A 113,921-nucleotide genomic window follows, 5' to 3' on the forward strand; every position below is an offset into this window, starting at 1 on the left:
CTACAGCCTGTACCTGTGGCACTGCCCCGTTGTCGTGGTCCTCTCCCCACAGCGGACGGGTTTGGACGGTTGGCCGCGGACGGTAGTGGTGTGCGCCGTGTCGACGGGCTTGGCCGCGCTGTCGAAGTACGTGGTCGAAGACCCGGTTCGGTTCCGCGCCACCTGGGCCCGGGGACGAAGCGGGCTGCTCGTGTTCGTGGCGCTCATGGTCGGGCCGGCCGTGCTGTGGGCGACGCTGCCCGCCCCGGCCCCGCCCACCGTCGACAGTCACCGACCTGGGTGAGCATGATGACGGGCACTTGGCCGCCCGTCCGGATACGGGGGCACACCTCGAATCCGTCGATGCCCGGCAGCATCAGGTCGAGGACCACCCGATCCGGCGTCGACGCGCGGAACGCACGCAGCCCGTCCTCGCCGTGTCCGCCGTGCGGACCTCGTGGCCGTGTCTGCCCAGCGCGAGCTGCAGCCCACGCCTGACCAGGGGCTCGTCCTCGATGAGCAGAGCAAGCTGGTTGGCGGATCTTGAGGGCGACAGTTGGCGGATCACGCCACAGCCATTTCCGAGCGTGGGGGCGTCGCCGCAGGTGAGCGCAATGGTCGTCGATCGCGCATCATGATCCGCCATCTCCCGCGCTCGTCCGCCAACTAACTAAAAGTCTCGGTCGCAGTCCGGTCGCCGCATCCGAATGAATCCGATTGCATAAACCTGCGGCGAAACGTATAGTCATGCCGTCTAGGAGGAGGATCCCATGGCGGTACGTGCGGCAGTGGCCGGAGCGAGCGGATACGCGGGCGGGGAACTGCTGCGTCTGCTCCTGGCGCACCCCGAGGTCGAGACAGGAGCCCTGACCGGCAACTCGAACGCGGGACAGCGGCTCGGTGCGCTGCAACCGCATCTGCCGCCGCTCGCCGACCGTGTGCTCCAGGAGACCACGGCCGACGTGCTGGCCGGGCACGACGTCGTCTTCCTCGCCCTCCCGCACGGCCAGTCCGCCGCCGTCGCCGAGCAGCTCGGCCCGGAGGTGCTGGTCGTCGACATGGGCGCCGACTTCCGGCTGAAGGACGCGGGCGACTGGGAGACGTTCTACGGCTCCCCGCACGCCGGCACCTGGCCGTACGGCCTTCCCGAACTGCCGGGTGGCCGCGCCGCGCTGGAGGGGTCCAAGCGCATCGCGGTACCCGGTTGCTACCCGACCGCCGTCTCACTCGCCCTCTTCCCGGCCTACGCCGCCGGTCTCGCCGAGCCCGAGGCCGTCATCGTCGCCGCCTCCGGCACCTCCGGCGCGGGCAAGGCGCTCAAGCCGCATCTGCTGGGCAGCGAGGTCATGGGCTCCATGTCGCCGTACGGCGTCGGCGGCGGCCATCGGCACACGCCCGAGATGATCCAGAACCTCAGCGCGGCCGCGGGCGAGCGGGTCTCCGTCTCCTTCACGCCGACCCTCGCCCCGATGCCGCGCGGCATCCTCGCCACGTGCAGCGCGTCCGCCAAGCAAGGGGTGAGCGGCGAGTCCGTCCGCGCCGCCTACGAGAAGGCCTTCGCCGACGAACCCTTCGTCCAGCTCCTCCCCGAGGGCCAGTGGCCGGCCACGGCGTCCGTCTACGGTTCGAACGCCGTTCAGATCCAGGTCGCTTTCGACGCCGCCGCGAACCGCATCATCGCGATCAGCGCCATCGACAACCTGACCAAGGGCACGGCCGGTGGCGCCGTCCAGAGCATGAACATCGCCCTCGGGTTTCACGAGAACACCGGGCTTTCCACGATCGGAGTCGCACCGTGAGTGTCACGGCAGCAACAGGGTTCACGGCGGCGGGCATCGCCGCCGGGATCAAGGAGAACGGCAACCCGGACCTGGCCCTCGTGGTCAACAACGGTCCGCGCCGATCCGCCGCGGGCGTCTTCACCTCCAACCGGGTCAAGGCCGCCCCGGTCCTGTGGTCCGAGCAGGTCCTCAGGAGCGGCCAGGTCTCCGCGGTCGTCCTCAACTCCGGCGGCGCCAACGCCTGTACCGGGCCGAAGGGCTTCCAGGACACCCACGCCACGGCCGAGAAGGCCGCCGAGGTGCTCGGGCGGGGCGCCATCGAGGTCGCCGTGTGCTCGACCGGCCTGATCGGCGTCCTGCTGCCCATGGACAAGCTGCTCCCCGGCGTCGAGGCCGCCGCCGCCCAGCTCTCCGAGCACGGCGGCGAGAAGGCCGCCATCGCCATCAAGACCACCGACACCGTCCACAAGACGTCCGTCGTGACCAAGGACGGCTGGACCGTCGGCGGCATGGCCAAGGGCGCCGGCATGCTCGCCCCGGGCCTCGCCACCATGCTGGTCGTCCTCACCACCGACGCCGCCCTCGACAGCGACGTACTGGACCGGGCCCTGCGGGCCGCCACCAAGGTCACCTTCGACCGGGTCGATTCCGACGGCTGCATGTCCACCAACGACACCGTGCTGCTGCTCGCCTCCGGCGCCGCCGAAGTCACCCCGGAGTACGAGGAGTTCGCCGAGGCGGTACGGCAGGTCTGCGACGACCTCGGCCAGCAGCTGATCCGGGACGCCGAGGGCGCCAGCAAGGACATCAAGGTCGAGGTGATCAACGCCGCGACCGGGGACGACGCCGTCGAGGTGGGCCGCTCCATCGCCCGCAACAACCTCCTCAAGTGCGCCATCCACGGCGAGGACCCCAACTGGGGCCGTGTGCTCTCCGCGATCGGCACCACCTCCGCCGCCTTCGAGCCCGACCAGCTCAACGTCGCCATCAACGGCGTCTGGGTGTGCAAGAACGGCGGCGTCGGCGAGGACCGCGAGAAGGTCGACATGCGCTACCGCGAGGTGCACATCGTCGCCGACCTCGCCGCCGGGTCCGAGACCGCCACGATCTGGACCAACGACCTCACCGCCGACTACGTCCACGAGAACAGCGCCTACTCCTCATGAGCAACGCACCCGCGCGCAAGCACACCGCGCTTCCCAAGGCCCAGATCCTCATCGAGGCGCTGCCCTGGCTGGTCCGGCACAACGGCAAGACCGTCGTCATCAAGTTCGGCGGCAACGCCATGGTCGACGAGGACCTGAAGGCCGCGTTCGCCCAGGACGTCGTGTTCCTGCACCACGCCGGCCTCAAGCCGGTCGTCGTGCACGGCGGCGGCCCGCAGATCAGCGCCGCCCTCGACAAGCACGGCATCGTCAGCGAGTTCAAGGCGGGCCTGCGCGTCACCACCGAGGACGCCATGGACGTCGTACGGATGGTGCTGGCCGGGCAGGTCCAGCGCGAGCTGGTCGGGCTGCTCAACCAGCACGGCCCGCTCGCCGTCGGCCTGACCGGTGAGGACGCGCACACCATCACCGCCACCCGGCACCAGCCCGAGATCGACGGGGAGCTGGTCGACATCGGGCGGGTCGGCGAGATCACCGCCATCGACACGGGCGCGATCGAGGCACTGCTGGCCGACGGCCGGATCCCGGTCGTCTCGTCGATCGCCCGAAGCCAGGACGACCACCATGTCTACAACGTCAATGCTGATACGGCGGCTGCGGCACTCGCTGCTGCGCTGGGCGCCGAAACCCTCATGGTCCTCACGGACGTCGAGGGCCTCTACGAGGACTGGCCCAACAGCGACGAGGTGATCAGCCGCCTCACCGCTTCCCAACTGGAGAAGCTGCTGCCGGAGTTGAGCTCCGGCATGGTGCCGAAGATGGAGGGCTGTCTGCACGCCGTACGGGGCGGCGTGACCACCGCCCGGGTCATCGACGGCCGGGTCCAGCACTCGATCCTGCTGGAGATCTTCACCGACGAAGGAATCGGCACGATGGTCGTGCCGGACGCGCCAGAGGGGGACGCCGAATGACCGGGACCGCGGCAAACGCAGAGTACGCCCAGCGGTGGCAGGGCTCGCTGATGAACAACTACGGCACCCCGCGACTCCCTCTCGTGCGCGGCGAGGGCCTCAAGGTCTGGGACGCCGACGGCAAGCGGTACCTGGACTTCGTCGGCGGCATCGCGACCAACGCGCTCGGCCATGCCCACCCGGCGATCGTCGAGGCCGTGAGCCGGCAGATCGCGTCCCTCGGTCACATCTCCAACTTCTTCATGGCCGAGCCGACCGTCGCCCTCGCCGAACGGCTGCTCCAGCTCTTCGGCCGGGACGGCAAGGTCTTCTTCTGCAACTCCGGCGCCGAGGCCAACGAGGCCGCCTTCAAGATCGGCCGGCTGACCGGGCGGACCCATATGGTCGCCACCGACGGCGGCTTCCACGGCCGCACCATGGGCGCCCTCGCGCTCACCGGCCAGCCCGCCAAGCAGGAGCCGTTCCGGCCGCTGCCGGCCGAGGTCACGCATGTGCCGTACGGCGATGCGCAGGCGCTGGCCGCGGCGGTGACGGAGGAGACGGCTCTGGTGATCATCGAGCCGATCCAGGGCGAGAACGGCGTCGTGGTCCCGCCCGCCGGGTACCTCAAGGCCGCGCGGGCGATCACCGCCGCCACCGGGGCGTTGCTGGTCCTCGACGAGGTGCAGACCGGCGTCGGCCGGACCGGGCCCTGGTTCGCGTACCAGGCCCACGAGGGCGTCCTGCCGGACGTCGTCACCCTCGCCAAGCAGCTCGGCGGCGGTCTGCCGCTCGGCGCGACGGTCGCTTTCGGGCGGGCGGCGGAACTGCTGCAGCCCGGTCAGCACGGGACGACCTTCGGTGGGAACCCGGTCGCGTGTGCCGCGGGACTGGCGGTGCTGGACACCATCGCGAACGAGGGGTTGCTGGAGAACGTCAAGCGGCAGAGCGAGAAGTTGCGCGACGGAATCGACGCTCTTGGCCACCCGTTGATCGATTATGTCCGGGGCGCGGGCCTGCTCCTGGGTATCGTGCTCACCGAGCCGCTCGCCGCAAAGGTGCAGCAGGCGGCTCAGGACGCCGGTTTCCTGGTGAACGCGCCCGCCCCCGATGTCGTACGGCTCATGCCGCCGCTGAACCTCGCGGACGATGAAGTGGAGGCGCTTCTTCAGGGGCTTACCGGCATCCTTGACGTGGCCAACGGGGACGGATGATCCGGGAATGAGACGACGATGAGTCAGGCGCAGGACCACGGGCACAACGGAGCCGCCGGGGCTGCCGTGCCGCAGACCCGCACCGCACGCCACCGCCGGATCGTGGACATCCTCAACCGGCAGCCGGTGCGCTCGCAGAGTCAGTTGGCGAAGCTGCTCGCCGACGACGGGCTGAGCGTCACTCAGGCGACGCTCTCCCGGGACCTGGACGAGCTGAACGCGGTGAAGATCCGCAACAACGACGGTGACCTGATCTACGCGGTGCCGAGCGAGGGCGGGTTCCGTACCCCTCGGGCGCCGCTGGGGGAGTCGGCGAAGGAAGAGCGGATGCGGCGGCTGTCGCAGGAGCTGCTGATCTCCGCGGAGGCTTCGGCCAACCTTGTGGTCCTGCGTACCCCTCCGGGGGCCGCGCAGTTCTTGGCCTCGGCCATCGATCAGGCCGAGCTGCACGACATCCTGGGCACGATCGCCGGTGACGATACGTTGCTGCTGATCAGCCGGAACCCTACGGGGGGTCAGGCGCTGGCTGATCATTTGCTGCGGTTGGCCCAGAACGGGCACTGACCGCCGTAGGGGTATATCCATACAGCCCCGCGCCCCTGGGCGGGTTCACTCAGCCCAGTCGAGATGCGAGGCCGCCTGTGCACCTCACCTCGTCGCCCGCCGTGATCAGCAGTGCCTCCACGTCCGGCAACGACTCCAGCCAGCGCAAGCCCTGCCGCGAACCCATCGCGAAAGCCGCCGTCGCCCAGCAGTCCGCCCAGGTCAGTTGCGGGGCCACCACGGTGACCGCCACCAGGTCCGTCACCGCTGAGCGGCCCGTGCGGGGGTCGACTATGTGGGCGCCGCGTTCTGCGCTGCCGGAGGTGGCGACCGCCAGTTCGTCCAGGCCGGCGGCGGAGATGACCGCCGCGAGGCCGCCCGGGCGCAGGGGGTCGGAGACTCCTACGCGCCAGGGACGCTGTGCGCCCGGTACGCCGAGGAGTTGGACGTCGCCGCCGCCGTTGACGCTGACGCCGCTGACGCCGGGGACCTTCGCCAGGCGGCGCGCCGCCCGCTCGACCGACCAGCCCTTGACGATGCCGGTCGGGTCGATCCGGCCCTCGTACGTCGTGCTGAACCAGCCCTCGCTGAGCCGCTCCGCCTCGGCGCCCAGGTCGAGGACCTCGGCGACCTCCGGGGCGCAGTCGTCGACGGTCAGCTCGCCGCGCACCAGCCGGGATATCTCGCTGTCGTCGCGGTAGGTGCTGAAGACCGCGTCGACCCGGTGCAGCCCTACGGCCGCCTCTTCCAGTGCCGTCTGCACGGCACCGGGATCCCCGCCGCGGACGTCGAAGGAGAAGACCGTCCCCATGACCTCCTCCGCCCGGCGTACCGCGGCGGGAGTATGTGTCGGTTCCACCACCGTGTCAGCCACCGGCCTGGTCCAGGGCCGACTGGAGCGATTCCTTGTAGCCGGCGCTGGTGTACGTCGCCCCGGACACCGCGTCGATGTCGGCGCTGCCGGCCGCCACGGCCGCCTGGTTGAGCTTCGGTACGGCGTTGGCGGTGACCTGGTCGCTCTGGCCGCCCTTGGGAGTCTGGACCGCCTCGGCCTTGGTGATCTTCCCGCCGCTGACGGTGACGCGGACCTGGACCGGCCCGTACTGGGTCTGGGCGACGCTGCCGGTGACGGTACGGGCCTGAGCGGCGCCCGAACCCTGCGAACCGGATTCCTGCGAACCGGACCCCTGCGAGGAGCCCGCGCTCGCGTTCGCCTTGTCGATCGCCGACTGGAGCGATTTCTTGTAGCCGGCGCTGGTGTACGTCGCCCCGGACACCGCGTCGATGTTCGCGCTCTGCTCGGCGACCACCGCCTGGTTGAGCTTGGGCACGGCGTTGGCGGTGATCTGGTCGCTCTGGCCGCCCTTGGGGGCCTGGACGGCCGCCGCCTGGGTGATCTTCCCGTTGCTCACGGTCAGCCGGACCTGCACGGCACCGTACTGGGTCTGCGCCGCGTCGCCGGTGACCGTGCCGGACCCGGCCGCCTGGGCGCCGCCCTGGGGCGAGGCCGCCGCCGGCGGTGCCGTGCCGCCCGCCGCCTGCGCGGCAGCCGGGTCGGACGCCGGCTTCAGCGACAGCAGCAGCACGATCCCGGACACGGTGGCGGCGCCCGCCAGCACGACACGCCGGATCGGGTGACTCTTCCTCATGGCTTCTACAGCTCCTGAAGTCTTGAAGTCCCGTCGCTCACATCTCGAACGACTCGTGATGGATACGGCGGGCAGGCACACCCGCGCCGCGCAGTGCTTCGTAGACGGACTGTGCGAAGCCGGCAGGCCCGCACATGAACACGTCGTGCTCGTCGATGTCGGGCACCTTCTGTTTCAGCCGTTCCGCCGAGATGTCGGGCCGCTCGCCGTCGGGGCTGTTGACCGCGTACATCAGCCGGGCACCGCGCTCGTCGGCGATGGCCGCGAGCTCGTCCCACAGCGCCAGGTCCTGGGTGCTGTTGGCTCGGTAGAGCAGGGTGATGTCGCCGGACGCGCCGGGCAGCGTCTCGAACAGGGCCCGCATCGGCGTGATCCCGACGCCGCCCGCCACCAGCAGCACCTTGCCCCGGCTGCGCCGCTGGGCGGTCAGGGCGCCGTACGGCCCCTCGGCCCACACCTTGGTGCCGGGCTTCAGGTCGCGCAGCCGGGACGTGTGGTCGCCGATCGCCTTGACCGTGATCCGCAGCATGTCGGGGCGGGGCGCCGCCGACAGCGAGTAAGGGTGCGAACTGAACCGCATACCCGGCGCCTTGAACCGCCAGCGGAAGAACTGCCCGGCCTGCGCCCCCATACGGTGCAGCTTGCGCCCGCCGATCAGCACCGAGACGATGCCCGGCGTCTCCTCGATGACCGCCTCCACATACATCCGGTGCCGCAGGTTCAGGCGGATCGGGGTGAGAACCCGGTACCAGAGCACCGCCGCGGTCACCGCCCCGTACAGCCCGTACCAGAAGGTCTTCGCGGCCGGCTCGACGGCGAACTCGTTGCCGGTGGTGATCTGGTGCCAGAAGGTCAGATACACCGCCGCGTACGTCAGCAGGTGCACGTGGTACCAGGTGTCGTACGGGATCCTGCGGCGGATGCCACCGATCGAGATGAACGCGATGAAGAACAGCAGCCCGGTGCCGATGGCGGCCTTGCCCATGTCCGGCAGCGTGTTGACCGAGTCGATCGTCTGCTGGACGACATCGCCGAGCGTCTTGCCGGCCTGGAGCGCGTACGCCCACGTGGTGAGGAAGACATGGGCGATGACCAGGCAGATCGTGTAGCGGCCGCTCATCGCGTGCCAGCGCGCCACCCGGTCCGAACCCACCCGCCGCTCCAGCGCGGGCACCCGAGCCATCTGCAGCACCACAAGTGCCATCAGATAGCCGGCGAGCAGACCGGTGATCCGGCCCGCCGCGAGGATCTTCGCCGTGTTGTCCGCGAGGGACGGCGTGTTGTCCCACCACAACCACAGCACCGCCGCCGCGCCCGCCCATAGGGCGATCACCAGCGGTACGGCCGGGGAGCGGCGCGGACGGATGCGGCGCATCGTCTGGCGTCGGGCGGCGCGGCCGCCCGCGAGCGTGGTGGTCACGGTTCCTCCGGGGACGGGGCAAGGGGGGTGGCGTGGTCCCTTGGCCCAGAGATACGTGCGGGGAGGTCCGTGTGTTCAGTGGTGCGCGTTCAGTACCGGGTGATGGCTGTGGGTCCGTTCGCCGTCCCGATCGCGATGTGTGGCTTTCGTCGTGGATCGGCCCATGTGAGGATCCGCTTCATCGCGTCCGCGGAGACCGACACACAACCGGCCGTCGCCCCGCGCCCCTTCACATGCAGGAAGATTCCGGCCCCGCGCCCCTTGACCGGGCGCTCGTAGTTGAAGCCGATGACGAGCGCGTGCGCGTACTGCGCCCCGTAGGACACGAGGTGCTCGGACTCGGCGGCCCGGCAGTCGCGCGCCAGCGGCTCGGTCCAGCGGTTGTACGCACGGGAGTCGTTGTCCTGGCACCACCAGGAGTCCTTGTGGACACGGCGGTACTCGTACGTCGTCCCGCGCGGCGCCGCCTTGATGCCGAAGGCGTACGGCAACCCGTACAGCCCCGTCGGTGTCGTGTTCGTGCTCTGCCTGCGCTCGGCCCCCTCGACGAGCCCCTTCGCGCCGAAGCGGGCCGGCGCCGAACCTGCCCGCACCCACCGTCCGTCGACCCGGTCCCACCAGGTGACCGTCCCCGACGTCGAGCCCGTCCTCGGGGCCACGGCGGTGATCAGCTGGCTGCCGCCCCCGGTGTCGGCCATCCGCGCGGGCAGCGGCTTGAGCGGCCCGCCGCCCGGCGCGGCGCCGAGCACGAGGAGGGACAAGGACGCTAGGGCGACGACACCGGGGCGCATGGCTCAGACGCTAGACGGAGGCAGCGGCAACGGCAGCCCGGGCAGGCCGTCCAGGCTGGTCGCGATGTACTCCTTCTTGGTGAAGTACGCGCTGAGCGAGTCGTCGTCCTCACGGGCGAAGCGCCTGCCGTGCAGGTCGCGGTCCTCGTCGTACGTCATCAGGGGGACGGCGTATCCGCAGGAGTCGCGAATGTGCTCGGCCCGCACCACGACGATCGCGCGCAGCCCGTGCAGGGACGGGTCGATGTCGGGGAAGTGGCCGAGCAGCTCCTTGAACCGTGGGTCGTCACGGAAGACGGCCTCTCCGCGGCCGTGCACACGGACGATGTTGGGCGGGCCCTGGAAGGCGCACCACATGAGGGTGATCCGGCCGTTCTCCCGCAGATGCGCGATGGTCTCGGCGTTGGAGCCGGCGAAGTCGAGGTAGGCCAGCGTGAGTTCGTCGAGGATCACGAAGGAGCCCTTGAGGCCCTTGGGGGAGAGGTTGACCGTCCCGTCGGCGGACAGGGGCGCGGTCGCGGTGAAGAAGAGCGGCTGCTCCTCGATGAAGGTGCGGAGTCTGCCGTCTATGCGTTCATGAGTTTTTCCCACGTTCATCGATTATGGACGCAGGTCGTTCGTTTGTCTAAGGAATTGCGGGGTCTGGTTGCCGCGTCCGTGGCCGCCCCGGCCGGCGTTCAGCGGGGCGGCCACAGGGCCTGTCACGTCACTTGGTGAGCGTGCAGGCGGCCAGTGCGTTCAGGCCCTGCGGCTTCGCAGCCGTACGGCCGATGGAGATGGCGATGCGGTCGATCGCCGCCACCCGCTTGTCCTTCAGGGGGCCGAGGATGGCGTTCTGGACGAAGTTCGGCCCGCCCTGGCCGACCGAGGAGGCGAGTCGCTTGTTGGCCTCCTGGATCTGGGTGTTCAGCAGGGCGAGGTTGCGGTCGACCTCGGCCTTCGCGGTCGCGGGGACCGCCGGGAGCTTCGACCTCACGTCCGGGCACGAGATCGTGCCGGCGGCGTTGGTGCTGCCCGAGTTGCCCGCATTCCCGGTGCTGCCGGTGTTGCCGCCGGTCTGCTGGGTCGGCGTCGCCTTCGGGGTCGCCGCGGTCGCGTTCCCGCCCGCGTTGAGGGTGCACGCGGCCAGCGCGTCCAGGCCCTGCGGTCTGGCGGCCGTACGCCCGATGGCCGTGGCGATGCGGTTGACCGTCGCCACTCGCTTGTCCTTCAGGGGGCCGAGGATGGCGTTCTGGACGAAGTTCGGTCCTCCCTGCCCCACGGTGTCGACCAGCCGCTTGTTGGCCTCCTGGATCTGGGTGTTCAGGAGTGCGAGGTTGCGGTCGACCTCGGCCTTCGCGGTCGTGGGGACCGCCGGGAGCTTCGACCTCACGTCGGGGCACGAGATGGTGCCGGGTCCGGCGAGGGTCCGGGCGTTCGTGCCGCCGCTCCCGGACGTTTCCCCGGCCAGGGCGAATCCGGCGATCACCGTGCCGGACAGCGCCACCGCGGCGGCGCCGCCGATGAACGCGACGCGGCGCTTGTTGTACTTCGGAAGAGCCCTGGACATGCGGATGCCTCACTCGGGTTCGGGGGTGTCGTCGTTTACGAACGCGGCGCCTGCGTTCGGCGAGAGGTACGGGTAAGCGGTTTCTCGTGTTCAAAGGCCGCTCGATTTTTCGTCACGACAGGGCCCAGATTGACGAATCATGCATGACTCTGCATACTCATGCATGCGATGTGCGGCGACCGCGCACTAGCCTGACGACCGCCTCCCCGTTCACGCCACGGGGAGGCGGTGCCACACCCGGACCCTCCCGAGGAGCACAGCGAGTGAGCAGCAACAGCGGTGACGTACGGCTCTGGGGCGGCCGTTTCGCCGACGGTCCCGCCGAGGCCCTGGCCAAGCTGTCCGCGTCCGTCCACTTCGACTGGCGGCTGGCGCCGTACGACATCGCCGGTTCGCGTGCCCACGCGCGCGTGCTGCACAAGGCGGGCCTGCTCACCGAGGACGAGCTTCAGCGCATGATCGCCGGGCTCGACCAGCTCGAAGGGGACGTGGCGTCCGGTGCCTTCGTGGGCACGATCGCCGACGAGGACGTGCACACCGCCCTGGAGCGCGGCCTGCTGGAGCGCCTCGGCCCCGACCTCGGCGGCAAGCTGCGCGCCGGCCGCTCCCGCAACGACCAGGTCGCGACCCTCTTCCGGATGTACCTGCGCGACCACGCCCGCGTCATCGGCGGCCTGATCGCCGACCTCCAGGACGCGCTGATCGGCCTGGCCGAGGCCCACCCGGACGTGGCGATGCCCGGCCGCACCCACCTCCAGCACGCCCAGCCGGTGCTCTTCGCCCACCATGTCCTGGCACACGTCCAGTCCCTGTCCCGGGACGCCGAGCGGCTGCGCCAGTGGGACGAGCGGACGGCCGTGTCGCCGTACGGCTCCGGCGCCCTCGCCGGCAGCAGCCTCGGCCTGGACCCGGAGGCGGTCGCGAAGGACCTCGGCTTCGAGCACGGGTCCGCCGCCAACTCGATCGACGGCACCGCCTCGCGTGACTTCGTCGCCGAGTTCGCCTTCATCACCGCGATGATCGGGGTGAACCTCTCCCGGATCGCCGAGGAGGTCATCATCTGGAACACGAAGGAGTTCTCCTTCGTGACCCTGCACGACGCGTTCTCCACGGGCTCGTCGATCATGCCGCAGAAGAAGAACCCGGACATCGCGGAGCTGGCCCGCGGCAAGAGCGGCCGTCTGATCGGCAACCTGACGGGCCTCATGGCCACGCTCAAGGCCCTGCCCCTCGCCTACAACCGCGACCTCCAGGAGGACAAGGAGCCGGTCTTCGACTCGTGCGACCAGCTGGAGGTCCTGCTCCCCGCCTTCACCGGCATGATGGCCACCCTCACCGTCAACCGTGAGCGCATGGAGGAACTGGCCCCGGCCGGCTTCTCCCTGGCCACCGACATCGCCGAGTGGCTGGTCAAGCAGGGCGTCCCCTTCCGCGTCGCCCACGAGGTCGCCGGCGAGTGCGTCAAGGTCGCCGAAGCCGAGGGCAAGGAACTGGACGGCCTGACGGACGAGCAGTTCGCGAAGATCTCGGCCCACCTCACGCCCGAGGTCCGCTCGGTCCTCAACGTCCCCGGCGCCCTGGCCTCCCGCAACGGTCGCGGCGGCACGGCACCCAGTGCGGTGGCCGTCCAACTGGCGGAGATCAAGGCGGACGTGGCGGCCCAGCACGAGTGGGCCACGGCCAAGCGCGCCTAGCATCCCCGGTCGACAGAAGGGTCCGGACATCGCGTCCGGGCCCTTCGTGCTGTCCCGGCGCACCTGGTAACGGAAAGGATTCGGCCACTGGCCGAATCATTGACTTCCTCCTACTCGGAAGTAAGTATTCCGGTTCCCGGTCGACATTGCCGAACACCGGTCGATCATGGTCGAGCATGAAAGGGACATCATGCGCGCGAGACGCACAAGACGAACCGCCCGCCGCCTCCTCCTCGCCGCCGCCGCGACCGCCGCCCTGTGCGCCCTCGGTCTCACGGCCCCCGCGAGCGCCGCCGGCACTCCGCCGCCCGGTGCCAACGACTGGTCCTGCAAGCCGGATTCGGCCCATCCGCAGCCCGTGGTCCTGGTGAACGGCACCTTCAAGACCTCGTACGAGAACTGGCTGACCCTCTCGCCCGCCCTGGCGAACGCCGGACACTGCGTCTTCTCCTTCGACTACGGGGACCTGGAGACCGCCCCGATCCCGGACTCGGCGGCCGAACTGCGCGACTTCGTGAACGCCGTGCTCGGCGCGACCGGGGCCAAGAAGGCCGACATCGTCGGCCACAGCCAGGGCGGCATGATGCCCCGCTACTACGTCAAGTTCCTGGGCGGCGCGACCAAGGTCGACGACCTCGTCGGCATCGTGCCCTCCAACCACGGCACCACCAACCCGCTCGCCCTCGTGGCCGGCGCCACTCTCTGCCCCTCCTGCGTCGACCAGACCGCCGGCTCGGACCTCCTCCAGAAGCTCAACTCCGACCCGGAGACCCCGGTCGGCCCCGACTACACGGCGATCGCCACCAAGTACGACGAGGTCGTGCTGCCGTACACCAGTTCCTTCCTCAGCGGGCCCGCCTCCTATGTCACCAACGTCCTGCTTCAGGACCGTTGTCCGCTCGACCTCACCGAGCACGACCAGGCGCCCAAGTCCCCGCTGGTGCAGCAATGGGTGCTCAACGCCCTCGGGCGCAGCGGTCCTGCCGACCAGGCCTTCGGGCCGCGCTGCGTCAGCGCGGGCTGAGCCGCCGCGTCCGTCCGGGCCGAGGCGGACGGGCGTCGGTAGATTGGTGCGGGTCACCCGTCCGTCGACCGTGCACGGAGCCCGCCATGCCGTTCAGCCGTCTGGCCGCCACGACCACGCCGACCGCGCATCTGGGACTCGGCCTGGCCGCCGTGGGCCGCCCGGGGTACATCAACCTCGGCCGGGAGGAGGACCTCCCGGCCGAGCGCACCGTCGACGCCCTGCGCACCCGCACCCACGAACTCCTCGACGCCGCCTACGCCCAGGGCGTCCGCTACTTCGACGCCGCCCGTTCCTACGGCCGCTCCGAGGAGTTCCTCGCCGACTGGCTGAACTCCCGCCCCGACCTCGACGACATCGTCGTGGGCAGCAAATGGGGCTACACCTACACCGCCGACTGGACCACCGACGCCGACAAGCACGAGGTCAAGGACCACAGCCTCGCGGCCTACGACCGTCAGCGCGCCGAGTCCGACGAACTCCTCGGCGACCGCCTCGACCTCTACCAGATCCACTCGGTGACCCCGGACAGCCCGGCCCTCACCGACAAGGACCTGCACGCCAGGCTGGCCGAAGCCGCTGCCGCCGGCCTCACCATCGGCTTCTCCACCAGCGGCCCCGCGCAGGCCGACGCCATCCGTGCCGCGCTCGCCGTGACCGTCGACGGCGAGCCCCTCTTCCGTACCGTCCAGTCGACGTACAACGCCCTGGAGACCTCTGCCGGCCCCGCCCTCGCCGAGGCGCACGACGCCGGGCTCACGGTGATCGTCAAGGAGGGCCTGGCCAACGGGCGGCTCGCGGACCCCTATGCGCCGGACGCGCTGAAGGCCGTCGCCGCGGAGACGTCCCTGGGCTGCGACGCCGTGGCCCTCGCGCTGATCCTGCGCCGGCCGTGGGCCGGTGTGGTCCTCTCCGGCGCCGCGACGACCGTGCAACTCGCGTCCAATCTGCATGCCGCGGTGGTGGACCTCGAAGAGGAGCAGCTGGAGCGGCTGGCCACGCTGGTGGAGGAGCCGGGCGCGTACTGGGAGCGGCGCGGTCAGCTGCCCTGGCACTGACGTACATCTGACGTACTCCCCTGTTGATCAGCAGGTATGAGTCAAGCATGTCTGTAGTGAGACACTCATGTCTCATATGCGCTACTCTTGTCTCATGGCCGTAGATCGTGACCACGTGCTGCGCACCGCCGCGGCCCTGCTGACCCGCAAATCCACCGCGACCATGGACGAGGTCGCCAAGGCGGCAGGCATCAGCCGAGCCACATTGCACCGGCACTTCGCGGGGCGCGACGCGCTCGTGCGGGCGCTGGAAGCGCTCGGCATCGCGGAGTGCGAGGCGGCGCTGGACGCCGCCCGGCTTGACGAGGGGGCAGCGAGCGAGGCGGTGCGCAGGCTCGTGCACGAGATCCGGCCCGCCGCCGGGCTGCTCGCCTTCCTCTACGGAGAGAACCAGCTGTGGGAGGCCGACCAGGACGCCGGCTGGCTGCGGCTCGACACCCGCATCGGCGCGCTCTTCGTGCGGGGCCAGCAGGCGGGCGAGTTCCGTATCGATCTCAGCCCCGTCTGGCTCACCGAGGCCCTCTACGGGCTGATCGCCTCCTGCGCCTGGGCCATGCAGGACGGGCGCGTCGCAACCAAGGACTTCACCCACATGATCACCGAGCTGCTGCTCGGCGGCGCACTACGGAGAGAGGAATCATGACCAGCACCCTGCAGCCGGCGACGACGACCGAGGCGGTGACCAAGCGCCCCGGCCGTTGGCTGGCGCTGTCCGTCCTCGTGCTCGCCGTGCTGCTGGTGGCCGTCGACGCTACCGTCCTCGGCCTTGCGACCCCCTACATCAGCGAGGACCTGAAGCCCTCCGGCACCCAGCTCCTGTGGATAGGCGACGTCTACTCCTTCGTGATCGCGGGTCTGCTCGTCTCGATGGGCAGCCTCGGCGACCGCATCGGCCGCAAGCGGATCCTGCTGGTCGGCGCCACCGCGTTCGGCGCGATATCCGTCCTCAACGCCTACGCGACGACCCCGGAGATGATGATCGCCGCCCGGGCGCTGCTCGGTGTCGCGGGAGCCACCCTGATGCCGGCGACCCTCGCCCTGATCCGCAACCTCTTCCACGACCCGCGCGAACGCAGCCTTGCCATCGGCATCTGGGGCGCGACCGCCTCCGCCGGTACCGCCGTCGGCCCGATCGTCGGCGGCTTCCTGCTCGAACACTTCTGGTGGGGTTCGGTCTTCCTGATCAACCTGCCGGTGATGGTGGTCCTGGTCCTCGTCGGCATCAAGCTGCTGCCCGAGTCCCGGAACCCGAATCCCGGCCCGTGGGACCTGATCAGTGTCACGCTGTCGCTCGTCGGCATGATCGGTGTCGTGTACGCCGTCAAGGAGGCGGCCGCACACGGCTTCACGCGGGTCACCTTCGCCGCGGGCCTGCTGGGCGCGGCCGCGCTGTACGGCTTCGTACGCCGCCAGCTCACCCTGCCGACCCCGCTGCTGGACATGCGGCTGTTCCGCAGCCGTGGCTTCAGCGGTGCGGTGCTGGCCGACCTGCTGACCATTCTCGGCCTGTCGGGCCTGGTGTTCTTCCTCTCGCAGTTCCTGCAACTCGTGCAGGGCAGGGGCCCGTTCGAGGCGGGCCTCGCCGAACTGCCGGCCGCGATCGGCGCGGTGGTCGCCGGTCTGATCGCCGGTCGAGTGGCCCGACGCTTCTCGGTACGGGCCGTGGTCTCCGGCGGCCTCGCGGCGATCGGCCTCGCCCTGGCCGTGCTCACGGTGATCGACCGCTCGACCGGCTACCCCCTGCTGGGCGCGGCCCTGCTGGTGGTCGGCGTCGGCGCGGGCTTCTCCTTCACGGTGACCTCCGACGTGATCCTGTCCTCCGTACCCAAGGAACAGGCGGGCGCGGCATCAGCGGTGTCGGAGACGGCGTACGAACTGGGCGCCGCGCTCGGCATCGCCGTACTGGGCTCGATCGTCACCGGTGTGTACCGGGACTTCACGGGCCCGGCGGGCACCCCGACGGAGGCCCACGAGTCGCTGGGCGGAGCGGTGGAAGCGGCGGCGGGTATGCCGGCGCAGACGTCCGAGGCGATGCTGGACGCGGCCCGGCAGTCCTTTGTGGACGGCCTGGCACTCGCGTCGGGCGCCGGGGCAGCGGTGCTGCTCACCGCGGCGGTCGCGGCGTGGTTCCTCCTCCGCGGCCAACGGCTGGACAACGCCTCGTGAGCACACGAACGGCGGGCCGCCCGATGGGCAGCCCGCCGTTCGTCTGACCGAGTCCTACGCCGCTTCCTTGGCCTTGCTGGCGTACATGTCCACGTACTCCTGCCCCGACAACCGCATGACCTCGGCCATCACCGAGTCGGTCACCGCCCGCAGGACGTAACGGTCCCGGTCCATCCCCTCGTACCGGGAGAACTCCATGGCCTCACCGAACCGCACCGTCACCTTGCGCGGCCGAGGCATGCCCGCCCCGCCCGGCTGGATCTTGTCCGTGCCGATCATGGCGAACGGCACGACCGGCGCACCGGTCATCAGCGTCAGACGCGCGATGCCCGTGCGCCCCCGGTACAGCCGCCCGTCGGGTGACCGCGTGCCCTCGGGGTAGATGCCGAAGACCTTGCCCTCCTCCAGGATCCGGCGCCCGGTCATCAGCGCCGCCACACCGCCGCGGCCGCCGTCACGGTCGACCGGGATCATGCCGACGCCCGTGAAGAACCAGGCCATCAGACGGCCCTTGAGGCCCTTGCCGGTGACGTACTCGTCCTTGCCGATGAACAGGACCTGACGGTCGCAGACCAGCGGCAGGATCATCGAGTCGATGAAGGTGACGTGGTTGCCGGCCAGGATGACCGGACCGTCGCCCGGGATGTGCTCCGCGCCCTCCACCTGTGGGCGGAACATCAGGCGCATGATCGGTCCGAGCACTGCCTTGATGAGCGCGAAGCGGGACAACGGGCCCTCCGGTGTCAAGGGATTCAGATAAGTCTGTGCAGGTGAGGACGATACTCGCGGTCCAGGGGATCCCGCACATCGGGTGGGTCGACTTCACTCAGGCCTTACTCGCCATTGACCTACGTTTACCTGCGGTGACGTGCGGGAGACCGTCCGTAACGCGCTCGCAACGATGTGACGGACATCGCGTGGGGGTGCGCCGGACGGGTGCCCCGCCCGGCCGCGATGAATCCAACGGCCCGTCATCCCGCCGCTCGAATACGACATCCGGCGTCACCCGCGCGTTCCGCCCCGGGTCTCCCGCCTGTCATGGACGCGCACCTACGATCGGCGCGCATCGATGAGGAGAAGTCAGGAAGGGCGCTCATGGGAACCCAGGAGAACGAGCAGACGTCCGGGACCGGACGGCGGATGCTTCTCGGCGCGGCCATGTTCGGCGCGGGCGGCGCGGTCCTCGGGCTGTCCGGCACGGCGAAGGCCGCGGAGGCCCGGCACGGAGGCGGTGGCGGTGGCGGTGGCGTGAAGAGCCTGCCCAAGCCGACGATCATCGGCCACCGCGGAGCCAGCGGCTATCGGCCCGAGCACACCCTCGGCTCCTACCAGCTGGCCCTCGACATGGGCGCCGACATCGTCGAGGCGGGCGACCTGGTCCCCACCAAGGACGGCCACCTCGTCTGCCGGCACGAGCCGGAGATCGGCGGCACGACGAACGTCGCGGACCACCCCGAGTTCGCCGACCGCAGGAAGACGAAGTCCCTCGACGGCGTCGCCACCACCGGCTGGTTCACCGAGGACTTCACGCTCGCCGAGCTCAAGACGCTGCGCGCGACCGAGCGCATCCCGGCCAACCGCCCGCACAACACCCTCTACAACGGCCGCTGGGAGATCCCCACCTTCGAGGAGGTCCTGCGCTGGCAGGACGAGCAGACCCGCAAGCGCGGCAAGCAGGTCTGGATCTACCCCGAGCTCAAGCACCCCACCTACTTCCGCAAGCAGGGCCTCGCCCTGGAGGAGCGGATCGCGAAGGTGCTGCACAAGTACGGCCGGGACAAGCGGAACTCGCCCGTCATCATCCAGTCCTTCGAGCCGACCAGCATCCAGCGCCTGAACAAGCTGGTCGACAACCCGCTGGTGGTCCTGCTCTCCGGCGCGACGACCCGCCCCTGGGACTTCGTCGAGACGGGTGACCCGCGCACGGTCGCCGACCTGGTCAAGCCGGCCGGCCTCAGGGAGATCGCCTCCTACGCCCAGGGCATCGGCCCCACCCTGGACCTGGTCATCCCGAAGGACGCGAACGGCAACCTCACCCAGCCCACCACCCTGGTCGCCGACGCGCACAAGGTCGGCCTGATCCTGCATCCCTACACGATGCGCAACGAGAACCCCTTCCTCCCCGCGAGCTTCCGCAAGGGCACCGACGCGGACGCCTACGGCGATGTCTTCGGCGCCTACAAGACGTACTTCGCGACCGGCATCGACGGTGTCTTCACCGACAACCCCGACACCGGCCTGCTGGCCCGCGAGGACTTCGTCAACGGCTGAGCCCTCCGCCCCGGTTGGGGTGACTGTCGGCCGCCCGGGCAACCTCGCGCCCGGGCGGCCGCGTCGTGCCGGATATGACGGACAACCTGGTTGCCGCCCTGCGCCCCCTGCTGATCGCGGAGGCCTCCGCCGAGGCGCCCGCCTCCGGAGCGGAACCGGGCGACCTGGAACAGGCGGTCTGGCTCCGCCTGCTGGAACGCCTCGACTCCGACGGCCCGCCCGTGGACCCGCAGGGCTGGCTGCGCCGGGCCGTGCGCTCCGAGGCACGCCGAAGCCGTCGTAGGACGCGGCTCGAACGGCCGTACGAGAGCGAGCCGGCGGACGACAGTGGCGACGATCCCGAACGCCTCGCCCTCGCGGCCGCCGGCCACCGCGCCCTGCGCGACGCCGTTCGCCGCCTCCCGGGCCGCTGTCCCCGGCTCGTGGAGGCCCTCCTCTCGCCTCACGACCCGACATACCGGGAAATCGCGGGGGAGTTGGGTATCTCACAGGGCAGTCTCGGCCCGGAACGTTCCAGATGCCTGGGATGTCTGCGCAGATTGCTGACGCCGGAGGTTGCGGCCCGCGGAGCGCGGGGATAGGAGTGAGGAACAACAGGCGATCAGGTGAGCGGGAGGCGTGCGCACATGGGCATGAGCGTGACCATTTCTGCGGCGACCGAGCAGGACGCGGAGCAGATCTTCAGGCTTCAGTACCTGTGCTTCCAGAGCGAGGCGGCGCTGTACGGGAACTACCGCATCGACCCCCTCGTCCAGACCCTGGACTCGGTCCGGGCGGAGGTCGCCGCGGACTGCGTCTTCGTGGCACGGCTCGGCGAGGAAGTGGTCGGCTCGGTCCGCGGCAGCAGCACCGAGGACGGCTCGGCCGCCATCGGCAAGCTCTGCGTCCACCCCCGCCTCCAGGGCCACGGCATCGGCGCCCGCCTCCTGCGCGCCGCGGAAGCGGCCCTGACCGAACAGCGCGGCGCCAAGCGGTTCCGCCTGGAAACGGGTCACCGCAGCGAGAGCAACCTCCGCCTGTACCGCAAGGTCGGTTACGAGACGGTGGGCACGTCGAAGGGAGCCGACGGCGTCCCGATGATCGTCCTGGAGAAGCCGGCGGGTACGTACGCCACTACTGCTTGACGGTTCGTGCCTTGCGGAGCCAGTAGATGGCCGACAGGGGCAGCAGTACGGGGATGAAGAGATACCCCATGCCGTAGTCGGACCAGACGGTCGCGTCGGGGAACGCCGAGGGTTCCACCAGGGTCCAGGTGCCGACGATCAGAACGCCCGCGAGTTCGGCGGCGCAGCACACCAGCGCCGCCCTGCGGGCTTTCTCGCCGCCCCGCACCAGCGTGTACGTGATGAACCCGTAGACGAGCCCCGCCACGGCCGACAACGAATACGCGAGCGGCGCCCGGTCGAACTCCGTCGCGATCTGGTACGCCGATCGCGACACGGCCCCGACCACCATCACGCCGTACAGCCACACCAGCAGGATCCCGGGCCCGCTGATCAGTCGCGTCCGGGTGGGCTTCTCCTCCGACACGGCCACCTCAGCCTCCCCAGATGTCATAGAGCCGCACCTCCAGCACGGCCAGCACCACACCGCCGGCGGCGACCGTCACCGAACCCCACTTGCTCCGCTCGGCCAGCGACATGAAGCCCGCGGCAGGGATGCACGCGAAAGACCCCAGCAGATACGCCACGAAGATCGTCGTGCCCTGCTCCGGCTTGTCGCCCCGCGCCAGCAGCACGATCCCGATCACCAGCTGCACCAGGGCCAGCACCGTCACCACGGCCATGCCGATGAAGTGCCAGTCCTTGGTCGGCTGATCACGGTACGCCGCCCACCCGCACCACGCGGCGAGCAGCAGCGCGGCGACCCCGGTCACCAGCGTCAGGGCATCAAACATGCGGCGAGCCTATTACGGCCCAAAAGGCCTGATGCGGCCGCCCCCGGCCCACACCGTAGGGTCGAGCGCATGAAGATCCGCGCACAAGCCCTTCTGTTCGACAACGACGGCACCCTCGTCTCCTCCCTCGACTCCGTTGACCGCTGCTGGGCGAGGTGGGCCGAGGAGTACGGCATCACGGAGGAGTTCGGCAGGGTCGAGCTGCACGGGCGCCCGGCCGTCGAGATAGTCGCCGAGCTGCTGCCCGCGGACGTCGTGCCGGAGGCCCTCGCTCGGATCGAGACGCTGGAGGTCGAGGACGTACCGAACGGCGGCGTGCACCTGCTGCCCGGCACGAAGGACCTCCTCGACTCGCTGCCGGCCGACCGCTGGGCCGTCGTCACCTCCGCCACCCGACGGCTCGCCGAGGCCCGGCTCGACGCCGTCGGCATCCTCCCCAAGACGATGGTCACCGCCGACGACATCACGCGCGGCAAGCCCGACCCCGAGCCCTATCTCCTCGCCGCTCGCGAACTGGGCGTCGACCCGGCCCACTGCGTCGTCTTCGAGGACGCCCCCGCGGGCCTCGCGGCCGGTCGCGCCGCCGGAATGATCACCGTGGCATTGACCACAACCCACCAGGCCCACGAGGTCGACGCCGACCTCGTCGTGCCGGACCTCTCCGCCCTGTCGGCGCTGGTCAGCGACGGCGGCGTGGAGATCTCCGTCCGCGGCTGACGGCTGTCCGCCGCTGTCCAGCATGCGGACAGCGGCGGCGGGTAAGGACCGTACGTCTGGTTTACTGATCGCATGACCACGACGAGCTACCGCACTTCTGCGACCGAGGCGACGATGACGCCCGGTGCTCGTTGTATGTGTCGCATGTGCCGAATGTGCGCCTTCTAGAGGGCCCCCGCACCACTTCCTGAGCCTCGCGCCCCGAAGCGAGCCACCGTGGCATGTCCGTACGCCGTTCGCCGTACGTGACCACACTGCCCGCGCACATCCCCCCTCCCGTACCAGGGCACACCCATGCCCGCGTACTCGACAGTGATGGAAACCCCAGTGATCACCACAACGGGCCTGACGAAAATCTACCGGGCTCACCGCTCGCGCGGCCGAGAGGTCACCGCCCTCGACGGCGTCGATCTGCACGTCCGCGAAGGCGAGGTGTACGGCGTCATCGGCCAGTCCGGCGCCGGCAAGTCCTCGCTCATCCGCTGCGTCAACCTGCTGGAGCGCCCCACCGCCGGCACGGTGACCGTCGCCGGACAGGACCTCACTGCCCTCGCGGGCCGCGGTCCCCGGGCCGGCAAGGAACTGCGCCGGGCGCGCGGCCGTATCGGCATGGTCTTCCAGCACTTCAACCTGCTGTCCTCCCGGACGGTCCAGGACAACGTCGAGCTGCCGCTGGAGATCCTCGGCAAGTCGGGCGAGGAGCGCTCCCGCAAGGCGCTCGAACTGCTCGACCTGGTCGGTCTCGCGGACAAGGCCAAGGCCTACCCCGCCCAGCTCTCCGGCGGTCAGAAGCAGCGCGTCGGCATCGCCCGCGCCCTGGCCGGCGACCCCAAGGTCCTGCTGTCCGACGAGGCCACCAGCGCCCTCGACCCGGAGACCACCCGCTCCATCCTCCAGCTGCTGCGCGACCTGAACCGGCAGCTGGGCCTGACCGTCCTGCTCATCACGCACGAGATGGACGTCGTGAAGTCGGTCTGCGACTCGGCCGCGCTGATGGAGAACGGCCGCATCGTCGAGTCCGGCACGGTCAGCGAGCTGCTCGCGACCCCCGGCTCCCAGCTCGCCTCCGCGCTCTTCCCGGTGGGCGGCGAGGCCTCCGCCGACGACCGCACCGTCGTCGACGTGACCTTCCACGGCGAGGCCGCCACCCAGCCCGTCATCTCCCAGCTCTCCCGCACCTACAACATCGACATCTCGATCCTCGGCGCCGCCATCGACACCGTCGGCGGCCTCCAGGTCGGCCGGATGCGCATCGAACTGCCCGGCCGCTACGAGGACAACGTCGTGCCGATCGGCTTCCTGCGCGAACAGGGCCTGCAGATCGACGTACTGGGCCAGGAGCCCGTTCTGCTGAAGGAAGGTGCCAAGTGACCTGGTCCGAGATGCAGCCCCTGCTGGAGCAGGCGTGTTGGGACACCCTCTACATGGTCGGCTGGTCCACCCTCATCGCCGTCGTCGGCGGCCTCCCGCTCGGCATCCTGCTCGTCCTCACCGACCGGGGCGGCCTGCTCCAGAACGTCCTGGCCAACAAGGTCATCGGGCAGATCGTGAACGTCGCCCGGTCGATGCCGTTCATCATCCTGATGGTCGCGCTGATGAGCTTCACCCGCTGGGTCACCGGCACGACGATCGGCCGCGAGGCCGCCATCGTGCCGCTCGCGATCGGTGCGATCCCGTTCTTCGCGCGCCTGGTCGAGACGGCTGTCCGCGAAGTGGACGGCGGGCTCGTGGAGGCCGTGCAGTCGATGGGCGGCAACACCTGGACCGTCGTGCGCAAGGTCCTCGTCCCCGAGTCCCTGCCGTCCCTCATCGCGAGCACCACGACCACGATCGTCGCCCTCATCGGCTACTCCGCCATGGCGGGCGTGGTCGGCGCCGGCGGCCTCGGCGACATCGCCATCCGCTACGGCTTCCAGCGCTTCGAGACCGAGCTGATGTGGATCACCGTGGCGATCCTCGCCGTCGTCATCTCCCTCCTCCAGTCCGCCGGCGACTACGCCGCCCGCTCCCTGCACCGCCGCGGCGGCCAGTCGGGCCCGGCACCGAAGCTGCGGCTGCTGAAGGCGTCGACGGCGACGAGCAAGACCGTCTAGGTCCAGCTCCCCAGAACCCCCCGAACACCCATGTCGGGGTCGCACCACCCATAAGGAAAGGCACTTTTCGTGCGTAACACCGCCAAGATCACCACTGCCGTCCTCGCCGCCGGAGCCCTCACCCTCGGGCTCTCCGCCTGCGGCTCGGACAACGACTCCGGTTCCGACGCGAGCTCCCCGCTGAAGATCGCCGCCACGCCCACCCCGCAGGGCGAGATCCTCACCTACATCAAGGACAACCTCGCGAAGAAGGCCGGCCTCGACCTCGAGGTCAAGGAGTTCACCGACTACGTGACGCCCAACACGGCCGTCCAGCAGGGTGAGGTCGACGCCAACTACTTCCAGCACCAGCCGTACCTGGACGACTTCAACAAGAAGAACGGCACCGACATCGTCGCCGTGCCGAACGCCACGGTGCACCTGGAGCCGCTCGGTGTGTACTCCCAGGGCGTCAAGAAGCTGACGGACCTGAAGAAGGGCGCCACCATCGCCCTGCCGAACGACACCACCAACGAGGCCCGCGCGCTGAAGCTCCTTGAGATCAACGGTGTGATCAAGCTCAAGGCGGGCGTCGGCTACGAGGCGACCCCGAAGGACATCGCCTCCAACCCGAAGAACATCGAGTTCAAGGAGCTGGAGGCCGCCCAGCTGCCGCGCTCCCTCGCCGACGTCGACGCCGCCGTCATCAACGGCAACTACGCGCTGGAGGCCGACCTCAGCCCGGCCAAGGACGCCATCGCCGCCGAGTCGCCCAAGGACAACCCGTACGGCAACTTCCTCGCCGTGAAGAAGGGCAACGAGGACGACCCGCGGGTGCGGAAGCTCGCGAAGCTGCTGACCTCGCCCGAGGTGAAGAAGTTCATCGAGGACAAGTACGACGGAGCGGTCGTCGCCGCTTTCTGACGGGGCGTATACGGCGTATCGCCACGCACGGGGTCCACACCTTCACTTGGTGTGGACCCCGTGGTGCGGTTCGGTGCTTTCATGCTGCATGCTGGGCAGTTCAGCAGGCCTTGAACGTTCGTCGAAGGTTACGGAGCGGCGCATGACTAGCACCTTCCCCAACATCTCCATCAGCACGGAGCGGTTGGTGCTGCGTCCCCTCGATGAGGACGACGTGCCCGCACTGGCCGAGATGATGAACGACGAACAGGTCGGCGCCTGGACCGATGTCCCCCAGCCCTTCACCGAGGACGGCGCCCGCGCCTGGATCACCGAGTACGCCCCGACCGAGCGGGAGGCCGGCCGCGGACTCGACCTCGCCGTCACCGAGTTCCTCACCCAGCGCCTGGTCGGCATCGTCCAGCTGACCAAGACCAACTGGCACATCCGGTCCACCGAACTGTCGTACACCGTCGCCCCCTGGGCCCGCGGCGAGGGCTACGCCTCCGAGGCCGCGCTCGCCACCGCCCAATGGCTCCTCGGCGACCAGAAGTTCGAGCGCATCGAGATCCGCACCGCCGCCGACAACACCGCCTCCCAGCAGGTCGCCCAGAAGATCGGCTGCATCAGCGAGGGCGTCCTGCGCAACGCCTGCATAGCGCACGTCCGCAGGGACGACGGCAGCTGGGCCGATGTACGCACCGACTTCATCGTGTGGAGTCTGCTGCCGGAGGACCTCGACGGCGCCGGCGAGCAGCTGGCCGACTCCCGCGGCTTCACCTCGTTCGGCGAGTGGAACTGACGGAACCCTTGGGCACCGGGGGTGCCGAAACGGCGACCGGGTACCCTCACGGAGCCTGCCCCTCGGACCGCCGCACGACGATCTGCGCAAACCCTGGAGACTGACGACGATGGCCGACCGCGTCACGGTGATCGGCTGGGACGGCTCGCCGCTGACCGCCGCGGCACGCTCCGCCCTCGGTGCCGCCACGCTCGTTGCCGGTGCCGCCCACCACCTGGCGCTGGCCGAGGTGCCGCGCGCCGCCGAGCGCATCCGCCTGGGCAGCGTCGCCCTCGCCGCCCGCCGCATCGCAGGTCATCGCGGGACCGCGGTGGTGCTGGCCGACGGCGATCCCGGCTTCTTCGGAGTCGTACGGACCCTGCGCGCGCCCGAGTTCGGCCTGGAGGTCGAGGTCGTCCCCGCCGTCTCCTCGGTCGCCGCCGCCTTCGCCCGCGCCGGCATGCCCTGGGACGACGCACAGGTGGTCGTCGCACACCGTCGCACGCTGCGACGCGCGGTGAATGTGTGCCGAGCCCACACCAAGGTCGCCGTCCTCACCTCACCCGGCGCCGGACCCGCCGAACTCGGCCTGCTGCTGGAGGGCGTGCACCGCACCTTCGTCATCTGCGAGGAACTGGGCACCGATCGCGAGCAGGTCACCGTCGTCACCTCCGACAAGGCCGCCGACCACACCTGGCGCGACCCCAACGTCGTCATCGTCATCGGCGGCACGGTGGCCGCGGCCGAGGGCGGCGGCTGGATCGCCGGCCGCGACCCGTCCGCCGCGCCGCGCGGCTGGACACTGCCCGCCGAGTCCTACGGCGGTCTCATGGGCGAAGGCGAGCTGGAACCGCTCCGCGCCGCCCAACTCGCCCGGCTCGGCCCGCGCGTCGGTGACCTCGTGTGGGACATCGGCTGCGCCAGCGGCGCCTTCGCCACCGAGGCGGCCCGGGCCGGGGCGGCCGTCATCGCCGTCGACCGCGACCCGCAGGCCTGCGCCCGCACCGAGGCCAACGCACGCGCGTTCGGCGTCCAGCTCCAGGTCGTCCACGGCACCGCCCCGCACATTCTGGAGAACCTCCCCGAACCGGACGTCGTACGCGTCGGCGGCGGGGGAGCGGCCGTCGTCTCCGCCGTCGCCGACCGGCGCCCGCTGCGCGTCGTCACGCACGCCGCGACCCGCGACGACGCCGAACTCATCGGCCGCGACCTCACCTCGCACGGATATGACGTGGAGTGCGCCCTCCTGCAGTCCGTCGAACTCGACACGCGGGCCTGGACGGAGCGGGAGCGGAGCGTCGCCTTCCTGCTCAGCGGGGTACTGCCCGATCGCACGGTGTGACCGTCCACCCGTCCCGGTGATCCGGTTGTCGTACCGCGCGCGGTAGGCTGGCCGATCGTTGTACCGCACTCGGTCGCCCGGCTTTTCGTCGGTCAATGTCCGGAAAAACACGCCCCGTTTGGGGTGGGTGTGGTACGGCGGAACCGGAGGACGCGCAACGTGGCGCAGTCCACAGCGGCCTGTCGCGGATCAGCCTGTCGCGACGGCCGAACGGCCACGACAATGCCACTCAATGGCTTTGTCGCCATTTTGGGACGGGTCGTTCGTGCCGCTGAGCACGCACGCTCGTTCTTCACTGCGGGGGCGGTCGGTGCGCCGTCCCCGGTGAGCTGGTCGTATAAGCACTAACCGATGGGCGAGGGGTACGCATGACCGACACCGGCCAGGTCCCGGGCGAGGGACTGCCGGAGAGCGCAGGCATGGCTGAGCAGCCGGGCGTCCCTGCGGCGCAGGGTGCGTACAGCTATCTCTCCGAGACCACCGCCGAGGACGAAGACCTGCTGATGCCCGGCTCTCAGGGCGCCTGGGGCAACGAGGTCGCCCCGCCCGCGCCGGAGCCGGTCGTCGAGGCCGTTCACCAGCCGGGAGCGCACGAGATCTCCGGCCGTGACAGCGGTTCGGTCGACCTCAGCGACGTCCGCCTCCCGGGCCCCTCGACGCCCACGGCCCCCACGACGCCGATCCCGCCGATCACTCCACGGCGTCCCCTGCATCTCGGCCCGCCGATCCCGAACGCCTCCGCCAGCCCGGTCCGCTCCCTCGCCGACCGCGGCGCCGTCGCCGCGCCGGCCCGCCAGCCCGGCGTGGCCCCGGCCGGCCCCGAGTACCTCGACGCCACGGTCCCGCAGCCGGCGACACCCTGGCCCGCCGCCGCCCAGTCCGGCGTCCAGGCCCAGGTTCCGGCCGCTGTGCCGGTGGGCACGGAGGCGGGGGCTGCCGAAACGGTTGTCCCCACCGACCAGCCCTCGGGCGCCGCCCAGGCGGTCGTGACACGGGTCGCCACCGAGGCCGGTGCGGCGACGGGCGCGGCTCAGGAGGCCGAGGTCATCGGTGTACCTGCCGCACAGGAGGGTGTGTACGGCGGTCAGGAGCCGGCGGGGGGTGACGCCGCGTCCGTTGCCACGCCGGCCGCGGAGGCGGTGCCCGGTCAGGACGCCGGCCAGGAGGGTGTGGCCGCTCATGCCACCGGTGCCGGTGCTCCGGGTGCTGATGAGGGTGCCGGGGTCGCGTCCGCTTCCGCGGTCGACCAGGTCGCCGGGGACGCGACAGCTTCCGACGGCGGTGAGGCTGCGGCTGACTCCGGTGCCGGCCCGATTGACTCCGGTGCCGACCCGGTCGCCGTCGTCGGCGAGGCGCCGCAGGGTGGCCAGGTCGCCGAGGTCGGTCCGGTTCCGGCCGGTGCTGAGGTCGCCGACGCCGTTGTCGGCGAGGTGGCGCAGAGCGCCGAGGTGCCGGTGGCTGAAGCCGGCCAGGTCGCCGAGAGCTCCGCCCCTGAGGCCGCTCCGGTTTCCGAGGCGCCGCCCGTCGCTGAGGCCGGTCAGGTCGCCGAGATGCCTGGCGCCGAGGCCGGCCAGGGTCCCGAGGTGTCTGGCGTCGAGGTGGACCAGGGTCCCGAGGCGGGTCACGCCGCCGCCCCTGAGAGCGAACCGCTGCCCGAGGCGGCGCTTCCCCCCGAGGCCGTGCCGGTCCCGGAAGCCCCCGCCCCGGCGGCGGTCCAGGTTCCGGACGCCCCGACTCCGGAGGCGATCCAGGTTCCCGAAGCCCCCGCTCAGGAGGCCGTCCAGCTCATCGACGGTGCCGCGCCCGAGGCTCCCCCGCAGGTCTCCGAGCCCCTCACCCCGGAGCCCGACCAGGCTCCGGAGGCCGCTCAGGCCCTGCCGGACCCTGCTCAGTCCCTGCCGGACACGGCCCAGGCCCTGCCGGACCCTGTCCAGGCGACCCCGGAGACCGTCCCCCTCCCGCCCACACCGGACGCTGCTCAGAGCCCCCAGCTCGCGGACGCCGAGCCCGTCGCACCGGCCCCGCAGCCGACCGACGCCGGTGCCGCCCCCGCCGACGGCGCCTCCGTCGTCGTAGCCCCCGAACCGGTGCCGCATCCCGCCGACGCCGATCAGGCAGCCCAGCAGCAGAGCGAACCCCTTGCCCCGGCCGAGCCGTCCGCTCAGGCCCCGGAGACCGTCATGGACCCGAACGCCGCGCAGCAACCGACCCAGGACGGCGCTCCGACGGAGCCCGACGCCCAAGCGGAGGCCGTGGCCGTGAGTGCGCCCGTCGCCGAGGGGGAAGCCGCCGTGGCGGACCCTGCCGCGGTCCAGATCCCGGACGCCCCGCAGCCCCCGGATGCGGCCGTGTCTCCCCAGCCCCTCCTCGCAACCGCCCCGCAGCCGGCCCCGGCCGAGGACCCCGAGCCCTTCGTCGCCGACCCCGCCGGCCCGCAGCTCCAGCCCGCGCAGGTCGTCGAGGCTCCGGCCCAAGCGCCCATCCCGCTCGCGGAGTCCGGCGAGGGCGAGGCCACCGCCGTACCCCCGACCGGCACGTCCCAGGAGCCCGCGCCCGTGCAGCCGCTGGGCCAGTTCGTGGCGGTCGAGGGCTCGGTGCCGACCACCCCGCACCTCGCCCCGACCCCGCCGCAGCCGATCGTCCTGCCCGTGGAGCAGGGGCCGGGTCCCGTACCCACGGTCCCGGCGCCCCGCGAGGGCGACCCCGAACTCGTACAGCACGCGGAGGACCTGGACACCCGGGCCGCCGATCAGGAAGACCGGGCAGAAGAGAGCACGGCCGTGGTCGAGGAAACACGTCAGTCCACCGGCCCCGCGGCGCCCGCCTACGACGACGCCGAACGCGCGGCCGTCCTCAAGGTCATGCGCGAGCGCCGGGACATCCGCAACGGCTTCCGCAGCGACCCCATCCCGCACGAGGTGCTGCTGCGCGTCCTGGAGGCCGCCCACACCGCGCCCTCCGTCGGCCACTCCCAGCCCTGGGACTTCGTCGTCATCAGGTCCTCGGACACCCGGCGCACCATGCACGAACTGGCCATGCGTCAGCGCGAGGCGTACGCCAAGTCGCTGCCCAAGGGCCGGGCGAAGCAGTTCAAGGAACTGAAGATCGAGGCCATCCTCGACACCCCGGTCAACATCGTCGTCACCGCCGACCCGACCCGAGGCGGCCGCCACACCCTCGGCCGGCACACCCAGCCGCAGATGGCGCCCTACTCCGCCGCGCTCGCCGTCGAGAACCTCTGGCTCGCCGCCCGCGCCGAGGGCCTGGGCGTCGGCTGGGTCAGCTTCTTCGACGAGCGCGAGATGGTCCGCACCCTGGGCCTGCCCGAGCACCTCGAGGTCATCGCCTACCTGTGCGTCGGGTACGTCGACGAGTTCCCGGACGAGCCCGAGCTGATGCAGGCCGGCTGGTCCAAGCGCCGCCCGCTGTCGTGGGTCGTGCACGAGGAGACGTACGGCCGTCGCGCCCTGCCCGGCGAGGAGCCGCACGACCTGCTCGCCGAGACCGTCGCCCAGATCCGCCCGCTGGACGCCAAGGCACTCGGCGAGGCCTGGGAGCGGCAGAAGCGCATGACCAAGCCGGCGGGCGCGCTCGGCATGCTGGAGATCATCTCCGCGCAGCTGTCCGGCCTGTCCCGGCAGTGCCCGCCGCCGATCCCGGAGCCCGCGGCCGTCGCGATCTTCGCCGGTGACCACGGCGTGCACGCCCAGGGCGTGACCCCCTGGCCGCAGGAGGTCACGGCCCAGATGGTGGCCAACTTCCTCGGCGGCGGAGCGGTCTGCAACGCCTTCGCGGGACAGGTGGGCGCGGAGGTCTGCGTCGTGGACGTGGGCGTCGCCGCCGACCTGCCCGCCACCCCCGGTCTGCTGCCCCGCAAGGTCCGCGCGGGCACCTCCGACATGACGACCGGCCACGCGATGTCGCGCGAGGAGGCCAAGCAGGCCATCGAGGTCGGCATCGAGACGGCCCGCGACCTGGTGGCAGCCGGCAACAAGGCGCTGCTGACAGGTGAGATGGGCATCGCCAACACCACCGCCTCGGCCGCCCTGATCTCCGTGTTCACCGGCGCCGACCCGGCCGAGGTCACCGGCCGCGGCACCGGCATCAACGACGAGACCCTCGCCCGCAAGACCGAGGTCGTCCGCCGCGCCCTCGAACTCCACCAGCCCGACCCGGCCGATCCGATCGGCGTCCTCGCGGCGATCGGCGGCTTCGAACACGCCGCGATCGTCGGCCTCCTGCTGGGCGGCGCGTCCCTGCGTACGCCGGTGATCCTGGACGGCGTCAGCGCCGGCGCCGCGGCCCTGGTCGCCCGTGCCATCGCCCCCGAGGTCCTGGCCGCCTGCATCGCGGGCCACCGCAGCGCCGAGCCCGGCCATGTGGCCGCCCTCAACAAGCTGGGCCTGCGCCCCCTGGTCGACCTCGACCTCCGCCTCGGCGAGGGCACGGGCGCGCTGCTGGCACTGCCGCTGGTGCAGAGCACGGCGCGGGCGATGCACGAGGTGGCGACGTTCGACTCGGCAGGGGTCACCGAGAAGTAGGCGGGCAACAGGGGGACCCGGGGAGTACAACCCCGGGTCCCCCGTTACGTCGCCGTGGTCGCCCAGCCACCGGACACCCGGATCGTCACCAGGGCCCGCAGCATAAAATCCGCACGTCAGGGCATCGCACCGCCGCCGCGAAAGGGAGCCGCACCCTCATGGCCGAAAACCCCGCCTACCCCGTAGGCCTCCGCCTCTCCGGCCGCAAAGTGGTCGTCCTCGGCGGTGGCCAGGTGGCCCAGCGCCGCCTCCCGGCCCTCATCGCAGCGGGCGCCGACATCCTCCTCGTGTCGCCCGAGGCGACCCCGTCGGTCGAGGCGATGGTGGACGCGGGCGAGCTCACCTGGCACAAGCGCCCCTATGCGGACGGCGACCTCGCCGACGCCTGGTACGCCCTGATCGCCACCGGCGACAAGGAGGCCAACACGCGGGCCTCGGCCGAGGCGGAGCGCCACCGCGTCTGGTGCGTCCGCTCCGACGACGCGGACCAGGCGACGGCCTGGACCCCCGCCACCGGCCACAGCGAGGGCGTCACCATCGCCGTCCTGACCACCGAGGCCCGCGGCCGCGACCCCCGCCACACCGCCGCCATCCGTGACGCGGTCGTCGAGGGCCTGCGCGACGGCACTCTCGTCGCCCCGCACCACCGCACCCGTACCCCCGGTGTCGCCCTGGTCGGCGGCGGCCCCGGCGACCCGGACCTGATCACCGTGCGCGGCCGCCGGCTGCTCGCCCAGGCGGACGTGGTCATCACCGACCACCTGGGCCCGCGCGACCTGCTCGCGGAACTTCCCACGAGCGTCGAGGTGATCGACGCGGCGAAGCTGCCGTACGGCCGCTTCATGGCCCAGGAGGCCATCAACAACGCGCTGATCGACCACGCCAAGCAGGGCAAGTCGGTCGTACGTCTCAAGGGCGGCGACCCCTTCGTCTACGGCCGTGGAATGGAGGAGGTGCAGGCGCTGGCCGAGGCGGGCGTGCCGTGCACGGTCGTGCCCGGTATCTCCAGCTCGATCTCGGTCCCGGGCGCCGCCGGCATCCCGGTCACCCACCGAGGCGTCGCCCATGAGTTCACGGTGGTCAGCGGCCACATCGCGCCCGACGACGGGCGTTCCCTGGTCGACTGGCCGGCCCTCGCCAGGCTGACCGGCACACTGGTGATCCTCATGGGCGTCGGCACGATCGGGAAGGTCGCCGAGACCCTCATCGCCCACGGCAAGTCCCCGGACACCCCGGTCGCCCTGGTCCAGGAAGGCACGACGGCCGCCCAGCGCCGGGTCGACGCGACCCTTGCCACGGCCGGCCAGGCGGTGACCGAACACGAGGTCAAGCCGCCGGCGGTCATCGTCATCGGCGAGGTCGTGAGGGTAGGACCGAGCGCCTCCGCGTAACCGCGGGTAACACAACCCGTTCCGAACCGTTGGCACCGCACCCAGGACAAGGCAGTATCACTCTGTGGCCGATCTCATCACCGTCGATGACCCCACCGACCCGCGCCTGCGCGACTACACGGGCCTGACCGACGTCGAACTGCGCCGCAAGCGTGAGCCGGCCGAGGGCCTGTTCATCGCCGAGGGCGAGAAGGTCATCAGACGCGCGAAGGAAGCCGGCTACGAGATGCGCTCGATGCTGCTGTCGGCCAAGTGGGTCGACGTCATGCGCGACGTCATCGACGAGCTCCCGGCCCCGGTGTACGCGGTCAGCCCGGAGCTCGCCGAGCAGGTCACCGGCTACCACGTGCACCGCGGCGCGCTCGCGTCGATGCAGCGCAAGCCGTTGCCGACGGCGACCGACCTGTTGCAGACCGCACGCCGCGTGGTCGTCATGGAGTCGGTCAACGACCACACCAACATCGGCGCCATCTTCCGCTCGGCCGCCGCCCTCGGCATGGACGCGGTGCTGCTCTCGCCGGACTGCGCGGACCCGCTGTACCGCCGTAGCGTCAAGGTCTCCATGGGCGCGGTCTTCTCGGTGCCCTACGCCCGCCTGGAGACCTGGCCCAAGGGCCTGGAGTCGGTCCGCGAGGCGGGCTTCACCCTGCTCGCCCTCACCCCCGTCGAGAAGGCCAAGAGCCTCGACGAGGCCGCCCCGCACCGGATGGACCGGGTCGCCCTGATGCTGGGCGCCGAGGGAGACGGCCTGTCCACCCAGGCCCTGGTGGCCGCCGACGAATGGGTCCGCATCCCGATGGCCCACGGCGTCGACTCCCTCAACGTCGGCGCGGCGGCCGCGGTCGCCTTCTACGCGGTGGCCACCGGCCGCCCACAGGCCTAGGCCGTGTCCGCAAAGTCCCGCCTGCCCCGTGACGCCTGGCACGCTCCCCCACTGCCTTAAGGGCGTGGGAGGTGCCCCCACTCGCCGCACCGGGCGAAGCCCCGAGTACATCCAGTACAAGGGGCTCCGCCCGGCACGCCGAGAGCACGCACCAGACGCCGCGGGGCCCGCCCTCCGGGCGGACGACGGGACTTTGCGGACACGACCTAGGGGCCGTACATGAGCCGGGGCGAGGCGATCGTCGCGGTCCTGCTCCGCGCCGGCCGCCTGCTCGCCGTCCGGCGCGGCCCGGGTGTCGCGCGCCCCGGCTACTGGCAACCCGTCAGCGGCAGGATCGAGCCGGGGGAGACCCAGCGCGAGGCCGTCGTACGGGAGGTCCGCGAGGAGGTCGGCCTCACCGTCGTACCACTGGCCAAGGTCTGGGAGTCGGAGACGGACGACGGCCGCTTCCGGCTCCACTGGTGGACGGCGCGCGCCGACTCCGGCGATGTGGTCGCCGACCCCGACGAGGTCGGCGAGGCCCGCTGGGTCACGTCGGCGGAGTTCCTGGCCCTGGACCCGGTCTTCGAGGGCGACCGGGAGTTCTTCGAGCGGATCCTGCCGGACTTGTGAGGCCGACGGGGCAGTCTCTTCCAGCCCGTCTGATCCGAAGGACGGGCCCTAGTCGCGGATCTCGAACGTCGACTCGTACCGCTGGGACATCGGATCCTCGTCCAGCGGTGTGAAACCGGGGTTCACCTGCCCCTGTTGCGGCCGTACGACGTCCCCCTCGTCGCCGAGACCGCGGTCCGGGCCCTGGCAGCCCTGCGCCGCCGCGATGCCGAGCGCCACGAGCAGCGTCACCACGACGAACACGAACAGCCGCTGCCGCAGCAGCTGAGGGTTGGCGGGGCGGCGTCCCGTCCCCGTGTTCCGGGGCGCCGGACGTCCGTTGCCGCCGCGCTGGACGGGCCTGCTGCCGTTGGCCGAGCGGGAGGTGGTGCGGGGGCCGGGCATCGGCCGGGCCCCGGAGCGGGACGGCGTCGTACCGCTCTGTGGGGCCCCGCCGCCCCTCGACCCGGCCGCGTCGCGCGCGGGGCCGGGGCCGCGCGAGGTGCCGTTTCCCCGCGGCATGCCGGTCCCGCGGGGCGGGGGAGTGCCCTGCGCGCGTCGCTGGGCCCGCTGCTGATCGGCGTAGGTGTCGGCGAGCCGCCCGGTCGGCCGGTCCGCCTCTCCGGAACGCGGCGCGGGCGGACGCACGTCCGCGAACCCCTGCGCCTCCCGGGCCGCGATCTCCTTCAGGCGCAGCGACAGCTGAAGCGTGCTCGGCCGGTCCTCCGGGTCCTTCGCGAGACATGCCCGTACGAGGGGGGCCAGGGCGTCCGGTACGCCGTGCAACTGAGCTTCCTCGTGCACGACGCGGTACAGCATCACCTCCGAACTGCCGTGCCCGAAGGGGGAGTCACCCATCGACGCGTACGCGAGCGTGGCGCCGAGGGAGAACACGTCCGTGGCCGGGGTGACGGCGGCGCCGCGCACCTGCTCGGGGGCGAGGAAGCCGGGCGAGCCGACCGCCGTGCCGACGTGGGTGAGGGTCGAGGCGCCCGTCGCCCAGGCGATGCCGAAGTCGATGATCCTCGGGCCCTTGGGGGACAACAGGATGTTCGAGGGCTTGAGGTCCCGGTGGACGACCCCTGCCTCGTGGACCGCGACCAGCCCCTCGGACAGGGCGGCCCCGACGGCGGCGACCTCCGCGGCGCCCAGCGCGCCCTCGTCGGCGACCTTGTCGTGCAGGGACGGGCCGGGCACGTACTGCGTGGCGAACCACGGTCGCTCGGCCTCGAGGTCGGCGGCCACGAGCCGGGCCGTGCACCCCCCGCGAATCCGCCGCGCCGCCGAGACCTCACGCGCGAACCGCGAACGGAACTCCTGGTCCTCCGCCAGATCGGGCCGGATCACCTTCAGCGCGACCCGCTGCCCCTTCTTGTCGGAGCCCAGGTAGACGACGCCCATCCCGCCCGCGCCGAGCCGTCTGTGAAGCCTGAACGAGCCGACGACGCGCGGGTCCTCGCGCCTCAGGCGCATCATCGCCATGTTCATCCCCGCTGCCCGGTCCGTGTGACGAGCCACAGCTTACGTTTCCGTGGGCCGCCGTGCGCAGAGGCCGCGCCCTCTCGGAGCGATGGATTGTCAGTGGGGGGTGGGAGACTTGAAGGGTGGTCAGGGGGTCGGTGAGCAGGGCGACTTAGGTTCGTGGTGACCTCCAACCACCCGTCGCAGAAGGGGGATTGAACCCGTGAAGGGTGATCGCGTGGAGATAGTCGTGGACGCAGGGGACACGACGCGTACGTATGAAGTGGTGGCGAGCAGGGCGGGGCGCCGGGTGGAGACGGCGGTGCGTCGAGGCGTCGTGGAAGTGAGCGAAGTCACCCGAAGCGGCTCTGTGGTGCGTACGGCTCGCTTCATGGCGAACCGGGTCCTCGCACTGGTCGAACAGCCGGTGCCGCGGGAGGACAGTTCGGAGAAAACGGGATAGACCGGTCGTCCCCTCCGGGAAGACCCTGAGACCTAGGACCTCGTCTCCACCCAGGGGAGTACTTCGCAGGTGGTGGCTCATCCTCCGGGAGGCCCGGCAATCGGTACGAGGGCATGACGTGCCCGGGGTGGTCACGGGCCTAGATTTGAGGTCAAGCGGCGGGTGCAGCACTCGTCCCCCGAGGTCAGACACCCGCCGCTGCCAACGACAACTGACACAAGTCAGGAGAGGGACCATGGCCCAGACGGCACCGCGGACACTGATCCGCATGCAGGAGCGCACGATGCTGCGTTCCCGCCGCCAGGGCCGCCGCCACCCGCTGGTGGCGACGCTCATGGCCCTTCCCCTGGCGGCCCTGCTCCTGCTCGTCTTCGACGGCTGGGAGACAGTGGCCACACAGGCGTCGTCCGTGGGCGTGATGCTGGGGCGCTGAGCGGCGACCCCAGGCCCGGAAGAGCGGTCCGGGCGGGGACATCCACCCATGAAACCCCGTGGGGACGGGGGTGCGGCGGACGGCAAAAATGCCGGCGCAGCTGGGGAGCTGCGCCGGCATTGCTTTTCTCTCGCAATGCCGGTCCTCATCTTTCGGCCGCGGTGCGCCGCGGTCCGGTTCGGCCGACACGGTCACCACGTACCCTCGGCCCAACCCATCCGCGCACAAGGGACGCCCGTGACCCCGAACCCGCTGCTGCCCGAACTCACCGCACGAGCGATAGCCGCGGCTCACTCACGTACGTCCGCCTGTCCCTGCGGAGCAACCGTCACCCTCGCCGAGCGGCCCGACGTCACCGTCGTCCGGCACGCCGACACCGTCGCCAAGGCCCACGCCCCGGACATCACCGTCACCGACCTGGCGCCCCGCCTGGCCGTCGCCGCGCACCTCCCCGAGATCTTCCTGCCCCCGCTCACCTCCCTACCCGTCGACCTGCACGACCGGCCCGTGAGCCTGTGGCCGTACGGCACCCCGGTGGACCCGGAAGATCCGGACGCGGCCCCCTGGGAAGCAGCCGCGACCCTGCTCGCCCGCCTCCATCGCACCCCCGCGCCGGCCCCGCTGCCTCCCATGCGCGGACCCGCCAAGGCCGCCCTCGCCCTCTCCCGCCTCCGCGCGGTCACCGACGGCGGCCCCGCCACCGCGGTCCGCCGCGCCTGGGGCACCCTCCCCGCCTGGGCCCGTGACGAGGCCCCCCAGCCCGACACCGCCACCCTCTGCCACGGCGACCTCCACCTCGGCCAGCTCGTGCGGTACCCGGCACCGGACGGTGCCTGGCGACTCATCGACGTGGACGATCTGGGCGTGGGGGTGCCGGCCTGGGATCTGGCCCGGCCCGCCGCCTGGTACGCCTGTGGGCTGCTCCCGCCCGAGGAGTGGAACCGGTTCCTGGCCGCCTACCGAGCCGCCGACGGCCCGGCCGTTCCCGCCGACGGTGACCCCTGGCCCGCGCTGGACGTCCCCGCGCGCGCCCTCACCGCGCAGACCGCCGCCCGAGCGATCACCAAGGCCCTGGCCGAGGGGCGTGACCTGGACGAGGTCGAGCAGGCCCTTGTCGACGCCTGTGACCGAATGGCTTCCGTCCCCCCGGAGTTGGTCCACGAACCCGCGAAGTAGGGTGCAACCGACCGCAGCCGGACAGAGTCTGTCCTGGCGATACACGAAGCAGGACCGACCGGCGAGGAGTTGAGCCGACCATGCAGTGTCCGAAGTGCCATGCGCCGATGCACACCTACAACCGCAACGGCGTTCAGATCGAGCAGTGCAGTGGCTGCCGCGGGATCTTTCTCGACTACGGCGAGCTGGAGGCGCTGACCCGCCTGGAGTCCCAGTGGTCCCAGCCCGCCCCGCCGCCCCCGGCCGCCCCGCAGGCCTACCCGGCCGCCGCCCCGCAGGCCCCCGCCTGGGGCGCCCCGCACGGTGGCCACCAGGGCGGTCACTACGGCCACCACCGCAACAAGAGCTTCGGCCGCATGCTCTTCTCCAGCTGAGCCGCGGGGAGTGAGCAAGAAGCCCCCGGTCATGAGACCGGGGGCTTCGAAGTGTGGACGATACTGGGATTGAACCAGTGACCTCTTCCGTGTCAGGGAAGCGCTCTCCCGCTGAGCTAATCGTCCTGGCGGGCCGTGATCGACGATCGATCCTGAAGATCACGAGTGCTGCGTGCGCGATACTGGGATTGAACCAGTGACCTCTTCCGTGTCAGGGAAGCGCTCTCCCGCTGAGCTAATCGCGCGGGAGGATCCGGAGATCCAGTGGACGATACTGGGATTGAACCAGTGACCTCTTCCGTGTCAGGGAAGCGCTCTCCCGCTGAGCTAATCGTCCTTGGAGGTGGAGACGGGATTTGAACCCGTGTAGACGGCTTTGCAGGCCGTTGCCTCGCCTCTCGGCCACTCCACCAGGAGTGTAGGGGTTCGGGAAGATCCCCTGTTCCTTCGAGCGGACGACGAGGCTCGAACTCGCGACCTCAACCTTGGCAAGGTTGCGCTCTACCAACTGAGCTACGTCCGCTTGTCGTTTCGTTCCGCTCTCGCGGCCCGGCGACGAGTTGAACTCTAGCGGATTCCGGGGCCAGCACAAAAACGCGTTTGTGCAGCGTGCTGCGCCTCACCTGCTCAGGGACCGGGCGAAGCCCACCGCGGGGACATGGCCAGGTCACCCGCAGGACACCCGCCATAGACTCGACTGCGTGTCCGACCTCCCTCCTCTCGCCCGCTTCGGCGACCGCGTCGCCATCGGCCTCCTCGATGTCACCAGCGATCCCGCGGCCCTTGACTCCAGTGGCTTCTGGGCCGTCTGCGCCGACTTCGAGGGCGAGCTGACCTGCGCCCGTTTCCGGGACGTACGTGAGGAGCCCGTACCCGCGCCGGTGCCGGGGCGGTGGCGTGGCCCGGCGGTCGGTGACTGGACGTCCTCGCTCGATCGCGCCGCGTACACGACGGGCGTACGGCGCATCCGTGAGCACATCGCGGCCGGCGAGGTCTACCAGGCCAACCTGTGCCGGGTGCTGAGCGCACCCGTCGGGCCGGACGCCGACGTGGACGAGCTGACCGCCCTGTTGGCCCGCGGCAACCCGGCGCCGTACGCGGGAACGATCCGGCTGCCGGAGCACGGCGTGGAGATAGCCACCGCGTCACCCGAGCTCTTCCTGCGGCGTGCGGGGCGGGTCGTCGAGTCCGGGCCGATCAAGGGGACCGGGCGCACCGAGGCGGACCTGCTGGAGAAGGACTTCGCCGAGAACGTGATGATCGTGGATCTGGTGCGCAACGACATCGGCCGTGTGTGCGCCACCGGGACGGTGACCGTCCCCGATCTGTGCGCCGTCGAGAAGCATCCGGGGCTTGTGCACCTGGTGTCCACCGTGCGCGGTGAGCTGGGCGAGGGCGCCGGCTGGCCCGAGCTGCTCGATGCCGCCTTCCCGCCCGGCTCGGTCACCGGCGCGCCCAAGTCGAGCGCGCTGCGGATCATCGACGCGTTGGAGACGGCCCCCCGCGGGCCGTACTGCGGTGGCATCGGGTGGGTCGACGCCGATCGGGGCGTCGGTGAGCTGGCCGTCGGCATCCGCACCTTCTGGATCGACCGGGGCGAGGGGATGCTGCGGTTCGGCACCGGCGCGGGGATCACCTGGGGGTCGGACCCCGAGGGGGAGTGGCGGGAGACCGAGCTGAAGGCGTCCCGGCTGCTCGCGGTAGCGTCGGGAGCGTACGAGGTGAGTGGAGTGGACTGACGACGTACTGTGCTGCCCCGGGGACGCCGCCTCGAACAGCGGCTCCGCCGCGGGCCGGACCCCCGGGCGATCCACCCGCCCGGCAGATTCTTGCGAGGTAGAGACCAGTGAAGCTTTGGCTCGACGGCGGGCTGCAGGACACCGAGTCCGCCCGTGTCTCCGTCTTCGACCACGGCCTGACCGTGGGCGACGGCATCTTCGAGACCGTGAAGGCGGTGGGCGGCCGCCCCTTCGCGCTGACCCGGCACCTCGACCGGCTGACGCGCTCGGCGCAGGGTCTCGGACTGCCCGCGCCCGACCATGACGAGGTCCGCCGCGCCTGCGCCGCCGTTCTCGAGGCCAACCCGATGCCGCTCGGCCGGCTGCGCATCACCTACACCGGCGGCTACGGCCCCCTCGGTTCCGATCGCGGCGAGCACGGCCCCACCCTCGTGGTCGCCCTCGGCGAGACCACCCGCCGACCCGACTCCACGGCCGTGATCACGGTTCCCTGGACGCGCAACGAGCGCGGCGCGGTCACCGGCCTGAAGACGACCTCCTACGCCGAGAACGTCGTCGCCCTCGCCCGCGCCCATGAACACGGCGCGACGGAAGCCCTGTTCGCGAACACCGTCGGCCAACTCTGCGAGGGCACGGGCTCGAACGTCTTCGTCGTCCTCGACGGCGAGATCCACACCCCGCCGCTCGCCTCCGGCTGCCTCGCGGGCATCACGCGCAAGCTCACGATCGACTGGACCGGCGCCCGGGAGACCGACCTGCCGCTGGACGCGCTGGAGCGGGCCGAGGAGGTCTTCCTCACCTCCACCCTGCGGGACGTCCAGGCCGTGCACCGCGTCGACGACCGCGGACTGCCGGGCGCACTGGGCCCGGTGACCGCCAAGGCGATGCGGGTCTTCGAGGAGCGGTCCGGGGACGACCTGGATCCGTGAGGGCGCGGACACCAGATCGGCAAAGGGCGCGGATAATCGGCTGACCTCGGGCGTCCCGGCGGGTAGAACACCCCTGATGACCACGACCCTGCGGCCGACCGAGCCGCTTCAGCACAACGACGACGGGACGCGTTCGCGCCGCTATCAGGTGTGTGTGAACGGCCGTCCCGTCGGGGCCCTCCAACTCGGGACGCATCCCCTCTTCGGTGCCGCGGTGGCCCGGATATCGGAGCTGCGGATCGAGGAGCCGGACCGGCGCCGCGGCCGGGGCACGGTGGCAGCCCTCGCCGCCGAGGAGGTGGCCCGCGGCTGGGGCTGCCGCCGCATCGAGGTGACCCTCCCCGGTGACGCCGGACCGGCACTGCGGCTCGCCACGGCCCTCGGTTACGTCGTACGCAACCGCGGCATGGAGAAGGCGCTCGGCGCCACCCCGCCCGACCTGCCCCGGGGCAGCAGGGCGCGGCCCATGACGGAGGCGGAGTACGGGTCCTGGCTGGACAAAGCCCACAAGGGCTACATCCAGAGCTGGGTCGAGCGCGGGGTCCCGGAGGCCGAGGCCGAGGCCAAGTCCGAACGGGACCACGCCGCGCTGCTGCCGGAGGGCCCGCGCACACCGGACGTGTTCCTCAGCGTCCTCGAACACGAAGGAACGCCGGTGGGCACCCTGTGGGTGGGCGTGCGCGACGGCTCCGCCTTCGTCTACGACGTCGAGACCGACGCGGCCCACCGCGGCGCGGGACACGGCCGTACGCTGATGCTGGTGGCGGAGGTCCAGGCGATCGTCACCGGACACCGCACCATCGGCCTCAATGTCTTCGCGGGCAACACCCCGGCCGAGCGGCTCTACGAGTCACTCGGCTACGAGACGACGCTTCGCGCCCTGTACAAGACGCTGCTGTAGCGGGCGGTCACGCGCCCGCTCGCCCGGCCAGCACCCGATCCACGATCTCCTCGACGCGCTCGCGCAGCCCCTCCTGGCTCTTGCCGCCGTCGAGGCGCTCGCCGTCGATCACATACGTCGGTGTGCCGGTCACGCCGATCGCCTTGCCCTCGGCCTGGTCGGCGTCGACGATCAGCATGTGCCGGCCGTCGATCAGCGCGGTGTCGAACTCCCCGGCGTCCAGGCCGAGTTCCCGGGCCACCTCGACCAGGAAGGGTTCGCCCTTACGGTCCAGCTCCTCGACCCGGCCGAGGACGGCCTCGACGTACGGCCACCCCTGGCCCTGCTCAAGAGCCTCCTCGGCGGCCTGCGCCGCGGCGAAGGCGTGCTTGTGCTTCTCCAGCGGGAAGTGCCGCAGCCGCAGCTCCAGCCGGTCGCCGTAGCGGGCGCGCAGGGCGCGGAGATCGTCCAGGGCGCTGCGGCAGTCGGGGCACTGGAGCTCGCACCAGACGTCGAGGAGGGGGGCGGCGGGACGGTCGGAGGAGGAGTCGCTCATGGCCCCAGTCTCCCAGCCCCGGCCCGCACGACCCAATCCGACCTGGGGCTTCGGTCGGGGCCGGCCCCGGCGATACGGCCCCGACCGGGACCTGCGGAGGAGACGACCCGGAGATGTCCCTGATGTCGGGCTGAGGCATGGCCGGGCGGGGTCGCCACGGTGCAGGATGGAAGGGACGAAGTGCCCTGACCCGACCCGGCATGCCTGGAGGCCCGGATGATTGCCGAGACCGTTTGTTCAGCCGTCGCCGCGGCCGGCCTGGGCATCGCGGCGGTCACGGCGTACCGCAAGCGTTTCCTCGCGGCCACGCGCATCGCCGCGTATTCACTGGTGCCCCTCGGCCTGGTCATGACCGGAGTCGTCGAATGGCTGGCCGACACCGCGTTCAGCCCGACCGCCTGGGCGGGCTTCGGAGTCCTTGGCGTGTCCTGGCTACTGTTTGCGACCACCCGTGCGGTGGAGCGCCGCCGCGGAGGCAGCCGCAAGGAGCGCAAGGAGGCCCGCGCCGCCGCACAGCGCGATGCGGTGGCTCCGTCGGCCTCGGCGCCCTCGCTCGGGGCGGGCACCCGCCCGTCGACCCGGCCCGCGAACGCGCCCCGCACGGAAGCGTCATCGGACGACTACAGCGACATCGAGGCCATCCTCAAGAAGCACGGCATATGACCGGCAGATGACTTCTGCGCGCCGGACTGAAACGACACAGTGGGTCGCTGCCCGGCCGTAAGCGATCACGACTCGAACCGGACATCACGGAATCCAGCGAACTCCCGCTCATTCCGGGCGTGTTGATCGCGTGGTAAGGCGCGATTGCGTCATCATCACCCGCGAGATGCTGGACACGACACAAAGCGAGGCCGCGCCACCTCAGGACGAGCCTCGCGGGTGCCTCTTCGCCCTTTCCCAGCCACCGCTGATGATCTTCCTTGCGGTGATCGGGTGTCTGCTGCTCACGGCTGCGCTGCACGATCTGCTGCTGCTCTGAGCCGTACCCGCGGCCCCCGGCGCCACCCGCCGGGGCCCGCGTCGACAGACGGGCGGTGTCGGGTACAACCAGTGCCGCGCCGGACGCACCGCCCCCTCGGCTCAGCCGGCCGCTTCCTTGCGACGCGCCCGGTAAGCGGCCACATGCAGACGGTTGCCGCAGGTACGGCTGTCGCAGTACCGCCGTGAACGGTTGCGGGAGAGATCCACGAAGGCGTGCCGGCAGTCCGGCGCCTCGCATCGCCGCAGCCGCTCCTCCTCGCCGGCCACCACGAAGAACGCCAGCGCCATGCCGCAGTCCGCCGCCAGATGATCGGCGACGGAGGCGCCGGGGGCGAAGTAGTGCACATGCCAGTCGTAGCCGTCGTGGTCCGTGAGTCGCGGGGTGGTGCCCGCGGCGGCGACCAGTTCGTTGATCAGCCCCGCCGCAGTCCGGGCGTCCGCCGCCGCGAAGATCGCGGCGAACCGCCCGCGCACCTTGCGCACCGCCGAAAGATCGAACTCCGACAGCACCCCGACATCACTGATTTCGTGCTTTCGTACGAAATCTTCGAGAGCCGCGACGTCGGGCAGCCCCTCCGGGGTCTCGTCGCCCTCCGGTGCGGTGTTCACCAGCTCCACCACGGCATCGAGTGCACACCGGGTGTCATGGGTGATCAGCACGTTTCGCTCCCTGGCCTGGTGGTCGGGCGGGGCGCCCGCCGATGCTGGCCGATCGTAGTGGCTCACGGAGCCGCCACACGGGCCGCGCCCGCACGCGGCTTCGAATACAACGCCACGGCGGCGCCGACGGTTCCCGTCTCCCCGGACCGGACCGGGCCGGACCGGAGCAGACCTGACCTGACCGAACCGCCAACAGCGCCCCTGGCGTCCCACCGTCCCCGTCACCCACACGCGCACCAGCGCCGCCCCCGCGGAGCGGAGACGGCGCTGCTGTGTGCCGTATGCGGTTGTCTTGGCCCGAGCCGTCTCCCCGAGTCGACGGCGCCGGGCGGCTTTGTGGGGCCTCGCCCTAGCTTTCCGCCAGGATGTGGGAGAGCTCCTGATCGAGATCGAAATGCCGATGCTCCGTGCCGGGAGGCACAGCGGCGTCCGTCCGCTTCAGGAACGACTCCAGAGCCCGTGCAGGGGCCTCGAGCAGCGCCTCGCCCTCCGGGGAGCTCAGCGCGATGCAAACGACGCCCTGACCATGACTGCGCGATGGCCAGACGCGGACGTCGCCGGTGCCGGTGGGCCGGTGCAGGCCCTCGGCGAGGAGGTCGCGGGCGAACACCCACTCGACGGTCTCCTCGGCTCCGGTGTGGAAGGTGGCGTGCACGGCGTAGGGGTCGGCCGTGTCGTACCGCAGGCCTGCGGGGACAGGCAGGGATGACTCGCTCGACACAACGAGGCGCAGGTGCAGCTCGCAGCTGACCGTGGTGTTCATAAGCGCCAGGGCCTTTCGCTCAGTGTGCGCTCGGGGATTCGCACGTCGGCGAAATCGACATGCCACCTACGGTGCCGTTGTAAACCCCTCTGAGTGTTTTGCGTGGCTTTACGTAACTCTTCCGGCCGAGAATCTGTTCGCCGGATACGCCCATTCCGGTGACTCGATTCGGTCCGGTAGGGTTTGGCCGTATGAATACGGGGAGTAACGAGCCGGGCGAGGTTGCCGTGGCTACCGACGAGACCGAAGTGGACGGTGTGAAAGGCGACAGCGAGCAGGGGCTCGGCTCAAGAGCGCCGGCGTTCATCAAGGCGCGCAGGGCGCTCCACCTGAGCTGGCAGGTGGGCGTCTTCGTCATCGGCCTGGCGATCGTGGCCACCGGCATCATCCTCCTGCCGTTGCCGGGTCCGGGCTGGGTGATCATCTTCGGCGGCATGGCGGTCTGGGCGACCGAGTTCGTGTGGGCCCAGCTCGTGCTGCGCTGGACCAAGCGCAAGGTCACCGAGGCGGCCCAGCGGGCCCTCGACCCCAAGGTGCGCCGCCGCAACATCATCCTGACGGCGATCGGCCTCGTGATCGTGGGTGTGCTTCTCGGGATCTACCTGTGGAAGTTCGGCATAGTCATGCCGTGGAAGATCAAGGACCAGTGATCCGCGAGGGGGTGCGGACGTCGGCCGGGGCCGGTTCCCGCCGGTCACACGCACCCCCTGACATGGGGTAATGTTCTTCCTGCGTCCGGGCGATTAGCTCAGTGGGAGAGCGCTTCGTTCACACCGAAGAGGTCACTGGTTCGAACCCAGTATCGCCCACCCGGATCCGACGGCCCGTCTGCGACAGTGCAGACGGGCCGTCGGTCTTTGCGTGCGGCGCACCTCGGTGCGGGTCCTCATGAGTGACGCCGCGTAGGTCATGAGTGACGCCGCGTGGAGTCCCGTCCCGCCGCGAGGTCACGTCCCGTCAGCACGTCGGGGACCGCACGGCTTTCGGCCGACCGATGCTCGCGTACCGCTGCCCACTCCCCGTCGGTCCACGGACCGCACACCCCTCACCTGCGGCATCGCGTCGCCGACCGGTCCGCGCCGGCCTCACGCGCCGTCAGCTCGCCCCGCAGGCCCGCAAGAAATTCCTGTCCGAATCATTGACGCACCCCGAGGCCCTCCGTAGCTTGTGCCAGCAAGCGCTTACTTGAAACGATTCATGCAGGCGGCATCGACGCTGCGGGGAGGGCCCGACTGTGGGAACCAACAGGAATGTCGACAGGCGCACGATCCTGAAGGCGGCAGGCGCCACGGCTGCCACACTCGGGCTGGCCGCGACCACGGCGTGCGGCGGCGACGGGGGAGCCGCCGCCGACGGTACGGTGACGATCCGTTACGCATGGTGGGGTGCCGAGGATCGCGCTCAGCGCATCAACAAGACCATCGCGCTCTTCGAGAAGAAGTACCCGAAGATCAAGGTCAAGACGGACTTTCAGCCGTACAGCGACTTCTGGAAGAAGTTCAACACCCAGGCCTCCGGGGGGAATCCGCCGGACGTCTTCCAGAATGCCATTGGATTCCTGCGCAAATACGACGCGAAGAATGTGCTGCTCGATCTCAGTGAGCAGGTCGAGGCGGCCAACCTCTCCATGGACGGCTTCAGAGCGGGCCTGGAGAAGTTCGGCGAGATCGACGGCAAGCTCCTCGGTGTCCCGGTCGGCTCCAACTCCATGGCCCTCGTCATCGACAAGCACGTCTACACCAAGGCCGGCGTCAAGCCGGAACAGGGCTGGACGTGGGACGACTTCGACGCGGCGATGAAGAAGATCCGCGACAGGACCGGCCGTGCGGGCGACAGCGGCATGTACGGCGTCATGTACCTCTACGACCTGTACCTCCGCCAGAACGGCAAGGCGTTCTTCACCGAGGACGGACTCGGCTTCACCGAGGCGGATCTGACGGACTGGTGGACGAAGGCGGAGAAGGGCGTCAAGGAGGGCGTCTACGCCGACGCCAAGAAGGTCGCCCAGATCAAGCCCAAGTCGGCGGTCTCCGCCGAGCTCGCCGGTGGCGAGTTCACCTGGGACAACTTCACCGTTCGCTACACCTCCGAGGGCAAGAGCGAGTACGGCCTCGCACCCATCCCGACGACGGACGGCAAGAAGACCGGCCAGTACCTCGGCTCCCTGATGCTCAGCGCCTCCAAGCGCACCGAGCACCCCAAGGAGGTCGCCCAGTTCATCGACTTCATGGTGCACGACCCCGAGGTCGCCAAGATCATGGGCTATGACCGGGGGGTGCCCGCCACACAGGCCCAGTTCGACGCGTTCAAGCCGACGGACGAGGTCAACCAGGGGATCGCCGCCTATGAGACGTCCCTCGTGGAGGCGGGCGTCCTGGAACCGATCACCCCGCACCCGAACGGCGCGGACATCTGTGAGGCCGCGTTCCTGCGGATCGCCGAGGAACTCGCCCTGGGCAAGCGCTCGGTCGACGAGGCCGTCAAGCAGTTCTTCACCGAGTCGAAGACGGCTCTCGTCGTCTGATGGGAACGACCGTGACACACGCCCCCGCGATGGCGGGCCTGACCAAGGAGTCCGAGCCGCGGCACGGACCGGTGAAGCCCGAACGACCCGCCGCCCTCAAGCGGCGGGTCCGCCGGGAGAACCTGGCCGGCTATCTCTTCATGTCCCCCTGGATCGCCGGGTTCCTGCTGCTCACCGCGGGCCCGATGGTCGCCTCGCTCTACTTCGCCTTCACCGACTACAACCTCTTCGACGCGCCCAAGTGGATCGGCCTCGACAACTTCTCCGAGATGTTGAGCGATCCCCGCTGGCGCCACTCGGTGCGGGTGACGCTCTGGTACGTAGTCGTCGGCACGCCCCTCAAGCTGCTCGCGGCGCTCGGCGTGGCGCTGCTCCTCGCGCAGAAGCGGCGCGGCCAGGCCTTCTATCGTGCCGCCTTCTACGCGCCGTCGCTGATCGGTGCGAGCGTCTCTGTCGCGATCGTATGGAAGGCGATCTTCTCGGACGACGCGATCGTCGACCGTACCCAGAAGATCTTCGGGATCGACGTCGGCGGCTGGACCGGTGACCCGGACCTGATCATCTACAGCCTGGTGGCGCTCACCGTCTGGCAGTTCGGCGCCCCGATGGTCATCTTCCTCGCCGGCCTCAAGCAGGTCCCGCGCGAGCTGTACGAGGCGGCCGAGGTCGACGGGGCCGGCAAGCTGCGGCGGTTCTTGAGCATCACCCTGCCGATGATCTCCCCCGTCCTGTTCTTCAACGTCCTGCTGGAGACCATCCACTCCTTCCAGATCTTCAGCTCGGCGTACATCGTCGGCGGCGGAGCCGGAGGAAACGCCTGCGGTCCGGCCGACGGCTCGATGGTCTACACCTGCTATCTGTACGTCCAGGGCTTCGAGAACAGCCGCATGGGTCTGGCCTCCGCCATGGCGTGGATGCTGCTCGTCGCTGTCGCCCTGGTCACGGCGGTGCTGTTCTGGTCCCAGAAGCGCTGGGTGCACTACGAGGAGGGCGCCCGATGAGCACCCCCGATCTCTCGACCGCGCGGGCCGGGGCGCTGCGCCGCAGGCTGCCCGGTTCCGTCGCCTGGCACATCGGGTCGCTGCTCGTGCTCGCGGTGATCCTCTACCCGGTGATCTGGGTCATCGGCGGCTCCTTCAAGAACAGCGAGGACATCGTCGGCAGCCTGGACCTCTTCCCGGGCGATCCGATCCTGTCCAACTACACGAGCCTCGCCGACGGCATCGCCGACATCTCCATCTCCACCTTCTTCTTCAACTCGCTCTTCCTCGCGGTCGGCTCGGTGATCGGGATCGTGGTGTCCTGCTCGCTGACCGCCTACGCCTTCGCGAGGATCAGGTTCGCGGGCCGGAACCTGCTGTTCACGCTGATGATCGGCACGCTGCTGCTGCCGTACCACGTGCTGCTGATCCCGCAGTACGTGCTGTTCCGCAACATGGAGCTGATCAACACGTACACCCCGCTGCTGCTGGGGAAGTACCTCGCCACGGAGGCGTTCTTCGTCTTCCTGATGGTGCAGTTCATGCGGAACCTGCCCAAGGAGCTCGACGAGGCGGCCCGGCTCGACGGCTGCGGGCACTTCCGGATCTACTGGTCGATCATGCTGCCGCTGTGCCGGCCGGCCCTGATCACCAGCGCGATCTTCACCTTCATCAACTCCTGGAACGACTTCATGGGCCCGCTGATCTACCTCAACGAGCCCGACAAGTACACCGTCTCCCTCGGTCTGAAGATGTTCGTCGACCAGGAGGGCCTGGCGAACTACGGCGGGATGATCGCCATGTCGCTGGTCGCCCTGCTGCCGGTCCTCGCCTTCTTCCTGGCCTTCCAGCGCTACCTGATCGACGGTATGGCGACTTCCGGACTGAAGGGCTGAGGAGCGGTCACGATGGCTCAGGCGCGAGTGAAGGCTCGTTCGGGCGGCGGGGAGTCGGTCTTCGCCGAGCGGTTCGCGGTGTTCGCCGAGTGTCTGCTCACCGGCGTGTGGGTCGCCGTGGCCTGTCTCGGCGTGGTCACCGGTCCGGCCGCCTTCGCCGCCGGCGCGCGGCATCTGCATCGCCGTATCGCTCACGAGCGCGGGGGCTGGCGGGAGTTCGTCGCCGACTTCCGGGTCGCCGTGCGCGGCGGATGGGTCGTCGGGCTCGCCGCGTGGGGCGTGGTGGCCGCGGTCTGGATCGACGTCCAGGCCGCGCGGGCCGGGATCCCCGGTGGGCCGCTGGTCGGGGCGATCGGGGTGTGCGCCCTGATCGGTGCCGTCGTGGCCCTGCTGCGGGCGGCGGCCGTCTGGACGCCCGGCGCCGGCTGGTGGGCGCTGCTCGCGGGCGCCGGGCGGCGTACCGTGCTCGACCCCGCCGGGTCCTTTCTGATCATCGGCGGGCTGGCCGTCGTCGCCGCCTCCGCCTGGTTCGCCGCGCCGCTGGCGGTGCCCGTCCTCGGGGCCGTCGCGGCGGCGGCCGTCGCCGTGGAGGAGCGCTACCGGCACCGCTGACGGGCGGTGCCTCTCCCAAGGCCGGTGCCCTGAGCGCCGTACCTCTCTCTGTCATGCCCTTGACCACCGCCTCACCCTCCCCTTCGCCTTCGCATTCGCACTCGCACGGAAAGGAAAGGCCATGTCCCCCATCCCCCGCAGGTCCCTCCTCAAGGCGGCCGCGGTCGCCGGAGCAGCAGCGCAGTTCAGCTGGGCGCTCGGGGCGAAGGCCGCGCAGGCCGCGCCCGGAGCCGAGGCGGCCGAAGCGGACCCCGTGACCCTGGACTGGCTGGAGGACGGCGGCCTCGGCGCGGCCCCCGGCTCCACCGTCGGCGTGCCCTGGCCGAAGGGGGTGCATGCAGCGGACCAGACCTTCGCGCTGACGGACGCCGACGGCAGGGCCGTGCCCGTGCAGTCGTGGCCGATCGCCTACTGGCCCGACGGGTCCCTCAAGTGGACGGCGCACGCGGTCGGTTCGGGCAACGGCAAGCTCACCCTGAGCGCGGGCGAGGCCGCCGTACCCGCCAAGAAGGTCACCGTCGACAAGAGCGGCGGCACCATCGACGTCTCGACCGGCGTCATCACCGCGAAGATCGGCAAGTCCGGCGCGACCCTCGTCAAGTCGGTCACCCGTGGCTCCACGGAGATCGCCAGGAACGGCCGGCTGGTGCTGATCCGCCAGCCGGAGATCGAGGGCGAGGACCAGGGCGCGGTCAGGACCGAGCGCTTCGAGGGCGCCGTCTCCGAGGTCACCGTCGAGCAGGAGGGACCCGTCCGCGCGGTCGTCCGCATCGACGGCAAGCACCGCAAGGGCAGCAGGAGTTGGCTCCCGTTCTCCATCCGGCTGTACTTCTACGCGGGCGCCGACTCCTTCCGCATGGTGCACACCATCACGTTCGACGGCACGCAGGAACCGGGAAAGACGAGCGGTGACTTCATCCGTGGCATCGGCGTGCGCTTCACCGTGCCGATGCGCGACGAGTCGTACGACCGCCACATCCGCATCGGCGGCGAGGGCACTGGCATGCTCCGCGAGGCCGTCAAGGGCATCACCGGACTGCGCCGCGACCCGGGGGCCGCCGTACAGGCCGCGCAGTTCGCGGGCGAGAAGCTGCCCGACCCCTCCACCTGGGACCAGCGGGTGACCACGCGTCTCCAGTACATCCCCGAGTGGGGCGACTACACCCTCTCCCAGCTCTCCGCCGACGGCTTCACGCTGCGGAAGAGGACCAAGAAGGGATACGGCTGGATCGGCGCCGGCGGTGGCAGGCGGGCCTCCGGCTTCGGCTACGTCGGTGGCGTCAGCGGCGGACTCTCCTTCGGGCTGCGGGACTTCTGGGAGAAGTTCCCGGCCCAGCTCGACATCCGCGACGCCCACACCGACGAGGCCGAGGTCACCATGTGGCTCTGGTCGCCCGAGGCACAGCCCATGGATCTGCGCTTCTACCACGACGGCATGGGCCAGGACACCTACCCCGAGCAGCTGGAGGGCCTCAACATCACCTACGAGGACTACGAGCCGGAGTTCGGGACGCCGTACGGCATCGCCCGTACCTCCGAACTCCTCTTCTGGGCCAACGGGTCCACGCCATCGGCGGACGCCCTGGCCCGACAGGTCGAGGCCGTACGGGTGTTGCCTCAGCTCGCCGCGCCGCCCCAGCAGCTCATCAAGGCCAAGGTGTTCGGGCCGGGGCTGTACTCCGAGCCGGACCGTTCCACGCCCGCCAAGGCGAAGATCGAGGACCACCTCGACTTCCTGTTCACCTACTACAAGGACCAGGTGGAGCAGCGCCGTTGGTACGGCTTCTGGGACTACGGCGACATCATGCACACCTACGACACCGTCAGACACCAGTGGCGGTACGACATCGGCGGCTATGCCTGGGACAACTCCGAGCTGTCGCCCGACCTCTGGCTCTGGTACGCGTATCTGCGCTCCGGCCGCGCCGACATCTTCCGCTTCGCCGAGGCGATGACCCGGCACACCGGCGAGGTCGACGTCTACCACCTGGGCGAGTGGGCCGGTCTCGGCACCCGGCACGGTGTCCAGCACTACGCCGACAGCGCCAAGCAGCAGCGCATCGCCAACACCACGTACCGGCGCTACTACTACTTCCTCACCGCCGACGAGCGGGTGGGCGACCTCATGCACGCCAACGTCGACTCCGACGAGACCTTCCTCGTCCTCGACCCCATCCGCAAGATCCGCACCGAGCCGTACACCCCCGACCGGCACGCGCTGTCGATCGGCTTCGGCACGGACTGGAGCGGGCTGGTCTCGGCCTGGCTGACGGAATGGGAGCGCAAGGGCCCCAAGTGGGAGAAGGCCAGGGCACGGGTGCTGTCGACGATGGAGACCATCGCCGCCCAGCCGAACGGGTTCGTGCAGGGGAGTGGGCTGTACGACCTCGACACGGGCAGGTTCGCGATCGCCTCGGAGCCGGTGGTCGGGGTCTCGCACCTCTCCGCCGTGTTCGGTCTCAACGAACTGTGCGCCGAGCTCATCGACCTCGTCGACATGCCGAAGTTCAACGAGGCGTACTTCGACTACTGCCGCTACTTCAACGCCACCAAGGCCGAGCAGGCGGCGAGGTACGGGTCCAACTTCGGTTCCCTGCTGCTGTTCCAGGGGCACTCGCGGCTGGACGCGTACGCGGCCGTGCGGACGGGGGACGCGAAGCTCGCCAAGCGCGCGTGGGAGAAGTTCTACAACTCCGACGGGTACAAGGAGTCGGCACCCTGGAAGACGGAGGAACTGAGCGGGCCGGCCTCGCTGGTGGCGGGGAGTGAGGCGAGCTGGGTGTCGACCAACGACACGGCGTTGTACGGGCTTGCGGCTATCGAGAATCTTGCGCTGCTCGGGGATCGGATGCCGTAGGGATCGGTTCGTGGGGCGGGACCGTTGTGGCCGGTCGCGCCCCGCGCCCCCGGGTGGGCTTCAGTGCATGGTGCCCAGGAAGTCCCGCATCCTTCGGGCGTCCCTCAGGCGTTGTTCGTACGTAGCCCCGATGGCCAGCAGGAGGAGGCCGGCCAGGGCCGGCGGTACCCAGCGGGGGAGTGCGTCGGTCACCTGGGCGATGTACGGGGCGAGTTCGTGCAGGGCGTCCAGGGCCAGTACCACGCCGCCGAGGAGGAGCGGTGCCTGGAGGTGATGGCGGGCGCCCAGCAGTGTGACCGCCAAGGCCGCCAGGCCCAGCAGCAGAGGGCGCGTCCACTGCGGATCGCCCCAGGCCACGAGGAGGCTCGGCACGAGGGTGGCGGCGAGCCCGGGGCCGTACGCCGTCCAGGACGAGGTCTGCGGATCGCGGCGCCTGCGCAGGGCGCCGACGAGCACGGCCGGGACGGTCACCGGCAGCGTGTACGCCTCGGGCGTCCCGACCTCCCAGGCCGCCAGGCGCACCCACGTGGCCAGCACGAACAGCGCGGCGGAGGCGTAGGCCACGGACCGGCGTTCCGGGCGGATCGCCGTACCGGCGGTGATCACACCGCACAGCGCCAGCACCAGGGCCAGCATCGGCAGGTCGGCCGGGGCCGCGGCCAGTGCGACGGCGAGCAGTGCGGCGAGCGCGCCCGCCACCTCGACCGGAACCGTCGCCCGCGCGTCACCGAGCCGCGCCGCGAGCAGGGCCGCCGCCACCGGGACCGCAAGGACCAGCAGGGCCGTGTACTGCGGCTGCCAGCCGGACGCGGAACCCGCCGCACAGGCGAGTCCGGCGGCGTACGCGAGCCCGGCGGGCGCCGTGACCGGAGCCAGGTGCGCCTTCCAGGAAGCCGCCGCGAAGAGCGCCGTCAGCGCGGCGAGCACGGCGAGGGTGGCGGCCTCGGTGGTCAGCGAGAGGAAGGCGAGGGGGAGCGAGGTGAGGAGGGCGAGGACCGTGGCGGTCGTGCGAGGGGTGGGGAAGGTGACCGCTGGGACTGTGGCCTCCGCGGGCTCCTCCTTCGCCGCCTCCGGCTGCTCGGACGGCCGTATCCACGCGGCTGCCGCCAGCGTGCCGGCCGTGGTGAGGGCGAGCGCCACCAGGCCCACGGCATGGGGGACTTCGAGCACCGGCGGAAGGACCAGGGCCGTCGCCCATGCCAGCACCAGCACGCCGGTCAGCGCGCGCGGCCGCCAGAGCGCGTCACGCACCGCGAAGAGCAGTACGGCGGCGACGACCGCCAGGACGACGGGCACCGTCTCCGCGTCCGGCGGCCATGGCGCGTCGACCGCCACCGCCTCGCGTGCGTTCCCCGGCGTCCCGGACCACACCCGCTCCGCCCGGGCGACCGGACCGACCAGCGCGATCCCCAGCAGCGGCAGGGTCCACAGCAGGGCGAGTCCCTGTACGGCGGCGGAGGCCCGAGCGAGCCCGCTCCGGACCGGCTCCGGCAGCCGCTCCACCCGTACCGCGGCGAGCAGGGCGACCCCGCACACCAGATACGCCGGAACCGTCCACGCGTCCGGCAGCACCGGGCGGGCCGTGCCGCCGAGCGCGGCGACCGCGAGGAGACCGGCGGTGACACAGAGACCGACCGCCTGCTTCTCGGCGATCTGCTGCCGGGCCGCCGTGAGCGCGATGCCCGCGGCCAGGATGAGGAGCGCCGCCGCACGGGCGGCGGCGCTCGGGCCGGTGGCCGTCCAGGACAGCCAGCCGGCGGCCCACACGCCCCAGGCGCCCAGGCCGTACGCACCGATCGCGGCGGTGATCCGTACGGACCCGGCGGGCACCTTGAGCGCCACACCCGTGTCGAGCCCGGCCGTCACCAGCACGGCGGCCGTGATGCCGTACAGGCCCGCGTCGGCCGCCACCGCCCAGAGGACGAGGGGCAGTTGGGCGGCGGCCAGTGCGGCGGGCAGGGGCAGACGCAGCTCGGAGGTGCGCGGCAGCAGACCGTACGCCGCCCACAGGGCCGCCAGTACCGCCGAGGCCGAGGCGACGTAGCCCGTGGGGTCCACGTCGGCCAAGGCGACCTGGTGCAGCGCGTACGCGTCGAGCACGGTCAGCGCGAGGCCCAGGCCCGCCACCGCCTCGGCCGTCGACCGCAGCCCGTGCTTCAGCAGCGGCACCGGCGCGGCGAGCACCGCCACCGTGACCCCGCCGAGCACCAGAGCGCGCCCGGCGATCCCCATGTGCCCCCAGCTGACCAGCGTGAACGCCATCGCGGCGACGGTGAGCAGGACACCGCCCAGCACCAGCAGGACGTTCTGGACCCGGGGCGCCGAGGCCTCGGGGCGCGGGGATGCGACGGGGGCCGGAGCGGTCGGCCGGGGCGGTGCTTGCAGTGCGGTGACCAGCCAGGCCCTGCGGTGCAGCAACTGGGCCCGGCGGGCGTCCAGTTGGCGCAGCTCCAGGTCGAGGAGCCGCAACTCCTCGGCAGGCGGCGGAAAGTGCGTCATGCCTGGAGTGTGGCCCGCGTCACGTCGTACGGCATGAGTGCGGGTACTCAGAACGTACTCAGTTACGACGGAAACCCGCTGACCGGGGGCACACTCGGCCCATGGACTGGAGCAGCTACCGCTTCCGCAGCCTGTGGACCCTGCCCGCGCCGCCCGCCGCCGTCTACGACGTGCTGGAACAGGCCGAGGACTACCCCCGCTGGTGGCCGCAGGTGCGAGAGGTGACCAAACTCGGCGACACCACCGGCGTGATCACGGTCCGCTCGGTCCTGCCGTACGACATGGTCTTCACCGCGCGCGAGGTGCGGCGGGACCGGGAGGCCGGAGTGCTGGAGATCGCCTTGTCCGGTGACCTCGACGGCTGGGCGCGGTGGACTCTCGTCCCGCGGGGCGGCGGCACCCTGGCTCGCTACGACCAGGTCGTCGAGGTGAACAAGCCGTTGCTCAGGCGGTTCGCGGTGCCCGGGAGGCCGATCTTCCGTGCCAACCACTGGCTGATGATGCGCGCCGGGCGGCGGGGACTGCTGGCGTACCTGGCCGGCGGTCATCAAGCGGTTTGAAGGAAACGCGCGGGGACCTGTATTGTTCAGTCCGTTCCCGGGCGATTAGCTCAGTGGGAGAGCGCTTCGTTCACACCGAAGAGGTCACTGGTTCGAACCCAGTATCGCCCACCGGGAAAGGCCGGTCCGCCACAGCGGACCGGCTTTTTTGCGCGCCCTGCCTCCTACGCGGCCGCCGGCAGCTCCGGGCGCAGTGGCCACGCCGGGTCCACCGCCTCCTCGCTGCCGCTGCGCGCGAACCACGCCTGCAGGCCGCGTGCCTGTGCCGCGTGCCACACCGCCTGGAGGGTGTGCAGCTCGGCGGGGGACAGGCGCTCGAGGCGGGCCGCGAACCGGCGCCCCACCGCTCGTACGACCTCCAGGGAGGCCAGCGCGTCGGCCGCCGCGTCGTGCGCGCCGTCCAGCGTGACGCCGTAGTGCGCGCACAGGTCGGTCAGAGTGCGCCGGCCCTTTCGATAGCGGTCCAGATGCTTGTCGAGAACGCGTGGATCGAGCACCAGCATGGGCGTCGTCTCGAACCAGCGGTCCAGCGACGACGCACGATGCCGGCGCAACTCGCGGTCCAGCAGCGTCAGATCGAACGGCGCGTTCATCACCACTATGGGCCTGGCCACCGCCGCCTGTCCGGCCAGTTCCTCGACTATCTCCCGCATCACCGGCGCCGGCCACCGGCCGTTGCGCTGGAGATGATCCTCCGTCAGTCCGTGCACCGCCGTGGCCGCCTCCGGCACCGGCACACCCGGGTTCACCAGCCACTGGGTCACCCGCGGCCGGGTTCCCGGGGCGTCCTGGACGACGAGGGCCGCCGAAACGATCCGGTCGGTCTCGACGTCCACACCTGTCGTCTCCGTGTCGAATGCCGCCAGCGGGCCTTCATACCAGCACGCCATACCTACACAACCCCTCGTTCACCAACGGCAGCTGACGCACCGTCTTCTGCCCGTTTGGTGATACCCGGCCTGTTTGCGGCGTACGCCGGGAGGACACAACAGGAGTGCGGGTCTTTGCAGTTCAGCGGCCCGCCACGGGGATTCACCTGGCTTGGAAGGCTGTTTGGTCATGGCGATAGCCCAGCCCGAGCGGGGCGGGCTGCTGCCCGAGCGCACGGGCCCCCATCGCGGTTCACTCGCCACCACCGCCTGCATGGAGACACTGCAGGTGGGTTATCTGCACGCCGTCGCGGCGGCGGCCGGATGCTCGCTGTCGCAGCCGTTTCCGGACAACGGCATCGACTGGCACGTCAGCCACAGCGCGCCCGGCCACACGGTCGACGACGAGGTCACCATCAAGGTGCAGCTGAAGGCGACGTACCAGCTCGCGCCGAACCCACCCGGCCGCTTCTTCTCGTTCACGCTCGACAACGACCATCTGGCGAAGCTCGCCCGCACCCCGGTCTCGGTGCACAAGATCCTGGTCGTGATGATCGTTCCACGGTCGCAGGAGCAGTGGCTGCGCGCCGGCCACGACCGGCTCGACCTGCGGCACTGCTGCTACTGGGTCAACCTGGCCGGACAGCCGATCACCGGGCGGCGACGCACCACCGTGCGGATACCGACCTCACGCATCTTCGACGACCGGGCGCTCTGCGAGATCATGACGCGGGTCGGGACGGGAGGCAAACCATGACGCACCGCCCCCTGGAGGAGCCGGTACGACCAGCGAGGCCGCACCCGGTCGACGCGTCCTGGGACCGTCCCCCCGAGCCCGGCGAGGTCGACCCGGCCGTGCTCAGCGCCCTGCTGCACCGGCACGGCTGGCAGCGGCGCGGGGGAGCGGCGGGGCGGTACGGCCGCTGGACGCCGCCCGGACCGGGTGGCGGCGGCACCAGCCTGCTCGTCCCCGAGTCGCGCGCCTTCCCCGACAGCGACGACCTGCTCGGCGAGGCGCTCCTCGCCCTGTCCCGCAGCGGCATGCCCTCCGCGCGCGAGGTGCTGGTCGGACTCGCCGTGCCCAGCGACGAGGTCCGCTGGTGGCGGGAAACGCCCAGGGGGCCGGCCGGGGCCGCGCCCTGGACCGTCGAGGAGGAACTGCGCACCGCCGCCCGGCAGATGCTGCTCGCCGCGGCGCTCGCCACGCGCGCGCGTGCCGGCTATTACGGCGCCCGGCACCGCCGCTCGGCCGCCGCGATGCTGGAGAGCGTCCTCGTCGGCGCCGCGTCGGGCGGGCGCGGCCTCGCCGCCTTCGTGCCCGTCGGCACCGGGCGCCCCCTCGCCGTACGCCTCCACCAGGCTCTGTACGCCGCCCGCGAGGCCATCGACTACCAGCGGGCAACGGGTGGGATGGACGCCTTCGACGGCGCCGTCGAGGCCGGTGTCAGCCGCGAGCTGACCGAGGCCCTGATCGCCCTCGTCCGCGGTACGGAGGGCGCGCGCATCGCCGTCGAGTGGGCGCCCGCGGCCGGGGTGCCCGAGGACTGCGGGGCCGGTGTCGAGCCCGTCGAGTTCTCGCCGGGCGACCTGCCCGTGCTGCGTGAGGCCGGCGCCCGCTATCTGCGCGAGGAGCCGTCCGTCCCGGTCAGGATCACCGGCGCGGTCGTACGGATGCGCCGGTCGGGGCCGCGCGGGGAGGGCACCGTACGGCTGCGCGTCCTGGCGGGCGCCGAGGTCCCGCACATCCGGCTGACCCTGGACGAGGAGGCGTACCGCATAGCCGGCCACGCCCACCTCGTCGGCCTGCCGGTGCGCGTGCACGGCCGCCTGGAGAGCCGCGGCGGCTTCCGCAAGGTCACCGGGGCCTCCGGCGTCGTACCGGTACAGGTGGACGAGGCCGAGCGGGACCGGCTGATGAAGTCGCTCCAGGAGGACCTGGACTTCTTCGAGGAGGCCTGCGGCGGGGACGAGCGGGAGGACTGACGGCAACGGTTTCGCGGAGGGCGTGTCGGCCTCGGTAGGATCCATAGGCATTGCAATGCCATGCCTACCGGTAACAGTGGGCCCCTTCAGTCAGGAGAGACCGGTGTCAGACGTCCGTGTGATCATCCAACGCGATTCCGAGCGGGAAGAACGCGTGGTGACGACGGGCACTACGGCCGCCGACCTCTTCGCCGGCGAGCGCTCGATCATCGCCGCGCGTGTGGGCGGCGAGCTCAGGGATCTGTCGTACGTGCTCGCCGACGGCGAAGAGGTCGAGGGCGTCGAGATCTCCTCCGAGGACGGCCTGGGCATCCTGCGGCACTCCACCGCGCATGTGCTGGCGCAGGCCGTGCAGGAGCTCTTCCCCGAGGCCAAGCTGGGCATCGGCCCGCCCGTCAAGGACGGCTTCTACTACGACTTCGACGTCGAGAAGCCGTTCACGCCCGAGGATCTCAAGGCCATCGAGAAGAAGATGCAGGAGATCCAGAAGCGGGGGCAGAGGTTCGCCCGCCGCGTCGTCACCGACGAGGCCGCCCGTGAGGAGCTCGCCGCCGAGCCCTACAAGCTGGAGCTGATCGGCCTCAAGGGCTCCGCCTCGTCCGACGACGGCGCGGACGTCGAGGTCGGCGCCGGCGAGCTGACGATCTACGACAACCTGGACGCCAAGACCGGCGAGCTGTGCTGGAAGGACCTCTGCCGCGGTCCCCACCTGCCCTCGACCCGAGCGATCCCGGCGTTCAAGCTGATGCGCAACGCCGCCGCCTACTGGCGCGGCAGCGAGAAGAACCCGATGCTCCAGCGCATCTACGGCACCGCCTGGCCGTCCAAGGACGAGCTCAAGGGCTACCTCGACTTCCTCGCCGAGGCCGAGAAGCGCGACCACCGCAAGCTGGGCAGCGAGCTCGACCTGTTCTCCATCCCCGAGCAGATCGGCTCCGGCCTCGCGGTCTTCCACCCCAAGGGCGGCATCGTCCGCCGTGTGATGGAGGACTACTCGCGCCGCCGTCACGAGGAGGAGGGCTACGAGTTCGTCTACACCCCGCACGCCACGAAGGGGAAGCTCTTCGAGACGTCGGGTCACCTCGACTGGTACGCCGAGGGCATGTACCCGCCCATGCAGCTCGACGAGGGCGTGGACTACTACCTCAAGCCCATGAACTGCCCTATGCACAACCTGATCTTCGACGCGCGCGGCCGCTCCTACCGTGAACTGCCGCTGCGCCTCTTCGAGTTCGGAACCGTGTACCGGTACGAGAAGTCGGGCGTCGTGCACGGCCTCACCCGCGCGCGCGGCTTCACACAGGACGACGCGCACATCTACTGCACGCGTGAGCAGATGTCGGAGGAGCTCGACAAGACGCTCACCTTCGTCCTCGGCCTGCTGCGTGACTACGGCCTGACCGACTTCTACCTGGAGCTCTCCACCAAGGACCCGGAGAAGTTCGTCGGCTCCGACGAGGTCTGGGAGGAGGCGACCGAGACCCTGCGCCAGGTCGCCGAGAAGCAGGGCCTGCCGCTCGTCCCCGACCCGGGCGGCGCCGCCTTCTACGGCCCGAAGATCTCCGTCCAGACCAAGGACGCCATCGGCCGTACCTGGCAGATGTCGACGATCCAGCTCGACTTCAACCTGCCGGAGCGCTTCGACCTGGAGTACACGGGTCCGGACGGCTCCAAGCAGCGCCCGGTCATGATCCACCGCGCGCTGTTCGGCTCCATCGAGCGGTTCTTCGCGGTGCTCCTCGAGCACTACGCGGGCGCGTTCCCGGCCTGGCTCGCCCCGGTCCAGGCGATCGGCATCCCGATCGGCGACGGGCACGTGGACTACCTGGAGAAGTTCGCCGCGGCCGCGAAGAAGAAGGGCCTGCGGGTCGAGGTCGACTCCTCCTCCGACCGTATGCAGAAGAAGATCCGCAACGCCCAGAAGCAGAAGGTGCCCTTCATGGTCATCGCGGGCGACGAGGACATGGCCAACAACGCCGTCTCCTTCCGCTACCGCGACGGCTCGCAGGAGAACGGCATCCCGTTCGACGCGGCCATCGCGAAGATCGCGCAGGTCGTCGAGGAGCGGACGCAGGTCTGATCCGGCCGCGACACAGGCCCCCGGGAGGCTCAGCTTTCCGGGGGCCTCTTGTCGCTCTCGCGGGCGAAGATCTGCAGCAGCCAGGAGGAGAACGATCCCGTCACCGCGCCGAGCAGGGCCAGCCCGCCGGCCATCATCCCCGTCGCGATCGTCCGGCCGCCCGTGGTCACCGGTGTGATGTCGCCGTAGCCGACCGTGCTGAGGGTCGCGGCGGTCCACCACACCGCATCCCCGAACGTCCGCATGTCGGCGCCGGGCGCTCCACGTTCCTGCTGGTAGACCGCGAGGGCTCCGGCGAAGCCGAGGAGGAGGGTGGACAGGCTCGCGTAGGCGATCACGCGCGCGTGCAGGGAGACCCGGGGCTGCCCCTGCCGGTGCTGGATGGCGTCGTAGAGCGGAACGATCCGCAGCGGCCGCAACAGCGGCAGGATGACGACGACCGTGTGCAGGAAGTGCGTCCTGGCGAAGCGCGGGAAGCGCTGCCCGCTGAGCCGCCAGCGCACCACGTAGTCCGAGGCGAACAGCACCCACAGCGCGAGCATCGTGAACCAGCACAGGTCCTTCCATACGGACGGCATGCTCACAACAAGCACACGGGCGGCATAGAGGCCGAGGAAGATCAGCGACGCCAGGAACAGGGGGATCTCGGTGCGCTGCTCCCAGCGGGCGGAGGGGCTGTCGTCGTCCACCGGGCCAGCTTGGCGGGTGACCGCCCTCCCGTCGCCCCGACGACACGCCGAGAACGGGCGAAGCAATATGCTGCACGCATGACGAGTGAGCCGGAGCAGCAGTGGGGAGTGGGGATCCAGGACGCGTTCCAGCGTCTGTGGACGCCCCATCGGATGGCCTACATCCAGGGTGAGAACAAGCCGACCGGTCCCGGAGCGGACGACGGCTGCCCCTTCTGCTCGATCCCGGCCAAGTCGGACGAGGACGGGCTGGTCGTCAAGCGCGGTGAGCAGGTGTACGCGGTCCTCAACCTCTACCCGTACAACGGCGGCCACCTCATGGTCGTGCCCTACCGTCACGTCGCCGACTACACCGACCTCACCGAGCCGGAGACCATCGAGCTCGCCGCGCTGACCAAGCAGGCGATGACCGCTCTGCGCACCGCCTCCGGCGCTCACGGCTTCAACATCGGTATGAACCAGGGCACGGTCGCGGGCGCGGGCATCGCGGCGCACCTGCACCAGCACATCGTCCCGCGGTGGGGCGGCGACACCAACTTCATGCCGGTGGTGGGGCACACGCGGGTGCTGCCGCAGCTGCTGGCCGATACGCGGAAGATGCTGGCGGAGGTGTGGCCGTCGGCTTGACGGGCTGACCGTCGGTGTCGATCAGGCCGTCCGGCGTCTGGGGGCGCAGCCCCCCGCCGGAGGCCTACGCGTCGTAGACGTCGGCCTTGCGAGGTGTCGGATCCTGCACCGCCGTGCTCAGGAACGAGGACCGCGAACCGAACTTCTCGGTGTCCACGCCGTTCTCCCGGAGCACCTTGATCGCCGCCGCGTGGACCACCCGCAGCACCGGCGTGGCCGCCCGCAGCGCGTCGTCGGCCATGAACCGGTGCCGCCACGGCTGGTCCGCCCAGGCGTGCCGCAGTCCGAACGGCTCGGGGAGCCCCATCGTCCCGCCGAGCCAGTTCAGCAGCGGCGGGTACCAGGAGATCGGGGCCCGCACCGCCAGCCGTACCACCTCGTCGGTGTTGACCAGCGGAAGCTTCACCTTGCGGGTCTCCCACGGCTTGAACGACTTGGCGACCTCCTTGGTCGGCGCCTCGGGCTTCTCCTGGAACAGCCCGTTCACCGGGCCGAGGGCATGGCCGGTCACCTCGATGCGCAGCGTCTCGTGCAGCACGGTCACCGTGATCAGCATCGTGATGATCAACTGGCCGTCCCACAGCGTCCACTGGACGCCCAGGTAGTGCCGGTCCCCGCTGCCGAACTGCTGCTTGTTGCAGATGTCCTGTATCGCGTGCTGCTTGACCTGGTACGCCTCGACGTCCGTGCCCTCCGGCCTGGACACCGCCTTGGCGCCCTCGGCGATCGGCGTGACCACCCAGTGCCGTATCGAAGGCTTCGGGAAGCCACCGGTGTTCAGCGGGCCGCGCTCCAGCATGCGGAGCTGGTCGTGGATCGCCCGGATGACGTCCCAGCTGCGGAAGGGGTGGATCTCCCGGGTGGGGTCGGCGGCCACCAGGTCCTCGGCCAGCTGCCAGCTGCCCCAGCGCGTGCCCATGCCCAGTATCCCCTTGGGCCCGGCGTAGAACACGGAGTTGGACTGCTGCTCGGCGCTGAGCTTTGCGAGGGACTGGCGCAACTGCTCGGCCTGCGTCTCGGTGGGACTGGTCGGCACCGCCTCCGGCACCTTCGCGCCGACGCTGCTGCCGGCGAGCAGGCTGTTCCAGCGCTCCCGCAGGTCCCTCGCCGTGCGCTCGCAGACCTGCTTGGCCCAGAACCAGCCGAGGACGGGCATGAGGACCGAGGCCCGCGCATACCAGGCCCAGAAGCCGCTGAACGGCATGCGCAGCAGGAAGAGCACGGCGAGCGCGCCCGCCGCGACGAGCAACACCGAGGCGAGGGCGCCGCCGCGCTTCTCGTCGCGCCTGACGATGGTGGTGCGCAGTGTGAAGACCAGCAGCCAGACCAGCAGCCCGGGCAGGAACAGCACACCGCAGATCACCATGATGGCGCTGAGCGTCCGGTCGCGGGCCTTGCGGATGTTGTTCGCGGCCAGGCAGTGCTCGACGACGACCTGCGGCTCGGTGCCGAAGGACTGGATCAGGGGCTTGCGGCCGCTGCCGAGCATGCGGTCGACCACCGCGCGCGAGAAGGCCTCACCCAGGTTGGGCCGGAAGATCTTCGCCCAGCCGCGGCCCGCCTTGACATCGGTCTGGTGCCATTCGTTGTCGGCCTTCTTGATGTCCTCGTACGGATTGTCCCGATAGGCCGCCGAGGCCAGCGCGAACGTCGCCGTCTGGCCCTCGCCGGCCGCGCGAGGCACCTGCGGACCGAACATGTCCGCGTAACCGCTCTCCACGGTCATTCCCGCCCCCGATCGCCGCACTGTCGCTTCTGCGGCCTTCCCGACTTCCGTACCGCGCACACCTGTTGATCAATGATCAGAGTCAATGATCAGAGTATCCCCCGCCACTGACATTCGTCGGCGGGCGGCCGAAGCCGCCCGCCGACGCGGAGGGGAGCGTTCCGCAAAGGCGCTCGGTGGCGCCCGCAGGGGCCACTTGGTGGCGCCGGGCGCCAACTACGAGGCGTCGCGCGCCTCTTCACGAATCCTTTCCGCGATCTGCGCCGGCATCGGTTCGTGCCGCGCGTACGCACGGTCGAAGCGCGCGGTGCCGTGCGACAGCGACCGCAGATCGACGGCGTACCGGCCGATCTCGATCTCGGGCACCTCGGCCTTGATGAGGGTTCGGCCGCCGTTGGTCTGCTCGGTGCCGAGGACACGGCCGCGCCGCCCGGACAGGTCGCTCATCACGGCTCCGACGTAGTCGTCGCCGACGAGCACCGACACCTCGGCCACCGGCTCCAGCAGATGGATCTTCGCGTCGGCCGCCGCCTCCCGCAGCGCGAGCGCGCCGGCCGTCTGGAACGCGGCGTCGGAGGAGTCCACCGAGTGCGCCTTCCCGTCGAGCAGCGTGATCCGGACGTCGACGAGCGGATGGCCCGCGGCGACTCCCCTCGCCGCCTGGGCCCGCACGCCCTTCTCCACCGACGGGATGAACTGCCGGGGCACCGCGCCGCCGACCACCTTGTCCACGAACTCGATGCCCGAGCCGCCCGGCAGCGGCTCCACCTCGATCTCGCAGATCGCGTACTGCCCGTGGCCACCGGACTGCTTCACATGCCGGCCGCGGCCCGCCGCCTTGTCCGCGAACGTCTCCCGCAGCGAGACCTTGTGCGGCACGACGTCGACCTGGACGCCGTAGCGGTTGCGCAGCCGCTCCAGAGCGACGTCCGCGTGCGCCTCGCCCAGGGCCCACAGCACGACCTGGTGGGTGGACTGGTTCTGCTCCAGCCGCATGGTCGGGTCCTCGGCGACCAGGCGGGACAGGCCCTGCGACAGCTTGTCCTCGTCCGCCTTGCTGTGCGCCTGGATGGCGAGCGGCAGGAGCGGATCCGGCATCTGCCAGGGCTCCATCAGCAGCGGGTCGTCCTTGGCCGACAGGGTGTCGCCGGTCTCCGCGCGGCTCAGCTTCGCCACGCACGCCAGGTCACCGGCGATGCAGTGGCTGAGCGTGCGCTGCTGCTTGCCGAAGGGCGCGGACAGGGCGCCGATCCGCTCGTCGACGTCGTGGTCCTCGTGCCCGCGGTCGGCCAGCCCGTGCCCGGAGACGTGCACCGTCGCGTCGGGGCGCAGGGTGCCGGAGAACACGCGCACCAGCGACACCCGGCCGACGTACGGGTCGGACGCCGTCTTCACGACCTCCGCGACCAGCGGCCCGTCCGGATCGCACAGCTTCAGCTGGCGTGCCTTGCCGTCCACCGTGGTGACCCGGGGTGCCTCGCGCTCCAGGGGGGTCGGGAAGCCCCCTGTGATCAGCTCCAGCACCTCGACCGTGCCGAGGCCCTGCCGGGCGCCGTCGGCGGCGGGGGCGGCGGCCAGGACCGGGAAGAACGTACCGCGTGCGACGGCCCGCTCCAGGTCCTCGATCAGTGTCTTGACGTCGACCTGCTCGCCGCCGAGATAGCGGTCCATGAGGGTCTCGTCCTCGCTCTCCGCGATGATCCCCTCGATCAACCGGTTGCGGGCCTCCTCCATCTCGGGCAGCTGGTCCTCGCCCGGCTCGGACTCCTTGCGCTCCCCGGAGGAGTACTCGAACAGCTTCTGCGACAGCAGCCCGATCAGACCGGTCACGGGCGCGTGCCCGTCCGGGCCCTGGGGCCCGTGCAACGGCAGATACAGCGGGAGCACCGCGTCCGGGTCGTCCCCGCCGAAGGCCTCCGCGCAGATCCGCGTCATCTCCTCGTAGTCGGCCCGCGCGGCCTCCAGATGTGTGACAACGATCGCGCGCGGCATGCCGACGGCCGCGCACTCCTCCCACACCATGCGCGTCGAACCGTCCACGCCGTCCGAGGCGGAGACGACGAAAAGGGCCGCGTCCGCCGCTCGCAGACCGGCCCTGAGCTCCCCGACGAAGTCGGCGTATCCGGGGGTGTCCAGAAGGTTGACCTTGATGCCGTCCCATTCGACCGGCACCAGGGAGAGCTGCACCGAGCGTTGCTGCCGGTGCTCGATCTCGTCGTAGTCGGAGACCGTGCCGCCGTCCTCGACGCGGCCCGCCCGATTCACCGCCCCCGCGGTGAGCGCGAGGGCTTCCACCAACGTGGTCTTGCCCGATCCGGAGTGGCCGACCAGCACCACATTCCGTACGGACGCGGGGTGGTCGGCCGCCGTAGCCCTGCCGGCGGCTCCAGGGTGTGCGTTCGCCTTGTCGCCCATGATCCTGCCTCCCGTGCACGGTGAGGTCACTGTGGGCGCGGACATACCGATCCTCCCCCAGGCTTCGCCCGGGAGGTGCCCCCAGCGATGGCGGCTCCGGTGACGCCCGCGGTCCTTCGAGCTTTCCACTCCCGTCACGGTGCGTCCATACGGCGGACGTGATCGCGCCGTCCGACACTCGCGGACCGGGTCACCGGCCCTGTGTACGAGTGCCCGGCCGTCGCACTCACGCGCGCGTGGCTACGATGGGCCAGCCGGTGGCCAGCAGGGCCGCACGGCGCCACACCGACCCTCGGGAAGGCCATGCTGAACAAGTACGCGCGTGCTTTCTTCACGCGTGTTCTCACGCCGTTCGCCGCGTTTCTGATCAGGCGGGGCGTCAGCCCCGACACCGTCACCCTGATCGGGACCGCCGGAGTGGTCGTGGGCGCGCTGGTCTTCTACCCCAAGGGCGAGTTCTTCTGGGGCACGGTCGTGATCACGCTGTTCGTGTTCTCCGACCTCGTCGACGGCAACATGGCCCGCCAGCTCGGCCGCACCAGCCGCTGGGGTGCCTTCCTGGACTCCACCCTCGACCGCGTCGCCGACGGCGCGATCTTCGGCGGCTTCGCGCTCTGGTACGCCGGTGGCGGCGACGACCTCGTCCTGTGCGCCGTCTCGATCTTCTGTCTGGCCAGCGGCCAGGTGGTGTCGTACACCAAGGCCCGCGGCGAGTCGATCGGCCTGCCGGTCGCGGTCAACGGCTTGGTCGAGCGCGCCGAGCGCCTGGTGATCTCGCTGGTCGCGGCCGGTTTCGCGGGCCTGCACAAGTTCGGGGTGCCCGGCATCCAGTACCTGCTGCCCGTCGCCCTGTGGATCGTCGCCGTCGGCAGCCTCGTCACGCTCATCCAGCGCGTCGTCACCGTCCGCCGCGAGTCCGCGGAGGCGGAGGCCGAGGCCGAGGCTGAAGCCGATGCGGCCGAGCAGGAGAAGCCGCAGAACGCCTCTCACGGGAGCGAGGCGGCCAAGTGAGTGCCCAGGAACGGCTCACGGACGCGCTGTACGGGCTCGGCTGGGGCACCGTCAAGAAGCTCCCCGAACCGGTCGCCGTACGGCTCGGCCGCACCATCGCCGACCTCGCCTGGAAGCAGCGGGGCAAGGGCGTGCGGCGGCTGGAGAGCAACTACGCGCGCGTGGTGCCCGACGCGAGCCCGGAGCGCCTGGCCGAACTCTCGCGCGCGGGCATGCGCTCGTATCTGCGCTACTGGATGGAGTCCTTCCGGCTGCCCGCCTGGAGCCCCGAGCGCATTAAGAACGGCTTCGACCCCAAGGACGTCCACTACCTGACCGACGGCCTCGCCTCCGACCAGGGCGTCATCCTCGCCCTGCCGCACCTGGGCAACTGGGATCTCGCGGGCGCCTGGGTCACCACCAAGCTGGAGACGCCGTTCACGACGGTCGCCGAGCGCCTCAAGCCCGAGACGCTCTACGACCGCTTCGTCGCCTACCGCGAGGGCCTCGGCATGGAGGTCCTGCCGCACAGCGGCGGCACCGCCTTCGGCACCCTGGCCCGCAGGCTGCGCGACGGCGGCCTGGTCTGCCTGGTCTCCGACCGTGACCTGTCCGCCTCCGGTGTCGAGGTGGACTTCTTCGGCGCCACGGCCCGCATGCCCGCGGGACCGGCGCTGCTCGCCCAGCAGACGGGGGCGCTCCTGCTCCCCGTCACGCTCTGGTACGACGACTCCCCGGTCATGAAGGGCCGAGTCCACCCCCCGATCGAGGTACCCGAGTCAGGTACCCGGGCCGAGAAGACGTCTGTCATGACACAGGCGCTGGCCGATGCCTTCGCCTCGGGGATCGCCGAACATCCGGAGGACTGGCACATGCTCCAGCGCTTGTGGCTCGCCGACCTGGAACCACGACCGGCCGACGGCCCCTCGGGGGAGCGTCCGTGAAGATCGGGATCGTCTGCCCGTACTCCTGGGACGTGCCGGGTGGCGTCCAATTCCATATCCGCGACCTCGCCGAGTACTTCATCCGGCTCGGCCACGAGGTGTCCGTCCTCGCCCCCGCCGACGACGACACCCCGCTCCCGCCGTACGTCGTCTCGGCAGGACGTGCCGTGCCGGTCCCGTACAACGGCTCGGTGGCCCGGCTGAACTTCGGCTTCCTCTCGGCGGCCCGGGTGCGCCGCTGGCTGCACGACGGCCGGTTCGACGTCATCCACATCCACGAGCCGACGTCGCCGTCCCTCGGCCTGCTGACCTGCTGGGCCGCGCAGGGCCCCATCGTGGCCACCTTCCACACCTCCAACCCGCGCTCGCGGGCGATGATCGCGGCGTACGCCATCCTCCAGGCGGCCCTGGAGAAGATCAGCGCGCGCATCGCGGTGAGCGAGTACGCCCGCCGCACCCTCGTCGAACACCTCGGCGGCGACGCGGTGGTGATCCCCAACGGCGTCGACGTCGACTTCTTCGCCAAGGCCGAGCCCAACCCGCAATGGCAGGGCGACACGATCGGCTTCATCGGCCGCATCGACGAACCCCGCAAGGGCCTGCCGGTCCTGATGAGGGCCCTGCCGAAGATCCTCGCGGCCCGCCCCCGGACCAGGCTCCTGGTCGCGGGCCGGGGCGACGAGGAGGAGGCGGTGGAGTCCCTGCCCGCCGAGCTGCGCTCCCGTGTGGAGTTCCTCGGCATGATCAGCGACGTGGACAAGGCCCGCCTCCTGCGCAGCGTGGACCTGTACGTCGCGCCCAACACCGGCGGCGAGAGCTTCGGGATCATCCTGGTCGAGGCGATGTCGGCCGGCGCCCCCGTCCTCGCCTCGGACCTCGACGCCTTCGCCCAGGTCCTGGATCGGGGCGCGGCCGGCGAGCTCTTCACCAACGAGGACGCGGATGACCTCGCCGAGGCAGCCGTACGCCTGCTGGAGGACCCGGTCCGCCGCGCGGAACTGAGCGAGCGGGGGAGCGCGCACGTACGCCGCTTCGACTGGTCGACCGTCGGCGCGGACATCCTGTCGGTGTACGAGACCGTGACGGACGGTACGACGGCGGTGGCGGCGGACGAGCGGACCGGGGGCGGGGGCGGCGGCAGCGGGCTGCGGGCGAGGCTGGGACTGGCGCGGGACTGACGGCCGTACGGACACCGGTCCCACGCGGATCGCCCGGATCGCCCGGCCGGGCGGACCGAGCGGTTCCCCCGGCGGAGCGCACCCGTAGGCTTGCCCGCCGTGACCGCAACTCTCATCTGGATCCTCGTAGCTCTCGTCGTCATCGGCCTCTACCTGAGCTGGACCGCGGGCCGTCTCGACCGGCTGCACGCCAGGATCGACGCGGCGCGCGCCGCGCTCGACGCACAGCTGTTGCGCCGCGCGTCGGTGGCCCAGGAGCTGGCCACCTCCGGCGTGCTGGATCCGGCCGCGTCGATCGTGCTGTACGAGTCCGCCCACGCCGCCCGGCAGGCCGAGGAGGAGCAGCGGGAGGTCGCCGAGAGCGAGCTCAGCCAGGCGCTGCGGGCCGTGTTCGGCGAGCCCCAGCAGGTGGAGGCGGTACGGGAGGCACCCGGGGGCGAGGAGGCGGCCCGTGAGCTGACCGAGGCGGTCCGCCGGGTACCGATGGCCCGCCGCTTCCACAACGACGCCGTAGGGGCGGCCAGAGCGCTGCGCAGGCACCGCAAGGTCCGCTGGTTCCGGCTGGCCGGGCACGCGCCCTTCCCCCTGGCCTTCGAGATGGACGACGAGCCGCCGCCGGCACTCGCCGACAGAGCCGCCTGACCGGCGCGTCGGCGCCATCGGGCCGGAAAAAGGATCCACCGGCTGTTCATTGGCCCTTGCAGTGGCCTGGTCCATTCACGTTTCCTCGGTGGCTGCAGTAACCCCTTTTCACCGAGCGAGGTCACCCGTGTCCATCTCCGAAAACCAGGCCCCCGAGACCGGCACCGCGCGCGTGAAGCGCGGTATGGCCGAGCAGCTCAAGGGCGGCGTGATCATGGACGTCGTCACGCCGGAGCAGGCGAAGATCGCCGAGGACGCGGGCGCCGTCGCCGTCATGGCCCTGGAGCGGGTCCCCGCCGACATCCGCAAGGACGGCGGCGTGGCCCGGATGTCCGACCCGGACATGATCGAGGGCATCATCGACGCCGTCTCCATCCCGGTCATGGCCAAGTCCCGCATCGGCCACTTCGTCGAGGCCCAGGTCCTGCAGTCCCTCGGCGTCGACTACATCGACGAGTCCGAGGTCCTCACCCCGGCCGACGAGGTCAACCACTCCGACAAGTGGGCGTTCACCACCCCCTTCGTCTGCGGCGCCACCAACCTGGGCGAGGCCCTGCGCCGGATCGCCGAGGGCGCGGCCATGATCCGCTCCAAGGGCGAGGCCGGCACCGGCAACGTCGTCGAGGCCGTCCGCCACCTGCGCCAGATCAAGAACGAGATCGCCAAGCTGCGCGGCTTCGACAACAACGAGCTGTACGCCGCCGCCAAGGACCTGCGCGCCCCGTACGAGCTGGTCAAGGAAGTCTCCGAGCTCGGCAAGCTCCCGGTGGTGCTGTTCTCCGCCGGTGGCGTGGCCACCCCGGCCGACGCCGCCCTGATGCGCCAGCTCGGCGCCGAGGGCGTCTTCGTCGGCTCCGGCATCTTCAAGTCCGGCGACCCGGCCAAGCGCGCCGCCGCCATCGTCAAGGCGACGACCTTCTACGACGACCCGAAGATCATCGCGGACGCGTCCCGCAACCTCGGCGAGGCCATGGTCGGGATCAACTGCGACACCCTCCCCGAGACCGAGCGCTACGCGAACCGAGGCTGGTAATGACCTCTCCCGTTGTCGGAGTGCTCGCACTCCAGGGCGACGTACGGGAGCACCTCATCGCCCTGGCCGCGGCCGACGCCGTGGCCAGGCCGGTGCGGCGCCCCGAGGAGCTCGCCGAGGTCGACGGCCTGGTCATACCCGGTGGCGAGTCCACGACCATCTCCAAGCTGGCCGTCCTCTTCGGCGTGATGGAGCCGCTGCGCGCGCGTGTGCGGGGCGGCATGCCCGTCTACGGCACCTGCGCGGGCATGATCATGCTCGCCGACAAGATCCTCGACCCGCGCTCGGGCCAGGAGACGATCGGCGGCATCGACATGATCGTGCGCCGCAACGCCTTCGGGCGGCAGAACGAGTCCTTCGAAGCGGCGGTCGACGTGAAGGGCGTCCCAGGGGATCCTGTGGAGGGTGTCTTCATCCGCGCCCCCTGGGTCGAGTCCGTCGGCGCCGAGGCCGAGGTCCTCGCCGAGCACGACGGCCACATCGTCGCGGTCCGCCAGGGCAACGCGCTGGCCACGTCGTTCCACCCGGAACTGACCGGCGACCACCGTGTGCACAGCCTCTTCGTCGACATGGTGCGCGCGTACCGGACAGCCGAGTCCTTGTAGGATTCCTGGCGTTCGTTCATAGATGGGTTACGCGAAGGAGACAGGCAGATGTCCGGCCACTCTAAATGGGCCACGACGAAGCACAAGAAGGCCGTGATCGACGCCAAGCGCGGCAAGCTCTTCGCGAAGCTGATCAAGAACATCGAGGTCGCGGCGCGCATGGGCGGCGTCGACCTCGAGGGAAACCCGACGCTCTATGACGCCGTCCAGAAGGCCAAGAAGCAGTCGGTTCCGAACAAGAACATCGACTCCGCCATCAAGCGCGGTGGCGGTCTCGAAGCCGGTGGCGCCGACTACGAGACGATCATGTACGAGGGCTACGGCCCGAACGGCGTCGCCGTGCTCATCGAGTGCCTGACGGACAACCGCAACCGCGCCGCCTCCGACGTCCGCGTCGCCATGACCCGCAACGGCGGCAACATGGCCGACCCGGGCTCGGTGTCGTACATGTTCAGCCGCAAGGGCGTCGTCATCGTCCCCAAGGGCGAGCTGACCGAGGACGACGTCCTCACCGCCGTCCTGGACGCGGGTGCCGAGGAGGTCAACGACCTCGGTGAGTCCTTCGAGGTCATCAGCGAGGCCACCGACCTGGTCGCGGTCCGCACCGCCCTCCAGGAGGCCGGCATCGACTACGACTCCGCCGACTCCAGCTTCGTGCCGTCCGTCCAGGTCGAGCTCGACGAGGAGGGCGCGAAGAAGATCTTCAAGCTGATCGACGCGCTCGAGGACAGCGACGACGTGCAGAACGTCTTCGCCAACTTCGATGTCAGCGACGAGATCATGGAGAAGGTCGACGCGTAACGCAGCCGCGAGCTGAGCGGTTTCTGCGGGCCGGTGGGACACAACCCACCGGCCCGCCGCTCTTGTCGGTGGCAGCGGATAGCCTGACGAGAGTCAAAGATCGCCGCTCAGCCAGGTCCGCGAGAGCGGCGGCGGCTCAGCCGCAAGGAGGGGAGGCGCGGGGTGCGCGTACTGGGGGTGGACCCGGGGCTGACGCGATGCGGTGTCGGCGTGGTCGAGGGCGTCGCCGGCAGGCCGCTCACCATGCTCGGCGTCGGAGTCGTCCGCACACCGGCTGACGCCGACCTGGGCCACCGTCTCGTCGCCATCGAGCAGGGCATCGAGCAGTGGCTGGACGAGCACAAGCCCGAATTCGTCGCCGTGGAGCGGGTGTTCAGCCAGCACAACGTCCGTACGGTGATGGGCACGGCCCAGGCCAGCGCCGTCGCCATGCTCTGCGCCGCCCGCCGCGGCATCCCCGTCGCGCTGCACACCCCGAGTGAGGTCAAGGCCGCCATCACCGGCAGCGGCCGCGCCGACAAAGTCCAGGTCGGCGCCATGGTCACCCGCCTGCTGCGGCTCAGCGCCCCGCCCAAGCCGGCCGACGCCGCCGACGCCCTCGCGCTCGCCATCTGCCACATCTGGCGAGCCCCCGCGCAGAACCGACTCCAGCAGGCCGTCGCCCTGCACACCGCCAAAGCACCGAAAGGCCGTACGGCATGATCGCCTTCGTCAGCGGCACAGTGGCCGCACTCGCTCCGGACGCCGCGGTCGTCGAGGTGGGCGGGGTCGGCATGGCCGTCCAGTGCACGCCGAACACGCTGTCCACCCTGCGCCTCGGCAAGCCCGCCAAGCTGCACACCTCACTGGTGGTCCGCGAGGACTCCCTCACGCTGTACGGCTTCGCGGACGACGACGAACGGCAGACGTTCGAGCTGCTCCAGACCGCGAGCGGGGTCGGCCCGCGCCTGGCCCAGGCGATGCTGGCGGTGCACTCGCCCGACGCCCTGCGCCGAGCCGTCGCGACCGCCGACGAGAAGTCGCTCACCGCCGTCCCCGGCATCGGCAAGAAGGGCGCCCAGAAGCTGCTCCTGGAGCTGAAGGACCGCCTCGGCGAGCCCATCGGCGCGCCTGCCGTGGGGGCCCCGGTCACCCAGGGCTGGCGCGACCAGCTGCACGCCGCCCTGATCGGCCTCGGCTACGCGACCCGCGAGGCCGACGAGGCGGTCGCCGCCGTGACACCGCAGGCCGAGGCCGCCGAGGGCGCCCCTCAGGTGGGCCAGTTGCTGAAGGCGGCCCTGCAGACCCTGAACAGAGCCCGCTGATCGACGGACCTGACGCCGACCACGTACGCCACCTCCGGCCCCCGGACCCCCGCCCCCTCCAACCGCCCGGCGCGTTATCACTAGGAGAACCGCAGTGAACTGGGACGACACCACCGACAGCACCGCCTCCGAGCGGCTCGTCGGTGCGTCCGCCGACCATGAGGACCAGGCCGTCGAGGCCGCGCTGCGCCCGAAGGATCTGGGCGAGTTCATCGGCCAGGAGAAGGTCCGCGAACAGCTGGACCTGGTCCTGCGCGCCGCACGCGCGCGTGGCGCCACCGCCGACCATGTGCTGCTCTCCGGCGCTCCCGGCCTGGGCAAGACCACCCTCTCGATGATCATCGCGGCCGAGATGGGCGCCCCGATCCGCATCACCAGCGGCCCCGCCATCCAGCACGCAGGCGACCTCGCCGCGATCCTCTCCTCCCTCCAGGAGGGCGAGGTCCTCTTCCTCGACGAGATCCACCGCATGTCCCGGCCCGCCGAGGAGATGCTGTACATGGCGATGGAGGACTACCGCGTCGACGTGATCGTCGGCAAGGGCCCCGGCGCCACCGCCATCCCCCTCGAACTCCCCCCGTTCACCCTGGTCGGCGCCACCACGCGCGCGGGCCTGCTGCCGCCCCCGCTGCGCGACCGCTTCGGCTTCACCGCGCACATGGAGTTCTACGAGCCCGTCGAGCTGGAGCGCGTCATCCACCGCTCGGCCAATCTGCTCGACGTCGAGATCGAGGCCGACGGCGCCGCCGAGATCGCCGGCCGCTCCCGTGGCACGCCCCGTATCGCCAACCGCCTGCTGCGCCGCGTCCGCGACTACGCCCAGGTCAAGGCGGACGGGATCATCAACAGGGACATCGCCGAGGCCGCGCTCGCCGTGTACGAGGTCGACGCCCGCGGCCTGGACCGGCTCGACCGTGCCGTCCTGGAGGCCCTGCTCAAGCTGTTCGGCGGCGGCCCCGTCGGCCTGTCCACGCTCGCGGTCGCGGTGGGGGAGGAGCGCGAGACCGTCGAGGAGGTCGCCGAACCCTTCCTGGTCCGGGAGGGTCTGCTCGCCCGCACCCCGCGCGGACGCGTCGCCACGCCCGCCGCATGGGCGCATCTCGGCCTCACCCCGCCCCGCTCGTCAGCTGCGGGAAACGGACAACAGGACCTGTTCGGGGCGTGATGGAACGGTGACGGCGAGCTCAGTGGCCGGACGAGGAACCCCGGTGCCATGCTGAGCGTTGTTCCATGCGCGGAGACTCGCTTAGACTCCGCCGATGCCGCCCTTGTCGGCGGCAGACAATCCCCCAACCATCAGGCCGCTCACCACCGCGGTCGTGTGAAGGAAGTTCCGACCCGTGAGTCTCGTGACCCTCCTCCCGTTCATCGTGCTCATCGGGGCCATGTTCCTGATGACCCGGTCGGCCAAGAAGAAGCAGCAGCAGGCCGCCGACATGCGGAACCAGATGCAGCCCGGATCGGGTGTCCGCACCATCGGTGGCATGTACGGCACCGTCAAGGAGGTCAGCGACGACACCGTCCTTCTTGACGCCGGCCCGGGCGTGGAGCTCCTGTTCGCCAAGAACGCGATCGGTGCCGTCCTCTCCGATGACGAGTACAACCGCATCGTGCACGGCATCGAGCACGACCTGAAGTCCGACGTCGTCCCGGACGACGCCTCCTCCCTCACCGTGACCGACGAGCCCGACGCTGCCGCCGCCTCCGACGAGAAGGCCGTCGACCTCGGTAAGAAGGACGAGGACGACGAGTCCGCGGCGCCGTCCGACGCCGTGGCCGCCGAGGCGAAGGCCGACGACGAGTCGAAGAAGACCGACGGCGACTCCGACGCGAAGTAGCCATGTTCCCGGGCGCGCAGGCCACGCCTGCGCGCCCCCGGGCATGCCGACTTCGCACGGGGTCCCGACACCATGTCATGGCCGCCCGCCCGTCGATCCGGAGTGAGGCGGCCCGAGAGGGAGTACGAGAAGGTGGCAGCACCTAAGAAGGGCCGGAGCGCGAGCGCCCAGAGCAAGCCAGGGCGCTCGCTGGCCCTGATCCTGATCGCCATCGCGGCGCTCACCGGCGGGATGTTCGCCTCGGGGCACACCACTCCGCGACTCGGCATCGACCTGGCAGGCGGCACGAGCATCACGCTTCGCGCGGTAGCCGAGCCCGGCCAGGAATCCGCGATCAACAAGACCAACATGGACACCGCGGTCGAGATCATGGAACGCCGTGTCAATGGTCTGGGTGTCTCGGAGTCCGAGGTACAGACCCAGGGCGATCGCAACATCATCGTCAACATCCCCAAGGGCACCAACTCCAAGGAGGCCCGGGCACAGGTCGGTACCACCGCCAAGCTCTACTTCCGGCCGGTCCTGCAGCGCGAGGCCGCCACCGGCCAGGCGACGCCCGCCCCGAGCGCGACCCCCAGCGGGAGCGGCTCCCCGAGCGCGTCCGGCACCGACAAGGCCAAGGACTCCGCGACGTCCGGCTCCGCCGACCCGACGGCCACCGCCACTGCGCAGGGCCGCGCCGTCACCGACGCGCTGAAGGCGGACGCCACGCCGTCCGCGAGCAACAGCCCCGAGGCCTCCGGCAGCCCTTCGCCGTCCGGCACCTCCGGCTCCTCGTCCAGCAAGCTGGAGAAGGAGTACGCAGCCCTCAACTGCGCCGATCCGAAGCAGCGCGCCGCCGCGGGCAAGGGAGCCAAGAAGGACCAGCCCACCGTGGCCTGCGGCCAGGACGACAAGGTGTGGAGCAAGTTCCTGCTCGGCCCGGTCGACGTCGACGGCACCGAGATCAAGAAGGCCCAGGCGACTTTCAACACCCAGAACGCCGCGGGCTGGCAGGTCGACATGACCTTCAACTCCAGCGGTGCCAAGAAGTTCGCCACCATCACCGGCCAGCTCGCGAAGCAGACCACCCCGCAGAACGAGTTCGCGATCGTGCTGGACGACGAGGTCGTCTCCCACCCGTTCGTCCAGGGCACCATCGGCGGCGGCAGCGCCCAGATCTCCGGCAGCTTCACCCAGGAGGAGGCCCAGAGCCTCGCCAACATGCTGTCGTACGGCGCCCTGCCGCTGGCCTTCCAGGAGGACAGCGTCACCACGGTGACCGCCGCGCTCGGCGGTGAGCAGCTGCACGCCGGTCTGATCGCCGGTGCGATCGGCCTCGGCCTGGTCGTCATCTACCTGCTGGCCTACTACCGCGGCCTGTCGGTGATCGCCCTGCTGTCGCTGCTGGTCTCCGCGGCCCTGACCTACACGATCATGTCGCTGCTCGGCCCGACCATCGGCTTCGCGCTGAACCTGCCGGCCGTCTGCGGTGCCATCGTCGCCATCGGCATCACAGCGGACTCGTTCATCGTGTACTTCGAACGCGTCCGCGACGAGATCCGCGAGGGCCGCTCGCTGCGCCCCGCCGTGGAGCGGGCCTGGCCGCGTGCCCGACGCACCATCCTGGTCTCCGACTTCGTGTCGTTCCTCGCCGCGGCGGTGCTCTTCATCGTCACCGTCGGCAAGGTCCAGGGCTTCGCGTTCACGCTCGGCCTGACCACCCTGCTCGACGTGGTGGTCGTGTTCCTGTTCACCAAGCCGCTGCTGACGCTCCTGGCCCGCACCAAGTTCTTCGCGAGCGGCCACCCGTGGTCCGGCCTCGATCCCAAGCGACTGGGTGCCAAGCCGCCGCTGCGCCGCAACCGCCGTCCCGCCCACCCCGCCGCAGGCCCTGTCGACCCGAAGGAGGCGTGAGATGTCGAAGCTCGGCAACCTCGGCGCCCGACTGCACCGTGGCGAGGTCGGCTACGACTTCGTCGGCAACCGCAAGATCTGGTACGGCCTGTCGATCCTGATCACCATCACGGCCATCGTCGGCCTGGCGGTGCGCGGACTGAACATGGGCATCGAGTTCCAGGGCGGAGCCGTCTTCAACACCCCGAAGACCAGCGTCTCGGTCGCCCAGGCGCAGGATTACGCGGAAGAGGCGTCCGGCCACGACGCGATCGTCCAGAAGCTCGGCAGCGGAGACGACGCCAAGCTGCGCATCCAGATCTCGGGCATCGACACCAACCAGGCCGACAAGGTCTCGACGGAGCTGGCCGAGAAGCTGGGCGTCGACGAGAGCGACGTCACCGGCGAGCTGGTCGGCCCCAGCTGGGGTGAGCAGATCGCCAACAAGGCCTGGCAGGGTCTCGGGATCTTCCTGGTCCTTGTGGTGATCTATCTGGCGATCGCGTTCGAGTGGCGCATGGCGCTCGCCGCGTTCGTCGCCCTGATCCACGACATCACCATCACGGTCGGCATCTACGCCCTCGTGGGCTTCGAGGTCACACCGGGTACGGTGATCGGTCTGTTGACGATCCTCGGCTACTCGCTCTATGACACGGTCGTCGTCTTCGACAGCCTCAAGGAGCAGACGAAGGACATCACCAAGCAGACCCGCTGGACCTACAGCGACATCGCCAACCGCTCGATCAACAGCACCCTGGTCCGCTCCATCAACACCACGGTGGTCGCGCTGCTGCCGGTGGCGGGCCTGCTGTTCATCGGTGGCGGCTTCCTCGGCGCTGGCATGCTCAACGACATCTCGCTGTCGCTGTTCGTCGGTCTCGCGGCCGGTGCGTACTCCTCGATCTTCATCGCCACGCCGCTGGTCGCCGACCTCAAGGAGCGCGAGCCGCAGATGAAGGCCCTGAAGAAGCGCGTGCTCGCCAAGCGGGCCCAGTCCGCCGCGAAGGGCGAGTCCCCGGACGCCCCGGCCACCGACGAGTCGCTCGCCGACGACCCGGAGGACGCCGCCCCCGCGGTCGTCGGCCCCCGCAACCAGCCCGCCGCCCGCAACCGCGGCCGCGGCCGTCCCTCGGGGAAGCGTCGATGACCGAGATCAGGGAGCTCCTGCTCAGCCGTATCCGTGATGTGGCGGACTACCCGGAACCGGGCGTGATGTTCAAGGACATCACCCCGCTCCTGGCGGACCCGGCCGCGTTCACGGCGCTCACCGACGCGCTGGCCGAGATCGCCGCGAACACCGGCGCCACGAAGATCGTCGGCCTGGAGGCCCGGGGCTTCATCCTCGGCGCCCCTGTCGCCGTCCGCGCGGGCATCGGCTTCATCCCCGTACGCAAGGCGGGCAAGCTCCCCGGGGCCACCCTCAGCCAGGCGTACGACCTGGAGTACGGCTCGGCGGAGATCGAGGTCCACGCCGAGGACCTGAGCACCGGTGACCGCGTCCTCGTCATCGACGACGTCCTGGCGACCGGCGGCACCGCGGAGGCCTCGATCCAGCTGATCCGCCGGGCCGGCGCCGACGTGGCCGGCCTCGCCGTCCTGATGGAACTGGGCTTCCTCGGCGGCCGAGCCCGCCTGGAGCCGGCCCTGGCCGGGGCCCCGCTGGAGTCGCTGCTCACGGTCTGAGCCACCAGCCGTTTCGCCGCACGCAATGCCGCGCGCCCGCAGTCGAGGGCGCGCGGCATACGCGTACGCGAAAGCGAGCCACGGCGTACGCTCCCTGGCGCTACGGCGTACGCGCCCACCCGGTCGGGCACCCCGCACCCCATGGCTCAAAACCGGTGCCTCTAGCGAGCCCGAGCGGTCCGGCGAAACAAGGTGCGCAAGCCCCACGTCAACCACTGGAAGCGCTCCGGCCACCCCCCAGGACAGGGTCCGCAGGGCCTGACGGAATCCAGCGGCAGTCCCTCTTGTTTCTCCGGTAGACGGTCCTCACATCGGCCTGAAGGCGATCCTGGGCCGCAGGATCGCTACCATGGGGTCTCCGGAGCCTGACCGGGGGACCCGGATCGCGCACGAGGAGTCCTCTTGCCAGACGAGGCCCAGCACCTGACCGCCGCCAAGCCCGAGTCCGCCTCGGCGCCCGCGGCGAAGCCCGCGCCGAGCACACCGCACGCCAAGAACGACGCGCGCGGGACGGTCGAGCACGCCCAGTCCGCGCCCGTCGACAAGCCGGCCGAGCCGCCTCGTCCCAAGCCCGCGTCGTCGACGCCCGCGGTCCGCCCGAACACCGGTCAGCCCGCCCGTACCGGCTCCTCCAACCGCGTCCGCGCCCGCCTCGCCCGCCTCGGAGTCCAGCGCTCCAACCCGTACAACCCGGTCCTGGAACCGCTGCTGCGCATAGTCCGCAGCAACGACCCGAAGATCGAGACCGCCACGCTCCGCCAGATCGAGAAGGCCTACCAGGTTGCCGAACGCTGGCACCGCGGTCAGAAGCGCAAGAGCGGCGACCCCTACATCACGCACCCGCTGGCGGTCACCACCATCCTCGCCGAGCTGGGCATGGATCCGGCCACCCTGATGGCGGGCCTGCTGCACGACACCGTCGAGGACACCGAGTACGGCCTCGACCAGCTCCGCCGCGACTTCGGCGACTCGGTCGCGCTGCTCGTCGACGGCGTGACCAAGCTGGACAAGGTCAAGTTCGGCGAGGCCGCGCAGGCCGAGACCGTGCGCAAGATGGTCGTCGCCATGGCCAAGGACCCGCGCGTCCTGGTCATCAAGCTCGCAGACCGCCTGCACAACATGCGCACCATGCGCTACCTCAAGCGCGAGAAGCAGGAGAAGAAGGCGCGCGAGACCCTGGAGATCTACGCGCCGCTCGCCCATCGCCTCGGCATGAACACCATCAAGTGGGAGCTGGAGGACCTCGCCTTCGCGATCCTCTACCCCAAGATGTACGACGAGATCGTACGGCTGGTGGCCGAGCGGGCACCGAAGCGTGACGAGTATCTGGCCATAGTGACCGACGAGGTCCAGCAGGACCTGCGGGCCGCCCGCATCAAGGCGACCGTCACCGGCCGCCCGAAGCACTACTACAGCGTCTACCAGAAGATGATCGTCCGCGGCCGTGACTTCGCGGAGATCTACGACCTGGTGGGTATTCGTGTACTTGTCGACACGGTCCGCGACTGCTACGCCGCCCTCGGCACCGTGCACGCGCGATGGAACCCGGTCCCCGGCCGGTTCAAGGACTACATCGCGATGCCCAAGTTCAACATGTACCAGTCGCTGCACACGACGGTCATCGGACCCAACGGCAAGCCGGTCGAACTCCAGATCCGTACGTTCGACATGCACCGCCGTGCCGAGTACGGCATCGCCGCGCACTGGAAGTACAAGCAGGAGGCCGTCGCCGGCGCCTCCAAGGTGCGCTCCGACGCCCCCAAGTCGTCCGGCAAGGGCAAGGACGACCACCTCAACGACATGGCGTGGCTGCGCCAGCTGCTCGACTGGCAGAAGGAGACCGAGGACCCCGGCGAGTTCCTGGAGTCCCTGCGCTTCGACCTGTCCCGCAACGAGGTCTTCGTCTTCACCCCGAAGGGCGACGTCATAGCGCTCCCGGCGGGTGCCACCCCGGTCGACTTCGCGTACGCCGTCCACACGGAGGTCGGTCACCGCACCATAGGAGCGCGGGTCAACGGGCGTCTCGTACCGCTCGAATCCACCCTGGACAACGGCGACCTGGTCGAGGTCTTCACCTCCAAGGCACCCGGCGCGGGCCCCTCCCGCGACTGGCTCGGCTTCGTGAAGTCGCCGCGTGCCCGCAACAAGATCCGGGCGTGGTTCTCCAAGGAGCGCCGCGACGAGGCCATCGAGCAGGGCAAGGACGCCATCGTCCGCGCGATGCGCAAGCAGAACCTGCCGATCCAGCGCATCCTGACCGGTGACTCGCTGGTCACGCTCGCGCACGAGATGCGCTACGCGGACATCTCGGCGCTCTACGCCGCGATCGGCGAGGGCCATGTCTCCGCGCAGAACATCGTGCAGAAACTCGTCCAGGCCCTCGGCGGCGAGGAAGCCGCCACGGAGGAGATCGACGAGTCGGTCCCGCCGGCCCACGGCCGCCGCCGCAAGCGCCGCTCCAGCGCCGACCCGGGCGTCATCGTCAAGGGCGTCGAGGACGTGTGGGTCAAGCTGGCCCGCTGCTGTACGCCGGTGCCCGGCGACCCGATCATCGGCTTCGTCACGCGCGGTAGCGGAGTATCGGTTCACCGCAGCGACTGTGTGAACGTGGAGTCACTGTCCCGCGAGCCCGAGCGCATCCTCGAGGTCGAGTGGGCGCCCACCCAGTCCTCGGTCTTCCTGGTCGCCATCCAGGTCGAGGCCCTGGACCGCTCCCGGCTCCTGTCGGACGTCACCCGTGTGCTGTCCGACCAGCACGTCAACATCCTCTCCGCGGCGGTCCAGACCTCCCGCGACCGCGTCGCCACGTCCCGCTTCACCTTCGAGATGGGCGACCCGAAGCACCTCGGGCACGTCCTGAAGGCGGTCAGGGGCGTCGAGGGCGTCTACGACGTGTACCGGGTGACTTCGGCGCGCAGCCGGGCGTAGGGCATACGACGAGCACGCCTTCGTAAGGCACACGACAGGCATACGACGAGAAGGGCCCCGTACGCGATGTACGGGGCCCTTCTCGTCGTAGAAGCTGTCCCAACCGCCCGGTCAGCCGCCGAACTCGTGCAAGCCCTTCAGCGCCTGGTCCAGCAGCGCCTGGCGGCCCTCCAGCTCACGCTCCAGCTTGTCGGCCTTCGCGTTGTTGCCCTGGGCGCGTGCCTGCTCGATCTGGCCCCTCAGCTTGTCCACGGCGGCCTGGAGCTGACCGGTCAGCCCCTCGGCACGCGCGCGGGCCTCCGGGTTGGTGCGGCGCCACTCGGACTCCTCGGCCTCCTGGAGGGCCCGCTCGACGGCGTGCATCCGGCCCTCGACCTTCGGGCGGGCGTCGCGCGGCACATGGCCGATGGCCTCCCAGCGCTCGTTGATCGAGCGGAAGGCGGCACGGGCGCCCTTCAGGTCGCCGATCGGCAGGAGCTTCTCGGCCTCCTCGGCCAGCTCCTCCTTCAGCTTCAGGTTCTCGGACTGCTCGGCGTCACGCTCGGCGAAGACCGAGCTGCGGGCGGCGAAGAAGACGTCCTGGGCACCGCGGAAGCGGTTCCACAGGTCGTCCTCGTGCTCGCGCTGGGCGCGCCCGGCCGCCTTCCACTCCGACATCAGCTCGCGGTAGCGCGCCGCCGTCAGACCCCAGTCGGTCGAGCCGGACAGCGACTCCGCCTCGGCGACCAGCCGCTCCTTGGTCCTGCGCGCCTCCTCGCGCTGCGCGTCCAGCTGCGCGAAGTGCGCCTTGCGGCGCTTGGAGAACGCGGACCGGGCGTGCGAGAAGCGATGCCACAGCTCGTCGTCCGACTTGCGGTCGAGACGCGGCAGGCCCTTCCAGGTGTCCACCAGGGAACGCAGCCGCTCACCGGCGGCCCGCCACTGGTCGGACTGCGCCAGCTCCTCCGCCTCGACGACCAGCGCCTCCTTGGCGTGGCGTGCCTCGTCGGACTGTTTGGCCCGCTGCTGCTTGCGCTCCTCGCGGCGCTTGTCGACCGTCTCGACCAGCTTGTCCAGCCGGGTCTTCAGGGCGTCCAGATCGCCGACCGCGTGATGGGCGTCGACCTGCTCACGGATGTGGTCGATCGCGGTCTGGGCGTCCTTCGCCGACAGGTCGGTGGTCTTCACCCGCTTCTCGAGGAGGCCGATCTCGACAACCAGGCCTTCGTACTTGCGCTCGAAATAGGCCAGCGCCTCTTCAGGAGTGCCTGCCTGCCAAGAGCCGACAACCTGCTCGCCGTCGGCCGTACGCACGTACACGGTCCCCGTCTCGTCGACGCGGCCCCACGGGTCGCTGCTCACAGCGCCTCCTCCACATGATGCCTGCGAGGGGCTTGTTTTCCCCCGGGCATCGTCCACAGTTTCGTCACGGCCAACATAGGCGACCGGCGGGTTGCCTGTCCGCATCCCGCGCGACCGAAATTACGCAGCTGGGGGTCAGGATTTCGTGACCGTGGCCTTGTTGATCACGACCGTCGCGTTGGGGGCGGTGTTACCGGTTGTGGGGTCCGCGGGCTGGGCTCCGGCATCCGCGATCTTCTTCAGAACCTTCATGCCCGCCTCGGACACCGTGCCGAACGGTGTGTAGTCGGGCGGCAGCTGACTGTCCTGGTAGACGAGGAAGAACTGGCTGCCCCCGGTGTTGCGCCCCTGCTTCGCCTGGGGGTTGTACTGGTTGGCCATCGCGACCGTGCCCGCCGGGTACACACCTCCCTTGAGGCTCGCGTCCTTGAGGTTCTCGTCCGGAATCGTGTACCCGGGCCCGCCCATTCCGGTGCCCTGCGGGTCGCCGCACTGGAGCACATAGATGCCGCTGTTGGTCAGCCGGTGGCACTTGGAATGGTCGAAGTAGCCCTTGCCGGCGAGGAACTCGAACGAGTTCACCGTGTGCGGAGCGGCCGACGCCTTAAGGGCGATGTCTATGTCACCGCACGTCGTCGCGAGCTTCATCGTGTACTTCGCCGACTTGTCGACGGTCAGCTCCGGCTCCTTCTTCCAGGTAGCCGTCCTGACCTTGCCCGCGGCCGGCTTCTCGCACGGGTCCGGAGCCTTGCTGGTCGCGCTGGGCGTGACCTCCGCGCCCGCGTTCTCCTTGCTGTCGTCGTCGCCCTTGAGGACTCCGGTGGTGTACAGCGCGAGGCTGCCGATGACGACCACCCCGAGCACCGACGCGATCACCGAGTTGCGCATGCGCGACTTGCGTCGGGCGGACGTGCGCCGCTGCTGCTGCCGCAAGAACTTCTCCCGGGCGAGCTGACGCCGCCGCTGTTCCTGGCTGACCACCGGGTTCTCTCCTCATGCGTCGTATGTGTCGACCGGTACGCGTGTGTTCAGCGAGTCGACCGCCTGTGTGTGCCCCGTACCGTATATGGGTTCGCTGAGGAATCGGCAGCGCCGGTAGGCTCTGACGGCAGGCGGAGTCCGCCGACAAACCACTCGTGTCGACACAAACGAAGGACGATCGTGCTCATTGCCGGGTTCCCCGCCGGGGCCTGGGGGACGAACTGTTATCTCGTCGCCCCCGCCGCCGGTGAGGAGTGCGTGATCATCGACCCGGGCCACGAGGCGGCCCCAGGAGTCGAGGAAGCACTGAAGAAGCATCGGCTCAAGCCCGTCGCCGTCGTCCTCACCCACGGTCATCTCGACCATGTGGCCTCGGTCGTCCCGGTGTGCGGCGCACACGACGTGCCGGCCTGGATCCACCCCGAGGACCGGTACATGATGAGCGACCCCGAGAAGGCGCTCGGCCGTTCCATCGGCATGCAGCTGATGGGCGAGCTGACCATCGGGGAGCCGGACGACGTCAAGGAGTTGACCGACGGCGCCAAGCTGGAGCTGGCCGGTCTGGAGCTGACCGTCGCGCACGCGCCGGGCCATACCAAGGGGTCGGTGACCTTCGGCCTGCCCGAGGCGGCGGACATCCCGCCGGTCTTCTTCTCGGGCGACCTGCTGTTCGCCGGCTCCATCGGACGCACCGACCTGCCCGGCGGTGACATGGCCGAGATGCTCGACTCGCTGGCCCGTGTGTGCCTGCCGCTCGACGACTCGACCGTGGTGCTGTCCGGCCACGGCCCCCAGACGACCATCGGCCAGGAGCGCGCCACCAACCCCTATCTGCGGCAGGTGGCCGCCGGCCTCGGGAGCGCCGACGCTCCCCGACGAGGAATGTGACGAGACCTTCCGTGAGCACCTTCAAGGCCCCCAAGGGCACGTACGACCTGATCCCGCCGGACTCCGCCAAGTTCCTGGCCGTCCGTGAGGCGATCGCGGCCCCCCTGCGCAACTCCGGTTACGGCTACATCGAGACGCCCGGCTTCGAGAGCGTCGAGCTGTTCGCGCGCGGCGTCGGCGAGTCCACCGACATCGTGACCAAGGAGATGTACGCCTTCGAGACCAAGGGCGGCGACAAACTCGCCCTGCGCCCCGAGGGCACGGCCTCGGTCCTGCGCGCGGCGCTGGAGGCCAACCTGCACAAGGCGGGCAACCTCCCGGTCAAGCTCTGGTACTCGGGCTCCTACTACCGCTACGAGCGCCCCCAGAAGGGCCGTTACAGGCACTTCTCCCAGGTCGGCGCCGAGGCGATCGGCGCCGAGGACCCGGCGCTGGACGCCGAGTTGATCATCCTGGCCGACCAGGCCTACCGCTCGCTGGGCCTGAGCGACTTCCGGATCCTGCTCAACAGCCTGGGCGACAAGGAGTGCCGTCCGGTGTACCGAGCGGCGCTTCAGGACTTCCTGCGCGGCCTGGACCTGGACGAGGACACCCTTCGCCGCTCGGAGATCAACCCGCTGCGCGTCCTCGACGACAAGCGCGAGTCGGTTCAGAAGCAGTTGACCGGCGCCCCGCTCCTGCGCGACTACCTTTGCGACGCCTGCAAGGCGTACCACGAGGAGGTCCGTGAGCTGATCACGGCGGCCGGCGTCGCCTTCGAGGACGACCCGAAGCTGGTGCGCGGTCTGGACTACTACACGCGTACGACCTTCGAGTTCGTCCACGACGGTCTGGGCTCCCAGTCCGCGGTGGGCGGCGGCGGCCGCTACGACGGGCTGTCCGAGATGATCGGCGGCCCCGCGCTGCCGTCCGTCGGCTGGGCGCTCGGCGTCGACCGCACCGTGCTCGCCCTGGAGGCGGAGGGCGTGGAGCTTCAACTCCCGGCGTCCACCAGCGTGTTCGCGGTGCCGCTCGGCGAGGAGGCCCGTCGGGTGCTGTTCGCCAAGGTGACCGAGTTGCGCAAGGTCGGTATCGCGGCGGACTTCTCCTACGGCGCCAAGGGCCTCAAGGGCGCCATGAAGAACGCCAACCGCAGCGGCGCCCGCTACACGATCGTCGCCGGTGAGCGCGACCTCGCCGAGGGTGTCGTACAGCTCAAGGACATGGAGTCCGGTGAGCAGGCGGCCATCGGCGTCAACGAGATCGTCGCGGAGCTGGAAGCTCGTCTGGGCTGAATTCTGTGGGAGGGCGGGGCCGAAAGGACCCCGCCCTCGTCCGTTCCGTAGCTGTTCCACAGCTGTCTTGAACCGAGTGTTTTCCCGTGCACGCGCGTATTTCCTTATGCGCAGCGAACGGTGGGCACGCGTGTGTGTACGGCACAATGTGCCGTGTCCGGAGAAACTCCAGGTCTCAAGTGACGGAATCGGCGTGATGAGCAAGACGACAGTCAAAGACGTCTCCACCGAGCCCGAGTCGGAGCGCGCCGAGGCGCCGCCGCGATCGCTGGGCAGTAGCCGTGCGTTCGCTCTGCTGCTGGTGATCACCGGCGCGGCCGGACTGCTCGCCGCGTGGGTCATCACGATCGACAAGTTCAAGATCCTCGAGGCGAAGGTCGAGGGAACGACCTTCACGCCCGGCTGCAGCCTCAACCCGATCGTGTCCTGCGGCAGCATCATGGAGAGCAAGCAGGCGGCCGCCTTCGGGTTCCCCAACCCCATGCTCGGCCTCGTCTGCTACGGCATCGTCATCTGCGTCGGCACGAGCCTGCTCACCCGCGCCCGCTTCCCGCGCTGGTACTGGCTGACCTTCAACTTCGGCACCCTCTTCGGCGTCCTCTTCTGCACCTGGCTGATGTTCCAGTCGCTGTACCGCATCAACGCGCTGTGCCTGTGGTGCTCGCTGGCCTGGGCCGCGACGATCACCATGTTCTGGTACGTGACCTCCTTCAACGTCCGCAACGGCTTCCTGCCCGCCCCGCGGCCGCTGAAGAACTTCCTCGCCGAGTTCACCTGGGTGCTCCCGGTGACCCACTGCGGCGTCATCGTGATGCTGATCCTGACCCGCTGGGGCAGCCAGCTCTGGGCCGCCTGACCCGCTCCGAGCCCGATGTCAGTGCGGTGATTTAGGGTTTCCAACGTGGAGCCCGACCTGTTCACCGCCGCCGCAGAAGAACGCCAGGAGAAAGACCCCGCGGGGAGTCCCCTGGCGGTGCGCATGCGCCCGCGCACCCTCGACGAGGTCGTGGGCCAGCAGCACCTGCTCAAGCCCGGCTCACCCCTGCGCAGGCTGGTCGGCGAGGGCGCCAAGGGCCCCGCCGGCCCGTCGTCGGTGATCCTCTGGGGCCCGCCCGGCACCGGCAAGACCACGTTGGCGTACGTCGTCTCCAAGGCCACCAACAAACGCTTCGTAGAGCTCTCCGCGATCACCGCCGGCGTCAAGGAGGTCCGCGCGGTCATCGACGGCGCCCGCCGCGCCACCGGCGGCTTCGGCAAGGAGACGGTCCTCTTCCTCGACGAGATCCACCGCTTCAGCAAGGCCCAGCAGGACTCCCTCCTCCCGGCCGTCGAGAACCGCTGGGTGACCCTGATCGCGGCGACCACCGAGAACCCGTACTTCTCGATCATCTCCCCGCTGCTGTCCCGCTCCCTCCTGCTCACCCTCGAACCCCTCACGGACGACGACGTCAGGGGGCTGCTGCGGCGGGCGCTCAGCGATGAGCGCGGTCTGAAGGACGCCGTCGGCCTCCCCGAGGACACCGAGGCGCACCTGCTGCGGATCGCCGGCGGCGACGCACGCCGCGCACTGACCGCCCTGGAAGCCGCCGCGGGGGCCGCCCTGGACCAGGGCGCGACCGAGATCAGCCTCCAGACGCTGGAGCAGACCGTCGACCGCGCGGCGGTGAAGTACGACCGCGACGGCGACCAGCACTACGACGTCGCCAGCGCCCTCATCAAGTCCATCCGCGGCTCCGACGTCGATGCCGCCCTGCACTACCTGGCCCGGATGATCGAGGCCGGCGAGGACCCCCGTTTCATCGCCCGCCGCCTGATGATCTCCGCCAGCGAGGACATCGGCCTCGCCGATCCGAACGCCCTGCCGATCGCGGTCGCCGCAGCCCAGGCCGTCGCCATGATCGGCTTCCCCGAGGCCGCCCTCACCCTCAGCCACGCCACCATCGCCCTCGCGCTCGCCCCCAAGTCCAACTCCGCGACCACCGCGATCGGCGCCGCCCTGGACGACGTACGCAAGGGACTGGCGGGGCCCGTCCCACCGCACCTGCGCGACGGGCACTACAAGGGCGCCGCCAAGCTCGGGCACGCGCAGGGGTATGTGTATCCGCACGACCTGGCGGAGGGCATCGCCGAGCAGCAGTACGCCCCGGACGCCCTCAAGGACAGCGAGTACTACACTCCGACCCGGCACGGCGCGGAGGCGCGGTACGCGGACGCCGTGGAGTGGACCAGAAAGCACCTCGGTCGCAAGCGGTCCTGAGCACCCTGTAAACTTCCCCGAAGTGCTGTGTCCCGTGCTGTCAGAACGGGACGGTCAGCCGGAGCTCCGGTCCTCGGACCGGCTCCAGGAGCGTCGCGCACCGTCGAACGGTGTCGCGGGCAGCCCACCACCACTCGTCGCACGACGGGAACGGTCGGTGGGCCACTCGCGTGCTGCACGTATGTGCCCAGACCAGGGGAGCGGCTGCCCACCCGGTCCGTCAGTCCGCAAGGACGAGGACTGGGAGGGTTTCCCCGGCTGCGGATGCGACCTCCCTCAACCCTGACAAGCCGAAAACCAGGAAATGAGAAACAAGTGGCGAACCAGTCCCGCCCCAAGGTCAAGAAGTCGCGTGCCCTCGGCATCGCGCTGACCCCGAAGGCCGTCAAGTACTTCGAGGCCCGTCCCTACCCGCCGGGTGAGCACGGCCGTGGCCGCAAGCAGAACTCGGACTACAAGGTCCGTCTGCTGGAGAAGCAGCGTCTGCGTGCGCAGTACGACGTGTCCGAGCGTCAGCTCGTCCGCGCCTACGAGCGTGCCTCCAAGGTCCAGGGCAAGACCGGTGAGGCCCTGATCATCGAGCTCGAGCGCCGTCTCGACGCCCTGGTCCTGCGTTCGGGCATCGCCCGCACCATCTACCAGGCCCGTCAGATGGTCGTGCACGGCCACATCGAGGTCAACGGCCAGAAGGTCGACAAGCCGTCCTTCCGCGTCAAGCCCGACGACGTCGTGATGGTCCGCGAGCGCAGCCGCGAGAAGACCCTCTTCTCCATCTCCCGTGAGGGCGGCTTCGCCCCCGAGGGTGAGACCCCGCGCTACCTCCAGGTGAACCTCAAGGCCCTGGCGTTCCGCCTGGACCGCGAGCCGAACCGCAAGGAGATCCCGGTGATCTGCGACGAGCAGCTCGTCGTCGAGTACTACGCTCGTTGATCCTTCAGCGGTCGTAGGACTTCAGCGCCTCAGCCCGTCGTCTCCCCGCCCTTCCGGGTGGGGGAGGCGGCGGGCTTCCGCATGGTCAGGGTCGCCCGGACATGCCGAGCCGGCCTCGCGGGGCGGGGGCGCGTCCGAGGGCGGCCGGCCCAGCGCCCGGTGCACCGCGGCCTCCCGGCCGAGCGCCTCGCCCTGCCGTACGCACTCCTCGTACCGCTCGTCGCCGAGCCGCTCCCGCGCGGCCGTCTCGCACCGCTCGTGCGGTGTGTTGAAGCAGGCCGAGCCGAACAACGGCAGTCCGACCGACGGCCACATCCCGGCCGCCGCCCCCTGCAGCACCGCGGCCTCCGCGGCATCGCCCTCCGCCCCGGTGACCAGGGCCAGCAGCTCCACGGCCAGCACCGAGCCGAGCAGATCGTGGAAGGAGTGGGCGCCGGCGAGGCACTCGGTCAGCGATGCGCGGGCGCCGGGCAGATCGCCCTCGGCCCAGGCGGCGTACGCCAGGACGTACAGCGCGTAGGAGCGCGCCCAGCGCTCGCCGTGGTCCTCGCACACCTGGCGCACGTCCTCGCACAACCGCACCGCGTCCGGCAGATCGCCCTGGAACGCCCGTGTCATCGCCAGCTCGACCTGGCCCATCAGCACATTGCTGTTCAGCTCGCCGATCTCCTGATAGCGGGTGAGCGCCGAGCGCAGCAGCGTCTCCGCGCGCTCCATGTCGTCCGAGAGCAGCGCCAGACAGCCCGTGCGGTGCTCGGCGTACGCCACCGCCGTCAGGTCGCCCGCGCGCTCCGCCTCCTCCCGGCACTCCAGCAGCGCCCCCAGGGCGGGCACCGAGTCGCCCTGCAGGATCGCCACATAGCCGAGCACCCACAGTGCCTTCAGCCGCGACCGCCCCTGACCGGAGTCCAGCGCCACGGCCTGCTCCAGCCAGCGCCGCCCCTCCGACAGCCGCCCGCAGCCGACCCAGTGGAACCACAGGGAGCCCGCGAGGTACTGCCCCAGATGCGCCTCGTCCGGCTCGCTCAGGCAGTACTCCAGGGCGTAGCGCAGATTCGGCAGCTCCGCCTCGACGCGCGCCGCCACCTCGCCCTGCCGCGGCGAGAACCACTCCAGCTCGCACCAGGTCGTCAGGCCCAGATACCAGTCGCGGTGCCGGCGCCGCAGCCGGGCCGCGTCCCCGGTCGCCTCCAGCCAGTCGGCACCGTAGGCCCGGATCGTGTCCAGCATCCGGTAGCGCACCCCGGTCGGGGTCTCCTCCCGCGTGAGCACGGACTGGGCCAGCAGCTCCGAGAGCACATCGAGAACGTCGTCGGAGTGCAGGCCCTGGCCGCCGCACACATACTCGGCCGCACCCAGGTCGAACCGGCCCGCGAACACCGACAGCCGCGCCCACAGTAACCGCTCCTCGGGCGTGCACAGTTCATGGCTCCAGCCGACCGTCGTACGCAGTGTCCGATGGCGCGGCAGGGCGTCCCTCCCGCCGCCGGTCAGCAGCCGGAACCGGTCGTCGAGCCGCTCCAGCACCTGCCCCGGCGCCAGCGTCCGCAGCCGCCCCGCGGCCAGCTCGATCGCGAGCGGGACCCCGTCCAGGCGACGGCACAACTCCCGTACGTCCGCGTCGTCCGGCACGGCAGTCCCGCGCTGTGCCGCTCGCTCCACGAACAGCTCCACCGCGTCGTCCTCGCCCAGCGGCGCCAGCGGAAACAGCCGCTCGCCCGCCAGGCCCAGCGGTCTGCGCCCCACGGCGAGCACGCTCAGCCCCGGCACCCGGCGCAGCAGATCCGTCGCCAGCCCCGCGCAGGCGTCGACCAGATGCTCGAAACCGTCCAGGATCAGCAGGAGTTCACGCCCCGCGAGATGCGCCAGCAGAGCCTCGTGGGGCAGACGGGTCGTGTGGTCCGTCAGACCCAGCGCCTCCACGACCGCGTAGGGGACGAACTCCGGATCGCGCACCGGTGCCAACTCCACATGCCGCACACCGTCCCGGGGCGCGCACCGCGAGGCCGCGCGTGCCGCCAGCCGTGACTTGCCGACTCCGCCGACACCGGTCACCGTCACCAGCCGCGCGGTTCCGAGCGCCGCGGTCAGCTCGGCGAGTTCCGCCGAGCGGCCCACGAACGTGCTCAGTTCCAGGGGCAGATCGCCGTTGGCGAGGGCCTGGGGGCGCCATTGATCCCGCATGGGATACGGAGCGTACTGAACCATAATCATTCCGTACAATCGCTTCTCGTCACCCGGCCGCGCACGGGCACTAATCCGGTGCGGAGCGGCGGCCCCGGCGCGATAGGCTCGGTGCACGACTTTTTCGATGTAGACCGATGCAGAGGCACGTTTCAGGGAGCGGGTGCACACAGTGTCCGGTGGAGAAGTTGCCGGGATCCTGGTGGCCGTCTTCTGGGCGATCCTGGTCTCCTTCCTCGCCGTCGCGCTGGCGAGGCTGGCCCAGACGCTCAGGGCGACCACCAAGCTCGTCGCGGATGTGACCGATCAGGCGGTCCCGCTCCTGGCAGACGCCTCCTCGGCGGTGCGCTCGGCGCAGACCCAGATCGACCGGGTCGACGCGATCGCCTCCGACGTCCAGGAGGTCACGTCGAACGCCTCCGCCCTGTCGACCACCGTCGCCTCCACCTTCGGCGGCCCCCTGGTCAAGGTCGCGGCCTTCGGCTACGGCGTGCGCCGCGCCCTCGGCGGCCGCAAGCAGGAGGACATGCCCGCGAAGTCGCCCCGGCGTAACGTGATCGTGGGCCGGACGGTCCCTGCCGCACGACGCAAGCGGAAGTAAGGACTGAGACCGAGCGATGTTCCGCCGTACGTTCTGGTTCAGCACGGGTGTCGCCGCCGGTGTGTGGGCCACCACCAAGGTCAACCGCAAGCTCAAGCAGCTGACCCCGGAGAGCCTCGCCGCCACCGCGGCGAACAAGGCCCTGGAGACCGGTCAGCGGCTGAAGGACCGCGCGGTCGGCTTCGCGCTCGACGTCCGCGACAACATGGCCCAGCGGGAGGCCGAGCTGGAGGACGCGCTCGGAATCCAGGAGAACCCCGAACTCCCCGGCCCCCGGCGGTACGCCGCCCTCGAGAACAACAGCAGCAACCCGAAGCACGTCGACAACCCGACGTACTCGCACAACCGGAATGAGGACCACTGATGGAGTCGGCCGAGATTCGCCGCCGCTGGCTGAGCTTCTTCGAGGAGCGCGGGCACACCGTCGTCCCTTCGGCGTCGCTCATCGCGGACGACCCGACTCTGCTCCTCGTCCCGGCCGGCATGGTGCCCTTCAAGCCCTACTTCCTGGGTGAGGTCAAGCCGCCCTTCGACCGCGCCACCAGCGTGCAGAAGTGCGTGCGCACGCCGGACATCGAAGAGGTCGGCAAGACCACCCGGCACGGCACCTTCTTCCAGATGTGCGGCAACTTCTCCTTCGGCGACTACTTCAAGGAAGGCGCCATCAAGTACGCCTGGGAGCTGCTCACCTCGCCCCAGGACAAGGGTGGTTACGGCCTGGAGCCGGAGAAGCTCTGGATCACCGTCTACAAGGACGACGACGAGGCCGAGCGCATCTGGCACGAGGTCGTCGGCGTGCCGAAGGAGCGCATCCAGCGCCTCGGCATGAAGGACAACTACTGGTCCATGGGCGTCCCCGGCCCCTGCGGCCCCTGCTCCGAGATCAACTACGACCGCGGCCCCGAGTTCGGCGTCGAGGGCGGCCCGGCCGTCAACGACGAGCGGTACGTGGAGATCTGGAACCTCGTCTTCATGCAGTACGAGCGTGGCGAGGGCACCGGCAAGGACAACTTCGAGATCCTCGGCGAGCTGCCGAGCAAGAACATCGACACCGGTCTCGGCCTTGAGCGCCTCGCCATGATTCTGCAGGGCGTGCAGAACATGTACGAGATCGACACCTCCATGGCCGTCATCAACAAGGCCACCGAGCTGACCGGGGTCGCCTACGGCGACGCCCACGGCTCGGACGTCTCCCTGCGCGTGGTCACCGACCACATGCGTACGGCCACCATGCTCATCGGCGACGGCGTCACCCCCGGCAACGAGGGCCGCGGCTACGTCCTGCGCCGCATCATGCGCCGCGCCATCCGCAACATGCGCCTGCTCGGCGCCACCGGCCCGGTCGTCAGGGACCTCATCGACGTGGTCATCGGCATGATGGGCCAGCAGTACCCCGAGCTCATCACCGACCGCGAGCGCATCGAGAAGGTCGCCCTCGCCGAGGAGAACGCCTTCCTCAAGACGCTGAAGGCCGGCACCAACATCCTCGACACCGCCGTCAGCGACACCAAGGCCGCGGGCTCCACCGTCCTGGCCGGCGACAAGGCCTTCCTGCTCCACGACACCTGGGGCTTCCCGATCGACCTCACCCTGGAGATGGCCGCCGAGCAGGGGCTGTCCGTGGACGAGGACGGTTTCCGCCGTCTGATGAAGGAGCAGCGGGAGCGCGCCAAGGCCGACGCCCAGGCCAAGAAGACCGGCCACGCCGGAGCCGGCGCCTACCGGGAGATCGCCGACAGGGTCGGTGAGACGGACTTCATCGGCTACAGCGACACCGAGGGTGAGTCCACGATCGTCGGCATCCTCGTCGACGGTGCCTCCTCGCCGGCCGCCACCGAGGGCGACGAGGTCGAGATCGTCCTCGACCGGACTCCGTTCTACGCCGAGGGCGGCGGTCAGATCGGCGACACCGGCCGCATCAAGGTCGACACGGGTGCCGTCATCGAGATCCGCGACTGCCAGAAGCCGGTCCCGGGTGTGTACGTCCACAAGGGCGTCGTCCAGGTCGGCGAGGTGACCGTCGGAGCCAAGGCCCACGCCTCGATCGACCACCGCCGCCGCACGGCCATCGCCCGCGCCCACTCGGCCACCCACCTCACCCACCAGGCGCTGCGCGACGCCCTCGGCCCGACGGCCGCCCAGGCCGGTTCCGAGAACCAGCCCGGCCGCTTCCGCTTCGACTTCGGCTCGCCGTCCGCCGTGCCGACGGCCGTGATGACCGACGTCGAGCAGAAGATCAACGAGGTGCTCGCGCGGGACCTCGATGTGCACGCCGAGGTCATGGGCATCGACGAGGCCAAGAAGCAGGGCGCCATCGCCGAGTTCGGCGAGAAGTACGGCGAGCGGGTCCGGGTCGTGACCATCGGCGACTTCTCCAAGGAGCTGTGCGGCGGCACGCATGTGCACAACACCGCCCAGCTCGGCCTGGTGAAGCTGCTCGGCGAGTCGTCCATCGGCTCCGGGGTGCGCCGTATCGAGGCCCTGGTCGGGGTGGACGCCTACAACTTCCTCGCCCGTGAGCACACGGTCGTCGCCCAGCTCCAGGAACTCATCAAGGGCCGCCCGGAGGAGCTCCCGGAGAAGGTCTCCGCCATGCTCGGCAAGCTGAAGGACGCCGAGAAGGAGATCGAGAAGTTCCGCGCCGAGAAGGTGCTCCAGGCCGCCGCCGGTCTCGTCGAGTCCGCCAAGGACGTGCACGGCGTCGCCGTGGTCACCGGCCAGGTCCCGGACGGCACCACACCGGACGATCTGCGCAAGCTGGTCCTCGACGTGCGCGGCCGCATCCAGGGCGGACGGGCCGTCGTCGTCGCCCTGTTCGCCGTCAACAACGGCAAGCCGCTGACGGTCATCGCCACCAACGAGGCCGCCCGCGAGCGCGGTCTCAAGGCCGGCGACCTGGTCCGTACGGCCGCCAAGACCCTCGGCGGCGGCGGTGGCGGCAAGCCGGACGTCGCCCAGGGCGGCGGCCAGAACCCGGCCGCCGTCGGCGAAGCCGTCGACGCCGTCGAGCGGCTCGTTGCGGAAACGGCCAAGTGAGCGACGGCACACAGGCGAGTGGCGACGGCCCGGGCATGCGCCGCGGCCGTCGCCTGGCGATCGACGTCGGCGACGCCCGTATCGGCGTCGCCTCGTGCGATCCCGACGGGATCCTCGCCACACCGGTGGAGACGGTCCCGGGCCGGGACATCCCCGCAGCTCAGCGTCGGCTCAAGCAACTCGTCGAGGAGTACGAGCCCATCGAGGTCGTCGTCGGCCTGCCCCGCTCCCTCAAGGGCGGCGAGGGCCCGGCCGCGGTCAAGGTCAGGGGCTTCGCCCAGGAACTGGCCCGCATGATCGCGCCCGTTCCGGTCAGGCTCCTGGACGAGCGGATGACGACCGTGACGGCCAGTCAGGGACTGCGCGCCTCGGGTGTGAAGTCGAAGAAGGGCCGGTCGGTCATCGATCAGGCAGCCGCTGTGATCATCCTGCAGCAGGCGCTCGAATCCGAACGGGTGTCAGGTAAAGCTCCCGGCGAGGGCGTCGAAGTGGTTATCTGATCGCGATACTGTAACGTTCCGCGCGATGCGCCGGTGTTCGAACAGCCGGAGCACAAAGAGAGGCGGGACGGGAGCCGGATCTTCAGCAGCCGCGTGACCGCCGCCTCGCGGCTCTAGGGGATCGATGACTGAGTATGGCCGGGGCCCCGGCTCCGAACCGTGGCATCCCGAGGACCCGTTGTTCGGGGACGGCGGATGGGAAGGGCAGCAGGCCCACACGGGGCGGCAGGCTGCCTACGGCGGCCAGCCGCAGCACTATCCGGAGCAGCCGCAGCAGCCGCAGCACTACGGCGACTGGGGCAACGGCCAGCAGGACGCATACGGTCAGGCGCAGCAGTACCAGCAGCAGGGTCAGCAGTACCCGCAGCAGTACGACCAGCAGCACTACACGGGCCACGGGCAGCAGTCGTACGACAACAACGGCTGGGCGACCGGCAGTCACTCGCAGGGCCGGTACCCCGACCCCGGCGATCCTTACGGGCAGCAGGCCGCGGCGTACGGCGGTGAGCAGCGCGACTACTACGGCACGCCCGGGGCGTACCCGCCGCCGGAGCCGCCGAGCCGCAGGCAGGCCGAGCCGGAGCCGCCGGAGACGGACTGGGATCCGGGCCCCGACCAGGGCGAACACGCCTTCTTCGCCGGTGGCGGTGATGATGACGACGACTTCGACGACGAGTCGGGCAGCGGCCGGGGCCGCGGCGACCGGCGGGGCCGGGGCGGCAAGCCCAAGAAGCGCCGCAGCGGGCTCGCCTGTCTGGTGGTCGTGGGCGTGTTCGGCGCGGGCGTCGCCGGAGTCGGATATTTCGGTTATCAGTTTTACCAGGATCGTTTCGGCTCGGCTCCCGACTACGCCGGGGAAGGCACCAGCGAGACCGTCACCGTCGAGATCCCGAAGGGCGCGCTCGGCAACCAGATCGGCCAGGCGCTCAAGCAGGCCGGTGTCGTCAAGAGCGTCGATGCCTTCGTGGCCGCCCAGTCGCAGAACCCCGACGGAAAGTCGATCCAGGCCGGCGCCTATCTGCTGCACAAGCAGATGTCCGCCGAGAGCGCCGTCGCAATGATGCTCGACCCGAAGAGCCAGAACAACGTTCTGGTCCGGCCGGGCGAGCGCAATGTGGCCGTCTACAAGGCGATCGACGAACAACTCGATCTGTCGTCCGGCACCACGAAGAAGATCGCCGAGCAGAAATACAAGAGCCTCGGACTGCCGGACTGGGCCAACGACAACGGTGACATCAAGGACCCGTTGGAGGGCTTCCTCTATCCGGGCACCTATCCCGCCGCCAAGGGCATGAAGCCCGAAGCGGTGCTGAAGGCGATGGTGTCCCAGGCCGCCAACAAGTACGAGACGCTCGACCTGGAGGCCAAGGCCGAGGCGCTCAAGCTGGACAGCCCGTTGCAGGTCATCACGGTCGCCAGCCTCGTCCAGGCCGAGGGCAAGACCGACGACGACTACCGCAAGATGGCGGAAGTGGTCTACAACCGCCTCGACCGCGCGAACCCCGAGACCTACGGTCTGCTGCAGTTCGACTCGACCTTCAATTACCTGAAGGGCGAGAGCAACATCAATATCAGCGAATCCGAGATCAACAAGAATCAGGACCCGTACAACACGTACACGCAGAAGGGTCTGCCGCCCGGACCGATCGGCAACCCGGGCGAGGGTGCGATCAAGGGAACGTTGAATCCGACCGATCAGGGCTGGTACTACTTCGTCGCGGTGGACGGTGTGAGCAAGACCGAATTCGCCAAGACGCACGAAGAATTCCAGAGGCTCAAGGACAAGTTCAATGAGAGCTCGGGCAACTGACGCCCGCCGGGCCGCCGTACTCGGCAAGCCCATCGCCCACTCCCTCTCCCCGGTGCTGCACCGGGCCGCCTACGAGGAACTGGGGCTCACTGACTGGTCGTACGACCGGTTCGAGGTCGACGAGGCCGCGTTGCCCGGATTCTTCGCGGAACTCGGGCCGGAGTGGGCCGGGTTGTCGTTGACCATGCCGCTCAAGCGCGCCGTCATCCCGCTGCTGGACGAGATCAGCGAGACGGCGTCCTCGGTCGATGCCGTCAACACGGTCGTGTGCACCGAGGACGGCCGCCGCGTCGGCGACAACACCGACATCCCCGGCATGGTCGCCGCGCTGCGCGAACACGGCATCGAGCAGGTCGACTCGGCCGCGATCCTCGGCGCCGGCGCCACGGCGTCCTCCGCGCTGGCCGCGCTCGCCCGCGTCTGCACCGGCGAGGTCGTGGCGTACGTACGCAGCGAGGCACGCGCCGCCGAGATGCGGCAGTGGGGCGAGCGGCTAGATGTGGAGGTCCGTACGGCGGACTGGGCCGACGCGGAACGGGCGTTGCACGCGCCGCTGGTGATCGCGACCACCCCGGCCGGTACGACCGACGCCCTCGCCGCCGCCGTACCGGAGCGGCCCGCCACCCTGTTCGACGTGCTGTACGACCCCTGGCCGACCGCCCTCGCGGCGCGCTGGTCCATGTTCGGCGGAGCCGTCGTCAGCGGGCTTGACCTGCTGGTGCATCAGGCGGTGCTGCAGGTGGAGCAGATGACGGGGCGGTCCCCGGCGCCCCTGGAGGCCATGCGAAAAGCGGGAGAGCGCGCCCTCGCGAACCGCTAGGATCCGCTGAGTTCCGCAGGGGGCGGAGAGGATCGAGGGGGAGTACAAGCAGTGTCCACTGGTGTGCCGCTGGCGTCCGGCAAGAGCGAGATATTCGAGGTCGTCCTGCAGTTCATGCCGGACTGGGTGCAGATCCCTGTGCTCGTCCTGGTCGTGCTGCTCGTCGTCGGGTCGTGGGTCTACAAGCTGAAGCGCAAGATCGACCAGCGCCGTGCGAGGCGCCAGGGGCAGACGGTCCAGGTGGCTATGCAGCACGAGCAGGGGCGGGGGGCCGACTACCTGGGGCCGTACGCGCCCCAGCAGCAGACCCGGCAGCAGACCCAGGAGCCGAGCGGTGCCGACTTCCTCGGCGCCTACGCCCCGCAGCAGGCGCAGGCGGCACAGCCGAGCGCGCAGGGCAGCGGCGCCGACCACCTGGGTGCGTACGCCCCGCAGCAGCCGCAGGGCAACGGCCCCGCGTGATCCGAGCTCACGTCCGCCTGGTGGACCGGCGGCCGGGGCCCGGCGCCGGACGTGGGAGGATCGAAGGTGGCGTGCCGGGGCCGCGCACCTGGTCGCGCCGTCGACGTACGCCAGGACGCGCGTACGCAGGGCAGTACCAGGGCGCGAACACTGAGGAGCACCGTTGAGCAGGTTGCGCTGGCTGACCGCGGGGGAGTCCCACGGTCCCGCACTCGTGGCGACGCTGGAGGGCCTTCCCGCCGGCGTGCCGATCACCACGGAGATGGTGGCGGACCACCTGGCCCGGCGCCGGCTCGGCTACGGACGCGGTGCGCGCATGAAGTTCGAGCGCGACGAGGTCACCTTCATCGGCGGCGTCCGGCACGGTCTCACCCTCGGTTCCCCGGTCGCGATCATGGTGGGCAACAGCGAGTGGCCCAAGTGGGAGCAGGTCATGGCGGCCGACCCGGTCGACCCGGAGATCCTCGCCGGCCTCGCCCGCAACGCGCCGCTGACCCGGCCCCGGCCCGGCCACGCCGACCTCGCGGGCATGCAGAAGTACGGCTTCGACGAGGCCCGGCCGATCCTGGAGCGCGCCTCCGCCCGTGAGACCGCCGCCCGTGTGGCGCTGGGCGCGGTGGCCCGGTCGTACCTCAAGGAGACGGTCGGCATCGAGATTGTCAGCCATGTCGTGGAGCTGGCTTCGGCGAAGGCGCCGCAGGGCGTGTACCCGACGCCGGCGGATGTCGAGAAGCTGGACGCCGACCCGGTGCGCTGCCTGGACGCGGACGCGTCGAAGGCGATGGTCGCGGAGATCGACCAGGCGCACAAGGACGGCGACACCCTCGGTGGCGTGGTCGAGATCCTGGCGTACGGCGTCCCCGTCGGCCTCGGCTCGCATGTGCACTGGGACCGCAAGCTGGACGCCCGGCTCGCCGGCGCGCTCATGGGCATCCAGGCCATCAAGGGCGTCGAGGTCGGTGACGGCTTCGAGCTGGCGCGGGTGCCCGGCTCCAAGGCGCACGACGAGATCGTGAACACGCCGGAGGGCATCCGCCGCGTCTCCGGCCGCTCCGGCGGCACCGAGGGCGGTCTCACCACCGGTGAGCTGCTGCGGGTGCGGGCCGCGATGAAGCCGATCGCGACCGTGCCGAGGGCCCTGCAGACCGTCGACGTGACGACCGGCGAGGCGACGCAGGCGCACCACCAGCGCTCCGACGTCTCCGCTGTTCCGGCCGCCGGTATCGTCGCCGAGGCCATGGTGGCGCTCGTCCTCGCGGACGCGGTGGCGGAGAAGTTCGGCGGCGACAGCGTGCCCGAGACGCGCCGCAACGTGCGGTCCTACCTCGACAACCTGGCCATCCGGTGAGCGCAGCGCCTGTGATCGTGCTGGTCGGGCCGATGGGCGTGGGCAAGTCCACGGTCGGGCAGTTGCTGGCCGATCGGCTCGGCGTCGGCTACCGGGACACCGATGACGACATCGTGACCGAACAGGGCCGGACCATCGCGGAGATCTTCGTCGACGAGGGCGAGCCCGCCTTCCGGGCGATCGAGAAGCTGGCCGTGCGCCGGGCACTCGCCGAGCACGACGGTGTCCTCGCGCTGGGCGGCGGCTCGATCCTGGACGAGGACACGCGGGCGCTGCTGGACGGGCAGCGGGTCGTGTACCTGTCGATGGACGTCGAGGAGGCGGTCAAGCGCACCGGCCTGAACGCCGCCCGCCCGCTGCTCGCGGTCAACCCGCGCAAGCAGTGGCGCGAGCTGATGGAGGCCCGACGGCATCTGTACGAGGGGGTGGCCACGGCGGTCGTGGCCACCGACGGCCGAACGCCCGAAGAGGTCACTCAAGCCGCCCTGGACGCACTGGAGTTGAAGGACGCATGACTGAGGCAGTGACGAGGATCCAGGTCGGCGGTACCGCGGGCAGCGAGCCGTACGAGGTCCTGGTGGGCCGTCAGCTCCTGGGCGAGCTGGGCGGGTTGGTCGGCCCCCGGGTCAAGCGGGTCGCCGTCATCCACCCGGAGGCGCTGGCCGAGACCGGCGAGGCGCTGCGGGCCGATCTGGCCGAGCAGGGCTTTGAGGCGGTCGCCATCCAGGTGCCGAACGCGGAGGAGGCCAAGACCGCCGAGGTCGCCGCCTACTGCTGGAAGGCGCTGGGCCAGTCCGGCTTCACCCGCTCCGACGTGATCGTCGGTGTGGGCGGCGGTGCGACCACCGACCTGGCCGGGTTCGTGGCGGCGACCTGGCTGCGCGGGGTGCGCTGGATCGCGGTCCCGACCACCGTGCTGGCCATGGTGGACGCGGCGGTCGGCGGCAAGACCGGCATCAACACCGCCGAGGGCAAGAACCTGGTGGGTGCCTTCCATCCGCCGGCCGGCGTGCTGTGCGACCTGGCCGCACTGGAGTCCCTGCCGGTCAACGACTATGTGTCGGGTCTCGCGGAGATCATCAAGGCCGGTTTCATCGCCGACCCGGCGATCCTGGAGCTGATCGAGGCCGACCCCGAGGCCGCGCGCACCCCGGCCGGTCCGCACACCGCCGAGCTGATCGAGCGCTCGATCCGGGTCAAGGCCGAGGTCGTCTCCTCGGACCTGAAGGAGTCGGGTCTGCGGGAGATCCTCAACTACGGCCACACGCTCGGCCACGCGATCGAGAAGAACGAGCGCTACAAGTGGCGGCACGGTGCGGCGGTCGCCGTCGGTATGCATTTCGCCGCCGAACTGGGGCGTCTCGCCGGGCGGTTGGACGACGCGACGGCGGACCGGCACCGCACGATCCTCGAATCGGTGGGCCTTCCGCTGCACTACCGCTACGACCAGTGGCCCAAGCTGCTGCAGACGATGAAGGTGGACAAGAAGTCCCGCGGTGACCTGCTGCGCTTCATCGTCCTGGACGGCCTGGCCAAGCCCACGGTGTTGGAGGGACCGGACCCGGCCGTGCTGCTCGCCGCGTACGGCGAAGTCGGCCAGTAAGTCCGCCGAACCACCCTTCCGTCCGATTCGCCTGTGGCGATGGGCACTTCAGACCGCCACCGGCCGTTCACCAATCGGCGGCCGGGGGCGGTACCGTTCGGTAGCGGACGGGTTTCGTGCCCGCTGCCAGCGTCAATGGCCATGGAAGACGAGACGGAGTGGCACCGGATGCAGCACGCAGTGGGTTCTCCGCTGCCGCCGCCCCACCAGTCGGGGCACGGCTGGGCGCCGGCCGCACAGCCCCCGGGTGCGCACCACCCGGGGCACCAGGGACCCGCCCCGCACCAGGGCTCCGCACCGGTGCCCCCGCCGCCCCCGGCGCCGGGCTTCACCCCTCCCGGACCGGCCCCGCACGTGCCACAGCCCGCCCCGGTCCCGTCGGTTCCTGACACCACGGGCCACGTACCCCTGCCGCCCGGCGGCCCCGTCGGCATGCCGAGCGTCCCACCCGCCACGACGGCACCCGACCCGGCGACCACGACCATCGCGGTCCTGCTGATCGGGCCGGCGGGGGCCGGCAAGACGAGTGTCGCCAAGTACTGGGCGGACCACCGCCGGGTCCCCACGGCCCACATCAGCCTCGACGACGTACGCGAATGGGTCCGCTCGGGCTTCGCCGACCCGCAGTCCGGGTGGAACGACCATTCCGAGGCCCAGTACCGCCTCGCCCGCCGCACCTGCGGCTTCGCCGCGCGGAACTTCCTTGCCAACGGCATCTCGTGCGTCCTCGACGACGCCGTCTTCCCCGACCGCCCGGTGGTCGGCCTCGGCGGCTGGAAGCGTCACGTCGGCCCCGGGCTGCTGCCGGTGGTCCTGCTCCCGGGCCTGGAGATAGTCCTGGAGCGCAACGCCGAACGCTCGGGCAACCGCCGCCTCACCGACGAGGAGGTCGCCCGTATCCACGGCCGCATGGCGGGCTGGTACGGCTCGGGCCTGCCGATCATCGACAATTCCCAGCTGGACGTCCCACAGACGGCGCAGGTGTTGGACGATGTGCTGGCGCGTTCCATAGCCAGCCCACCCAAGTGGTAGCCAACTTCTAGGGGCGCGGGGAACCGCGTGAGCAACCCCCACTTCACCCGCGGACGGCGCACCACCACGCGCGGCACCCCGGTCCCCGACCACACTCCCCAACCCGCACATTCCGGACACCGCCCACTCAGACCTCCTCAACCGGCGCCAAACCGGCGGAGCTCTTACGCTCGGGTCATGTCAGAGGTGTACGCCGCCCGGCGAACCCGGGTACGGGAATGCTGCCAAGCCGGCGGCAGCGCCGCCGCGCTGATCTCCCGCCCCGCCAACGTGCGCTACCTCGCGGGCGCCGCCCCGCAGGGCGCCGTCCTGCTGCTAGGCAGGACCGAGGACCTGCTGCTGTGTGCCGGTCCGCCGGAAAGCCGGCCGGCCGAGGGCCGCCCCGACGAGGCGCTGCGCCTCCAGACCCTGCCCGGCAACGGCGGCGACCCGGCCGTCGCGGCGGCCGACCTCGCGGCAGCGCAGGGCGCCGACGCGCTTGCCGTGGAGGAACACCACCTCACCGTCGCCCGCCACAGAGCCATGCGCTCCGTAGTGCCCCGTCTGCGCCTCACCGACCTCGGCGGCGCGGTCGAACAGCTCCGCGTCGTCAAGGACGAGGAGGAGATCTCCTGCCTCCGCATCGGCGCGGAGATCGCCGACCAGGCCCTGGGCGAGCTGCTCGAATCCATCCTCGTCGGCCGCACGGAGCGCCATCTCGCCCTCGAACTCGAACGGCGCCTCGTCGATCACGGCGCCGACGGCCCCGCCTTCCCCACCGCCGTCGCCACCGGCCCGAACTCCGGCCGACGCGCACATCGGCCCACCGACCGCCGGGTCGAGGAGGGCGATTTCCTCTCCGTCTGCCTCGGAGCCACCTACCGTGGCTATCGCTGCGAGATCGGCCGTACGTTCGTGATCGGCACGTCCCCCGCGGACTGGCAGATCGAGCTGTACGACCTGGTCTTCGCCGCTCAGCGCGCCGGACGGGAGAGCCTGGCGCCCGGTGCCGCCTACCGCGACGTGGACCGTGCCGCGCGTCAGGTGCTGGACTCCGCGGGGTACGCGGAGGGCCTTCCGGCGCTGACTGGGCACGGCGTGGGACTCGAAATCGACGAGGACCCGCAGTTGGCTCCCGCGGCCATGGGTAAACTGGACGCTTGCGTGCCGGTCACCGTCGAGCCTGGGGTCCACCTCCCGGGCCGGGGCGGCGTCCGGATCGATGACACGCTCGTCGTCCGCCCCGAGGCGGACGGCGGACCCGAGCTACTCACCATCACGACCAAGGAGCTGCTCGCGCTGTAGTGCGTGCCCCGGGGTCGTCCACGTCAGTCCAGGAGATTCCGCAACCGTGGCTTCCACGAACGACCTCAAGAACGGCATGGTGCTCAAGCTCGACGGCGGCCAGCTGTGGTCCGTCGTCGAGTTCCAGCACGTCAAGCCCGGCAAGGGCCCGGCCTTCGTGCGCACCAAGCTCAAGAACGTGCTCTCCGGGAAGGTCGTCGACAAGACCTTCAACGCCGGCGTCAAGGTCGAGACGGCCACCGTCGACAAGCGGGACATGCAGTTCTCCTACATGGACGGCGAGTACTTCGTCTTCATGGACATGGAGACCTACGACCAGCTCATGGTCGACCGCAAGGCCGTCGGCGACGCCGCCAACTTCCTGATCGAGGGCTTCATGGCCACCGTCGCCCAGCACGAGGGCGAGGTGCTCTTCGTCGAGCTCCCGGCCGCCGTCGAGCTGGTCATCCAGGAGACCGAGCCGGGCGTCCAGGGCGACCGCTCCACCGGTGGCACCAAGCCCGCCACCCTGGAGACCGGCCACCAGATCCAGGTCCCGCTCTTCATCACCACCGGTGAGAAGATCAAGGTCGACACCCGCACCAGCGACTACCTCGGCCGGGTGAACAGCTAAATTGGCTGCCCGCAACACGGCCCGCAAGCGAGCCTTCCAGATCCTCTTCGAGGGTGACCAGCGCGGCGCCGATGTCCTGACGGTCCTCGCGGACTGGATCCGGCTCTCCCGGACCGACACCCGGCAGCCGCCGGTGAGCGAGTACACGATGCAGCTCGTCGAGGGCTACGCGCAGCGCGCGAGGCGCATCGACGAGCTGATCGCGCAGTACTCCGTCGGCTGGACGCTCGACCGGATGCCGGTCGTGGACCGCAACATCCTGCGCCTCGGCGCGTACGAGCTGATCTGGGTCGACGAGACCCCGGACGCCGTCGTGCTGGACGAGATGGTGCAGCTGGCGAAGGAGTTCTCCACGGACGAGTCGCCCTCGTTCGTCAACGGTCTCCTCGGCCGGCTCAAGGACCTGAAGCCCTCGCTGCGCCGCGAGGAAGCGTAAGGGGCTTCCGAAGACGCGGGAGGGCCCCGCAGCAACCGCTGCGGGCCCTCCCGCGTCTTCCTGTGCCTCCGGGGGCCTTCTCAGCCGTCAGAACGCCGCCGGGGTGGCCGCAACCCCACGGTTGCGGCCACCCCGGCGGTACGTTTCTGCTCAGCCGTGGAGCGCTCAGCCCTCCTCGGCGTGCGAGACCGCGCGGCGCGCGTCCGCGTCCAGCACACCCCAGCTGATCAGCTGCTCGGTGAGGACCGAGGGCGACTGGTCGTAGATGACGGCGAGTGTGCGCAGGTCGTCCTGGCGGATCGAGAGCACCTTGCCGTTGTAGTCACCGCGCTGCGACTGGATGGTCGCGGCATAGCGCTGCAGGGGACCCGCCTTCTCGGCCGGCACGTGGGCGAGCCGCTCCAGGTCCAGCACCAGCTTGGGCGGCGGCTCGGCGGCCCCGCCCGGCGTGGTGCCCGGCAGCAGTTCCTGCACCGGAACGCCGTAGAAATCCGCCAACTCGGCAAGGCGCTGGACGGTCACGGCGCGGTCGCCGCGCTCGTAGGAACCGACCACGACGGCCTTCCAGCGTCCCTGGGACTTCTCCTCGACACCGTGGAGGGAAAGGCCCTGCTGGGTGCGGATGGCCCGGAGTTTGGCCCCGAGCTGTTTGGCGTATTCGCTGGACATATAGCTCCCCGGACACTGTGTCGACGCGACTGGCTTTGGGTTCCATGCCGCGCGGTTGGTAACTCACTGTGAGGTTACGCAGCGTTACTCTGGCCCGTCAAGCCGAATGGTCCACACCGACGCTTCCGTGCCGGCGGTGGCCGATTGGGCCAAGGGGGTGATGAGACGCGCCCCGGCGGCCTGCTACGGTGGATGGCGCAAACCAGACGTCCTTTAAGGTCCGTCCCGTGAGGCGGAGAAGGAGGTCCTTTTCGTATGGACAGGCTCCAGGACACGCAAGCGTCCGACGCCAGGCCCGTTCTCGAAGGCCCTGACATCGCGCGGGTGTTGACCCGCATCGCCCACGAGATCGTCGAACGCGCCAAGGGCGCCGACGACGTGGTGCTCCTCGGCATTCCCACCCGAGGCGTCTTCCTCGCCCAGCGGCTCGCGGCCAAGCTCGAGGAGATCACCGAGCGCAAGATGCCGGTCGGCTCGCTCGACATCACGATGTACCGCGACGACCTGCGCATGCACCCGCCGCGTGCGCTCGCCCGCACCGAGATCCCCGGTGACGGCATCGACGGTCGCCTCGTCATCCTCGTCGACGACGTCCTCTTCTCCGGCCGCACCATCCGGGCCGCCCTGGACGCCCTGAACGACATCGGGCGTCCGCGCGCGGTCCAGCTCGCGGTGCTCGTCGACCGGGGCCACCGCGAACTGCCCATCCGCGCCGACTACGTCGGCAAGAACATCCCCACGTCGCTGCGGGAGACGGTCAAGGTCCAGCTCGCCGAGGAGGACGGTCGGGACACCGTGCTGCTCGGTGCCAAGCAGACCTCCCAGTAGCGCCCTCGGCGTACGCCGCTGTCGTACGCCCGCTCAGTGCGCCCTGGTGCGCACCCGTCTGCCCCGATTCTCCCTGAATCAACTGCCTTACGGAGCCTGACAGATGCAGCGTCATCTCATCTCGGCCGCCGACCTCACCCGCGAAGACGCCGTCCTGATCCTCGACACCGCCGAGGAGATGGCCCGGGTGGCCGACCGGCCGATCAAGAAGTTGCCGACCCTGCGCGGCCGTACCGTCGTGAACCTCTTCTTCGAGGACTCCACGCGCACGCGTATCTCCTTCGAGGCCGCCGAGAAGCGGCTGTCGGCGGACGTCATCAACTTCACCGCCAAGGGGTCGAGCGTGTCCAAGGGCGAGTCCCTGAAGGACACCGCCCAGACCCTGGAGGCCATGGGCGTCGACGCCGTCGTCATCCGGCACGGCGCCTCCGGAGCGCCGTACCGCCTGGCCAACTCGGGCTGGATCGACGCGGCCGTGATCAACGCCGGCGACGGCACCCACCAGCACCCCACCCAGGCCCTGTTGGACGCCTTCACCATGCGGCGCCGGCTCGTCGGCCGGGACGCCGGGATAGGGCAGGACCTCGACGGGCGACGCATCACGATCGTCGGCGACGTCCTGCACAGCCGCGTCGCCCGCTCCAACGTCGACCTGCTGCACACCCTCGGCGCCGAGGTCACCCTGGTCGCCCCGCCGACCCTGGTGCCGGTCGGCGTCGAGACCTGGCCCTGCGAGGTCTCGTACGACCTCGACAGCACGCTTCCGAAGTCCGACGCGGTGATGATGCTGCGCGTGCAGCGCGAGCGGATGAACGCCGCGTTCTTCCCGACCGAGCGCGAGTACTCACGGCGCTACGGCCTCGACGGCGACCGCATGGCGCGGATGCCCGAGCACGCCATCGTGATGCACCCCGGTCCGATGGTGCGCGGTATGGAGATCACCGCCGGGGTCGCCGACTCGGAGCGCTGCACCGCCATCGAGCAGGTCGCAAACGGAGTCTCCATCCGGATGGCCGTTCTGTACCTGCTGCTCGGCGGAAACGAGCCCGCCGCCACCCACACCCGTACCGAGGAGAAGTAAGACAGATGAGCAAGATCCTGATCCGTGGTGCGAAGGTGCTCGGCGGCGAGCCGCAGGACGTGCTGATCGACGGTGCCGTCATCGAGGCGGTCGGTACGGGGCTCTCGGACGAGGGTGCCCACGTCGTCGACGCGGCGGGCAAGGTGCTGCTGCCGGGCCTGGTCGACCTGCACACGCACCTGCGTGAGCCCGGCCGCGAGGACTCCGAGACCGTGCTGACCGGCACCCGCGCGGCGGCCACCGGCGGTTTCACCGCCGTGTTCGCCATGGCCAACACCTTCCCGGTCGCCGACACCGCCGGTGTCGTCGAGCAGGTCTGGCGACTGGGCCGGGAGCACGGCTACTGCGACGTTCAGCCGATCGGCGCCGTCACGGTCGGCCTGGAGGGCAAGAAGCTCGCCGAGCTGGGCGCCATGCACGAGTCGGCCGCCGGTGTCACCGTCTTCTCCGACGACGGCAAGTGCGTCGACGACGCCGTGATCATGCGCCGCGCGCTGGAGTACGTGAAGGCCTTCGGCGGCGTCGTCGCCCAGCACGCGCAGGAGCCGCGGCTGACCGAGGGCGCCCAGATGAACGAGGGCATCGTCTCCGCCGAACTGGGGCTGGGCGGCTGGCCCGCGGTGGCCGAGGAATCGATCATCGCCCGGGACGTCCTGCTCGCCGAGCACGTCGGCTCGCGCGTCCACATCTGCCACCTGTCGACCGCCGGATCCGTGGAGATCGTGCGCTGGGCCAAGTCCCGCGGCATCGACGTCACCGCCGAGGTCACCCCGCACCACCTCCTCCTCACCGACGAACTGGTGCGCACCTACAACCCGGTCTACAAGGTCAACCCGCCGCTGCGCACCGAGCGTGACGTCATGGCGCTGCGCGAGGCGCTCGCCGACGGCACGATCGACATCGTCGCCACCGACCACGCCCCGCACCCGCACGAGGACAAGGACTGCGAGTGGGCCGCGGCCGCCATGGGGATGGTCGGCCTGGAGACCGCGCTGTCAGTGGTGCAGGAGACCATGGTGGACACCGGGCTCCTCACCTGGGCCGGGGTCGCCGAGCGCATGTCCTTCAAGCCCGCGCAGATCGGGCAGGCGAAGGGGCACGGCCGTCCCGTCTCGGCTGGTGAGCCCGCGAACCTCACGCTCGTCGACACGGCATACCGTGGGTCCGTGGACCCCGCGGGCTTCGCCTCGCGCAGCCGCAACACCCCGTACGAGGGGCGTGAGCTGCCGGGCCGTGTGACGCACACGTGGCTCCGGGGCAAGGCCACGCTCGTCGACGGGAAGCTCACGTGACACCTGCAACACTGCTCGCAGCCGGCACCGGACTCGCGGCCGAGGAGAAGTCGGCCGAAGTGACCGACTGGGCCGCCCGCATCGGCTGGGTCGTCGGACTCGCCCTCTTCATCGCGCTCGTCTACTGGCTGATGCGCGAGGGCTGGAAGTGGCGCGGCACGCTCCAGGGCGACCTGCCCGAGCTGCCCAGCGCGCCGGACGACCCCGGCCCGGCGAGACTGAGCATGAGCGGCCGCTACCACGGCTCCACCACCGCCGGTCAGTGGCTGGACCGCATCGTGGCGCACGGCCTGGGCACCCGCAGCCGGGTCGAGCTCACGCTGACGGACGCGGGACTGGACGTCGTACGCCCCGGCGCGGCCGACTTCTTCGTCCCGGCCGAGCAGCTGCGCGAGGCCCGGCTCGACAAGGGCATCGCCGGCAAGGTCCTGACCGAGGGCGGGCTGCTCATCGTGACCTGGGCGCACGGCGAGCGGCTGATCGACTCCGGGTTCCGCTCGGACCACGCGGCGGAGCACAACGAGTGGGTCGACGTCATTAACTCCATGATCAAGAACAACAGCACGGAAGGCGCCGAACGATGACGACCTCCACGAAGGGGAACGCCTCGCACAGGAAAGAGGTGTCTCCCGCGGTACTCGTCCTGGAGGACGGCCGGATGTTCCGCGGCCGCGCCTACGGGGCCGTGGGGGTGACCTTCGGCGAGGCCGTGTTCTCCACCGGCATGACCGGCTACCAGGAGACCCTCACCGACCCGTCGTACCACCGCCAGGTCGTCGTCATGACCGCCCCGCACGTCGGCAACACCGGCGTCAACGACGAGGACCCGGAGAGCAAGCGGATCTGGGTCGCCGGCTATGTCGTGCGCGACCCCGCGCGCGTGCCGTCCAACTGGCGCTCCCGCCGCTCGCTGGACGAGGAGCTGCGCCACCAGGGTGTCGTCGGGATCTCCGGCATCGACACACGTGCGCTCACCCGCCACCTGCGCGAGCGCGGCGCCATGCGCGTCGGCATCTTCTCCGGCAACGCGCTCCCCGACGAGGGCACCATGCTCGCCGAGGTCCGGCAGGCCCCCGAGATGAAGGGCGCCGACCTCTCCGCCGAGGTCGCCACCAAGGAGACGTACGTCGTCCCGGCGATCGGCGAGAAGAGGTTCACCGTCGCCGCCGTCGACCTCGGCATCAAGGGCATGACCCCGCACCGCATGGCCGAGCGCGGCATCGAGGTGCACGTACTGCCCGCGACGGCGACCGCCGAGGACGTGTTCGCCGTGAACCCGGACGGTGTGTTCTTCTCCAACGGCCCCGGCGACCCGGCCACCGCCGACCACCCGGTCTCCGTGATGCAGGCGGTCCTGGAGCGCGGCACCCCGCTCTTCGGCATCTGCTTCGGCAACCAGATCCTGGGACGGGCGCTGGGCTTCGGCACCTACAAGCTGAAGTACGGCCACCGCGGCATCAACCAGCCGGTGCAGGACCGTACGACCGGCAAGGTCGAGGTCACCGCCCACAACCACGGCTTCGCCGTGGACGCACCGCTCGACCAGGTCTCCGAGACCCCCTACGGCCGCGCCGAGGTCTCTCACGTCTGCCTCAACGACAACGTGGTGGAGGGCCTCCAGCTCCTCGACAAGCCGGCCTTCAGCGTCCAGTACCACCCCGAAGCGGCAGCGGGCCCGCACGACGCCGCCTACCTGTTCGACCGCTTCGTATCCCTGATGGAGGGCCAGCGTGCCTAAGCGCACCGATATCCAGTCCGTCCTGGTCATCGGCTCCGGCCCGATCGTCATCGGCCAGGCCGCCGAGTTCGACTACTCCGGCACGCAGGCGTGCCGCGTCCTGAAGTCCGAGGGCCTGCGCGTCATCCTCGTGAACTCCAACCCGGCGACGATCATGACCGACCCGGAGATCGCCGACGCCACATACGTCGAGCCGATCACCCCGGAGTTCGTCGAGAAGATCATCGCCAAGGAGCGTCCGGACGCCCTGCTGCCCACCCTGGGCGGCCAGACGGCCCTCAACACCGCGATCTCGCTGCACGAGGCGGGCACGCTGGAGAAGTACGGCGTCGAGCTGATCGGCGCCAATGTCGAGGCCATCAACAAGGGCGAGGACCGCGACCTCTTCAAGGACGTCGTCGAGGCCGTCCGCGGCAAGATCGGCCACGGCGAGTCGGCCCGCTCGGTCATCTGCCACTCCATGGACGACGTCCTCAAGGGCGTCGAGACCCTCGGCGGCTACCCGGTCGTCGTCCGCCCCTCCTTCACCATGGGCGGCGCCGGCTCCGGCTTCGCCCACGACGAGGAGGAGCTGCGCCGCATCGCCGGCCAGGGCCTGACCCTGTCTCCCACCACCGAGGTGCTCCTGGAGGAGTCCATCCTCGGCTGGAAGGAGTACGAGCTGGAGCTGATGCGCGACAAGCACGACAACGTCGTGGTCGTCTGCTCCATCGAGAACTTCGACCCGATGGGCGTGCACACCGGTGACTCGATCACCGTCGCGCCCGCGATGACGCTCACCGACCGCGAGTACCAGACCCTGCGCGACATCGGCATCGCCGTCATCCGCGAGGTCGGCGTCGACACCGGCGGCTGCAACATCCAGTTCGCGGTGAACCCCGAGGACGGTCGCGTGATCGTCATCGAGATGAACCCGCGCGTGTCGCGTTCCTCGGCGCTCGCCTCCAAGGCGACCGGCTTCCCGATCGCCAAGATCGCCGCGAAGCTGGCCGTCGGCTACACCCTCGACGAGATCCCGAACGACATCACGCAGGAGACCCCGGCCTCCTTCGAGCCGACGCTCGACTACGTGGTCGTGAAGGCGCCGCGCTTCGCCTTCGAGAAGTTCCCGCAGGCCGACTCCACGCTGACGACCACCATGAAGTCCGTCGGCGAGGCCATGGCCATCGGCCGCAACTTCACCGAGGCCTTCCAGAAGGCGCTGCGCTCGCTGGAGAAGAAGGGCAGCCAGTTCACCTTCGTCGGCGAGCCCGGCGACAAGGAGGAGCTGCTGCGGGAGGCCGTACGGCCCACGGACGGCCGTATCAACGCCGTCATGGGAGCCATCCGCGCGGGCGCCACCCAGGAGGAGGTCTTCGAGTACACGAAGATCGACCCCTGGTTCGTCGACCAGCTCTTCCTGATCAAGGAGATCGCCGACGAGATCGCCGAGGCCCCGGAGCTGACCCGCGAGCTGCTCGCCGAGGCCAAGCGGCACGGCTTCTCCGACCAGCAGATCGGCGAGATCCGCGGCCTGCGCGAGGACGTCGTGCGCGAGGTGCGGCACGCGCTGGGCATCCGGCCGGTCTACAAGACGGTCGACACCTGCGCCGCCGAGTTCGCCGCGCGGACGCCGTACTTCTACTCCTCCTACGACGAGGAGACCGAGGTCGCCTCGCGCGAGAAGCCGGCCGTCATCATCCTGGGCTCCGGGCCCAACCGCATCGGCCAGGGCATCGAGTTCGACTACTCCTGCGTCCACGCCTCCTTCGCGCTGAGCGACGCCGGGTACGAGACGGTGATGGTCAACTGCAACCCGGAGACCGTCTCCACCGACTACGACACCTCCGACCGCCTGTACTTCGAGCCGCTGACGCTGGAGGACGTGCTGGAGATCGTCCACGCGGAGCAGCAGGCCGGTCCGGTGGCGGGCGTCGTCGTCCAGCTGGGCGGTCAGACCCCGCTGGGCCTCGCGCAGGCGCTGAAGGACAACGGCGTGCCGATCGTCGGCACCTCACCGGAGGCCATCCACGCCGCCGAGGACCGGGGCGCCTTCGGGCGGGTCCTGGCCGAGGCGGGCCTGCCGGCCCCCAAGCACGGCACCGCGACCACGTTCGCCGGCGCGAAGGCCATCGCCGACGAGATCGGCTACCCGGTCCTGGTGCGGCCGTCGTACGTCCTCGGTGGACGCGGCATGGAGATCGTCTACGACGAGACCCGGCTGGAGTCGTACATCGCCGAGTCGACCGAGATCAGCCCCTCGCGGCCGGTCCTCGTCGACCGGTTCCTGGACGACGCCATCGAGATCGATGTCGACGCCCTCTATGACGGCACCGAGCTCTACCTCGGCGGCGTCATGGAGCACATCGAGGAAGCCGGCATCCACTCCGGCGACTCGGCGTGCGCCCTGCCCCCGATCACGCTCGGCGGGTTCGACATCAAGCGCCTGCGGGCCTCGACGGAGGCCATCGCGAAGGGCGTCGGCGTGCGCGGCCTGATCAACATCCAGTTCGCGATGGCCGGCGACATCCTCTACGTCCTGGAGGCCAACCCGCGCGCGTCCCGTACGGTCCCCTTCACCTCGAAGGCGACCGCGGTGCCACTGGCCAAGGCCGCCGCCCGGATCTCGCTCGGCGCGACCATCGCCGAGCTGCGCGCCGAGGGCCTGCTTCCGGCGAACGGCGACGGCGGTGAGCTCCCGCTCGACGCGCCGATCTCCGTCAAGGAGGCCGTCATGCCCTGGTCGCGCTTCCGCGACATCCACGGGCGCGGCGTCGACACGGTCCTCGGCCCGGAGATGCGCTCCACCGGCGAGGTCATGGGCATCGACTCCGTCTTCGGCACGGCCTACGCCAAGTCGCAGGCCGGCGCCTACGGCCCGCTGCCGACCAAGGGCCGCGCCTTCATCTCGGTCGCCAACCGTGACAAGCGTTCGATGATCTTCCCGGCACGCGAACTCGTCGCCCACGGCTTCGAACTGCTCGCCACGTCCGGCACGGCCGAGGTGCTCAAGCGCAACGGCATAAACGCCATCGTCGTGCGCAAGCAGTCCGAGGGCACCGGCC

General features: G+C 70.4%; 107 protein-coding genes and 7 tRNA genes (2 of these 114 running past the window's edge). 86 read left to right on the plus strand and 28 right to left on the minus strand.

The window, feature by feature from the left end; all coding sequences use genetic code 11:
* A protein-coding gene (locus tag ACZ7NC_RS09380; RefSeq protein WP_471486733.1) for an acyltransferase family protein crosses the window boundary here: on the plus strand, nt 1–283 show its 3' portion. 242 nt of this gene lie to the left of the window's left edge; the window shows 283 of its 525 coding nt (coding positions 243–525); its start codon lies beyond the left edge, outside the window; the stop codon is at nt 281–283.
* Here ACZ7NC_RS09380 and ACZ7NC_RS09385 read toward each other — a convergent pair.
* Nucleotides 204–371: a response regulator gene (locus ACZ7NC_RS09385; protein ID WP_471486371.1), complete on the minus strand. Its 168-nt coding sequence runs from the start codon at nt 369–371 to the stop codon at nt 204–206. The two genes, ACZ7NC_RS09380 and ACZ7NC_RS09385, sit on opposite strands and share 80 nt — an antisense overlap.
* A 378-nt stretch (nt 372–749) precedes the next feature.
* Between ACZ7NC_RS09385 and argC the strand changes: the two genes are divergently transcribed.
* From argC to ACZ7NC_RS09410, 5 genes are read left to right on the plus strand one after another with little or no spacing between them, the layout of a single operon-like run.
* The gene (gene argC, locus ACZ7NC_RS09390) at nt 750–1,778 is read left to right on the plus strand and encodes an N-acetyl-gamma-glutamyl-phosphate reductase (RefSeq protein WP_471486373.1); all 1,029 of its coding nucleotides are present in this window, start codon (nt 750–752) and stop codon (nt 1,776–1,778) included.
* Nucleotides 1,775–2,926 carry a bifunctional glutamate N-acetyltransferase/amino-acid acetyltransferase ArgJ gene (argJ, locus tag ACZ7NC_RS09395; protein WP_471486375.1) on the plus strand — a complete coding sequence of 384 codons (1,152 nt, stop codon included), beginning with the start codon at nt 1,775–1,777 and terminating at the stop codon, nt 2,924–2,926. Before argC ends, argJ begins: the two co-directional genes overlap by 4 nt.
* Entirely contained in the window at nt 2,923–3,837 is a 915-nt protein-coding gene (gene argB, locus ACZ7NC_RS09400) for an acetylglutamate kinase (RefSeq protein WP_471486377.1), read from the plus strand. Before argJ ends, argB begins: the two co-directional genes overlap by 4 nt.
* Entirely contained in the window at nt 3,834–5,030 is a 1,197-nt protein-coding gene (locus tag ACZ7NC_RS09405) for an acetylornithine transaminase (protein WP_471486379.1), read from the plus strand. Before argB ends, ACZ7NC_RS09405 begins: the two co-directional genes overlap by 4 nt.
* Nucleotides 5,031–5,048: 18 nt before the next feature.
* A complete protein-coding gene (locus ACZ7NC_RS09410) occupies nt 5,049–5,594 on the plus strand; it encodes an arginine repressor (protein WP_471486381.1) in 546 nt (181 codons plus the stop codon).
* Nucleotides 5,595–5,643: 49 nt separating this feature from the next.
* Here the strand turns inward: ACZ7NC_RS09410 and ACZ7NC_RS09415 are convergent, their stop codons facing one another.
* The 6 genes from ACZ7NC_RS09415 to ACZ7NC_RS09440 form a co-directional block, all read right to left on the minus strand.
* Nucleotides 5,644–6,447 (minus strand): FAD:protein FMN transferase, encoded by an 804-nt coding sequence (locus tag ACZ7NC_RS09415; RefSeq protein WP_471486383.1) that lies wholly within the window; start codon nt 6,445–6,447, stop codon nt 5,644–5,646.
* Nucleotides 6,440–7,222, minus strand: coding sequence for an FMN-binding protein (locus ACZ7NC_RS09420; protein WP_471486385.1), 783 nt, complete (start codon nt 7,220–7,222; stop codon nt 6,440–6,442). Before ACZ7NC_RS09420 ends, ACZ7NC_RS09415 begins: the two co-directional genes overlap by 8 nt.
* A gap of 37 nt (nt 7,223–7,259) precedes the next feature.
* Entirely contained in the window at nt 7,260–8,642 is a 1,383-nt protein-coding gene (locus tag ACZ7NC_RS09425) for a ferredoxin reductase family protein (protein ID WP_471486387.1), read from the minus strand.
* Between the two features lie 89 nt (nt 8,643–8,731).
* Nucleotides 8,732–9,433 (minus strand): L,D-transpeptidase family protein, encoded by a 702-nt coding sequence (locus ACZ7NC_RS09430; RefSeq protein ID WP_471486389.1) that lies wholly within the window; start codon nt 9,431–9,433, stop codon nt 8,732–8,734.
* Between the two features lie 3 nt (nt 9,434–9,436).
* Nucleotides 9,437–10,024, minus strand: coding sequence for a pyridoxamine 5'-phosphate oxidase family protein (locus tag ACZ7NC_RS09435; RefSeq protein ID WP_471486391.1), 588 nt, complete (start codon nt 10,022–10,024; stop codon nt 9,437–9,439).
* Nucleotides 10,025–10,139: 115 nt separating this feature from the next.
* Nucleotides 10,140–10,982 carry a hypothetical protein gene (locus ACZ7NC_RS09440; RefSeq protein ID WP_471486393.1) on the minus strand — a complete coding sequence of 281 codons (843 nt, stop codon included), beginning with the start codon at nt 10,980–10,982 and terminating at the stop codon, nt 10,140–10,142.
* Between the two features lie 263 nt (nt 10,983–11,245).
* On the opposite strand from ACZ7NC_RS09440, the gene argH reads away from it, so the two are divergent.
* The 5 genes from argH to ACZ7NC_RS09465 all read left to right on the plus strand — a co-directional run bounded on the left by argH (nt 11,246) and on the right by ACZ7NC_RS09465 (nt 16,924).
* Complete coding sequence (gene argH / locus ACZ7NC_RS09445; RefSeq protein WP_471486394.1) at nt 11,246–12,676, plus strand: argininosuccinate lyase; 1,431 nt, start codon at nt 11,246–11,248, stop codon at nt 12,674–12,676.
* 190 nt (nt 12,677–12,866) lie between these two features.
* Entirely contained in the window at nt 12,867–13,700 is an 834-nt protein-coding gene (locus ACZ7NC_RS09450; protein ID WP_471486396.1) for an alpha/beta fold hydrolase, read from the plus strand.
* 86 nt (nt 13,701–13,786) lie between these two features.
* Nucleotides 13,787–14,758 carry an aldo/keto reductase gene (locus ACZ7NC_RS09455; RefSeq protein WP_471486398.1) on the plus strand — a complete coding sequence of 324 codons (972 nt, stop codon included), beginning with the start codon at nt 13,787–13,789 and terminating at the stop codon, nt 14,756–14,758.
* Nucleotides 14,759–14,852: 94 nt separating this feature from the next.
* Nucleotides 14,853–15,401 carry a TetR/AcrR family transcriptional regulator gene (locus ACZ7NC_RS09460; RefSeq protein ID WP_471486400.1) on the plus strand — a complete coding sequence of 183 codons (549 nt, stop codon included), beginning with the start codon at nt 14,853–14,855 and terminating at the stop codon, nt 15,399–15,401.
* Nucleotides 15,398–16,924, plus strand: coding sequence for an MFS transporter (locus ACZ7NC_RS09465; RefSeq protein WP_471486402.1), 1,527 nt, complete (start codon nt 15,398–15,400; stop codon nt 16,922–16,924). Before ACZ7NC_RS09460 ends, ACZ7NC_RS09465 begins: the two co-directional genes overlap by 4 nt.
* Before the next feature lie 54 nt (nt 16,925–16,978).
* Here ACZ7NC_RS09465 and ACZ7NC_RS09470 read toward each other — a convergent pair whose 3' ends face one another.
* Nucleotides 16,979–17,653, minus strand: a complete 675-nt coding sequence (locus ACZ7NC_RS09470; RefSeq protein ID WP_471486404.1) for a lysophospholipid acyltransferase family protein — start codon at nt 17,651–17,653, stop codon at nt 16,979–16,981.
* 366 nt (nt 17,654–18,019) lie between these two features.
* Between ACZ7NC_RS09470 and ACZ7NC_RS09475 the strand changes: the two genes are divergently transcribed.
* The 3 genes from ACZ7NC_RS09475 (at nt 18,020) to ACZ7NC_RS09485 (ending at nt 20,319) form a co-directional block, all read left to right on the plus strand.
* The gene (locus tag ACZ7NC_RS09475; protein ID WP_471486406.1) at nt 18,020–19,195 is read left to right on the plus strand and encodes a glycerophosphodiester phosphodiesterase; all 1,176 of its coding nucleotides are present in this window, start codon (nt 18,020–18,022) and stop codon (nt 19,193–19,195) included.
* Between the two features lie 74 nt (nt 19,196–19,269).
* Complete coding sequence (locus ACZ7NC_RS09480) at nt 19,270–19,776, plus strand: RNA polymerase sigma factor (RefSeq protein ID WP_471486408.1); 507 nt, start codon at nt 19,270–19,272, stop codon at nt 19,774–19,776.
* Between the two features lie 45 nt (nt 19,777–19,821).
* On the plus strand, nt 19,822–20,319 hold the full coding sequence (locus tag ACZ7NC_RS09485) for a GNAT family N-acetyltransferase (protein WP_471486410.1): 498 nt from the start codon (nt 19,822–19,824) through the stop codon (nt 20,317–20,319).
* Here ACZ7NC_RS09485 and ACZ7NC_RS09490 read toward each other — a convergent pair.
* Nucleotides 20,309–20,752 carry a hypothetical protein gene (locus tag ACZ7NC_RS09490; protein WP_471486412.1) on the minus strand — a complete coding sequence of 148 codons (444 nt, stop codon included), beginning with the start codon at nt 20,750–20,752 and terminating at the stop codon, nt 20,309–20,311. The genes ACZ7NC_RS09485 and ACZ7NC_RS09490 overlap by 11 nt on opposite strands.
* Entirely contained in the window at nt 20,733–21,092 is a 360-nt protein-coding gene (locus tag ACZ7NC_RS09495; RefSeq protein WP_471486414.1) for a hypothetical protein, read from the minus strand. The genes ACZ7NC_RS09490 and ACZ7NC_RS09495 overlap by 20 nt, the downstream gene beginning before the upstream one ends.
* A gap of 69 nt (nt 21,093–21,161) precedes the next feature.
* Here ACZ7NC_RS09495 and ACZ7NC_RS09500 point away from each other — a divergent pair, with 69 nt between their 5' ends.
* From ACZ7NC_RS09500 to ACZ7NC_RS09545, 10 genes are all read left to right on the plus strand, one after another.
* Nucleotides 21,162–21,809, plus strand: coding sequence for an HAD family hydrolase (locus ACZ7NC_RS09500; RefSeq protein WP_471486416.1), 648 nt, complete (start codon nt 21,162–21,164; stop codon nt 21,807–21,809).
* Nucleotides 21,810–22,136: 327 nt separating this feature from the next.
* Complete coding sequence (locus ACZ7NC_RS09505; RefSeq protein WP_471486418.1) at nt 22,137–23,180, plus strand: methionine ABC transporter ATP-binding protein; 1,044 nt, start codon at nt 22,137–22,139, stop codon at nt 23,178–23,180.
* A complete protein-coding gene (locus ACZ7NC_RS09510) occupies nt 23,177–23,902 on the plus strand; it encodes a methionine ABC transporter permease (protein WP_471486420.1) in 726 nt (241 codons plus the stop codon). The genes ACZ7NC_RS09505 and ACZ7NC_RS09510 overlap by 4 nt, the downstream gene beginning before the upstream one ends.
* A 69-nt stretch (nt 23,903–23,971) precedes the next feature.
* A complete protein-coding gene (locus tag ACZ7NC_RS09515) occupies nt 23,972–24,805 on the plus strand; it encodes a MetQ/NlpA family ABC transporter substrate-binding protein (protein ID WP_471486421.1) in 834 nt (277 codons plus the stop codon).
* A 142-nt stretch (nt 24,806–24,947) separates the two neighbouring features.
* Nucleotides 24,948–25,586, plus strand: a complete 639-nt coding sequence (locus tag ACZ7NC_RS09520; protein ID WP_471486423.1) for a GNAT family N-acetyltransferase — start codon at nt 24,948–24,950, stop codon at nt 25,584–25,586.
* Between the two features lie 109 nt (nt 25,587–25,695).
* Nucleotides 25,696–26,907 (plus strand): precorrin-6y C5,15-methyltransferase (decarboxylating) subunit CbiE, encoded by a 1,212-nt coding sequence (cbiE, locus tag ACZ7NC_RS09525; RefSeq protein ID WP_471486425.1) that lies wholly within the window; start codon nt 25,696–25,698, stop codon nt 26,905–26,907.
* Nucleotides 26,908–27,275: 368 nt separating this feature from the next.
* Complete coding sequence (cobT, locus tag ACZ7NC_RS09530) at nt 27,276–31,448, plus strand: nicotinate-nucleotide--dimethylbenzimidazole phosphoribosyltransferase (RefSeq protein WP_471486427.1); 4,173 nt, start codon at nt 27,276–27,278, stop codon at nt 31,446–31,448.
* A gap of 158 nt (nt 31,449–31,606) precedes the next feature.
* Complete coding sequence (gene cobA, locus ACZ7NC_RS09535) at nt 31,607–32,839, plus strand: uroporphyrinogen-III C-methyltransferase (protein WP_471486429.1); 1,233 nt, start codon at nt 31,607–31,609, stop codon at nt 32,837–32,839.
* Between the two features lie 64 nt (nt 32,840–32,903).
* A complete protein-coding gene (locus tag ACZ7NC_RS09540) occupies nt 32,904–33,722 on the plus strand; it encodes a TrmH family RNA methyltransferase (protein ID WP_471486431.1) in 819 nt (272 codons plus the stop codon).
* Nucleotides 33,723–33,941: 219 nt separating this feature from the next.
* Entirely contained in the window at nt 33,942–34,334 is a 393-nt protein-coding gene (locus tag ACZ7NC_RS09545; protein WP_471486433.1) for an NUDIX domain-containing protein, read from the plus strand.
* Between the two features lie 48 nt (nt 34,335–34,382).
* Here ACZ7NC_RS09545 and ACZ7NC_RS09550 read toward each other — a convergent pair whose 3' ends face one another.
* Nucleotides 34,383–35,801 (minus strand): serine/threonine-protein kinase, encoded by a 1,419-nt coding sequence (locus ACZ7NC_RS09550; RefSeq protein WP_471486710.1) that lies wholly within the window; start codon nt 35,799–35,801, stop codon nt 34,383–34,385.
* A 196-nt stretch (nt 35,802–35,997) separates the two neighbouring features.
* Here ACZ7NC_RS09550 and ACZ7NC_RS09555 point away from each other — a divergent pair, with 196 nt between their 5' ends.
* The 4 genes from ACZ7NC_RS09555 (at nt 35,998) to ACZ7NC_RS09570 (ending at nt 38,220) form a co-directional block, all read left to right on the plus strand.
* Complete coding sequence (locus tag ACZ7NC_RS09555) at nt 35,998–36,237, plus strand: hypothetical protein (RefSeq protein WP_471486435.1); 240 nt, start codon at nt 35,998–36,000, stop codon at nt 36,235–36,237.
* A 235-nt stretch (nt 36,238–36,472) separates the two neighbouring features.
* The gene (locus ACZ7NC_RS09560; RefSeq protein WP_471486437.1) at nt 36,473–36,670 is read left to right on the plus strand and encodes a hypothetical protein; all 198 of its coding nucleotides are present in this window, start codon (nt 36,473–36,475) and stop codon (nt 36,668–36,670) included.
* A 237-nt stretch (nt 36,671–36,907) separates the two neighbouring features.
* Nucleotides 36,908–37,846, plus strand: a complete 939-nt coding sequence (locus ACZ7NC_RS09565; RefSeq protein WP_471486439.1) for a phosphotransferase family protein — start codon at nt 36,908–36,910, stop codon at nt 37,844–37,846.
* A gap of 80 nt (nt 37,847–37,926) precedes the next feature.
* Entirely contained in the window at nt 37,927–38,220 is a 294-nt protein-coding gene (locus tag ACZ7NC_RS09570) for a TFIIB-type zinc ribbon-containing protein (protein ID WP_471486441.1), read from the plus strand.
* A gap of 54 nt (nt 38,221–38,274) precedes the next feature.
* Here ACZ7NC_RS09570 and ACZ7NC_RS09575 read toward each other — a convergent pair.
* The 5 genes from ACZ7NC_RS09575 to ACZ7NC_RS09595 form a co-directional block, all read right to left on the minus strand.
* Nucleotides 38,275–38,346: transfer RNA gene (locus tag ACZ7NC_RS09575), tRNA-Val, on the minus strand.
* A 47-nt stretch (nt 38,347–38,393) separates the two neighbouring features.
* Nucleotides 38,394–38,465 (minus strand) — tRNA-Val (locus ACZ7NC_RS09580).
* Nucleotides 38,466–38,485: 20 nt separating this feature from the next.
* Nucleotides 38,486–38,557, minus strand: a tRNA-Val gene (locus ACZ7NC_RS09585).
* 1 nt (nt 38,558) lies between these two features.
* Nucleotides 38,559–38,632, minus strand: a tRNA-Cys gene (locus ACZ7NC_RS09590).
* Nucleotides 38,633–38,670: 38 nt separating this feature from the next.
* Nucleotides 38,671–38,743 (minus strand) — tRNA-Gly (locus tag ACZ7NC_RS09595).
* Nucleotides 38,744–38,921: 178 nt separating this feature from the next.
* Here ACZ7NC_RS09595 and ACZ7NC_RS09600 point away from each other — a divergent pair.
* The 3 genes from ACZ7NC_RS09600 to ACZ7NC_RS09610 all read left to right on the plus strand — a co-directional run bounded on the left by ACZ7NC_RS09600 (nt 38,922) and on the right by ACZ7NC_RS09610 (nt 41,789).
* The gene (locus ACZ7NC_RS09600; protein WP_471486443.1) at nt 38,922–39,959 is read left to right on the plus strand and encodes a chorismate-binding protein; all 1,038 of its coding nucleotides are present in this window, start codon (nt 38,922–38,924) and stop codon (nt 39,957–39,959) included.
* 107 nt (nt 39,960–40,066) lie between these two features.
* The gene (locus tag ACZ7NC_RS09605; RefSeq protein ID WP_471486445.1) at nt 40,067–40,888 is read left to right on the plus strand and encodes an aminotransferase class IV; all 822 of its coding nucleotides are present in this window, start codon (nt 40,067–40,069) and stop codon (nt 40,886–40,888) included.
* 76 nt (nt 40,889–40,964) lie between these two features.
* The gene (locus ACZ7NC_RS09610) at nt 40,965–41,789 is read left to right on the plus strand and encodes a GNAT family N-acetyltransferase (protein WP_471486447.1); all 825 of its coding nucleotides are present in this window, start codon (nt 40,965–40,967) and stop codon (nt 41,787–41,789) included.
* Between the two features lie 7 nt (nt 41,790–41,796).
* On the opposite strand, the gene ACZ7NC_RS09615 is transcribed toward ACZ7NC_RS09610, so the two are convergent.
* The gene (locus ACZ7NC_RS09615; protein ID WP_471486449.1) at nt 41,797–42,324 is read right to left on the minus strand and encodes a DsbA family protein; all 528 of its coding nucleotides are present in this window, start codon (nt 42,322–42,324) and stop codon (nt 41,797–41,799) included.
* 216 nt (nt 42,325–42,540) lie between these two features.
* On the opposite strand from ACZ7NC_RS09615, the gene ACZ7NC_RS09620 reads away from it, so the two are divergent.
* Both ACZ7NC_RS09620 and ACZ7NC_RS09625 read left to right on the plus strand, forming a co-directional pair.
* Entirely contained in the window at nt 42,541–42,987 is a 447-nt protein-coding gene (locus tag ACZ7NC_RS09620) for a hypothetical protein (RefSeq protein ID WP_471486451.1), read from the plus strand.
* Nucleotides 42,988–43,153: 166 nt separating this feature from the next.
* Nucleotides 43,154–43,306 (plus strand): hypothetical protein, encoded by a 153-nt coding sequence (locus ACZ7NC_RS09625; RefSeq protein WP_167358920.1) that lies wholly within the window; start codon nt 43,154–43,156, stop codon nt 43,304–43,306.
* Between the two features lie 101 nt (nt 43,307–43,407).
* Here the strand turns inward: ACZ7NC_RS09625 and ACZ7NC_RS09630 are convergent, their stop codons facing one another.
* Both ACZ7NC_RS09630 and ACZ7NC_RS09635 read right to left on the minus strand, forming a co-directional pair.
* The gene (locus ACZ7NC_RS09630) at nt 43,408–43,968 is read right to left on the minus strand and encodes a CGNR zinc finger domain-containing protein (RefSeq protein WP_471486453.1); all 561 of its coding nucleotides are present in this window, start codon (nt 43,966–43,968) and stop codon (nt 43,408–43,410) included.
* Between the two features lie 349 nt (nt 43,969–44,317).
* Nucleotides 44,318–44,731, minus strand: a complete 414-nt coding sequence (locus ACZ7NC_RS09635; protein WP_004002642.1) for an SsgA family sporulation/cell division regulator — start codon at nt 44,729–44,731, stop codon at nt 44,318–44,320.
* A gap of 191 nt (nt 44,732–44,922) precedes the next feature.
* Here ACZ7NC_RS09635 and ACZ7NC_RS09640 point away from each other — a divergent pair, with 191 nt between their 5' ends.
* The 7 genes from ACZ7NC_RS09640 to ACZ7NC_RS09670 all read left to right on the plus strand — a co-directional run bounded on the left by ACZ7NC_RS09640 (nt 44,923) and on the right by ACZ7NC_RS09670 (nt 52,600).
* Entirely contained in the window at nt 44,923–45,381 is a 459-nt protein-coding gene (locus tag ACZ7NC_RS09640; protein WP_471486455.1) for a TIGR02611 family protein, read from the plus strand.
* A gap of 87 nt (nt 45,382–45,468) precedes the next feature.
* A tRNA-Val gene (locus ACZ7NC_RS09645) sits at nt 45,469–45,540 on the plus strand.
* Nucleotides 45,541–45,965: 425 nt separating this feature from the next.
* Nucleotides 45,966–47,255, plus strand: coding sequence for an ABC transporter substrate-binding protein (locus ACZ7NC_RS09650; RefSeq protein ID WP_471486457.1), 1,290 nt, complete (start codon nt 45,966–45,968; stop codon nt 47,253–47,255).
* A complete protein-coding gene (locus ACZ7NC_RS09655) occupies nt 47,255–48,256 on the plus strand; it encodes a carbohydrate ABC transporter permease (protein WP_471486459.1) in 1,002 nt (333 codons plus the stop codon). The genes ACZ7NC_RS09650 and ACZ7NC_RS09655 overlap by 1 nt, the downstream gene beginning before the upstream one ends.
* Nucleotides 48,253–49,131: a carbohydrate ABC transporter permease gene (locus ACZ7NC_RS09660; protein ID WP_471486461.1), complete on the plus strand. Its 879-nt coding sequence runs from the start codon at nt 48,253–48,255 to the stop codon at nt 49,129–49,131. Before ACZ7NC_RS09655 ends, ACZ7NC_RS09660 begins: the two co-directional genes overlap by 4 nt.
* A 12-nt stretch (nt 49,132–49,143) precedes the next feature.
* Nucleotides 49,144–49,743, plus strand: coding sequence for a hypothetical protein (locus ACZ7NC_RS09665; RefSeq protein ID WP_471486463.1), 600 nt, complete (start codon nt 49,144–49,146; stop codon nt 49,741–49,743).
* Between the two features lie 121 nt (nt 49,744–49,864).
* Nucleotides 49,865–52,600 (plus strand): exo-rhamnogalacturonan lyase family protein, encoded by a 2,736-nt coding sequence (locus tag ACZ7NC_RS09670; RefSeq protein WP_471486465.1) that lies wholly within the window; start codon nt 49,865–49,867, stop codon nt 52,598–52,600.
* A gap of 60 nt (nt 52,601–52,660) precedes the next feature.
* Here ACZ7NC_RS09670 and ACZ7NC_RS09675 read toward each other — a convergent pair whose 3' ends face one another.
* Entirely contained in the window at nt 52,661–55,099 is a 2,439-nt protein-coding gene (locus tag ACZ7NC_RS09675) for an SCO7613 C-terminal domain-containing membrane protein (protein ID WP_471486467.1), read from the minus strand.
* Between the two features lie 101 nt (nt 55,100–55,200).
* On the opposite strand from ACZ7NC_RS09675, the gene ACZ7NC_RS09680 reads away from it, so the two are divergent.
* Together ACZ7NC_RS09680 and ACZ7NC_RS09685 are read left to right on the plus strand one after the other, a co-directional pair.
* Nucleotides 55,201–55,659 (plus strand): SRPBCC family protein, encoded by a 459-nt coding sequence (locus tag ACZ7NC_RS09680; protein WP_471486469.1) that lies wholly within the window; start codon nt 55,201–55,203, stop codon nt 55,657–55,659.
* Between the two features lie 39 nt (nt 55,660–55,698).
* Nucleotides 55,699–55,770 (plus strand) — tRNA-Val (locus tag ACZ7NC_RS09685).
* Nucleotides 55,771–55,823: 53 nt separating this feature from the next.
* Here the strand turns inward: ACZ7NC_RS09685 and ACZ7NC_RS09690 are convergent.
* Nucleotides 55,824–56,549, minus strand: coding sequence for an exonuclease domain-containing protein (locus ACZ7NC_RS09690; protein WP_471486471.1), 726 nt, complete (start codon nt 56,547–56,549; stop codon nt 55,824–55,826).
* Nucleotides 56,550–56,718: 169 nt separating this feature from the next.
* Here ACZ7NC_RS09690 and ACZ7NC_RS09695 point away from each other — a divergent pair, with 169 nt between their 5' ends.
* From ACZ7NC_RS09695 to thrS, 3 genes are all read left to right on the plus strand, one after another.
* Entirely contained in the window at nt 56,719–57,285 is a 567-nt protein-coding gene (locus ACZ7NC_RS09695; protein WP_399111341.1) for a DUF4365 domain-containing protein, read from the plus strand.
* Complete coding sequence (locus tag ACZ7NC_RS09700; protein ID WP_471486473.1) at nt 57,282–58,511, plus strand: hypothetical protein; 1,230 nt, start codon at nt 57,282–57,284, stop codon at nt 58,509–58,511. Before ACZ7NC_RS09695 ends, ACZ7NC_RS09700 begins: the two co-directional genes overlap by 4 nt.
* Nucleotides 58,512–58,614: 103 nt before the next feature.
* Entirely contained in the window at nt 58,615–60,591 is a 1,977-nt protein-coding gene (gene thrS, locus ACZ7NC_RS09705) for a threonine--tRNA ligase (RefSeq protein ID WP_471486475.1), read from the plus strand.
* A gap of 29 nt (nt 60,592–60,620) precedes the next feature.
* Here the strand turns inward: thrS and ACZ7NC_RS09710 are convergent, their stop codons facing one another.
* The gene (locus ACZ7NC_RS09710; RefSeq protein ID WP_471486476.1) at nt 60,621–61,280 is read right to left on the minus strand and encodes a potassium channel family protein; all 660 of its coding nucleotides are present in this window, start codon (nt 61,278–61,280) and stop codon (nt 60,621–60,623) included.
* Between the two features lie 78 nt (nt 61,281–61,358).
* Between ACZ7NC_RS09710 and ACZ7NC_RS09715 the strand changes: the two genes are divergently transcribed.
* Entirely contained in the window at nt 61,359–61,907 is a 549-nt protein-coding gene (locus tag ACZ7NC_RS09715) for an HIT family protein (RefSeq protein ID WP_471486478.1), read from the plus strand.
* Nucleotides 61,908–61,971: 64 nt separating this feature from the next.
* Here ACZ7NC_RS09715 and ACZ7NC_RS09720 read toward each other — a convergent pair whose 3' ends face one another.
* Entirely contained in the window at nt 61,972–63,633 is a 1,662-nt protein-coding gene (locus ACZ7NC_RS09720) for a hypothetical protein (RefSeq protein ID WP_471486480.1), read from the minus strand.
* 216 nt (nt 63,634–63,849) lie between these two features.
* On the minus strand, nt 63,850–66,048 hold the full coding sequence (locus ACZ7NC_RS09725; protein WP_471486482.1) for an elongation factor G-like protein EF-G2: 2,199 nt from the start codon (nt 66,046–66,048) through the stop codon (nt 63,850–63,852).
* A 303-nt stretch (nt 66,049–66,351) separates the two neighbouring features.
* Between ACZ7NC_RS09725 and pgsA the strand changes: the two genes are divergently transcribed.
* From pgsA to relA, 15 genes are all read left to right on the plus strand, one after another.
* Nucleotides 66,352–67,059 (plus strand): phosphatidylinositol phosphate synthase, encoded by a 708-nt coding sequence (gene pgsA / locus ACZ7NC_RS09730; RefSeq protein WP_471486484.1) that lies wholly within the window; start codon nt 66,352–66,354, stop codon nt 67,057–67,059.
* Nucleotides 67,056–67,982: a phosphatidylinositol mannoside acyltransferase gene (locus ACZ7NC_RS09735; RefSeq protein WP_471486486.1), complete on the plus strand. Its 927-nt coding sequence runs from the start codon at nt 67,056–67,058 to the stop codon at nt 67,980–67,982. The genes pgsA and ACZ7NC_RS09735 overlap by 4 nt, the downstream gene beginning before the upstream one ends.
* Complete coding sequence (locus ACZ7NC_RS09740; RefSeq protein WP_471486488.1) at nt 67,979–69,160, plus strand: glycosyltransferase family 4 protein; 1,182 nt, start codon at nt 67,979–67,981, stop codon at nt 69,158–69,160. The genes ACZ7NC_RS09735 and ACZ7NC_RS09740 overlap by 4 nt, the downstream gene beginning before the upstream one ends.
* 99 nt (nt 69,161–69,259) lie before the next feature.
* Nucleotides 69,260–69,802 carry a LemA family protein gene (locus ACZ7NC_RS09745; protein ID WP_471486490.1) on the plus strand — a complete coding sequence of 181 codons (543 nt, stop codon included), beginning with the start codon at nt 69,260–69,262 and terminating at the stop codon, nt 69,800–69,802.
* A gap of 127 nt (nt 69,803–69,929) precedes the next feature.
* The gene (gene pdxS, locus ACZ7NC_RS09750; RefSeq protein WP_471486492.1) at nt 69,930–70,835 is read left to right on the plus strand and encodes a pyridoxal 5'-phosphate synthase lyase subunit PdxS; all 906 of its coding nucleotides are present in this window, start codon (nt 69,930–69,932) and stop codon (nt 70,833–70,835) included.
* Nucleotides 70,835–71,440 carry a pyridoxal 5'-phosphate synthase glutaminase subunit PdxT gene (pdxT, locus tag ACZ7NC_RS09755; protein WP_471486494.1) on the plus strand — a complete coding sequence of 202 codons (606 nt, stop codon included), beginning with the start codon at nt 70,835–70,837 and terminating at the stop codon, nt 71,438–71,440. Before pdxS ends, pdxT begins: the two co-directional genes overlap by 1 nt.
* Before the next feature lie 48 nt (nt 71,441–71,488).
* The gene (locus tag ACZ7NC_RS09760) at nt 71,489–72,241 is read left to right on the plus strand and encodes a YebC/PmpR family DNA-binding transcriptional regulator (protein ID WP_062707727.1); all 753 of its coding nucleotides are present in this window, start codon (nt 71,489–71,491) and stop codon (nt 72,239–72,241) included.
* Nucleotides 72,242–72,403: 162 nt separating this feature from the next.
* A complete protein-coding gene (gene ruvC, locus ACZ7NC_RS09765) occupies nt 72,404–72,943 on the plus strand; it encodes a crossover junction endodeoxyribonuclease RuvC (RefSeq protein ID WP_471486496.1) in 540 nt (179 codons plus the stop codon).
* A complete protein-coding gene (ruvA, locus tag ACZ7NC_RS09770) occupies nt 72,940–73,545 on the plus strand; it encodes a Holliday junction branch migration protein RuvA (RefSeq protein ID WP_471486498.1) in 606 nt (201 codons plus the stop codon). Before ruvC ends, ruvA begins: the two co-directional genes overlap by 4 nt.
* A 94-nt stretch (nt 73,546–73,639) precedes the next feature.
* Entirely contained in the window at nt 73,640–74,710 is a 1,071-nt protein-coding gene (gene ruvB / locus ACZ7NC_RS09775) for a Holliday junction branch migration DNA helicase RuvB (RefSeq protein ID WP_471486500.1), read from the plus strand.
* Nucleotides 74,711–74,885: 175 nt separating this feature from the next.
* On the plus strand, nt 74,886–75,383 hold the full coding sequence (gene yajC / locus ACZ7NC_RS09780; RefSeq protein ID WP_471486502.1) for a preprotein translocase subunit YajC: 498 nt from the start codon (nt 74,886–74,888) through the stop codon (nt 75,381–75,383).
* Nucleotides 75,384–75,515: 132 nt separating this feature from the next.
* A complete protein-coding gene (secD, locus tag ACZ7NC_RS09785; RefSeq protein ID WP_471486504.1) occupies nt 75,516–77,279 on the plus strand; it encodes a protein translocase subunit SecD in 1,764 nt (587 codons plus the stop codon).
* Between the two features lies 1 nt (nt 77,280).
* Complete coding sequence (gene secF / locus ACZ7NC_RS09790; RefSeq protein WP_471486506.1) at nt 77,281–78,405, plus strand: protein translocase subunit SecF; 1,125 nt, start codon at nt 77,281–77,283, stop codon at nt 78,403–78,405.
* Nucleotides 78,402–78,941: an adenine phosphoribosyltransferase gene (locus tag ACZ7NC_RS09795; protein WP_471486508.1), complete on the plus strand. Its 540-nt coding sequence runs from the start codon at nt 78,402–78,404 to the stop codon at nt 78,939–78,941. Before secF ends, ACZ7NC_RS09795 begins: the two co-directional genes overlap by 4 nt.
* A 402-nt stretch (nt 78,942–79,343) precedes the next feature.
* A complete protein-coding gene (gene relA / locus ACZ7NC_RS09800) occupies nt 79,344–81,869 on the plus strand; it encodes a GTP pyrophosphokinase (RefSeq protein WP_471486510.1) in 2,526 nt (841 codons plus the stop codon).
* Nucleotides 81,870–81,980: 111 nt separating this feature from the next.
* On the opposite strand, the gene ACZ7NC_RS09805 is transcribed toward relA, so the two are convergent.
* Together ACZ7NC_RS09805 and ACZ7NC_RS09810 are read right to left on the minus strand one after the other, a co-directional pair.
* On the minus strand, nt 81,981–83,210 hold the full coding sequence (locus ACZ7NC_RS09805; protein ID WP_471486512.1) for a DUF349 domain-containing protein: 1,230 nt from the start codon (nt 83,208–83,210) through the stop codon (nt 81,981–81,983).
* A gap of 135 nt (nt 83,211–83,345) precedes the next feature.
* Complete coding sequence (locus tag ACZ7NC_RS09810) at nt 83,346–84,191, minus strand: peptidylprolyl isomerase (protein WP_471486514.1); 846 nt, start codon at nt 84,189–84,191, stop codon at nt 83,346–83,348.
* Nucleotides 84,192–84,371: 180 nt separating this feature from the next.
* Here ACZ7NC_RS09810 and ACZ7NC_RS09815 point away from each other — a divergent pair, with 180 nt between their 5' ends.
* From ACZ7NC_RS09815 to rpsD, 5 genes are all read left to right on the plus strand, one after another.
* A complete protein-coding gene (locus ACZ7NC_RS09815; RefSeq protein WP_471486516.1) occupies nt 84,372–85,079 on the plus strand; it encodes an MBL fold metallo-hydrolase in 708 nt (235 codons plus the stop codon).
* An 11-nt stretch (nt 85,080–85,090) separates the two neighbouring features.
* Nucleotides 85,091–86,353 carry a histidine--tRNA ligase gene (hisS, locus tag ACZ7NC_RS09820; protein ID WP_471486518.1) on the plus strand — a complete coding sequence of 421 codons (1,263 nt, stop codon included), beginning with the start codon at nt 85,091–85,093 and terminating at the stop codon, nt 86,351–86,353.
* Nucleotides 86,354–86,549: 196 nt separating this feature from the next.
* A complete protein-coding gene (locus ACZ7NC_RS09825; protein ID WP_471486519.1) occupies nt 86,550–87,209 on the plus strand; it encodes a vitamin K epoxide reductase family protein in 660 nt (219 codons plus the stop codon).
* A 45-nt stretch (nt 87,210–87,254) separates the two neighbouring features.
* On the plus strand, nt 87,255–88,610 hold the full coding sequence (locus ACZ7NC_RS09830) for a replication-associated recombination protein A (protein ID WP_471486521.1): 1,356 nt from the start codon (nt 87,255–87,257) through the stop codon (nt 88,608–88,610).
* A gap of 315 nt (nt 88,611–88,925) precedes the next feature.
* Nucleotides 88,926–89,540 (plus strand): 30S ribosomal protein S4, encoded by a 615-nt coding sequence (rpsD, locus tag ACZ7NC_RS09835; RefSeq protein WP_067025601.1) that lies wholly within the window; start codon nt 88,926–88,928, stop codon nt 89,538–89,540.
* 21 nt (nt 89,541–89,561) lie between these two features.
* Here rpsD and ACZ7NC_RS09840 read toward each other — a convergent pair whose 3' ends face one another.
* Nucleotides 89,562–91,724 (minus strand): ATP-binding protein, encoded by a 2,163-nt coding sequence (locus ACZ7NC_RS09840; RefSeq protein WP_471486523.1) that lies wholly within the window; start codon nt 91,722–91,724, stop codon nt 89,562–89,564.
* Between the two features lie 163 nt (nt 91,725–91,887).
* On the opposite strand from ACZ7NC_RS09840, the gene ACZ7NC_RS09845 reads away from it, so the two are divergent.
* From ACZ7NC_RS09845 to nusB, 14 genes are all read left to right on the plus strand, one after another.
* Nucleotides 91,888–92,325 carry a DUF948 domain-containing protein gene (locus ACZ7NC_RS09845; protein WP_471486525.1) on the plus strand — a complete coding sequence of 146 codons (438 nt, stop codon included), beginning with the start codon at nt 91,888–91,890 and terminating at the stop codon, nt 92,323–92,325.
* Between the two features lie 16 nt (nt 92,326–92,341).
* A complete protein-coding gene (locus ACZ7NC_RS09850; RefSeq protein WP_471486527.1) occupies nt 92,342–92,689 on the plus strand; it encodes a hypothetical protein in 348 nt (115 codons plus the stop codon).
* Nucleotides 92,689–95,361 carry an alanine--tRNA ligase gene (alaS, locus tag ACZ7NC_RS09855; protein WP_471486529.1) on the plus strand — a complete coding sequence of 891 codons (2,673 nt, stop codon included), beginning with the start codon at nt 92,689–92,691 and terminating at the stop codon, nt 95,359–95,361. The genes ACZ7NC_RS09850 and alaS overlap by 1 nt, the downstream gene beginning before the upstream one ends.
* Before the next feature lie 35 nt (nt 95,362–95,396).
* On the plus strand, nt 95,397–95,861 hold the full coding sequence (ruvX, locus tag ACZ7NC_RS09860; RefSeq protein WP_471486712.1) for a Holliday junction resolvase RuvX: 465 nt from the start codon (nt 95,397–95,399) through the stop codon (nt 95,859–95,861).
* Between the two features lie 124 nt (nt 95,862–95,985).
* A complete protein-coding gene (mltG, locus tag ACZ7NC_RS09865; RefSeq protein WP_471486531.1) occupies nt 95,986–97,671 on the plus strand; it encodes an endolytic transglycosylase MltG in 1,686 nt (561 codons plus the stop codon).
* On the plus strand, nt 97,652–98,491 hold the full coding sequence (locus ACZ7NC_RS09870) for a shikimate dehydrogenase (protein WP_471486533.1): 840 nt from the start codon (nt 97,652–97,654) through the stop codon (nt 98,489–98,491). The genes mltG and ACZ7NC_RS09870 overlap by 20 nt, the downstream gene beginning before the upstream one ends.
* A gap of 51 nt (nt 98,492–98,542) precedes the next feature.
* The gene (locus tag ACZ7NC_RS09875; RefSeq protein ID WP_471486535.1) at nt 98,543–98,953 is read left to right on the plus strand and encodes a hypothetical protein; all 411 of its coding nucleotides are present in this window, start codon (nt 98,543–98,545) and stop codon (nt 98,951–98,953) included.
* A 163-nt stretch (nt 98,954–99,116) separates the two neighbouring features.
* The gene (aroC, locus tag ACZ7NC_RS09880; protein ID WP_471486537.1) at nt 99,117–100,301 is read left to right on the plus strand and encodes a chorismate synthase; all 1,185 of its coding nucleotides are present in this window, start codon (nt 99,117–99,119) and stop codon (nt 100,299–100,301) included.
* Nucleotides 100,302–100,333: 32 nt separating this feature from the next.
* Nucleotides 100,334–100,816 (plus strand): shikimate kinase, encoded by a 483-nt coding sequence (locus tag ACZ7NC_RS09885; protein ID WP_471486715.1) that lies wholly within the window; start codon nt 100,334–100,336, stop codon nt 100,814–100,816.
* Nucleotides 100,813–101,904, plus strand: a complete 1,092-nt coding sequence (gene aroB / locus ACZ7NC_RS09890) for a 3-dehydroquinate synthase (RefSeq protein ID WP_471486539.1) — start codon at nt 100,813–100,815, stop codon at nt 101,902–101,904. Before ACZ7NC_RS09885 ends, aroB begins: the two co-directional genes overlap by 4 nt.
* A gap of 168 nt (nt 101,905–102,072) precedes the next feature.
* On the plus strand, nt 102,073–102,936 hold the full coding sequence (locus ACZ7NC_RS09895; protein WP_471486717.1) for a Pro-rich N-terminal domain-containing protein: 864 nt from the start codon (nt 102,073–102,075) through the stop codon (nt 102,934–102,936).
* A 177-nt stretch (nt 102,937–103,113) separates the two neighbouring features.
* Nucleotides 103,114–104,220: an aminopeptidase P family protein gene (locus ACZ7NC_RS09900; RefSeq protein WP_471486541.1), complete on the plus strand. Its 1,107-nt coding sequence runs from the start codon at nt 103,114–103,116 to the stop codon at nt 104,218–104,220.
* A 46-nt stretch (nt 104,221–104,266) separates the two neighbouring features.
* The gene (gene efp / locus ACZ7NC_RS09905; RefSeq protein WP_030947394.1) at nt 104,267–104,833 is read left to right on the plus strand and encodes an elongation factor P; all 567 of its coding nucleotides are present in this window, start codon (nt 104,267–104,269) and stop codon (nt 104,831–104,833) included.
* A 1-nt stretch (nt 104,834) separates the two neighbouring features.
* Complete coding sequence (gene nusB / locus ACZ7NC_RS09910; protein ID WP_471486543.1) at nt 104,835–105,269, plus strand: transcription antitermination factor NusB; 435 nt, start codon at nt 104,835–104,837, stop codon at nt 105,267–105,269.
* Nucleotides 105,270–105,434: 165 nt separating this feature from the next.
* Here nusB and bldD read toward each other — a convergent pair whose 3' ends face one another.
* Entirely contained in the window at nt 105,435–105,938 is a 504-nt protein-coding gene (gene bldD / locus ACZ7NC_RS09915) for a transcriptional regulator BldD (RefSeq protein ID WP_062722566.1), read from the minus strand.
* Between the two features lie 255 nt (nt 105,939–106,193).
* Between bldD and pyrR the strand changes: the two genes are divergently transcribed.
* The 6 genes from pyrR to carB all read left to right on the plus strand — a co-directional run.
* Nucleotides 106,194–106,766: a bifunctional pyr operon transcriptional regulator/uracil phosphoribosyltransferase PyrR gene (gene pyrR / locus ACZ7NC_RS09920; protein ID WP_471486545.1), complete on the plus strand. Its 573-nt coding sequence runs from the start codon at nt 106,194–106,196 to the stop codon at nt 106,764–106,766.
* Between the two features lie 103 nt (nt 106,767–106,869).
* Nucleotides 106,870–107,847, plus strand: coding sequence for an aspartate carbamoyltransferase catalytic subunit (locus ACZ7NC_RS09925; protein ID WP_471486547.1), 978 nt, complete (start codon nt 106,870–106,872; stop codon nt 107,845–107,847).
* Between the two features lie 5 nt (nt 107,848–107,852).
* Nucleotides 107,853–109,139: a dihydroorotase gene (locus ACZ7NC_RS09930; RefSeq protein WP_471486549.1), complete on the plus strand. Its 1,287-nt coding sequence runs from the start codon at nt 107,853–107,855 to the stop codon at nt 109,137–109,139.
* Entirely contained in the window at nt 109,136–109,723 is a 588-nt protein-coding gene (locus ACZ7NC_RS09935) for a PH-like domain-containing protein (protein WP_471486551.1), read from the plus strand. The genes ACZ7NC_RS09930 and ACZ7NC_RS09935 overlap by 4 nt, the downstream gene beginning before the upstream one ends.
* On the plus strand, nt 109,720–110,877 hold the full coding sequence (carA, locus tag ACZ7NC_RS09940; protein ID WP_471486553.1) for a glutamine-hydrolyzing carbamoyl-phosphate synthase small subunit: 1,158 nt from the start codon (nt 109,720–109,722) through the stop codon (nt 110,875–110,877). Before ACZ7NC_RS09935 ends, carA begins: the two co-directional genes overlap by 4 nt.
* On the plus strand, nt 110,870–113,921 hold the 5' portion of the coding sequence (carB, locus tag ACZ7NC_RS09945) for a carbamoyl-phosphate synthase large subunit (RefSeq protein WP_471486555.1). Its footprint extends 257 nt past the window's final position; only the first 3,052 of its 3,309 coding nucleotides appear in the window; the start codon lies at nt 110,870–110,872; the stop codon falls past the right edge of the window. The genes carA and carB overlap by 8 nt, the downstream gene beginning before the upstream one ends.

Source organism: Streptomyces sp. NPDC111802 (assembly GCF_055634335.1).

Coding starts and splice junctions, on each gene's coding strand:
- argC (WP_471486373.1), top strand. CDS start 750: ATGGCGGTACGTGCGGCAGTGGCCGGAGCGAGCGGATACGCGGGCGGG.
- argB (WP_471486377.1), top strand. CDS start 2,923: ATGAGCAACGCACCCGCGCGCAAGCACACCGCGCTTCCCAAGGCCCAG.
- ACZ7NC_RS09405 (WP_471486379.1), top strand. CDS start 3,834: ATGACCGGGACCGCGGCAAACGCAGAGTACGCCCAGCGGTGGCAGGGC.
- ACZ7NC_RS09410 (WP_471486381.1), top strand. CDS start 5,049: ATGAGTCAGGCGCAGGACCACGGGCACAACGGAGCCGCCGGGGCTGCC.
- ACZ7NC_RS09420 (WP_471486385.1), bottom strand. CDS start 7,222: ATGAGGAAGAGTCACCCGATCCGGCGTGTCGTGCTGGCGGGCGCCGCC.
- ACZ7NC_RS09430 (WP_471486389.1), bottom strand. CDS start 9,433: ATGCGCCCCGGTGTCGTCGCCCTAGCGTCCTTGTCCCTCCTCGTGCTC.
- ACZ7NC_RS09440 (WP_471486393.1), bottom strand. CDS start 10,982: ATGTCCAGGGCTCTTCCGAAGTACAACAAGCGCCGCGTCGCGTTCATC.
- ACZ7NC_RS09450 (WP_471486396.1), top strand. CDS start 12,867: ATGCGCGCGAGACGCACAAGACGAACCGCCCGCCGCCTCCTCCTCGCC.
- ACZ7NC_RS09455 (WP_471486398.1), top strand. CDS start 13,787: ATGCCGTTCAGCCGTCTGGCCGCCACGACCACGCCGACCGCGCATCTG.
- ACZ7NC_RS09460 (WP_471486400.1), top strand. CDS start 14,853: ATGGCCGTAGATCGTGACCACGTGCTGCGCACCGCCGCGGCCCTGCTG.
- ACZ7NC_RS09465 (WP_471486402.1), top strand. CDS start 15,398: ATGACCAGCACCCTGCAGCCGGCGACGACGACCGAGGCGGTGACCAAG.
- ACZ7NC_RS09475 (WP_471486406.1), top strand. CDS start 18,020: ATGGGAACCCAGGAGAACGAGCAGACGTCCGGGACCGGACGGCGGATG.
- ACZ7NC_RS09480 (WP_471486408.1), top strand. CDS start 19,270: ATGACGGACAACCTGGTTGCCGCCCTGCGCCCCCTGCTGATCGCGGAG.
- ACZ7NC_RS09485 (WP_471486410.1), top strand. CDS start 19,822: ATGGGCATGAGCGTGACCATTTCTGCGGCGACCGAGCAGGACGCGGAG.
- ACZ7NC_RS09490 (WP_471486412.1), bottom strand. CDS start 20,752: ATGACATCTGGGGAGGCTGAGGTGGCCGTGTCGGAGGAGAAGCCCACC.
- ACZ7NC_RS09495 (WP_471486414.1), bottom strand. CDS start 21,092: ATGTTTGATGCCCTGACGCTGGTGACCGGGGTCGCCGCGCTGCTGCTC.
- ACZ7NC_RS09500 (WP_471486416.1), top strand. CDS start 21,162: ATGAAGATCCGCGCACAAGCCCTTCTGTTCGACAACGACGGCACCCTC.
- ACZ7NC_RS09520 (WP_471486423.1), top strand. CDS start 24,948: ATGACTAGCACCTTCCCCAACATCTCCATCAGCACGGAGCGGTTGGTG.
- cbiE (WP_471486425.1), top strand. CDS start 25,696: ATGGCCGACCGCGTCACGGTGATCGGCTGGGACGGCTCGCCGCTGACC.
- cobT (WP_471486427.1), top strand. CDS start 27,276: ATGACCGACACCGGCCAGGTCCCGGGCGAGGGACTGCCGGAGAGCGCA.
- cobA (WP_471486429.1), top strand. CDS start 31,607: ATGGCCGAAAACCCCGCCTACCCCGTAGGCCTCCGCCTCTCCGGCCGC.
- ACZ7NC_RS09545 (WP_471486433.1), top strand. CDS start 33,942: ATGAGCCGGGGCGAGGCGATCGTCGCGGTCCTGCTCCGCGCCGGCCGC.
- ACZ7NC_RS09550 (WP_471486710.1), bottom strand. CDS start 35,801: ATGAACATGGCGATGATGCGCCTGAGGCGCGAGGACCCGCGCGTCGTC.
- ACZ7NC_RS09560 (WP_471486437.1), top strand. CDS start 36,473: ATGGCCCAGACGGCACCGCGGACACTGATCCGCATGCAGGAGCGCACG.
- ACZ7NC_RS09570 (WP_471486441.1), top strand. CDS start 37,927: ATGCAGTGTCCGAAGTGCCATGCGCCGATGCACACCTACAACCGCAAC.
- ACZ7NC_RS09610 (WP_471486447.1), top strand. CDS start 40,965: ATGACCACGACCCTGCGGCCGACCGAGCCGCTTCAGCACAACGACGAC.
- ACZ7NC_RS09615 (WP_471486449.1), bottom strand. CDS start 42,324: ATGAGCGACTCCTCCTCCGACCGTCCCGCCGCCCCCCTCCTCGACGTC.
- ACZ7NC_RS09620 (WP_471486451.1), top strand. CDS start 42,541: ATGATTGCCGAGACCGTTTGTTCAGCCGTCGCCGCGGCCGGCCTGGGC.
- ACZ7NC_RS09625 (WP_167358920.1), top strand. CDS start 43,154: ATGCTGGACACGACACAAAGCGAGGCCGCGCCACCTCAGGACGAGCCT.
- ACZ7NC_RS09635 (WP_004002642.1), bottom strand. CDS start 44,731: ATGAACACCACGGTCAGCTGCGAGCTGCACCTGCGCCTCGTTGTGTCG.
- ACZ7NC_RS09640 (WP_471486455.1), top strand. CDS start 44,923: ATGAATACGGGGAGTAACGAGCCGGGCGAGGTTGCCGTGGCTACCGAC.
- ACZ7NC_RS09655 (WP_471486459.1), top strand. CDS start 47,255: ATGGGAACGACCGTGACACACGCCCCCGCGATGGCGGGCCTGACCAAG.
- ACZ7NC_RS09660 (WP_471486461.1), top strand. CDS start 48,253: ATGAGCACCCCCGATCTCTCGACCGCGCGGGCCGGGGCGCTGCGCCGC.
- ACZ7NC_RS09665 (WP_471486463.1), top strand. CDS start 49,144: ATGGCTCAGGCGCGAGTGAAGGCTCGTTCGGGCGGCGGGGAGTCGGTC.
- ACZ7NC_RS09670 (WP_471486465.1), top strand. CDS start 49,865: ATGTCCCCCATCCCCCGCAGGTCCCTCCTCAAGGCGGCCGCGGTCGCC.
- ACZ7NC_RS09675 (WP_471486467.1), bottom strand. CDS start 55,099: ATGACGCACTTTCCGCCGCCTGCCGAGGAGTTGCGGCTCCTCGACCTG.
- ACZ7NC_RS09680 (WP_471486469.1), top strand. CDS start 55,201: ATGGACTGGAGCAGCTACCGCTTCCGCAGCCTGTGGACCCTGCCCGCG.
- ACZ7NC_RS09690 (WP_471486471.1), bottom strand. CDS start 56,549: ATGGCGTGCTGGTATGAAGGCCCGCTGGCGGCATTCGACACGGAGACG.
- ACZ7NC_RS09695 (WP_399111341.1), top strand. CDS start 56,719: ATGGCGATAGCCCAGCCCGAGCGGGGCGGGCTGCTGCCCGAGCGCACG.
- ACZ7NC_RS09700 (WP_471486473.1), top strand. CDS start 57,282: ATGACGCACCGCCCCCTGGAGGAGCCGGTACGACCAGCGAGGCCGCAC.
- ACZ7NC_RS09715 (WP_471486478.1), top strand. CDS start 61,359: ATGACGAGTGAGCCGGAGCAGCAGTGGGGAGTGGGGATCCAGGACGCG.
- ACZ7NC_RS09720 (WP_471486480.1), bottom strand. CDS start 63,633: ATGACCGTGGAGAGCGGTTACGCGGACATGTTCGGTCCGCAGGTGCCT.
- ACZ7NC_RS09725 (WP_471486482.1), bottom strand. CDS start 66,048: ATGGGCGACAAGGCGAACGCACACCCTGGAGCCGCCGGCAGGGCTACG.
- pgsA (WP_471486484.1), top strand. CDS start 66,352: ATGCTGAACAAGTACGCGCGTGCTTTCTTCACGCGTGTTCTCACGCCG.
- pdxT (WP_471486494.1), top strand. CDS start 70,835: ATGACCTCTCCCGTTGTCGGAGTGCTCGCACTCCAGGGCGACGTACGG.
- ACZ7NC_RS09760 (WP_062707727.1), top strand. CDS start 71,489: ATGTCCGGCCACTCTAAATGGGCCACGACGAAGCACAAGAAGGCCGTG.
- ruvA (WP_471486498.1), top strand. CDS start 72,940: ATGATCGCCTTCGTCAGCGGCACAGTGGCCGCACTCGCTCCGGACGCC.
- secF (WP_471486506.1), top strand. CDS start 77,281: ATGTCGAAGCTCGGCAACCTCGGCGCCCGACTGCACCGTGGCGAGGTC.
- ACZ7NC_RS09795 (WP_471486508.1), top strand. CDS start 78,402: ATGACCGAGATCAGGGAGCTCCTGCTCAGCCGTATCCGTGATGTGGCG.
- ACZ7NC_RS09825 (WP_471486519.1), top strand. CDS start 86,550: ATGAGCAAGACGACAGTCAAAGACGTCTCCACCGAGCCCGAGTCGGAG.
- ACZ7NC_RS09840 (WP_471486523.1), bottom strand. CDS start 91,724: ATGCGGGATCAATGGCGCCCCCAGGCCCTCGCCAACGGCGATCTGCCC.
- ACZ7NC_RS09850 (WP_471486527.1), top strand. CDS start 92,342: ATGTTCCGCCGTACGTTCTGGTTCAGCACGGGTGTCGCCGCCGGTGTG.
- alaS (WP_471486529.1), top strand. CDS start 92,689: ATGGAGTCGGCCGAGATTCGCCGCCGCTGGCTGAGCTTCTTCGAGGAG.
- ruvX (WP_471486712.1), top strand. CDS start 95,397: ATGCGCCGCGGCCGTCGCCTGGCGATCGACGTCGGCGACGCCCGTATC.
- mltG (WP_471486531.1), top strand. CDS start 95,986: ATGACTGAGTATGGCCGGGGCCCCGGCTCCGAACCGTGGCATCCCGAG.
- ACZ7NC_RS09870 (WP_471486533.1), top strand. CDS start 97,652: ATGAGAGCTCGGGCAACTGACGCCCGCCGGGCCGCCGTACTCGGCAAG.
- ACZ7NC_RS09885 (WP_471486715.1), top strand. CDS start 100,334: ATGGGCGTGGGCAAGTCCACGGTCGGGCAGTTGCTGGCCGATCGGCTC.
- aroB (WP_471486539.1), top strand. CDS start 100,813: ATGACTGAGGCAGTGACGAGGATCCAGGTCGGCGGTACCGCGGGCAGC.
- ACZ7NC_RS09895 (WP_471486717.1), top strand. CDS start 102,073: ATGCAGCACGCAGTGGGTTCTCCGCTGCCGCCGCCCCACCAGTCGGGG.
- ACZ7NC_RS09900 (WP_471486541.1), top strand. CDS start 103,114: ATGTCAGAGGTGTACGCCGCCCGGCGAACCCGGGTACGGGAATGCTGC.
- bldD (WP_062722566.1), bottom strand. CDS start 105,938: ATGTCCAGCGAATACGCCAAACAGCTCGGGGCCAAACTCCGGGCCATC.
- pyrR (WP_471486545.1), top strand. CDS start 106,194: ATGGACAGGCTCCAGGACACGCAAGCGTCCGACGCCAGGCCCGTTCTC.
- ACZ7NC_RS09925 (WP_471486547.1), top strand. CDS start 106,870: ATGCAGCGTCATCTCATCTCGGCCGCCGACCTCACCCGCGAAGACGCC.
- ACZ7NC_RS09930 (WP_471486549.1), top strand. CDS start 107,853: ATGAGCAAGATCCTGATCCGTGGTGCGAAGGTGCTCGGCGGCGAGCCG.
- carA (WP_471486553.1), top strand. CDS start 109,720: ATGACGACCTCCACGAAGGGGAACGCCTCGCACAGGAAAGAGGTGTCT.